Raw genomic sequence first — 115,343 nt, 5'->3', positions numbered from 1 at the left:
CGCATCGGGATGCCGTGAAAGCCAATATCCTGGCCTTCTCCGGCGCCCTGAAAAGCCTCGGCCACGCTGCAAATACCGATTTCGCGCTGGAAGCCGCAGAAAAAACCTATTTAGACGCACCTGCGGATGGCGTTTAACGGTGTCGAAGAACATTCATTGCGCAAAATCCGCTCGCGATGGAACGCCGCTCACGACATTGTTGTTAAAAATGGTAGACAAATTCCTCCGCCAATCTTGACGAAATCATGGCAACGCGCGAAACTTAACGCTACGTTAACTCGCGTGAAGAAGGGAAACGGCCATGGTAGCAGGGTTCAACATGCTCTCCTTTGACCTCTTTGGCATCGGCCGAAGGATGCCCGTCGTCAATGAGCGGGTGGAGACCGAGTTTCAGGACAAAACACCGCGCAGACCCGACGACGAATCGCATGATGACGATCGCGATCAGGAATATGAACTGTTTTTCTGGTCGCTTTACCCGGTGATTTGAGCGTCTGCCGCACGCTCCAAGCCATCGACATATTGACCCTCCGTGGCCTCATGATGGGGGGCGCGGGGCGCATGATAGCGTTGGTCGGTCCATAGACCTCAATATTTCTAGTTTACCGTTAAAAGAAACGAAAGCGGCCCCGAGGTTGTCCTCGGGGCCGCATAGTCTTGTGATGGCTGTTAGTGGTTGTCGCGCGGCAGGCCCTTAGTCTGGGCGATGCGCTGATACTTCACGGCAGGTTCCAGGACCGCGCCGGTTTCCATCTGGCTGACGATGCCGCGCTGGATTTCCTGCCATGGCGTCTGGTGGTCAGGGAACTTGTAACCGCCCTGAGCCGTCAGCGCTTCATAACGCTTGGCAAGCTCTTCTCCTGAAATCAGGATATCCGCCTTGCCGCGGCCCACATCGATGCGGACGCGGTCGCCTGTCTGCAGAACGGCAAGGCCGCCACCTGCTGCTGCTTCAGGGGAAGCATTGAGGATGGACGGGCTGCCCGAAGTGCCTGACTGACGGCCATCGCCGATGCAGGGCAGCGAGTTGACGCCTTCCTTCAGCAGATAATCCGGAGCGCGCATGTTCACGACTTCTGCCGCGCCGGGATAACCGATCGGGCCGGCACCGCGCATGAACAGGATGGTGTTGGCGTCGATCTTCAGCGACGGATCATCGATGCGGTGATGATAGTCTTCCGGACCGTCGAACACCACGGCACGTCCTTCAAAAGCTTCGGGATCGTTCGGGTTGGAAAGGTAACGGTTGCGGAACTCTTCCGAAATCACACTCGTCTTCATGATGGCGGAGGAGAACAGGTTACCGCGCAGAACGCGGAAGCCGGCGCGCTCCTTGAGCGGCTGTTCATAGGGGCGAATGACCTTTTCGTCCTCGATGATCGCGCCACGGCAGTTTTCGCCGATGGTCTTGCCGTTGACCGTCATGGCATCTTCCATGATCAGCCCCTGGGTCATCAGCTGGTTGACGACAGCAGGAACGCCGCCGGCATGGTAATAATCCTCGCCGAGATACTCACCGGCCGGCTGCAGGTTAACGAGCAGCGGTACGTCTTCACCATAGGTCTGCCAGTCATCCACTGTCAGCTCGACGCCGACGTGACGTGCAAGGCCGTTCAGGTGGATCGGCGCGTTGGTGGAGCCGCCAATCGCCGAGTTGACGCGGATGGCGTTGATGAACGCATCCTTTGTCATGATGTCCGATGGCTTCAGGTCTTCCTTGACCATTTCGACGATACGCAGACCGGTGAGGTAGGAGACTTCCTGACGATCACGGTAAGGCGCCGGGATGGCGGCGGAGCCGGGAAGCTGCATGCCCAGCGCCTCGGCAAGCGAATTCATGGTCGTCGCCGTGCCCATGGTGTTGCAATAGCCGGTCGACGGAGCCGAGGAAGCGACAAGCTTGACGAAGCCCTGATAATCGATCTCACCCTTCGCCAGCAGTTCACGCGCCTTCCAGACGATGGTGCCGGAGCCGGTGCGTTCACCGCGGAACCAGCCGTTCAGCATCGGGCCGACGGAAAGGGCGATGGCCGGAATGTTGACGGTGGCCGCCGCCATGAGACAGGCAGGCGTGGTCTTGTCACAGCCGATGGTCAGAACGACGCCGTCGAGCGGATAGCCATAAAGCACTTCCACGAGGCCGAGATAGGCGAGGTTACGGTCGAGACCTGCGGTCGGCCGCTTGCCGGTTTCCTGGATCGGGTGAACCGGAAATTCGATGGCGATGCCGCCAGCTTCACGGATACCTTCGCGCAGGCGGTTTGCCAGTTCCAGATGGTGACGGTTGCAAGGAGAAAGGTCCGAACCCGTCTGCGCGATGCCGATGATCGGGCGGTCGGACTGAAGCTCGGCCTGGCTCAGACCGAAGTTCATGTAACGCTCGAGATAAAGCGCGGTCATATCCGCATTTGCGGGGTTGTCGAACCAGGCGCGTGAGCGAAGCTTGCCTTGTGTTGCAGGCAGTTTGTCGGATGTAGTCATGATGCAGGTCTCCAGCCGGAAGTGGCCAACGGTAAAATATTACGAAATGCGACAAGCTTATGTTGTGCGCAAGGAAAATGGAATCAGCTTTCGGAGAACACGCATAACCGACAGAGCAGCGCCAGACGAGTGACCTGAAGCCGTTCTTCGGATTTAGCCGAATATTTTTCGGTATTTATGGTGATACCGGTGTCGCGCAACGGCCTCTCCCTCCCATGCCTTGCGGGAATGCGGCTACCTCTTCGGCTCCCCGCTCCGCCTTTTATAAAGTCTCATTATTTGTATTACTATTAGAGACAATCGCCTTCTGTCAAGTCGACTCTGAGGCCACGTCAAGCCAGTTCCGCAAGCGGAAAAATGAGGCTTTCTTTCGTTCAACCCATTGATTCAAAATATTTTATAGGGAAAATTCACCGCAGTTCACCGAAGCCAAATTGCGGAAAGGCTAAAAAATCGCTTTTCAAGAGTATTACTATATGCTCATAGTGATCGCGTCACGCTGACATCATCTCTGGGAGGATTAAGATGAGAAAAGCTCTCGCGACCGTTACTGTCGCCGTTTCGCTGTGCCTTGCATCAAGTGTTTCCGCCAAATCACTTACCGTCGGCTTCTCGCAGATCGGTTCGGAATCCGGCTGGCGCGCGGCTGAAACCACCGTTACCAAACAGCAGGCCGAGAAGCGCGGCGTCACACTTAAGTTCGCCGACGCGCAACAGAAGCAGGAAAACCAGATCAAGGCCGTTCGCGGCTTTATCGCGCAGGGCGTCGACGCAATCCTGATTGCACCGGTCGTCGCAACGGGCTGGGATGCTGTCCTGAAGGAAGCCAAGGAAGAGAAAATCCCTGTCATCCTGCTCGACCGCCAGATCGAGGCTCCCGATGATCTTTACCTGACCGCAGTTACCTCGGACCAGGTCCACGAAGGCAAGGTTGCCGGTGACTGGCTGGTGAAGGACGTCGGTTCCAAGGATTGCAAGGTGGTGGAATTGCAGGGCACGACCGGCTCCTCGCCCGCCATCAATCGCAAGAAGGGCTTCGAGCAAGCCATCGCTTCGCACGCCAATATCAAGATCGTCCGCTCGCAGACGGGTGACTTTACCCGCACCAAGGGTAAGGAAGTGATGGAAAGCTTCATCAAGGCCGAAGGCGGCGGCAAGGACATCTGTGCCGTCTACGCCCACAATGACGACATGGCCGTTGGCGCGATCCAGGCGATCAAGGAAGCCGGTCTCAAGCCCGGAACCGACATCAAGGTCGTGTCGATCGACGCCGTGCCTGACATCTTCAAGGCCATGGCAGCCGGTGAAGCCAACGCCACCGTGGAACTGACGCCCGACATGGCCGGCCCGGCATTCGACGCGCTCGAAGCCTATCTGAAAGACAAGAAGGCTCCGGCGAAGTGGATTCAGACCGAATCCAAGCTCTACACGGCATCTGACGACCCGATGAAGGTCTACGAGGCGAAGAAGGGCCTGGGTTACTAAGCCATTCTTTGCAGAAACGGCGCGTGGATTGCGCCGTCTCTTTCTGTTGAGGAGAGCGAAACCTCTCCGATCCAGTCTGCAGAATGGTCTCGTATGGAGCGAGCGCATGCCACTTGTTTCTTCTCCCCATCCGGGGAGAAGTCCGCGGCAGCGGGATGAGGGGGCAAGCCTGGAGATGTCAGAAGAGCTTGCCCCTTCATCCGACCCTTCGGCCCACCTTCTCCCCGGCGGAGAGAAGAAATACGCCGCTCCCTGCCGATTGCTCTACCAAAACCCATTGCAATACGGAAACTGCTCAATGTCCGAAACGGCACCACTTCTGGAAGCACGCGCCATCGGCAAATCCTTTCTAGGGATCACGGCGCTGGATGGCGTCGACTTTGCGCTTGGGCACGGCGAAATCCATGCGCTGCTCGGCGAAAACGGCGCCGGAAAATCGACGCTGATCAAAATCCTGACGGGCGTCTACAGCCGCGGCAGCGGATCAGTCTTTCTGGAAGGCAGCGAAATCTCGCCCGCCAATGTGGGTGAGGCGCAGGCCCTTGGCATCGGCACCGTCTATCAGGAGGTCAACCTTCTCGAAAACCTCACCGTTGCGGAGAACCTCTACCTTGGCCGCCAGCCGCGGCGCTTCGGGCTGATCGACCGCAGCACGATGCAAAAGAATTCGCAGGCGCTGCTTGCCCAGTACGGCCTTTCCATTGACGTCAACGCCCTTCTCTCCAGCTATTCCGTCGCCATCCGTCAGATCATCGCCATCGCCCGCGCCGTCGATCTTTCCGGCAAGGTGCTGGTGCTGGACGAACCGACCGCCAGCCTCGACGCTCATGAGGTTGAAATGCTGTTCGGCGTACTGAAAAAGCTGCGGGCGCGCGGTATCGGTATCGTAATCATCACTCATTTCCTCAATCAGGTCTACGATATCGCCGACCGGGTGACGGTGCTGCGCAACGGCCGGCTTGTCGGCACACGCGAAATCGGCAGCCTGCCGCGTTCCGAGTTGATATCGATGATGCTCGGCCGGGAACTTCAACAGATTACCCATGACCATCAGGCGACCGAAGAAACAATCGCCGAAGGCGAGCCAAGCATTCGCTTCGAAGGATATGGCAAACGCGGCAGCGTCTCTCCCTTCGATCTCGGGATACGCCCCGGGGAAATCGTCGGCGTGGCAGGGCTTCTCGGCTCCGGCCGGACCGAAACGGCATTCCTGCTCTTCGGCATAGACCGCCCCGACACGGGCAAAGCAACGATCGACGGGCAGGCGGTGACGATCTCTTCTCCCGAGGCGGCGATTGCGGCCGGTTTCGGTTTCTGTCCCGAAGAACGCAAGACGGACGGCATCATCGCTGATTTCTCCGTGACCGACAACATCGCGCTGGCCCTTCAGGCCCGGCAGGGATGGGCGCGGCCGCTGTCGCGCCGGCAAAAGGCAGAGCTGGCGGAAGGTTTCATCAAATCCCTTGATATCCGCCCGGCCGACCCCGACCGGCCGATCAAGTTCCTGTCCGGCGGCAACCAGCAGAAGGCCATCCTGGCCCGCTGGCTGGCCACCCATCCCCGGCTTCTGATCCTCGACGAGCCGACACGCGGCATCGATATCGGCGCCCACGCGGAAATTCTCAAAATGATCGAAAAACTCTGCAGCGAGGGCATGTCGCTTGTCGTCATATCCTCCGAACTGGAAGAACTCACCGCCGTGGCGCATCGTGTCGTCGTGCTTTCCGACCGCCGGCATGTCAGCGAGCTGAAAGGCGGCGAAGTGACGGCCGACAATATCATGCGTGCGATCGCAGATGCGGCCAGAACGGAGGCGGCATGATGACGGCAGTCAATCGGCGTCTTAGAAGACTTGCACCGCAGCTTGCTGCGCTTTTTATCATTCTCGCAGCGATTACAATCATTTCGCCCGGCTTCCTCAATGTGTCGTTTCAAAATGGCAGGCTCTATGGCAGTCTGGTGGACATTCTTGTGCGCGCCGCCCCCGTGGCGCTGCTCACCATCGGCATGACGCTGGTCATCGCGACCAAGGGCATCGATCTTTCCATTGGTGCTGTCATCGCCATCTGCGGCGCCGTCGCCGCCACGCTCATCAGCAATGGACATTCCATTCCCGCCGTCATCGCCATTTCGCTTGGCGTGGGAATTGTCTGTGGCCTCTGGAACGGCGTGCTGGTTGCCCTTCTCGACATACAGCCTATCATCGCCACGCTGATCCTCATGGTGGCAGGGCGCGGCATCGCGCAGCTCATCACCGAGGGCGTCATCCTCACGTTCAACAATGACAGCTTTTCCGCGATCGGCTCCGGCGCATTTGCCGGTGTGCCCCTGCCCGTCATCATCTGGATAACGGCCGCGCTCCTGATAGGCTTTCTCGTTCGCAAGAGCGCACTCGGTTTCCTGATCGAAGCGACCGGCATCAATCGCCGCGCAGCGGCTCTTGCCGGTGTAAGGGCGCGCTTTCTGCTGTTCTTCGTCTATGCCGTTTCCGGTCTTTGCGCGGCGATCGCCGGCATGATCGTGACGGCGGATATTCGTGGTGCGGATGCCAACAATGCCGGCCTCTGGCTGGAATTGGACGCCATATTGGCGGTGGTCATCGGGGGCACTTCACTAAATGGCGGCCGCTTCTCCATCACCGCATCGCTGATCGGCGCGCTCATCATCCAGACCATCAATACCGGCATCCTCGTCTCGGGCTTTCCGCCGGAATTCAACCTCATCATAAAGGCCGGCATCATCATGGTGGTGCTGACGCTGCAATCTCCGGCGATCATGGCCGTCCTCGGTTTCGTGAAAGCGCCAAAGCAGCACGCCAAAACCGCCACCAACGGTATGACCAAGGAAGGAACCGCGCGATGATCCACAGCCGCAACCTGCCCTTCCTCACCACGCTGACGATTTTCGTCGTCGCCTATCTTCTTTGCGTGATGCAATATCCGGCGATCTTTTCGACGCGGGTGATCGGAAATCTTCTTACCGACAACGCCTTTCTCGGCATAGCCGCCGTCGGCATGACTTTCGTCATCCTGTCAGGCGGCATCGATCTCTCGATTGGTTCGGTCATTGCCTTCACCAGCGTCTTTGTGGCCGTCCTGGTCGGCACCTATAACATCCATCCGCTGCTTGCCTTCGCCATCGTGCTTTTGATTTCCACGCTGTTTGGCTGCCTCATGGGCGCGATGATCCGCTTTCTCTCCATCCCGCCTTTTGTGGTGACACTCGCGGGCATGTTCCTGGCGCGCGGGGCTGCCTATCTGATCTCCACCCAGTCGGTGCCGATCTCACATCCTTTCATCGATGCGATACAGGGCTTTTATTTCCGCTTTCCAGGCGGCGGCAGGCTGACGGCGCTCGCCATGCTCATGCTTGTCGTCTTCGCCGCCGGCATGCTGATCGCAAGCCGCACCCGCTTCGGCGCCAATGTCTATGCGCTGGGCGGCAATCCGCAATCTGCCGAGCTGATGGGCGTGCCGATCGGGACCACCACCATTGGCATCTATGCACTTTCCGGCTTTCTCTCCGGCCTCGCTGGTATCGTTTATACGCTTTACACCTCGTCAGGTTACTCGCTGGCGACGGTGGGCGTGGAGCTGGACGCGATCGCTGCCGTCGTCATCGGCGGTACACTTCTGACCGGCGGCACGGGATTGGTTGCGGGAACCTTTGTGGGGCTTTTGATCCAGGGCCTGATCCAGACCTACATCGTTTTTGATGGAACCCTGTCCTCCTGGTGGACGAAAATCGTCATCGGCGTGCTGCTTTTCGTGTTCATCGTGTTGCAGCGCGCAATCATCTGGTATTCAAACAGGAGACTGGCCGGACCGCATCCGGCATAACGCAAACGGAGGCTTGCTTGGGGCTGCTCGAAACGACGATTAGCGGGCGAAAACGCCGGAACAGCCACGCGCATGTGGTTTCCGAACTCGGCAGCGCCATCGTCTCGGGCAGGATCGCCGAAGGCTCTCTGCTGCCCAACGATGCGGAGCTCTCCATGCGTTTCGGCGTCTCGCGCACGGTGCTGCGCGAAACCATGAAGACGCTGGCGGCCAAGCGGCTGGTGGAACCCAAGGCGAAGGTGGGTACCCGGGTGCTCGACCGGTCGAGCTGGAATTTCTTTGATCCGGATGTGCTGGGCTGGCGCTGCGAAGCCGGCATCGACCAGGAATTTGTGAAGCACCTGGCCGAAATTCGGCTGGCGCTGGAGCCGGCGGCGGCGGCGGCAGCAGCTCTCCAGGCCTCCAATGAAGACATTGTCTCGCTTTACGTCATCGCCGCAAAATTCGACAATCCGCAGCATACGCCGGAGAGCATCGCCAAGGTGGATCTCGAGTTCCATCTTGCCGTCGCGCATATGTCCGGCAATCCCTTCATGCGTTCGGCAAGCGGGCTGATCGAGGCGGCGCTTGCCATCTCATTCCAGCTTTCGTCACCGGCCGCCTCGCCCGGCACCATCGCGGAGATCGCATCCAACCACCTTCGCATTGTCCACGCCATCGCGGCGCGGGACGCGGATGCGGCGGTGAAGGCCATGCGGCATGTGATCGAAGTCGGCAAGGACCGGACGCAGAAGGCGATCAAGACGGTTTAAACCCGAAACCAGTCGTAGCGAAGGCGGGCCCACAAGAATGCAGGCCCATTCCTCTCGCCAGGTCCTCAGCCCTGCGATGCCTCTACCTGCGGCACCACGCCGCGCCGCGACGCCATCAGCGAGGCGCCGAGAAGAGCTGCGATGGCCACGAAGACGAACACCATGGTTGCGCCCTGGAGATCGATCAGCAGGCCGCCAAGAACCGCACCGCTGGAAATAGCGATCTGGAATGTCGTAAGCAGCAGCGCACCCGCGCTCTCGGCCTCATCCGAGGCAACACGCGTGATGAAACTCTGCACGCTGACGGGCAATGCGCCGAAGGCAAAACCCCAGGAGGCGATGGCAAGGCCCGCAACAACGGGAGATGCGCCGGCAATCACCAGGATGGAAGCCGATGCGGCGATCAGCGTTGCGGCGAAGGTCACCGCCCAGGCCGTGTTCTTTTCTGCAAGGAAACCACCGAAAAGATTGCCGAAGAAACCGCCGATACCGTAAATCAGCAGAACAAGCGAAATCGCCTCCACGCCAAGCTGCGGCACGTCTTCCAGGAACGGTCGGACATAGGTGAAGCCGGCAAAGTGGCCCGCAACGATAAATAGCGTCGTCAAAAGACCGATCCGGACCTGCGTTCGCTGAAGCAGCCGGAACATGGTGGAAAGGCCGGGGGCACCGGCCGGCGGCAGCGAAGGCACGGTGAGCAATTGCACGGCGAGCGCAATGACGCCGAGCACGCCGGCAACGACGAAGGCCGATCGCCAGCCGAGCGTCGCGCCAATCCACGCGCCCACCGGTGCCGCACACACGGTTGCGACGGAGACCCCGGTAAGGATGATGGCCATGGCGCGTGGCATTTTTTCAATCGGCACGAGCCGCAACGCCAGCGCCGCCGACATGGCCCAGAAGCCGCCAAGACCGATGCCCAGCAGGACGCGCGAGGCAAAGAGCATGAAAAGCCCATTGGCAAAGGCGGCCAGTGTGCTGGAGATTATCAGCAGCGTGGTCAGCCCCAGCAGGGTCCAGCGCCGGTCAATGCCGCGTGTGCCGATGACGACACCCGGGCCCGCAACCGCAGCGACCAGCGCCGTGACGGTTATGGATTGTCCGGCAATGCCGGAGCTAATGGAGAGATCGGCCGATAACGGCGTCAGGAGGCTGACGGGCAGGAATTCCGCCGTTACCAATCCGAAAACGCCGAGCGAAAGTGAAACCACAGCGGCCCATTTCGCATCCGGCTCGTGTCTGCGCGGCGTATATTCCAGTTCGTTTATGGTCCGGCTATTCATGAAAATCTCCTGATGCGCATTCCCGGAACGCGTCGTGAAACGGAAAGGGCAAGGCGAGGAAGCCGGTTGGGAGCCCCGCTTCGACGACTGCAAATCGATGCAAGCAGGCTATGCGTGACAGCCCGGCGTTTCCATGCTAGAAAATCCGTATTCCTTAACCAATCGTCCGAATATGCGAGATACCATGAACGATGCCCTGACGGAAATGTTGCGTGGCCTTAGGCTTGACGGTGTGGAATATGGCCGCTGCCGCATGGCCACCCCCTGGGCGACGGCTTTTCCCGAACAGGAGGCGGCGCGGTTTCATTTCATCGGCGTGGGGCAGGCGAAATTGCAAAAACCCTCGGGTGAATGGCTGACCCTGACATGTGGCGACGCCGTGCTTCTGCCGCGCGGGCATGCACATGTGCTGGCGAGCGGTGAAAAGGTGGCCCCTTCCCCCTTCGACCGGTTCGGCAAGAAGGAAGTGTGTCAGGGCATTTTCGACATGGAGTGCGCAAGTGCGGGTGGCGATACCGTGGCTTTCACCGCTTCGATGCGTTTCAACATGGATAACCTGCATCCGCTGCTGCAGCTGATGCCTGACGTGATGCTGACCAGCGATCTGGCCAAAAGCGATCCGGCCATTCCCCATCTTCTGGAAGCCATGACGCGGGAGGTCGAGCTGAACCGCGTCGGCGCGGGTGGCATTCTGGCGCGGCTGGCCGATGTGCTGACTGCAACGCTGATCCGTACTTGGGTGGAATATGGCTGCGGCGATTCCAGCGGCTGGCTTGCCGCCGTGCGCAATCCCGAACTCGGCCGCGTGCTCGCCGCCATTCACCTCAACCCCGAAAAGGACTGGAGCGTGGAAGAACTCGCCTCCCTGATGGGCGCATCGCGCTCAAGTTTCGCGGAACGTTTCACCCGCGTGGTAGGGGAAAGCCCCGCGCGTTATGTGGTTCGGGTGCGCATGCATCAGGCGCGGCTGTGGCTGCGAGAGGGAATGCGGGTGACGCAGGCAGCCGAAAAGCTCGGTTACGATTCCGAGGCCTCTTTTAGCCGCGCCTTCAAACGGGTAATCGGCGCACCACCCAGCCAGTTCCGCAGGAAAGATGCGGCAGGGCTGGAGGATGCGGCTTAAGACGCGCCCTCTCGGCGGATATCACAGACTTGGCGGAAATTACGGGAAAGGATCTTTATCCGCTCCACCGCATCTTCCTCATGGGCGGCCGGCGGCGGTCTTTCCCTGATTGTGCGGTGATCCGCTTATTCATCTTTTTTCTTGATTTGTTCCTATTTCCCGCAAAGAGTCAAACAGCAGTTGGCGCTCTTCACCAGTTCGTACGGGAAGAGAGGATTCTGGCCTTGCGACTACCTGTTGCACCGTTAAAACGGAATGATCCGTTTGCCACCTGTTACCCTGACAGACCGGGCGACGGGCATCAGGGTTTGGAGGAACCGATGATGATCGCCAGCTTTCTGATCGCCGTGATCGCGGCAATTCATATTTACATCGTCATCCTGGAAATGCTGCTTTGGGAGAAGCCTGCCGGTCGCAAGGCCTTCGGTCTTTCCGCGGATTTTGCCCGGCAGACGAAAGTGCTGGCCGCCAATCAGGGTCTTTATAATGGCTTTCTCGCAGCGGGGCTGATCTATGGGCTCACGCAGGGTGACGACGGGCTGAACTTCAAGGTCTTCTTCCTGACCTGTGTGCTGGTGGCCGGTATTTTTGGCGCCGTGACAGCCAATATCAAAATCCTGTTCATTCAAGCATTGCCGGCATTGTTTGCGCTCGGCTTCCTCTGGATCGGAGTATGAACAAATGACCGTATGGAACGATACGTCCGCAAGAGACGCTCTCAACCGCATCTTCATGACCGCAGTCGCCAGCGCCGATCCCTCTAAAGTGTTGCAACAACACCTGCCCTCCCCGCCTAGAGGGCGGTGTGTGGTCGTTGGCGCAGGCAAGGCTTCCGCCGCAATGGCCGCAGCGCTTGAAGCGGCATGGCCAAATGTCGATCTTTCCGGCGTGGTGGTGACGCGTTACGGCCATGCCGTCCCGACCGGGCGCATTGAAATCATCGAAGCCTCGCATCCGGTGCCGGACGACAGGAGCGCCGAAGCCGCAAGACGCATTCTCGCCGCCGTTGAAGGGTTGACTGCAGACGACATGGTCATCGCGCTGATTTCCGGCGGTGGTTCGGCGCTGATGGTCTCACCCGCCGAGGGAATGACGCTTGCGGACAAGATGGCGGTCAACCGCGCTTTGCTTGCCAGCGGCGCCACGATTTCCGAAATGAACGCTGTGCGCAAGCACCTCTCCCGCACCAAGGGCGGGCGACTGGCGCTGGCCGCCAAACCGGCGAGGGTCGTTTCCCTGCTGATCTCCGACGTGCCGGGCGACGATCCTTCGCAAATCGCCTCGGGCCCGACGGTCGCCGACCCGAGCGATATTGAAACCGTGCGGGAAATCGTTTCCCGTTATGCGCTCGATCTTCCCGAAAATGTGCGCAAAGTGCTGGAAAAAGGCGAGGAAACCCCGAAGGCCGGCGATATCGCGGAAGATATCCGGCTCATCGCCGCCCCCTCGCTCGCCTTGCAGGCGGCAGCGGATGAGGCGGTGAAGCTTGGCTTAACGCCGCTCATCCTCGGGGATTCGCTGGAGGGTGAATCCAGGGATGTCGGCGCGGTCATGGCCGGTATCGCGATTTCCGCCCGCCGCAAGGGCCTGCCACTCAAAGGCCCGGCCGTTTTGCTTTCCGGCGGCGAAACCACGGTTACGATCGGCAAGGGGCCGGCCGGCAAGGGCGGCCGCAACACGGAATTCCTGCTGAGCCTTGCACTGACGCTCAAAGGTGCTGATGGCATATGGGCCATTGCCGGTGATAGCGACGGCATAGACGGAGTGGAGGATGCCGCGGGCGCCGTGGTGACGCCGGACACACTTGGCCGTATGCGCGCAGCCGGTGTCGATCCGCGCCAGTCACTCGTGAGCCACGACAGCTATACGGCTTTCAGGGCGGCAGGAGATCTTGTCGTGACCGGTCCAACGCTCACGAATGTCAATGACATCAGGGCGATTTTGATCGGCTGATAGCGGGGCATTGGCAGAGACTACTGAGCTTCCGGCACGTGCTCGTAGAGGAGCACGTTTTGACTATACACTCGGACAGGAGTAATCTGGCGGGATATCTTTTGGAGCCTCAGCCATGCGTCCTGGAGTGCTCATACTTGGCTTGGCCATCGCCCTTATACCAACTTTGGCGGATGCCCATAATTGCAAATGCCGAAATCGCGGTGTCATGTTCCAGCTCGGCCAGACGTCCTGCCTAAGAGTCGATGGCGGGTCCTACCTGGCCCGCTGCGAGATGAAACTAAACGTTTCCTCCTGGACCAAGATCCAGGACGGGTGCCCCGTGACGGAACGCGTGGAATCGACGTCGTCCAGCGCTTATCACTAAGTCTTGGGCCCCAGTGTACGAAGGAGCTGGCGCATCAGCTTTTTTCTTCTCCCCGTGGCGGGGAGAAGAAATACGCTGCAACCTCGCCTCAGAGCTTCACCCAGCCACCGTTCTTCTTGCCGGACTCGATGCAGGCCGTAACAAAGGCGACACCCTTTACGCCATCATCGACGGTCGGGTAAATTACGGCCTTGTCGAGCGCCGATCCGGTGCGGCGGGCTTCGATGGCATGCGCCGCCTCGGTATAGATCGTTGCAAAGGCTTCGAGATAACCTTCCGGGTGGCCGGAAGGGATGCGGGTGACGCGTGCTGCGGCAGCCCCCGCCCCCGCGCCGCCGCGGGTGATCAACTGCTTCGGCTCGCCAAGCTTCGTGAACCAGAGATAATTCGGGTCGGCCTGCGTCCATTCGATGCCGGCCTTGTCACCATACACACGAACTTTCAGCCCGTTTTCGTGGCCGACCGCAACCTGGCTGCACCAGAGCAGCCCCTTTGCCGGCTGCTTGCCACCCTTCGGCTTGAAACGCAGCATCACATGCGCATTGTCGTCCAGCCGGCGGCCTTCGACAAAGGTATGCACATCTGCCGCCAGTTCGTCGACTTCCAGACCGGAAATGAAGCAGCCGAGATTATAGGCATGCGTGCCGATATCGCCTGTGGAACCACCCGCACCGGATTGGGCCGGGTCGGTGCGCCAGACAGCCTGTTTGGCACCCGTCTGCTCGATGGGTTCCGCCAGCCAGTCCTGCGGATACTCCATCTGCACCAGACGGATCGTGCCGAGAGCGCCCGATTCCACCAGTTCCCGTGCATGCCGCACCATCGGATAGCCGGTGTAATTATGCGTCAGGATGAACAGCGCATCGGCCTTGTCGGCGACGTCCCTCAGCTTTTTGGCGTCCTCCAGATTGGAGGTCAGCGGCTTGTCGCAGATGACATGGATGCCACGCTCCAGAAACGCCTTCGCCGCCGGATAATGCACGTGGTTGGGCGTGACGATCGCCACCGCCTCTATGCCATCCTCGCGTAGCGCCTCCTTTTCGGCCATCTCCTCGAACGAGCCGTAGCAACGCTCGGGATCGAGCCCCAGTTCACGACCGGAGGCGAGGGATTTTTCCGGGGTCGAAGACAGCGCCCCTGCCACGAGATCGAAACGGTTGTCGAGCCGCGCCGCCATGCGGTGAACACCACCGATAAAGGCACCCGAGCCGCCGCCCACCATGCCAAGGCGAATCCGCTTGTTCGCCTTGTCGGTTGTCTTTCCTTCAATAGCCATAATGTTTCCTCTGCAATGCTCTCAAAGCCCAAGCATACGGCGGTTGGCCGCATCGTCGGTGCCACCAGATGCGAAATCGTCAAAGGCTTTTTCCGTGACGCGGATGATATGCGCCTTGACGAATTCAGCCCCTTCGCGGGCGCCGTCTTCAGGATGTTTCAGCGCACATTCCCACTCGACCACGGCCCAGCCGTCGAAATCATTGGCGGCCATTTTCGAGAAAATCGCACCGAAATCGACCTGCCCGTCGCCCAGCGAACGGAAGCGGCCGGCCCGTTCCACCCAGCCCTGATAACCGCCGTAAACGCCCTGCCGTCCGGTCGGGTTGAACTCCGCATCCTTGACATGGAACATCTTGATGCGGTCTTTGTAGATATCGATATTATCGAGATAATCGAGGCATTGCAGCACGTAATGCGAGGGGTCGTAGAGCATGTTGGCACGGGGGTGGTTCTTCACCCGTTCCAGGAACATCTCGAATGTGACGCCATCATGCAGATCTTCACCGGGGTGGATTTCATAGCAGACATCCACACCCTGCTCATCGGCATAATCGAGGATCGGCGTCCAGCGTTTGGCAAGTTCGTCAAAGGCTGTTTCTACAAGACCGGCCGGGCGTTGCGGCCACGGGTAGACGAAAGGCCAGGCGAGCGCGCCGGAAAAGGTCGCATGCGCCTTGATGCCGAGATTTCTGGAGGCTTTCAGCGCAAATTTCACCTGCTCCACCGCCCATTGCTGACGCGCTTTCGGGTTGCCACGCACTTCCGGTGCGGCAAAACCGTCAAAAGCCTCGTCATAGGCTGGATGAACCGCAACAAGCTGGCCCTGCAAGTGGGTGGAAAGCTCGGTCACTTCCACACCGTTCTGGCGCGCGACACCGGCGAACTCGTCGCAATAGTCCTTCGATTCCGCCGCTTTCTTGAGATCGATCAGCTGCCCGGCCCAGGTCGGCACCTGCACGCCGGCATAGCCTTTTTCCGCCGCCCATTTGGTAATGCTGTCCCAGCTGTTGAAGGGGGCCGCATCACCGGCGAACTGACCGAGAAAAAGACCCGGTCCCTTGATCGTTCTCATAAAAATCTCCTCCTGCATCGATACAGTTGCGCGGTAACCCCGCTTTGTTCCCAATCGCCAAGCTAACCGCTCGTGATTTTCAGACAAGCCCCAAAAGCGAAGGGGCAAGAAAATTTCAGCATTTCATCAAGAACATCTGGGCACTTAAAGCGCCAGTCCGCTCGCCCTGTCGAAGACGTGCACGCGCTCATGGTGCACGGTGGCGGCAAAGGGCGTGTTGACCTTCACCGGCTGCTCACCATCCACCACTGCCGTAACTTGATCGCCCGCCAATTCGAAGACCACATGGGTCTGCGCGCCGGTTGGCTCCACCAGCACCGTTCTGCCGGTAAGCGAGATATCTCCCCCAATCGCAGAACCGATATGTTCGGGGCGAAGCCCGATCGTCACGGGCTGGCCGCGCTTGACCTTGCGGGAGGCGGCAATGCGGATCGCGGTTCCGTCCTTCAGCCGGGCGGCGGGCTGGTCGCCTTCCCCATCGACTACACCTTCGATGAGGTTCATGGCCGGCGATCCGATGAAGGCGGCGACGAAGAGATTGGCGGGTGTCTTATAAAGCTCAAGCGGAGTACCCTGCTGCTCGATGCGGCCGTGATTAAGCACCACCACCCGGTCCGCCAGCGTCATGGCCTCGATCTGGTCATGGGTCACATAGATGGAGGTCGTGCCGACCTTCTGGTGCAGCGCCTTGATTTCGCTGCGCATCTGCACGCGCAGCTTGGCATCCAGGTTGGAAAGCGGCTCGTCGAACAGGAAGACGGCGGGGTTGCGAACGACAGCGCGACCCATGGCGACACGCTGGCGCTGACCGCCGGAAAGCTGCGAAGGCTTGCGGTCCAGAAGCTTGCCGAGATCAAGCATACGGGCAGCTTCGGCAACACGCTCTTCAATGACGTTTTTCGGCTGGCCGGCAAGCTTCAGATTGAAGCCCATGTTTTCAGCCACCGTCATATGCGGGTAAAGCGCGTAGGACTGGAACACCATCGCGATGTTGCGCTCACGCGGGGTCATGCCATTGACCACCTTGTCGCCGATGAGAATATCGCCATCGGTGATTTCTTCCAGCCCGGCGATCATGCGCAGCAGGGTGGATTTGCCGCAACCGGAAGGGCCGACCAGCGCGATGAATTCTCCATCAGCAATATCGAGCGATATGCCGTGAATGACATCGAGCGCGGCATAGGACTTGCGGATCTCTCTAAGTTCGACGGAAGCCATATTTTGCTCCTTTCACGTCACGATTTGACGGCACCGGCCGTCAGGCCCGCGATGATGTGTTTCTGTGCGAGGAAGAAGACGATGACGGTCGGCAGGATCGTCAGCGTGATGAAGGCGAGAACGAGCTGCCACTCCGTGCCGAATTCGCCGCGATAAACCATGATGCCGAGCGGCCAGGGATATTTCGATTCCGAATTCAGCATGATGAGCGGCAGGATGTAGCTGTTCCAGCTGCCGACAAAGGAAACGATGCCAACGGTCGCCACGATCGGCCGTGAGAGCGGCACGGAAATATGCCAGAAGAAGCGCAGATAGCCGCAGCCATCCACAAAGGCCGCCTGAAACAGCTCATCCGGCAAATTGCGGAAATAGTTGCGGAACAGGAGAATGCTCATGCCGAGGCCAAAGGCCACCTGCGGCAGCACCACGCCCCAATAGGTATCGAGCAGGCCCAGATCGCGAATGCGGATGAAGAGCGGAAGAATGGCTGTGGCCGCCGGGAACATCAGCCCGAGCAGGAAATAATTGAGCAGGAAAGACGAGCCAAAGAACTTCACATGCGCGAAAGTGAAGGCCGCCATGGCCGAAACTGTCAGCGTCAGGAACACCGTCAGCAGCGCGATAACCAGCGAATTGAAAATCTGCAGCCAGTAACGTTTGCCGAAGAGGATATCGCCGTAATTGGCCCATTGCCATTCGGCCGGAATTCCGAACGGGTTGACGCGCAGGTCTCCCAGCGTCTTGAAGCCACCGAGCGCCGTCGTCAGAAGCGGGATGAGCACGATGGCTGCAATCAGGCTCAATGAAATATAGAGATAAAGCTTGGTTTGCAGCGGCATGCGGACGGAAGTGGATGTGTCAGTCATGGCGCATGAATATCCTTTTGTAACCGAAGGCGAGCGTCACGCAGATGACGAAGAGAACGACGCCAACCGCACTGCCAAGCCCGACCTGCATGCGCATGACGCCGTAGGTGTAGAGGAAGGTGACCATTGTCTGCGTGGAGTTGGACGGGCCACCGCCGGTCAGCGGCATGATCATGTCGAACAGCTGCAGCGAGCCGATGACCGCGAAGAAGACGGAAAGGCGCACCGTGGAGCCCAGCATCGGCAGCGTAACGTAACGGAATTTCTGCCAGCCGGACGCGCCGTCGATTTCGGCCGCTTCCAACACGTTCTTGTCGACGGATTGAAGGCCGGCGATGAACAACATCATGTGGAAACCGAAATATTTCCAGACGATGACGCCGAGCACGGCATAGATCGCCACATCCTTGTCAGCCAGCACATAGGGATTGGCGAAACCGAAGAAATTGGAAATGGCGGCAAACAGGCCATAATCGCCATCATAAACGAAACGCCAGATCAGACCCGCCGCGACGTCAGCCAAAACGTAAGGCAGGAAGAATACCAGCCGGAAGGCGACGACACCGGGAATGCGGTGCGCCAGCATCATGGCGAGCCAGATGGCCAGCGGAATCTGGATCAGGATCGAAATGAGAATGATGAGGCCGTTATTGATCAGGGCCTGTGAGAATGCGGCATTGCCGAAAAGCACCTGGAAATTCTTCAGGCCGACAAAATCGGTCGGCGTGCCGTAGCCGTTCCAGCGGTAAAGGCTGTACCACGCCGCCTCGCCCATGGGCAGGATGACAAACAGGGTAAAGAGCAAAAGTGCGGGCGGCAGGAAGACCAGAAGGGTCAATGCCCGGTCATGCGCGACCGAACTTTGCTTGCGCCTGGCCTTTGCCGCGCCGCGCGCCGGTATGGACGCAGAAGTCATGGAAATATCCGTCATCTCTATCCGCTTTCATGGAGGCAGATAAGCAGCGCCGCACATTAGCGGCGCCGCCATGGAAACCAGATCAGCGCAGTTCGAATGCGTCCTGAATCTGCTGCGCACCCTCTTCGGCAGTCATCTGGCCGGAAACGATCTCAACCGAGATATCGTTGACGACACGACCGACGGCAGCGCCGAGCGTCTGGTCGAAGAAGTTCTGGTGCCAGGTGGAAGCAGCCAGCTGCTTGGCGGAATCCGCCAGCAGCGGGTTCTTCACCGCACCGGCAGCCCCTGTGGCAACCGGCAGGATCATACCGGCGGTCGCCATTTTCTCTTCGCTTTCCTTGCTGGTCAGGAAGGTGGCGAAATCGACAGCCTCCTTGGAGGCGTTCTTGGTGAGCGCCCAGCCGTTCAGGCCGCCCAGAGTGTCGGTAGCCTTGCCTGCGCCGCCTTCGACAACTGGGAAAGCGAAGCGACCGATATTTTCAGGGGCCAACCCCTTGCCGTCGCCGGCATTCTTGCGCTGGTTCGCTTCGGTATTGTCAAAGCCGAGAATGATTGCGGCCTTGCCATCGCCAAAGACGCCCAGTGCCTGTGGCCAGGTTGCGCCGAGATAACCGGGCTGGAAGGGTTCGAGCTTGCCGAACTCGGCCAGTTGCTCACCCGCCTTGATAATCGCCGGATCCATAAAGCCTTCGCCTTCACCCTTGCGGGCCGCGTCAAACACGGCCTGGCCGCCATTGCGCATCACGAGATAGCTCCAGTAGAAGTGGATCGGCCATTTCTCACCGCCGCCACCTGCAATCGGCACGATGCCGGCGTCTTTGATCTTCTTCACCGTCGCGCTGAAGTCCGCCCAGGTCTTGATGTCTTCGGCCTTCACACCGGCCTTGGCGAAAAGCTCCTTGTTATAGAAGAAGCTGACGAGGCTGACACGATAAGGTACGGCCCAGACCTTTCCGTCAAAAGACAGGCCGTCAATTGCGGATGCGTTATAGGCCTGGCGCAGCTTGCCGCCATCGGCGTCGAAAACCTCGGTCAGATCCTTCAGCGCACCGGTTTTGGACTGTTCCTCAAGAACGCCGCCGCCCCAGCTATAGAAGAAGTCCGGAACATCGTTCGATTGCAGCAAGGTCGGCAATTTTGCCTTGAAGGCTTCGTTTTCGAGGAACTGAAGTTGAACATCCACATCGGGGTGCTTGGCCTCGTATTCCTTGGCAATTTCTTCCCAGACAGCCACGGATTTCGGGTCCAGCTCAACATGCATCCATTTAACGACCGTCGCGGCCGAGGCGCTTGCTGCGCCGAGCATGAGAGCTATGCTTGTCGTTGCGGCAAAGCCTGTCAGCCTGCCGCTCAGGCTTGCGCCTGCGTGCCAAATCGTCATGATGGTGATCCTCCCTCGGGGATTTCCTCATTTATTCCCCAATGCGGATTAATTCACATTAGCCCTCGCCCAATGTCAAGGCACTATGCCGATTTTTTGCGCGAACAGCTTGACACACCCCTCCCCTACACCGTTATTTAATCCGCAACCCGACGTAAATCGGTTTTCGAACCGGAATTGATCGCAGCAGGACCCCATGAAGACCGCAGACCCCGAACTAATGCGCGCGATCAACAGGCTGAGCGTGCTGGACAGCATCCGCCGACATGGGCCCATTTCCCGCGTTGAGATCAGCGAACGCACCCAGCTTTCCACCACGACCGTTTCCGCCATTACCGCCTCACTTTTGGATGACGGGCTCATCCTGACCCGGCACCTGGGCGATATCCGCACCGAAGGTGGGCGCGGCAGGCCGCGTGTGATGCTGGAGCTGAACCCGGATGCCGCCCGCGTTGTGGGCGCCAAGATTGCCGCGAACCGCATGGTCTTTGTCGTCACCGATTTTTGCGGCAATGTACTCTCCACCCTTGCCTTGCCGATCCGGGTAGACCGCCAGCCTATAGGCGTCATCGCCGACCTCGTGGAGGACGGCGTAAGACGTTGCGTCGTCGATGCCGGTCTATCGCTTGAGGATGTGGATATGGTCTGCCTCGGCCTGCCCGGCGTCATCGAACATCGCACCGGCAAGATCCGAAGCAGCCCGATTTTGCGAGAAGTGAATGTTAATTTCGCTGAGGAAATGACGGCACGGCTGAATTCGCCGACCATTATCGAAAGTGACGCCCACGCGATCACGCTTGCCCATCACTGGTTCGGCCATGCGCGCGATCTCGAAGACATGGTGCTGATTTCGCTGGAACAGACGCTCGGCCTTGGCGTGCTGCACCAGAACCAGCTCTTCCGTGGCGCGGGCGGTCTCAGCCACAATCTGGGTGACCTCGTCATCGGCCTTGCCAATGAAGGCACGGTGCGGCTGGCGAGCCAGGCCGGTGAAAACGCGATTTTGGGCTCCCGCCCGGCGGATGGGCGTTTTGCCGAAGCGATCCGGCTCGGCCGTGGCATGCAACATGCTCATGCCCTGATTGCGGCCGAAGATCACGACCTCATCACGGCCGCCTTGCGAGCCGGTGCCGCCCTCGGCCTGACACTAGCCAATATCGTCACGCTGTTTGCACCGCCGCGGGTCATCATCACCGGCTCCAGCCTCGAACTTGGCGAGCCGTTCATCGCCAGCATTCGCAACAGCTACAATGCCGCAGTGCCGCCATCTCTGGCCGGTGTGGCGGAACTGGTTTTCGATGTTGCGAGCGACGAATTGTGGGCGCAGGGGGCCGCGGCCGTTGCGCTTTACGAACTTTACGAATCGCCATGGAACACGACCGGGCCAGCGCTCTAACCCGCAGGGGTGAGCACAGGCCAAGGCATTTCTGATTTACGGGAGGATTTTATGAACAAAGTCGGCATCGGCATCATCGGCTGCGGCAACATTTCCAGCGCCTATCTCAAGGCCATGGCTTCGTTTCCCATTCTCGACATTCGCGGTCTTGCGGATATGAACGAGCAGGCGGCAAAGGCCCGCGCCGACGAATTCGGCCTCCAGGCGAGAAGCATCGACGCACTTCTCGCCGATCCCTCGGTGGAGATCATCGTCAACCTGACGATCCCCAAGGCGCATGTGGAAGTGGGTCTGCGCGCGCTGGACGCCGGCAAGCACGCCTATTCGGAAAAACCGTTGGGCATCAATTTCGACGAAGGCAAACGCCTTGCGGACGCGGCAAAGGCAAAGAGCCTGCGCATCGGTTCGGCTCCGGACACCTTCCTCGGCGGCGGGCACCAGACAGCGCGCCGGTTGATCGACGAGGGTGTGCTTGGCCAGCCCGTGGGCGGCACCGCCACCTTCATGTGCCCCGGCCATGAACGCTGGCACCCCAACCCAGCTTTCTATTATGAGGTTGGTGGCGGGCCGATGCTGGATATGGGACCCTATTACATTACCGATCTCGTCAACTTGTTTGGCCCGGTCTCCAGGGTGGCGGGCTTTGCCATTGCGCCCCGCAACGAACGCCTCATTACAAGTGAGCCAAAGAACGGCGAAAAAATCCCCGTCCATGTCGCCACCCATGTGTCCGGCGTGCTGGCCTTCGAGAATGGCGCTGTTGTGCAGGTGGGCATGAGCTTCGATGTCGCCGGCCACAAACATGTGCCGCTGGAACTCTACGGCACGGAAGGTACGCTGATCGTCCCCGACCCCAACCATTTTGGCGGCGAAGTGCAATTGTTGAAGAAGGGCGGACAGTTCGAGCCGCAGACCCTGTCTTCGCCCTATGCAGACGGAAATTACCGTTCGATTGGCGTCGCCGACATGGCCTACGCCATCCGCGAGAACCGTCCGCACCGCGCCAATGGCGATCTTGCCCTCCACGTGCTGGAAGTCATGGAAGCCTTCCAGACGGCGTCAGATAGCGGCACGACCGTTTCCATCACCACCAAGGCGGAACGTCCTGCTCCGCTTGAAACATCGCTGGTCGACGGCCAGCTCGGCAAATAATCCCGAGGAGGAAATAAATGCGCGAAGCACTCATCGTCTGGGGCGGCTGGAGCGGCCACGAGCCGCAGGAATGCGCCACCATCGTCAAGGACATTTTGGAGGAGGACGGTTTCAAGGTTTATGTCGAGCACAGCACCGAGGCTTTCGCCGATCCGTCGGTACATGATCTCAGCCTTGTTGTGCCTATTGTCACCATGTCAAAGATCGAGAAGGAAGAAATCAAGAACCTGACGGCGGCTGTTGAAAACGGCGTTGGCATCGCCGGCTTTCATGGTGGCGCAGGCGACAGTTTTCGCGAATGCGTGGAATACCAGTTCATGATCGGCGGGCAATGGGTCGCCCATCCCGGAAATATCATTGACTACACGGTCAACATCACCCGCCCTGACGATCCGCTGATGGAGGGGATTTCCGATTTTCCCTATACGTCAGAGCAATATTACATGCATGTCGACCCCTCCAACGAGGTTCTGGCGACAACGACTTTCACCGGCGATCACGCTTGGTGGATCGACGGCGTGGTGATGCCGGTGGTGTGGAAACGCAAATACGGCAAGGGCCGCGTTTTTTATTCGGCGCTCGGCCACCAGGCCAAGGAATTTTCCGTGCCGCAGATGAAGACCATGTTTCGCCGCGGCGCCAATTGGGCGGCGCGTTGAGGTTATCGGGAGCCTCTCCCTCGCAACGTCATCCTCGGCCTCGCGCCGAGGATCGGCAGCAAATCCTCGGGACAGGCCCGAGCACCTACCGAGACCGACAAACGGGATCATACGTTGTCCGGTTTTGGCTTGTAGCCGGGTTTGCCGGTAGGGTCGATCCAGTCGAGACAGTGCCACGCTCACCTTGCAAGATGATGGAATCGTCGCCCCCTTGTCGGCTTAGGCCACGGCGATGCGGTCGATGAGCTCGCGGATGCGTTCGGCAGCCTCGATTGCCTGATCGGGATGGGACAGCGTCTCGGTCAAACGCTCGATCCTGCGTCGGTAGGTTCCCGCGATGCCCGGATGAAGATCGGGAACGCCTCAGGGATATCGGAAAGACGCGTGGCAAGACTCTCCTGTCTGACCTCCAGTTTCGTGAGCAGGTCGGACAGGCGCGATGCCAACCACTAGATGCCTAAGCGGATGAGAGATGCGCGGGAGATGGCGCGGTCGGACTAGGTCTTCACGACAGTCCAGCCTTCGCGGGCGGCAGGTTCGCGGCACCGGCGCAACTGGTCTTCGATCGAAGCGTCACGCTGGTGTCGGAGGAATTGCGGGCAGAAAGGGCGACACGCGTCATGGTTTGACTTCTCCTTCGTTTGGCAACGTACCGTGACGGCCTGTCGTTAGCATCGGACCGTTGCGCGGTGGGTGCCGCCTGCCAGCGCGCACCCTGCCTTTCCTGCTTCAGAAGCCCCTGCCCTCGACATGCCGGCCGGAGAGTGAAACAACAACCTCGGAATCTGACGCACAACGCTCGAGGCTCACTAGGTTGAGGAAGTCTTCCTCAAACGAACCCCGATGCCGCCGTCGCTACTCTCCGGAATGAATTCTACTCCCGCTGCCTCAAGAGAGAGTTTTAGCGCTTGCGCAATCGAGAGAGATGGCTGTTTGTCCCCTCGCTCCAATTGAACAATCGTGCGCAAACTGACCCGAGAAATGTCAGCTAAATCTTGCTGTGTCAGATTAAGCAGTCCGCGAGCGGCCCGAACCTGAGAGGGAAAGTTTTTCATTCAACTCCGACATCAGTGTTTGCGTAAAAAACGCAAATGTGCATATTATGCGAAATCGGCCAGACAAGCGGTCTCAACGCTCGCCCGGCCTGACCAGACCCAAGCTGTATGGAGCTCAGATCATGGCTGATTCTGACAATAGCACGACTTTGCCTTGCGTCACCCGCAGGAAGTTGCTGGCGGGTAGCGCCATTGCAGTCGGCGTATTGAATTCCGACGCCTTCGCCCGCAACGAAATTAAGGGAGATGCGCCCTTCGATCCGGTCGTGCCCCTGTGGCACGAATGGCGGGATGCCCACAAGCTTACGGAGCGCCTTCGTTCCCAGCAGCAGAGCCTCGAACGGCAGCTTGCAGAGATCGTTGGCTTTCCTTTCGCTACGATCCACCTGTCCGATGGAGAACCGTTGGCGGCCTATTCCCGCGAGGCAATCCATGATGTGTTCCGTCTCGCGCCTCAGCAGACTGCAGCCTGCGCCAAAGCTGAAGCCGAGTTCGCGGCTCATCAGTTGCGGTGGGACAGGGCCGACCGGGAAATCGGATATTCAGCCGCAGTGCAGGCTGAGCGGGAGGCTGGCGCCCGGGCAGAAAACCTGCTCCATGCCATGGCCACCACATCTGCCACAACACTTTCGGGTGTGGCAGCCAAGCTCGACGCCGTGCTGCACGAAGGCAATATCTGGGAAGACGGCTCCGAGTTTCCATGGCCTCATATACGCTCTGCGCTCAACGACATCAGGCGTTTAGAAGAATCCTTCGCCAAAGATGGCGCACTGTGAACGTCCCCGGTGTATGCGGGTTTCAATATGAGACGTTGCGCGACAGGGTCGGTCACCTTCCCGATAACAGGCGCTGGGAACTGCAACGGATCGCGCGAATCCTCTTCGACGAATTCGTTAATGCGCAGAAGGGAAAACTATCGGCAAAAAACAAGGGTGGCCGTATTCTTAAACTTGTTCTCTTTGGCCCCTTCGCACAGGAAACGCCCACGGGAGACTGCAGGGGCGATTGTCGCTATGAATATTACCTCCTAGTGGTCGTCAACACCAAAAACTTTGCCGCGCCCCGCTTCTGGAACAATGCTGCAGAAGGCCTCCTACGAGAACTGACGGTCACCGGACGCCTGGCTACGCCGGTGAACTTCATCGTTCATTCTATTATGGACCTCAATGACCATCTCGCGCACGACCGCCCCTACTTCGTGGACATTGTCCGCGACGGCATCATGCTCTACGAGATGCCGGGCTTTCCGCTCGTCACGCCCAGGGCGCTGGACCCCAAAGTCGCCAAAACCGAGATGGGTGGCGTTTTCGACCATTGGTTTCCAAGCGCCTCGCATCGCTTCGAATTAGCGAAGGAGGCGATCGGGCGCGGCTATAGCAGGGACGCTGCGTTCGATCTGCATCAAACCGTTGAACGGCTTTATCATTGTATCCTGCAGGTTCTGGCACTTTATAGCCCCAAAACCCACCGGCTGACATTTCTGCGTGCTCACGCCGAACGGGTCGCACCCCTGCTGACTACGGTCTGGCCCAGCGATAGCCGTTTTGCAAAGCAATGCTTTACCCGCCTTGAACGGGCCTATGTGGAGGCCCGCTATTCGCGCGGCTATGAAATCAGCGATGAAGAGCTGGCCTGGCTGTCTGAGCGTGTGGAGGTTCTGAGGAAAACTGTCGCTGCAATCTGCTCGGCGCACCTTGATGCTTTCAACAGCGCGAGAACGTAAAGACTGGGCCGCGACGTGATGTGATGCGGTGTTGCGCAGCCGGAGAGGCTCCGCACCGCAACCAGCCGCTACCGCCTCGATTATAGCAACCCAAAGCCGCTGGAGCGAACTCAAACTGGATAGAACTTAGGGCACGTCAGGGGATTAAGTCTCTATAGTCAGCAAATATCTGTCACGGTCAAAACCTGCCCGAGGATGACGAAGGACAGGTTCTACGTTATCGACAAGCCGGAAATGAACCCCTCAAACCCGAACGACTTCTTCCGCCGCCATCGCCGCGCCCAGCACATGGTCATCCGTGCCGTCCAGCCCTGAAAGCAGCAAGCCAACCGGCATGCCTGCGTCGCCCGCTCCACACGGGATCGAAACACCGCAGAGATCGAGGAAGTTACCGATCTGCGTGTTGCGCAGGGTTTTTGCATTCATCGCGAAAAAGGCATCGTCACTTTGGAGAAGCGGCGCGACCCTGGCCGCAACATGCGGCAATGTCGGCGACAGCAGCAGTTCGCCTTTTCCGATCATTCCCGAAAACGCCGCAGTCATGCGTTGCCGCGCATCGATGATGGCTATGTAATCCGGCATTGAAATATTGGCCCCCAGCTTCGTTCGTGCGACAACGCGCGGGTCCATGCGCGCGGCATCAGCACCTTCCAGCCGGGTTTTGTGCAGGGCAAAGGCCTCCGCGGTCACCAGCGCGCCCTTTTCCTTGATAAGCTCGAACAGTTCCGAAAAAATCGGGAATGCCTGTCGTCGCACCGAGGCACCGGCGCGGACAAGACGGTCCACCGCCTGCTCGAAAGCGGCCGCGACTTCGTCCTCGATTCCGTCGAAAAATACGGTCTCGGGCACAACAAGCGAGAGGCTGGAAAGTGGCACGCGCTGCACATCGGCGGCAGTCCTGCCCCGCATGGCGGCATCCACCCAGACCGCATCCTGAACCGTGCGGGTGAGGGGCCCGAGCGAATCGAGACTCTTCGCCAATGGATATACGCCGCGCATCGAATAACGGACGCGACTGGCCTTATAGCCTACCACGCCATTGAAAGCGGCGGGGATGCGGACCGATCCGCCCGTATCCGTGCCGATCGCCACCGGCACCAGACCGGCCGCCACGGCCGCGCCCGCACCGGAGGAGGAACCGCCGGGCAGACGGTGTCCATCCGTGGAAAGGGGATTGCGCGGCGTGCCGTAATGCGGGTTGATGCCAAGACCGGAAAATGCAAACTCGCTCATATTCGTTCGGCCGATGCAGATCATGCCGGCCTGTTTCAGCGCGGTCACTACATCAGCGTCCCACGACGCAGGCTCATCATCCGCAAGCACGGTCGATCCGGCCGTGGTCACCGTGCCCTCCAGATCAAAAAGATCCTTCCAGGCCACGGGAATGCCGTCGAGAAGCCCGCGGGAACGGCCTTCGCGGATGCGTGTCGATGCGGCCTCCGCTTCGGCGGCGGCCCGCTCCGCCGTCAGCCCTATGAAAATGGCCTGATCGGCCTCCTGACGGATCGCATCCACTGTCTCTTCCACCAGGGCGCGCGGATCAAGGTGGCCACGCTGGATGAGAGCGGAAAGCTGCGCGATGTTCTTGCCCCTGTGAGCCATGACGAAATTCCCTAAAATCGGCGTGTCATGCCCAACATGCCGTTTATGCAAAGCTTGGCAAGGCCGGTCGCGGGTTTTCCCGGACGGCCGTTGCCGCCGCTGTAACTCGGCTGCCAGAGTCTATTTCTCAACCTGAAGTGCAAAGACGGACCGTTTATATAAGCAGCGACTGTAAAAAGACGGATTAATTCTTAATCGCATCTAAACTTTGTTGAATTATTTAGCAGACACCATTGAAGTGCATGCCCTATAAAAATTCCATAAAACAATCAAAACGCGACATCGCGGGGGACTATCGCGAATGGAAGAGACTGCCTATCGGGGGATGGATAGACAGGTAGAGCCCGGCCACATGCTTCGCTCAACGACGCCGCCGGAAAAGGGCCGGTCGTCGCGGCGGCGCTCGCTCGCCAGCAAGATAACCCTGATTTTCCTGGGCGGGGTGATCTTCGCCTACAGCATCGGCGCGCTTGTGGGCTGGTACATGTTCGTTGCCGCCGCCAGCGAACAGTGGCTCAATCAGGCCCGCGTCAACTCCCAGATTGCCAGCGCCACCCTTCGAAGCATCTACACCTATGTCAGCGTCACAGCGGATGCCGATGGCCAGGTCAACGGCATTTTGACCGACAAGCCTATCGGCGACGATGAATCCATTCTCGTTACGGGCTTCAATCCAAGCGATGTTCTCGCGCTCATAGGCGCCCAGACGAAAAATGCCGTCTGGCTATTCCGCTATGATGACGACGATTCCGGTTTCAGGCAGATCGCAGCCGCTTTCGACAACGCCACAGACGATGATGAAAAACCGCTTGCTACCGACCCGATCTTCGCCAGAGATGCCGTGGCGGCGCGCTTCGCGACGGGGTTTGCAACCATAGGCGACTCCAGCCACTATATCGGCCTGCTGCCGATCATCAGTACGGAGACGAAAAAGCCGATCGGCGCGGTCGCCGTCAGCATCGGTGGTTCGGATGAACTTTATGGTGCGCAGCGCAAACTGATCTACAATTCGCTCATCGCGCTGATCGTGGTGCTGACCGTGACAGGTGTTCTGGTAACGGTCATCGCGCGGCATTTCCTGAAACCCGTACCGGCGCTGGTGCAGGCGACCCTGCGGATCGCCCGCGAGGAAACCGATGTCGCAACCCCCTTTCAGGATCGACGGGATGAAATCGGCGACATGGCAACCGCCATCGAGACGCTGCGCGAAGCCGTTCTGGAGCGCGGACGCCTGCGGCAGATACGCGACATGGCGCAGCAAATGGAGCACATGGCCCATCACGATGCGCTGACCGGGCTTCCAAACCGGGTGCTGCTGATGAAGACGCTGGAAAATCGCCTTGAGCATCTCTCCGCGTCCGGCCAGCTGTTCAATGTCATGCTGCTGGACCTCGACCGTTTCAAGGCCGTTAATGACACGCTCGGGCACGCGGCCGGCGACGCCCTGCTGGTGGCTGTCGCTTCGCGGATCTCCTCCGTCCTCGGAGAAAACGACATGGTGAGCCGCCTGGGCGGCGATGAATTCGCGATCATACAGTCGACAAGCGGCGACTTTGAGAGCGATGCGGCGATGCTGGCAGCGCGGGTGGTGCATGCCGTGTCGCGCAGTTTCGCGCTCGAAGGCAGCGACATCAGCATCGATACCAGCATCGGCATCGCCTGTGCGCCAGGTCACGGCACATCGGCCTCACAGCTGCTGCAACATGCCGATCTCGGCCTTTACCGGGCGAAATCCATGGGTTGCGGCTATTTCGTCTTCTATGAGCCAGGCATGGACATGGCTGCGCAGCACAAGCACGCGCTGGAAATAGACATGAAATCCGCCCTCGAAAACCATGAGTTCGAGCTGCATTACCAACCCGTGGTCAATCTGCAGAGCGGCCGCATCGTCGCCTATGAAGCGCTTGCCCGCTGGCGCCACAGCAAGCTTGGCCTGATCTCTCCGGACCGCTTCATCGCGCTTGCGGAAGAAAACAACTTCATCAGGCCGTTGGGCGAGTGGGTTTTGGCGCAGGCCTGCATGGATGCAATGACCTGGCCGAAGGATATCAAACTTGCCGTCAACCTATCCGCCGTTCAGCTTTGCAATGACGATATCGTCCCCATTGTGGACCGGGCGCTTGAAGCATCCGGGTTCCCGGCGGAACGGCTTGAGCTGGAAGTGACGGAAACGGCCATGCTTGAGCGCGACAGCAGCACCCGCGTCCTAAAAATGCTGAAGGAGAGAGGCGTCCGCCTCGCGCTTGATGATTTCGGCACCGGTTATGCGGGGCTCAGCACGCTCACCCACGTCGCCTTCGACAAGATCAAGATCGACCGCGAATTCGTTTCCGGCCTTCCGACCAATCCCATGTGTTCGGCTATCGTCAACACCGTTATCGACATGGCCGAGCAGATCGGCCTGAAGGTGACCGCCGAGGGGGTGGAAAACGTGGAGCAGGTCGAGGTGCTCAAACTTTCCGGATGCGACGAGGCCCAGGGCTATTATTTCGCCGAGCCTGCACCGCTTGCGCAGGTTCTAAAAAACCGTGCGGTCATCGTCCAAGTGGGAAAAACCGAAATCGCCGATCGAGCCGCGCAGACGGGCCACGATGCCGGACGACCGACACAGGACACCTATTGCCCTTCACAAAAAGCGATTTGAGAAACCGGCCGCCGGCCAAGAGGACATAAATGCGTATTGCAGTCTATTGCCTTTTCCTCACATGCTTTGCCCCCCTCACCCCGCTGCAGGCTGCCGGTGAAGGCGACACGCTTCAGCAGATCGCCAGGACCGCAAAAATCCGCATCGGCTATCGTGAGGCTGAACCCCCCTTTTCCTATCAGCTGCCGAACGGAGAGGTGACCGGTTTCTCAACCGATCTCTGCAGGACGATCAGCGAGGACATTCGCAAGTCCCTGAAACTCGACAAGCTCGACGTCGAATATGTCAAGGCCACGCCCGCCACCCGCTTCATCCTTGTCCGCGGCGGTCAGATCGATATCGAATGCGCAGCCACCACCAATAATAGCGACCGTCGCAGGATCGTGGATTTTTCCTATCCGAATTTCATGACGGCAACACAGTTTCTCTCGCGCAAGCAGGACAATCTGAAAAGCCTCGCCGATCTGGCAGGCAGGTCAGTCACATCCGCCTCCGGAACCGTCAATATTGAGCAGCTCAATGCCGTGAACCGTGAGAAGAACCTCAATATCTCCGTCATGCCGACGAAAACCAATGAGGAAGCCTTCGCCCTCGTCGTTTCCGGCAAGGCTTCGGCTTTCGTGATGGATGGTATCCTGCTGGCGGCGCTGGCGGCGACATCTGAAAATCCGGATCTTTATGCGCTTTCCGAGGAGACGCTGAGCGCACCCGAACCCTATGGGCTGGTCTTCCGTCGCGACGACCCGGCCTTCAAGGCGGTCGTCAACGACAGTCTGAAACGGATTTTCACTGGCCCCGCCATTCATGATCTCTATGAAAAATGGTTCACCAGACCCATTCCGCCAAACGGCATGAATCTGAACCTGCCGATGGCAGCAGCTCTGAGACAGGCCTACGAACAACCGAAAGAATATCGGGATTAAGGTGCTCGCACCCCCGCCTCCATTTTCATGAAAACACGTTTCGACAGATACTTTAGCTGGAGATGCGCGATGCAGAGATCGACATTATGGCTTGCATTAGGAATTTTTAGCCTTTTATCCACTTATGCGGCCGGGCAGGAAGTGCAGCCGCCGACACTCGAGACCATTGCTAGAACCGGTATCATCCGGCTGGGTTATGCCGATCGCAATATCCCCTTTTCGTATCTCGGCACCGGCCCGGAGCCGATCGGCTACAGCATCGAGCTTTGCCTCAAGGTGGTGGATTCCATCAGGGAAAAACTGGATTTGCCGGGACTGAAGGTCGACTTCGTCAAACGCACGCCCAGCAATCGGATCACGCTTCTCAATGACGGCACGATCGACATGGAATGTGTGGCGAGCACGAACACGGAAGAACGGCGCAAGGCCGTATGGTTCTCCTACAGCCACTTCATCACCGGTACGCGATACGTGGCGCTGAAATCGAGCGGCCTGAATACCGTCGCGGATCTTGCCGGGCGTACCGTGGTGGTAACGACGGGAACCATTAATATCAGCCAGTTGAACGTGCTCAATCGCAAACTGGGGCTGAACATCGCCGTGCTGCAAAATGACAGCACCGAAGGCGGTTTCGAGATGGTGACGGAAAACCGTGCTTCGGCTTTCGTCATGGACGATATTCTTCTGCGATCCTTCGTCGCCGAAACAGGCAGGCCTGAGGATTACGCAATTTCAAATGAATATCTTGCGCCACCTCAACCCTACGGCCTGATGCTTCGCCACGGCGATACCGGTTTCAGAGATGCCGTCAACGAGGCCCTGGGTGAAATCTATGCGAGCGGTGAAATCGAGAAAATCTACGAGAAATGGTTCAACGCTCCGATCCCGCCGAACGGGATGAACCTTCAGCGCCCGCTTCCGGACGATCTCGCTGACGCGTTTCGAAATCCCGTGGATACGACCGCGCAATAAAACGCCGCCCCGGTTGGGGCGGCGTCTTTCATGCCTATGTCACGCGGCGCGGAGATCTGCGCCGAGCGGAATTTCGACGTCGATCTCGAGAATCGAGAAATGTTCGTCGCGATCCATCTTCACGTGCACACGGTCGCCGTCGATCTGTACATGCTTGGCAATGACGCCGAGAATTTCTTCCCGCAGGATGGCGACAAGATCAGAGCCCGATGAGGCCCGCTCATGGGCGAGCAGCACTTGCAGGCGCTCACGCGCAAGCGGTGCCGACTTCTGTTTGCGAAAAAGATTGAAGAGACTCATGCAGCCCTCCTTGCGAAGATCTTGGAGAAGATGCCACGCTTTTCGCCCGGAATAACCACCGGAATATCTTCCCCCGATAGGCGGCGGGCAGCGTCGAAATAGGCCATGGCCGGCGCGCAACGGGCATCTGCGAGCGTGACCGGCGCACCGACGTTGGAGGCGCGCAGCACATCCGAACTCTCGGGAATGATGCCAATCAACGGGATCGACAGGATTTCGAGAACGTCGTCGACCTTCAGCATATCACCCCGCTCCGCACGCGCAGAATCATAGCGGGTAATGAGAAGGTGTTTTTCCATGCGCTCGCCGCGCTCGGCCTTCAGCGTCTTTGAATCGAGCAGGCCGATGATGCGGTCGCTGTCGCGCACCGAGGAGACCTCAGGATTGGTAACGACCACAGCCACATCTGCATGGCGCATGGCCAGCGTCGCGCCGCGCTCGATGCCGGCGGGGCTGTCGCAGATCACCCAGTCGAAGTGCTTCTTCAACTCGTTGATAACCCATTCGACACCTTCCGGCGTCAGATTGTCCTTGTCCCGCGTCTGCGAGGCGGGCAGCAGGAACAGCGTCTCCAGGCGCTTGTCGCGGATCAGGGCCTGCGTCAGCTTGGCATCGCCCTGAATAACGTTGACGAGATCGTAGACCACGCGGCGTTCAGCACCCATGACGAGATCGAGGTTGCGCAGACCGACATCGAAATCGACGACTACGACCTTCTCTTTATTCTGCGCCAATGCGGCGCCAAGCGCTGCGGTCGAGGTGGTCTTGCCGACCCCGCCCTTGCCGGAAGTTACAACGACTACCTTCCCCATATGGCTCTCTCCTGTTCGTGCGTGTTTATCTGTTATCAGCCGAGTTTTGCGGCCTTGATCGTATCGTCTTCCAGCCAGAGCTGAACGGGTTGCCCGCGCAGCTTGTCGTCAATGTCCTCAGCCACCTTGTAGACGCCGTCGATTGCCAGAAGCTCGGCCTCCAGCTTGCGGCAGAAGATGCGCGCAGAGACATTGCCGAGCGAACCGGCCATGGCCCGCCCGCGCAGCGCGCCATAAACATGGATCGAACCGCCAGCGATGATCTCCGCTCCCGAGGCGACCGAGCCGATGACGGTCACGTCACCTTCGGGAAACATGATCGACTGGCCGGAGCGCACGGGCTCGTTGATGACGAGCGACTGCACGACGGCGCGGATTTCACCCGATGTACGGGGCTTCTCCTCCGGCAATTCGGCAACCACGGCGACCGGCTCGACCTCGACATCGGAAGCCGGCTTTCCGCCCTTCAGCGATGGGGGCATGCCCGGCTCGATCATCGAGGGACGAACGCCCTCGATGCCCATGATGCCGACATTGCGCTCCCTGAGCGCCGCCAGCAGTTCCTTCAGACCCGCCTTGTCGAGCGACAGTTCCGAAACATCGAGGACCACCGGCCGCGACAGGAAGAAGCCCGCCGAACGCGCCGCGAGATCATCGAGCCTTTCCAGCCATTGATCGACCGGAGCTTCGGGGGACAGGACGACTGCGAGGAAGGAGCGGCCTTTGATGCGGATGGAACGCTGGTCTGTTAGCACTTTGGTCATCTTGGTAAACAAATCGTTGACAATTAGGTACCTCGAATATGGTTAACAAATGGTTAACGCCACCCTCAAGAGAGGGAAATCGTTAAGAAAATTCCGCTTTCGAAACTCTTATGCAGAACCTTCAAAAACATCTGTTATCCCTTTGAATCTGGGCCATTCCCTGACATATGAAGACAAAGGATAACAGCGCATCCTTGCTGCAGGCTGACTCCGGGTGTGGCTCTGTTCACCGCCGCCTTGCCTGCCGACGACCTCGACTCGCGTGAGTCTGACCGCGTCCGATTCCGGGACAACATCTCCCACCCGCGGCAGATGACCATCGGCCCTTGGCGGCTGAAAAACGATTCCGTTATGCCTGACAATACTGTAGAGACAGGCGAGGCCGACAGTTCAACGGAAGAATGAGATGCACAGCAAAGTCCCGCCGCAAAACCAGATTTTTTCGCAACAGTTTGCGGCCTTCCTGTTCGACATGGATGGCACACTCGTCAATTCGATCGCCGTCGTCGAGCGCGTATGGCGGGAGTGGGCAGTGGCGAATGGCATCGAGCCGAATGCCTTCCTGCAGCGCATTCACGGCATGCGAGCCTCGGAAGTTATCCGCCGTGAGGCCATTCCGGGTCTCGACGTGGATGAGCAGGCTGAAATGATCCTTCGTGCAGAGATGGATGATGTGGATGGCATTGTTCAGATACCGGGCGCCGGCGCTTTCCTGCAGTCGCTGCCGGCGGGCAAGTGGGCTATCGTGACGTCGGCCGTACGCGAACTGGCTGAACGCCGGCTCGCTGCGGCGGGCATTGCACCGCCGCCTGTCATGATCTGTGCGGAAGACGTGGTGAACGGCAAACCCGATCCTGAAGGCTATCGAAAAGCGGCCGAAAAGCTCGGCGTATCACCGCAAGACTGCATCGTCTTCGAGGACGCCCCCGCCGGCATCCAGGCGGGGGAAAACATGGGAGCGTCAGTGGTGGTCATCAACGCCACCCATTCGCATCCTATCGAAACGCCACACCTTTCCATTGGCGGCTATGGTGAGGTGAATGTAATTATCGACGGCAAAGACGGCCTGAAGCTGGCGATGGGCAGGGGCTGAAAAGCCTGCCCGCAAAGGGAAAGAAGCGATCGCTTGCCAGCCGATGTCGCGAACTGCTGGCAAGCCATCGCGCCCCGACATCATCCAAAACATTGAGAGAGGCAAAGTTTGCGACTTTGCCGTCGTTCTCCACCGAGGGAATCCGGCTGCCCGGCCAGCTCGCGGCCAGAATGAGGAAATGGCGGAACCCCCGGGAGCCAGAGCCCCGGGGAGCGTGACAATACCGCCCCGCTGAGCCTCCTGACGACCTCCGTATATTTTTCATTAACGTCTAATTGACAGCGTCGCCCAAATGCGCCCTAATGAAATTGGTAAGACAATCTTACCGCTTGCGCGATTGGGGGAGACTTTCGCGCTGGGAGGACATCATGTTTGTGGCTCTTGAGCCGCGCCGCCTTTACCGGCTGGTTGCGGAACAAATTCGCTTGCTCATCGAAAGCGGGGAACTGACGGACGGTCAGCGCCTGCCGGCGGAACGCGACCTTGCGGAACGCTTCGGCGTATCACGCCCCACGGTGCGGGAAGCGCTTATCGTTCTTGAAGTGGAAGGCCATATCCATATTCGCATGGGTTCGGGCGTCTATGTAAACGCAACCGGCAAACAGGGGAAAGAAAAGCCAACAGTGCCGGATGCGCATGGGCCTTTCGAAATCCTGCAGGCGCGTTGCATCATCGAAAGCGCTATCGCGGAGGAAGCCGCACGGCTCGCCACGCCGGAATGCATCGTCAAACTTGATGACATCATCGAGCGCATGGCCGGCGCACTCGACAATTCACCGCAGGCGCTCAATCTCGACCGGGCGTTTCACACCGCCATCGCCGACATCATCGGCAACTCGGCGCTTAACCGCTTTACCGGCCTGATCTATGACGAGCGCAGCCTGTCACCCTTTTTCGAAAAGCTCGCCAGCTATTTCGAAGGTCCGCACACCTGGAACCTCGCCGTGCAGGAACACCGGGTTATCCGCGACGCCATTGCCGCCAACGATCCGGAAGGTGCCCGGGAGGCGATGCGGCAGCATCTGACGCTGTCGCAGAAGAGATTTTCCGAAAGTTTCGGGGAGGAAACGCTCGGAGAAGAATAACCGCCGCCGCAACCGGCGACGGGAAAAACGGAAATCTGGCTTTAATTCGGGAGGAGTTAAGAATGAAAATCAGATTGTCGACTTTGATGGGCGCAACAGCGGCCATCCTGCTCTCGGCGCTTGCGGCGCAGGCGCAGACCGCACTGAAATGGGCACATGTCTACGAGACCTCAGAGCCGTTCCATACGGATTCGGTCTGGGCCGCGGAAGAGATCGCCAAGCGCACCGATGGCCGCTACAAGATCGATGTCTTTCCGGCCTCGCAGCTCGGCAAGGAAGCCGATATCAATCAGGGCCTGAAGATCGGCACGGTTGATATCATCATTTCCGGGTCGAGCTTTGCCGCGCGTGACTTCAAGCCGATCGGCGTCACCTATTTCCCTTACATCTTCCGCGATCCGAGCCATCTGATCGCCTATACCAAAAGCGATATCTTCAAGCGGCTCGCCAAGGGTTACGAAGACAAGACCGGCAACCATATCGCTGCCGTCAGCTATTACGGCACACGCCACACAACATCGAACAAGCCGATTGCCACCTGCGCCGACATGGGCGGGCTGAAAATGCGCGTCCCTGATGTTCCGGCCTACCTCGCCATGCCGCGCGCCTGCGGCGCCAACACGACCCCAATTGCATTTGCGGAAGTCTATCTGGCGCTCCAGAATGGCACCGTCGATGCGCAGGAAAACCCGCTCACCACCATCGAGGCGAAGAAGTTCTTCGAAGTGCAGAAGAACATCGTCCTGACAGGCCACATCGTCGACCACCTCAATACAGTGATATCGAAGAACCTGTGGTCCGAGCTGTCAGATGAAGACAAAAAAATCTTCACCGAAGTCATGCAGCAGGCTGCCGAGCGCACCACCAAGACCATCGAAGGCCGCGAGAAAAGCCTCGTCGAGGACTTCAAGAAGCGCGGCCTGACCGTCGCCGAAGTCGACAAGGCCGACTTCGAGAAGAACGTCCTCGAAAAAGTGAAGTTCGAGGACTTCGGTTACGACAAGGCCGACTGGGAAGCCATTCGCGCCGTCAAGTGAAGCAAGATCCGGTGCGGCCCTCTTGCCGCACCGCCCTTTCTCTCCAGACGGGATATCTCAATGTCGCAGGAAATTCATACTCAGGTCACGCCTGAGGAACTCGCCCATACGTTCGACGAGGCGCCGCCGGAGGTCGATCTCAAGGTTTATTCATTCGAAGACTGGGTCACGCTTGGCCTCTTCTGGCTGATGACAGGTTGCGTGTTCCTCCAGTTCTTCACCCGCTACGTGCTCAATGACAGCTACGCCTGGACGGAAGAAATCGCCGTCAACTGCCTGATCGGCGTCGTCTTTTTAGGTTCGGTCATGTGCGTGCGCATGTCGCGCCACATCCAGGTGGATGTGCTTTATCACTACGTGCCGCCGCAGGTGGCCCGCGCCATGTCGATCCTCGTCGATGTGCTGCGGATCCTGTTCTTCGCCTACACCTCTTGGCTGATGTGGCGCTACATGGAAATCGTCGCGGATGAGGAGATGGTCACCGTCGCCCTGCCGCGCAACATCGTTTTCTACACGGTTCTGGCGGCATTTGTCTTGATGTTCTTCCGGTCGGTGCAGGTGTTCATCGCCAATATGCAGCGCGGTTATTCCGTTCTGGAGCGGCCCGAAGAATTCCAGAGCGCGGAGGATTGATCAGATGCTTCTTCTTATCGGCTCATTTCTTCTGTTGATGCTGATCGGCCTACCTGTCGCCATTTCCATGGCCTCGGCTTCTCTGCTGTACATCGTGTTTTACAATGTCGCGCCCGATATCATCGCGGCGCAGCGCCTTATCGCAGGTGTGGAAAGCTTTCCGCTTCTCGCCGTCCCCTTCTTCATCCTTGCCGGCAACCTGATGAATACGGCAGGTGTAACCGGGCGTATCTATTCCTTCGCCGTCGCGCTCGTCGGCTGGATGAAGGGTGGTCTCGCACAGGTCAACATCATCGGTTCGGTGATCTTTTCCGGCATGTCGGGGACCGCGCTTGCCGATGCGGCCGGTATCGGCACCATCGAGATCAAGGCCATGAAGGACCACGGTTATCCGGTCGAAGCGGCCGTCGGCGTCACCGCCGCCTCCGCAACGCTCGGGCCGATCTTCCCGCCATCGCTGCCCTTCGTCATCTACGGCATGATGGCCAATGTCTCGATCGGCGCATTGTTCATGGCCGGCATCATTCCCGGCGTCGTCATGACGCTTTTGATGATGATCACGGTCGCGGTCTTCGCCTATATCAAGGGCTGGGGCTCCGATACACCGTTCAGCCTCAGAACGATCTTCGGCGCATCGATTGAAGTCTTCGTGGTGATGATGGTGCCGCTCGGCATCTATATCCTCACGGCGCTCGGTCTTTCCCTCAACCTGTCGATCCTGATCGTGCTGGTCATCCTGCTCGCCTGCGACTGGTATTTCGACTTCTCCGCCGTGATGGCGCTGATGACGCCCGTGATCCTGATCGGCGGCATGACCATGGGCTGGTTCACACCGACGGAAGCAGCCGTCGCGGCCGTTCTGTGGTCACTGTTCCTCGGCCTCGTCCGCTATCGCACGATGACCTTCAAGACGCTGGCGAAATCGACCTTCGACACGATCGAAACCACCGCATCGGTGCTCTTCATCGTCGCGGCGGCCTCGGTCTTCGCATGGCTTCTGACCGTCAGCCAGGCAGCGCAGCTTCTGTCGGCGGCGATCCTGACGATCACGGACAGCAAGTGGATTTTCCTTGTGCTGGTCAATCTCCTGATGCTGTTCGTGGGCTGCTTCCTCGATACGATTGCGGCCATCACCATCCTCGTGCCGATCCTTCTGCCGCTCGTGCTGCAGTTTCATATCGATCCGGTGCATTTCGGCCTCATCATCACGCTCAACCTGATGATCGGTCTGCTGCATCCGCCGCTCGGCATGGTGCTGTTCGTGCTCTCGCGCGTGGCGAAACTCTCCGTCGAACGCACGACCATGGCCATCCTGCCCTGGCTGGTGCCGCTATTCGTGGCGCTGCTGCTGATCACCTTCATTCCGGCAATCACCCTGTGGCTGCCGACCGAGATGGGCCTGATCCGCTGACGAGGCACCCTGCCCGCGCGGTTCGCCGCGCGGGGTCATCATTCCATATCAAGACATGAGGGCATGGTCATGCAGACACGCGTGGCACGTCTATACGGCGAAAAGGACATTCGCGTCGAAACAGAGGATCTCGCTGAGCCGGGACCCGGCGAGGTGCTGCTCGCAATGGCAGCGGGCGGCATCTGCGGCTCCGATCTTCATTATTATCAGGATGGCGGTTTTGGCCCGGTCAGGGTGCGCGAACCGATCATCTCCGGGCATGAGGCATCCGGCCATGTGCGGGCGCTGGGGGAAGACGTCAGCGGGCTCGCCATCGGCCAGCTCGTCGCCGTCAATCCCTCGCAACCCTGCGGCCATTGCCAGTTCTGCCTGAATGGCCAGCCGATCCATTGCCTCGACATGCGCTTCATGGGCAGCGCCATGCGCCTGCCGCACGAACAGGGCATGTTCCGCGACCGGCTGGTGGTTCCGGCCAAACAATGTGCGCCATTTCCCGCCGATACCTCAGCTGCTGAAGCGGCCTGCACCGAGCCGCTTGCAGTCTGTCTGCATGCCGTCGCCCAGGCTGGCGATCTCACCGGCGCTAAGGTGCTGGTGACGGGAGCCGGCCCAATCGGCCTCTTGACCATCGCCGCCGCCCGCCATGCGGGCGCAGGTATCATCGTCGCAACCGATCTGACCGATGCGGCGCTGGAACGCGCACCAGCCATGGGTGCGGACCGCACGATCAATGTCGCAAAGGACGCCGAGGCGCTTTTGCCCTACCAGGATGACAAGGGATATTTCGACGTCATTTTCGATTGCTCCGCGGCAGGCCCCGCGCTCCGCACCGCCTTTGCCTGCGTGCGCCCGCGCGGCACCATCGTACAGGTGGGCGTAACCGGTGACATTACCATTCCGCTCAATGCGCTGGTTGGCAAAGAAATCCTCTGGCGCGGTTCGCAGCGCTTTCATGATGAATTCGCCATCGCCGCCGGGCTGATCTCAACGCGCAAGATCGATGTGCGGCCGATCATTTCCCACAGCTTCCCGCTTGATGAGGCGAAGGCCGCATTCGAGCAGGCCGGAGACCGCTCCACCGCCTGCAAGGTGCAACTGACTTTTTCCGCAGACGGAATTTTTGAGGACGAAAGATGAGACATACATGGCGCTGGTTCGGCCCGGTCGACAAGGTCACGGTTCAGGATGCGGCTCAGGCAGGCGCAGAAGGCATTGTCAGCGCGTTGCACCACATCGCCACCGGCGATGTCTGGCCGGTGGACGAAATAACCAGGCGGCATGAGGCCATCAAGGCCGGCGGGCTTTATTGGGACGTGGTGGAAAGCGTGCCCGTCTCCGAGGACATCAAGACCCAGACGGGCGACTGGAAAACCCATATCGCCAACTGGCAGGAAACGCTGCGCCGCCTCTCGGCGTCAGGCATCCGCACCGTCTGTTACAACTTCATGCCCGTGCTGGACTGGACCCGCACCGACCTGCGCTGGGAAACGAAACACGGCGCGAAAGCGATGCGCTTCGACCTTACCGATTTCGCTGCCTTTGATATTCACATTCTCAAGCGCCCGGCCGCGACGCGGGATTATCCTGACTGGTTGCTGGAGGATGCGGCAAAGCGGTTCACCGGGATGCCCGACACAAAAATCATCGCGCTATCGCGCAATATCGGCGCTGGCCTGCCCGGCTCGGCAGATGGCTATACCCTGCCGGAACTCATCGAAAAGCTGCGTTCCTACCATGGCGTTAATCGCGAAAGGCTGCAGCGGAACCTGATCGACTTTCTCTCCGAGGTGACGCCGGTTGCCGAAGACGTCGGCATCAACATCTGCGCCCATGGCGATGATCCGCCCTGGCCGCTTCTCGGCCTGCCGCGTATTCTCTCAACGGAGGCGGACTACGCCCATATGCTCTCGCAGGTCGACAGCCGCGCCAACGGCGTCACGCTCTGCACCGGCTCTCTCGGTGCGCGCGCGGATAACGACCTGCCCTTCATTGCCAGCCGTTTTGCCGATCGAATCCATTTCGTGCATCTGCGCAACGTGACGCGCGACACGGACACCGTGCCCTGCTCCTTCTTCGAGGACGAACATCTGGAAGGCGGAACCGACATGGTCGCCGTCATTGCCGCCCTCATCACCGAAGAAGCCCGCCGGCGAGCGGAGGGCCGTGAAGACCACACCATTCCGATGCGGCCGGATCACGGGCAGGAAATTCTCGACGACGTCACGCGCGGCGCCCAGCCCGGTTACCCCGCCATCGGGCGATTGAAGGGATTGGCTGAGCTGCGCGGCATCGAGCGTACGCTGTCACACAGCCACTTCGGTCTCGCGAATGGGAATGGCTAATCGGAAATCTGACCGCAGGGGATGTGTCAGCCTGCGGCCATCTTCGCCCGAAACATGAGGTAGGAATAGGCGGCCAATCCGCCGGCAACAGCCCCAACGGCCTTCACGGCTGCGTCGGTCAGATGCGGATGGCGTGTCGGCGACAGGAATTGCAGCGCCTCGATGCCAAAAGCCGCAACAATGCCCGCGACGATGATGGCAAGCCAGTAACGCGGATAGGCGAGCACGAAGGCGGTCGAACAGAGGGCGAAGGCACCTGCGCGGTCGATGCCGACCGTCGTCAATGTGTGGGGCCTCAGCCCAATGGGGCTGACAGTCACGATTACAATCAGCAGAAGAAGCGACCAGGCAACATATTTCGGAAATCTGTTTGTCATCATGGCGTCACATTAGAGCGTCGTGTGCGTAAACGGAAGCAGGTCTTTTTCACGCTTCGCCCAATTAATCACACTTTTTGGTCAGATAGTTGAAAAACCGGCTTTCGCTCAGGCCCTACAAGGGCTAAGGCAGAAGGCAACCGGGCGAGGATCGCGGCTGATGGCGCTTGCGCTGTCGCCTTTCGGTGCAACGTCACGGTGTCGGGTGGGTTTTCCACACAGGATCAGTTTTCAGGGAAGAGCACAATGAGTTTCAAGCCGCACGGCAAACATCTGGTTGCAGGAGAATGGGTCGCAACGGAAGCAAAATTCCGCAGCGAGCCTGCACATGGCGAAGCTTTCGATTTTTCGGTCGGCACCGTCGATCTGGTGAATGCCGCCTGTGAGGCAGCTGAAGAAGCCTTCTGGAGCTACGGTTACACCACCCGCGAAGAGCGCGCCGCATTCCTCGACACCATCGCCGATGAGATCGAAGCCCGCGCCGACGCCATCACCGAAATCGGTTCCTCCGAAACCGGCCTGCCCGCTGCCCGTTTGCAGGGCGAACGCGGCCGCACCGTCGGTCAGCTCCGCCTGTTTGCCTCGCATATCCGCAAGGGCGACTATCTCGATCGTCGCCACGACGAAGCACTGCCGGATCGCCAGCCGCTGCCGCGCCCGGATATCCGCCTGATGCAGCGTCCGATCGGCCCTGTCGCCGTTTTCGGCGCGTCGAACTTCCCGCTCGCCTTCTCCACGGCCGGTGGTGACACCGCTGCGGCTCTGGCTGCCGGTTGCCCTGTTGTCGTCAAGGGTCACTCCGCCCATCCCGGCACCGGTGAAATCGTTGCCGAAGCGGTTCTTGCCGCCGTCAAGAAGCACAATCTGCATCCCGGCGTCTTCTCGCTGATCCAGGGCGGCCGCCGCGATGTCGGTTCCGCGCTCGTGCAGCATCCGCGCATCAAGGCGGTCGGCTTCACCGGTTCGCTCGCTGGCGGTCGTGCGCTGTTCGATCTCTGCGCTCAGCGCCCCGAGCCGATCCCCTTCTTCGGCGAACTGGGTTCGGTCAACCCGATGTTCCTGCTGCCGGAAGCCGTTGCCGCCCGTGGTGAAGCCATCGCCAAGGGCTGGGCCGGTTCGCTCACCATGGGTGCGGGCCAGTTCTGCACCAACCCCGGCATCGCCGTCATCCTCTCCGAGCAGGCGGATGCGGTTGCTGAAACCGCACGTGCGGCCCTGTCGGAAGTCGGTCCTCAGGTCATGCTGACCGACGGCATCGCCGCTGCCTATCGTGATGGCCGTGATCGTATCGCTGCCGGCAACGGCGTGCGCGACGTGCTGACCACCACCTGCAACCTGCGCAATGCAACGCCGTATCTCTATCGGGTCGCAGGCAAGGACTGGGTTGCCAACCATGCGCTTGCTGAAGAAGTCTTCGGACCCCTTGGCCTGATCGTGACTGTTGATAGCACCGAAGAAATGCTTGAGGTTGCCAAGAGCTTCGAAGGCCAGCTGACGGCAACCATGCATCTCGATGCAGGCGACGCCGAACTCGCCCGCAAGCTGCTGCCGATCCTGGAACGCAAGGCGGGCCGCGTGCTCGCCAACGGTTTCCCGACCGGCGTGGAAGTTTCCGAAGCCATGGTTCACGGTGGCCCCTACCCGGCCTCCACGAACTTCGGCGCAACCTCTGTCGGCACCATGTCGATCCGCCGCTTCATGCGCCCGGTTTCCTATCAGAATATTCCCTCGGACGTTCTGCCGGAAGACATTCGCTAATCAAAAAGGGGGAGACGCTCAAGCGCCTCCCCCTATCATCGTTCGGCCCGACAAGCTCAGGCCGACTGGATCGCCTCGATCTTCTCGATACCCCCGACGATGCCGGCGAAATCCTGCCAGACGCCCTGAGCGCCCTTGCGCCATTCATCCAGCGCTTCCGGCTGCAGCACCTTGCCACCCTTGGACAGCGCAAGCTCAATGGACTTCGTTTCATCTTCAACGATCAGCTGGTTGAAGTACTTCGCGCCTTCGCTGGAAGCCTCCGACAGCACCTTCTTTTCTTCGTCGTCCAGCTGGTTCCAGAAAGTCGCACCGTAATAAACGACGCCTGAGGCCCAGATGTGACCGGTTTCGGTCAGATAGGGCACGACCTCGTAAAGCTTGAAGCCGGCATAGGCGGATTTGGTGAGGTCCATGGCGTCGGCCACGCCTGTCGCCAGCGCATTATAGGTCTCTGTGATCGGGATACCGACCGGCGTGGTGCCAAAGGCGCTCCACAGCTTGGTGTGCAGCGGGCTCTGGATGACGCGGATCTTCTTGCCTTCCAGCTGCTCGGGGCGTGTTACCGGTTCCTTAGTCAGCAGATGGCGCGCGCCGTAATTGATGAAATCGGCAGCGATGAATTGCTGGGCGGCAAGCTTCGTCTTCAACTCGTTGCCAGTCTCGCCGGTTACCACCTTGCGCACGTGCTCCCCATCACGGAACAGGAAGGGCAGATCGAGGATCTGCAATACCGGCACCCAGCCTGAAAGCGAGGAAACGGTTGAAAGACTGGCCTGAACCGATCCCAGCCGAATATTCTCCGCCACTTCCTTTTCGCCGCCCAGCGCACCGCTCTTTACGATATTGAACCGGAAGCGACCGGGCAGCTTCGCTTCCATCAGTTCACTGATCTTCACCCAGATTTTCGTCTCCGGCTTGTCGTCAGCGAAAAGCGACGCAACGGTGAGGCTGCGGGTTCTGGCACTAGCCGTGCGCACGAAGGCCGGTGCGGCGAGCGTTGCCGCGCCGAGAGCGGAGAGTTTGAGGAGATGACGACGGTCGATAATAGTCATGAATAAAGCCCCGGATTAGAAGAAAATGGCCCAGACGCACAGAATGGCGAGGGAAACGAGAAGGGAGAGGAGATAGGGAACGACGGCCCGGAAAAGGGCTGTCGCCGGAATGCGGGTGACGCCGCTCACCACAAAGATCAGCATGCCGAGCGGCGGTGTCAGGCCGTGGATCATGAGATTGACCACGAGAATGACACCGAAATGGATAGGATCGATACCGGCTGCCACGGCAGCGGGCAGAAGGATCGGCCCGAACAGCAGGATGGCAGCACCGATATCAAGCACAAGACCGACCACGAGCAGAATGAGGTTGGACAGCAGAAGCACCGCGATCTTGCTGCCACCGAGCAATGTCACGAAGTCGGTGACAAGACCGGAGACATTATCGACCGCCAGGAGAAAGGCGAAGGGGCCAGCCGTGCCGATCAGAAGGCCGATCGCAGCTGCTTCACCCGCCGATTGGCGGAAGGTTGTAAAAATGCGGCGCGCGCCCAGCCGGTATCCGAAGCCGAGAAACAGCGTGTAAAGCGCTGCAAGCGCTGCGGCTTCCGTGGTCGTGACGACGCCAATGCGGATGCCGACCACCACGATGACGCCAAGACCGAAGGCAGGTATCGCAGCCACGGCCGAGCGCCACCGCTCAGAGCCAGTAGCGCGAGGCAGGGTATCAACGCTGCGCACGCTGAAATGGATCGCCACCGCCAGGCAGACCGCCATCAACCCGCCCGCAAAGAATCCGCCGACCAGCAGCGACCCGACCGACAGGTTGGTGGCCGTTGCGAGGATGAGAAATGCGATGGAGGGCGGGATGACGTTGTCCAGCACGGAAGTGGCAGCGATGATCGCACCCGCCTGCGCGGGTGGATAACCATGCTTGACGAGTTCCGGCTGGAAGGTGGAGGCGCCGAAGGCAGCATTGGCGACTGAAGAACCGGAGGCGCCCGAAAACAGCACGCTGGTCAGAAGCGTCGTCTGGGCCAGCCCCGCCCGTCGGTGGCCGACCATGGAGGCGGCAAAACGGACGAGCTGGTTTGCGACGCCCGATTCCGTCAGCAGACTTCCCGCCAGCAGGAAGAAGGGGATGGCGAGCAGCAGGAATTTCGACATGCCTGTGACCGTCGAGGAAACGATGGCCGGCTCCGGCAAAGTACTGCCGAAGGCAATCGCCACATAGGCGGCGGCGAGGAAGGCATGGGCAAGCGGCGCGGCCAGAACCAGCCCCACGGCTGCCGTCAGCGCCAGAAACAGGCTCGGCGGCAGGGTCGTATCGACGAAAATTTCCGGCAGGCCCACATAGGAAACAACAGCAATGACCACGGAGAGCAGAACAGCAAACGCCTTGCCTTCACTGACGCGCTGAAGCGCGAGATAAACAAAAATCAGTGCACCACCCGCACCGAGAAAACCGAAACGCACCCATTCCGGCAGACCAAGCGTCGGGGACGTCCCGCCCAGCATTGCCGCAATTTCTACCCCGCCGAAGGCGAGTATGAGCGCGGCAACGAACGAGAAAGCATCGGCCAGGACCTCCGTGGCAGCATGGAAACGTTCCGGCAGGAAGCGCACAAAAACATCGAGCCGCATCGCAAGCGCGCTTTTGAGACTGAGAGGCGCGCCGACAGCGATCATCGCGACATTAAGCCAGATGCCCAGATCTTCCGCGCCGATGAAGCCGGTGTGAAACAGATAACGCAGGGTCACATTGACCAGAACCACCACGAGCAGCGTAGCAAGGATTGCTGCCGCGACCGCACCGAGTACCTTGTCCAGAATGGCCAGCAGCCGCTCTGCCACACGCTGCGGGCCGATGCGCCCTCGTGCCGATGTCGTTACGGGACTCGCCATCATGTCTTTCTTCTCCACTCCCGAAGCCATGCTCATGAGGCCTTGGCCGAGAGGTCACGGTCGAACAATGTCGACCACGTGAATTGTTTTGCCGCCGAAACCTCACGCGATACGTCAAGACGCGGAAGCACCTTTTCCCCGAAACGGAAGGCTTCTTCCAGCAATGGCATGCCGGAAAGGATAAAGGTGTTTACGCCCGCCTTCTTATAGGCCTCCAGCGTGCGGATGACAGTATCGGGCGAGCCGACGATAGCTGTTCCCGGACCTGGACGAACGAGACCGATGCCGGCCCAGAGATTTGGCGCTATTTCAAGATCGCGCAGGTTCTCCGGCTTCTGGCCGCCATGCATCGCCGTCATGCGCTGCTGGCCGACGGAATCGGTCTTGCCGACGAAACGCTGGTTGGCGGCAATCGCTGCCTCATCCATGCGCCGGTAGAGATCGGCGGCGGCAGCCCAGGCCTCTTCATCCGTATCGCGCACGATAACATAAAGGCGAATACCGTATTCCAGTTCTCGACCGAGCTTTTCCGCCCGCGCCTTGACGAGATCGACCTTCGCGCCAATCTGATCAGGCGTTTCGCCCCACGAGAGATAGGTCTCGACATGTTTGGCCGCAACGTCGATGGCCTTGTCCGAAGAGCCGCCAAACCACAGCGGCGGCGGCTCGATGCCCTGCCCCACCGGCAGAGCGAGCTTTGCGCCCTGCGTCTGGAAATAATGCCCGTTGAAATCCACCGTTTCGCCGGCGAAAAGCCGGTGCCAGATTTGCAGATATTCATCCGCCATCTCGTAACGCTCGTCATGCGGCATGGTCATGCCGTAGGCGCCGAGCATCTTCGCATCGCCCGAGACGACATTGATAAGCAGACGCCCGCGCGAAAACTCCTGGAGCGTCGCCGCCATCTTGCCAAGCAGCGTTGGCGCGATCAGGCCCGGATGAATGGCGACCAGCAGCTTCAGCCGCTCGGTATAGGAAAGAAGCGCGCCCGCCAGAACCCAGACGTCATGCGCGCCGGTGGCAAACAGCGCCCCGGTATAACCGAGCTGGTCGTAAGCGAGCGCCAGTTGCTTGTAATAACCGAGATCGACCCTGCGGGACCCTTCCGGCTGCCAGGGATAGGCGCCGTCGGGGGCGCACATGTACCAGAAAACATTCATCTGTCACCTCCGACGCTGGCTGATTGCGGGGCCGGGCTTTGCCCGGTCTGAACCGGTAAAGAGAAATGGCCGTGCCTGTAAAGCGTATCGGCCTCCTCCTGCTGTTCGGCAAGAATATTTTGAGTGGCCGGCACGACTGAAAGATCGCGAGAGCGCAATACCCTTGCCCAGGACGAAGCATCGCCTTCGCTGCCAGGTTCGGCGGCGAGCAGCGCAGCCGCCTGCTCTACATTAGCCATAACGGCGCGGCCGACGCGGTCCAGTTCAGCCGCAATCGCTTGCCTCGTTTCAGGCGCAAGAGCGTGACGATCCAGCGTCCAGAACAGCGAACGGTTGGGAATGGTGGAGCCGCAGCGAACCAAAAGACTGATTTCTTCATGAGTCAGAGCCTTTTCCAGCCGCGGCGACATCGTCACCCAGGCATCGACGCGACCTTCCACGAGGTCCCTCAGGCTGTCACTGTCACCGCTTTCTATCCGGTTGACATCCGAGAGGCCAAGCCCCGCTCCTTCCAGGCTGCGCGCCAGAAGATAGGTATGAAACGATCCGTCGATCAGGGATATGCGTTTTCCCGAGAGATCGGCGGCGGAACGGATCGGGCTGTCGCGCCGCACGAGGATCGCGCCATTGGCCGGCCGCGGTGCGGAGGCGGCAATATAGACCGCCGAAAGCCCGCGCGCATCCGCCTCTATGGGCGGTGTCGACCCGGTGCCGCCAAAATGTATTTCACCCTTTTCCAGAAGCGCCGCGGTATCGCGCCCGTCTCTATAGAGCACGAATTCAGGCTCGAATGCCTTAAAAGAACCGGGCCAGAGCCGGGCGAGCCGCAAATGCAGATTGTTGGGATGGACCCCGATTTTCATGTCGACACCTCATTTCACGATCAATCTACTTTTTTATAGAGTGTTTTCGAGAAACGTTTTGGCGATCCCCGGGCGGAAAGCGAAAGAGAAATCTACTAATCCTGTAGATTTTAAAAAATGCCTGATTGATCTGGGATGAGATTCATCAAACCATTGAAATTTATCGCCGCACAATTTACTTTTTTATAGTTTGAAAAGTGGGCCTCTTCAGTCGTGACCAAACCGGTTTCCAATCTCATCTGCCGCAGCGTGGTTGAAGCAAGCGAGCTCCTGAAGCTTGTGGCCAATGCCAACCGTCTGGCCATCGTCTGTTACCTCATGGAAACGGAAGCCTCCGTTTCCGCGCTTGAATATGAACTCGGCATCCAGCAGCCGACGCTTTCACAGCAGCTGGCCGAACTGCGCGATGCGGGGGTCATCGAAGGCACGCGGGAGGGCAAGGCGGTGATCTATCGTGTTACCGATCCGCGTATTGTCCAGTTGGTTCTGACATTACGCGGCCTCTATGCTGATCTTTCCGATGTGACCGGCAAGAAAGGCAGGCGCGCTTTACCGCTGGATGAGGCAATGTTCGACTAACATGATCGACCTTTACACCTGGATCACGCCGAACGGCCTCAAAATCTCGATTGCGCTGGAAGAACTTGGCCTGCCCTATGTCAGCCATGCCATAGATATCGAAAAGGGCGAACAGTTCTCGGCCGAGTACAGTCGCATCAACCCTGGCTCCAAAATCCCTGCAATCGTCGATCAAGACAATGGCACCGTTTTAACAGAGTCCAACGCAATCCTGATCTATCTCGCGGAAAAAGCCGGACGGCTCATGCCTGTCTCTGCCGCGGCACGGCTGACAGTCACCGAGTGGCTGATGTGGCAGGCCGCCAACTTCGGCCCGACACTCGGTTACGCCCATTATTTCCTGACGTACAATACAGGAAAGGCACCCTTTGCCGAAACCCGTTTCGCCTCGGATACCGAACGCCTCTATCGGACGCTGAACGACCGCTTGGCAAAGCGCGGGTTCGTCGCCGGCGATTTTTCAATAGCCGATATTGCCATCTGGCCATGGGTTTCGCGTTTCGCCCGTCATAAAATCGATCTCGCTGATTTTCCCGCAATAAACCGCTGGTATCGCCAGCTTGGACAGCACGAAACCTTCCAGCGCGGTTATCGCGTACCATTTGTGACATCTGACGTTCCGGGGCTTTGACCGCTCAGCTGGCGACAAGATGGCCGGGTGAGACTTCGCGATATTCCCGCGGCTTCACGGAATAATCGACTGAGCGGATAGGACTTTTCAACTCGTCATTGGCGGCACCGCGACGCGTGTTTCTGCGGTCCGGGTCCGGCACCGGCACCGCCGCCATCAGCTTGCGGGTATAGTCATGCTGCGGGTTGTCGAAGACAGCCGCACGCGGGCCGATTTCGACGATCTCGCCGAGATACATCACCGCCACCCGGTGGCTGACGCGCTCCACCACCGCCATGTCATGGCTGATGAAGAGAAAGGCGAGATCGAGGCTCTGCTGCAAGTCCAGCATCAGGTTGATGACCTGCGCCTTGATGGAGACATCCAGCGCCGAAACGCTTTCATCAGCGACGATGACCTTCGGCTGCAGCGCCAGCGCGCGGGCAATGCAGATTCGCTGCCGCTGGCCGCCGGAAAATTCGTGCGGGTAACGCGCCGCCATATCGGGCGAGAGGCCGACCTTTTCCAGCATGTCGGCCACCACATCCTTCGCTTCGCGGGCGCTGCCCATACGGTGTTCCAGAAACGGTTCGGCAATCGCCGCACCCACCGTCATGCGCGGATTGAGCGAGGCGAAGGGGTCCTGAAAGATCATCTGCACCGTCTTGCGCATCTCGCGCATGCCGGACTTGTCGAGGGCGAGAATATTCTGGCCATTGACCATCACCGAGCCGGCATCCGGCTCGATCAGCCGCATGATGGCGCGACCAGTCGTAGACTTGCCGCAACCGCTTTCGCCAACCAGCGACAATGTTTCCCCAGCTCTCAGATCAAAGGACACATTCTCCACAGCGTGAACGCGACCGCTGAGCCGCCCCAGCAGGCCGGAGTGAATGTCGAAACGCTTGGTCAGCCCTTCCACCTTCAGCACCGGCTGAGCGCTGGCGTCAACGGTATCGGCCGGGCGCGCCGGTTCCTGCGTTTCCCCCGTGGTGGTGTTGACGATGGGAAAGCGCAGCGGTCTTTCCTCACCCGTCATGGAACCCAGAACCGGAACCGCGGACAACAGTGCACGCGTGTAGGGATGTTTACCGCGATGGAAAATATCCGCGGTCGCGCCGACTTCCACCTGCTCGCCACGATACATGACGACCGTGCGATCGGCGATCTCAGCCACCACGCCCATGTCATGGGTGATGAACAGGACGGAGGTACCTTCCTCTTCCTGAAGTGTCTTGATGAGATCGAGAATCTGGCCCTGAATGGTGACGTCAAGCGCCGTCGTCGGCTCATCCGCGATCAGCAGCTTCGGTTTGGAGGCAAGCGCCATCGCGATCATCACGCGCTGGCGCATGCCGCCGGAAAACCGATGTGGATATTCATCGAAACGCGAGGCGGCGGAGGGTATGCGGACTTTTTCGAGCAGGCGGATCGTCTCCGCTCGCGCTTCCGCTTTCGACATGGGCTGGTGGCACAGAAGAGCCTCGGAAATCTGGTCGCCGATGGTGAAGAGCGGATTGAGACTGGTCATCGGCTCCTGAAATATCATGGCGACTTCATTGCCCCGGACCTGCCGCATGGCGTCTTCGGAAAGTGACAGTAGGTTGCGACCGCCGAGCAGAATTTTGCCCTCGACCCTGCTGCTTTCCCGATCCAGGAGCCGCATGATGGAGAGCGATGTCACGCTTTTGCCCGAACCGCTTTCACCGACGATCGCCACCGTCTCGCCTGGCCCGACATCAAAGGAAATATCACGCACCACCGGTTTCCAACCGCCATCCACGTGAAAGGACGTGGTGAGGTTGCGGACGGAAAGCACGGCATCTTTTGCACCAAGCGGTACTGCCTGCGGCATGGTCATGATCGTTCCCTTCTTTTCTTCTCGTTTGAATTCAGGCACGGCGTCACGGCCTGTTTCTTCTCCCCGTCGGAGAGAAGGTGGCCCGAAGGGTCGGATGAGGGGGCGACGTTCACGATAGATCGCACCCCTGCCCCTCATCCCGCTGCCGCGACCTTCTCCCCGGCGGGGAGAAGAAACTCGCGGCACCCGCTCGTTCGATATGCAGTCGTTATTAGTCCGGCCAGTGCAGCATGCCGTCGAAACGGTGGCGGCTGCGGTCTTCGAACGGTGTCGCAATTACCTCGTTGGAGGCGCGTGCCTTGTCCAGTTCCTCCGCCAGACGGGACGCAACGATAGTCTCCTGGCCGGGATGCAGATTGCAAGGGTCGAGATAGAAATAGCGATGTTCCACCTCGTGATCGCGGGTGATGATCGGCGGGTTACCCTTGGCCAGCGCCGTCGTCAGGTCCCATGCCGTGATATGCGCATCTTCGGCATTGATGATAACGCGCAGCCGGTCGAGCGGGTTGTTGGTCGGGTCGGGCTCGATCAACGCCGTCACGCCCGGCCGTCCATCCAGCGTCCTTTTCCACAGGTTGAGATAACCGGTTTCCCGTTCGCGGATGCCGGCATGGTCGCGCTTTTCCCAGGCCTCAAGCGCCGCCATGACACCATAGATACTTTCCTTGCCGACTTTCATGCCGCGGCCGATGCCCATATTCTGAAGGAAAGCATGACGCACCAGTTCCTTCTTACCCGCGACGATGCCCGAGGTGGGTCCGCCGAGGAACTTGTGGCCGGAATAGAGCACGACATCCGCACCCGTGGCCAAAAACAGCTTCAGGTCGTATTCGGAAGCGGCATCGACAATGACAGGGACACCCTTGGCGTGGGCGATCTCGACGAATTCGGAAAGACGCAGCAGACCGTAATCCACCACATGATGCGAGACGACATAGACAGCGGCAGCCGTCTTTTCGGTGATGGCGTTTTCCATATGGAAACGGTGGGTCGATGTTGCCTGCCCGATCAGCACCACCTTGCCGCCGCCGAGCCGGATGGCCTGATCCACCGGCGCGCCATAACTCACCACATGCCCCATCTGCACCAGCACTTCGTTCTTCTGAGGCGCAACATCGGGCAGCTTTTCGATGGCCAGCAGATTATTGCCGGTAATGGCGCCCGCCACCGCAAGGCTGATGCCGGAGGAGCAGGACGCCGTCACGAAACCGGCCTCGCCGCCCGTCAGCCTTGCAATGATCGCGCTTGCCTTGCGCTGCAGATCGTTGATCTCGACAAATTGCGGCAGGATGGCCGCCATAGCTTCAACCGCTTCCGGAACGACGATGGAAGCGCCAAGCGAGGTCATGGTGCCCGAGACGTTGATGACCGGGCGAAGGCCGATCCTGCTTCTAATATCCTCGGTCATGTCTTTCTCCTGTCTTTGCGATGCGATGGGCATCGACATATATGCCATAATAATGTAATAGCTTCTCAAAATCGATGAGGAGCCAAAATTGGACGCCCATAAGCTGGACGAAACGCCTTTATCCGCCCTTCCCGATACGGCGGAAAACCCGGACGCGAAGGCGGCCAAGCGCTCTCGCGTCAGCGGCATCGACCGCGCCCTTCAGGTTATTGATTACCTCTACGAAACCGGATCCCCCGCCGGCGCTTACGCCATTGCCAAGGCGATCAAGGCCCCGCTGTCCACCGTCTATGTGATCATCGACGATCTCATCGAAAAGAACATGCTGGCGCGCAATGCCGACGGCAACATCTGGCTCGGCGCGCGGCTTTACCACTACGGTCTTGCCTATGCCCGCTCGCTCGATTTCATGGGTGTCGCCACCCACGAAATGCACGATCTCTGCCGCCATGCGGGCGAGACGGTGCAGCTTTGCGGCCGCGATGGCGACCATATGTTGGTATTGGCCATGGCGGACGGACCGAGCCATTTTCAGGTCGCGTCCCGTGTCGGCACCCGCGTTCCCTTGAACTGGACGGCGTCCGGACGTCTGCTCGTCGGGCATCTGCCGGAAGCCGAACGTCTCGAACTTTTCCGTCGCTGCGCCCGTTCCTCGCCGACCGGACGCGCCGAAATCAACCCGGAAACGCTGTCCCAGTCTGCGGCGGCGGCGTTCCGTGACAGGCTGTCTATCCAGGTCGCCGAGTCCGATTACGCCGTGGCATGCATCGCTTCGCCGATTTGCGACAACAGGGGCGAATGCGTTGCGACGATTTCCATCGTGCTGCCCGAGCAGAAGGTGCTGGCGGACGAGAACCACTACACCGAGCAGGTCAGGGTCTCGGCGGAACGGATCGAAAAGCTGATGGGCTGGCGCAACCATTGAACGGCCTCACCCCTTGAGCGCGACGATGGCTTCGATTTCGACGGTTATATTGCCCGGCAGTGAGCCGAAGCCCACGGCGGAGCGGGCATGTTGTCCCGCATCGCCGAACACATCGATGAAGAGATCGGAACAGCCGTTGATGACGCTCGGGTGATCGCGGAAATCGCTGACGGCATTGACCATGCCGAGCAGCTTCACCACCTTCTTCACCCGCGACAGGTCGCCCAGCGCCTCGTGCATGACGGCAAGCAGGTTGATGCCGGTGAGACGCGCATGGTTATAGGCCTCTTCCAGCCCGATTTCCGCGCCCACCTTGCCGGCATAGAGGTGGCCATTTTCTTCCCGCGGCCCCTGGCCCGAAAGATAAAGCATGTTGCCTTCCACCACATGCGTGACGAAATTGGCAATCGGCGGCGGCGGCGGCGGCAGGGAGATGCCGAGCGCGGCGAGCCGGTCATAGGGCGAGACGTGCCCTTCTGCGTCGAGCGAAGACTGTTTCACGCGAATTCCTCATAATGCCGGGAGCGGTTTCCCGTAATGGCTGCGAACGGCGGAGGAAGGACCTCCGCCCTATCAGTCGGGGTCAGCGCCAGGAATAACCATGGCTGTGGCGCACCAGCTTGCGCGCCCTTGGAATGTAACGGCTGGCCGCGATGGCTTCCGCGCCGATAACCGCGTAACGCGGCTCGAACAGGCGCTTCAGGCGCGACACGTCGCCGTTGGAATCGGTCGCTTCCACATCGGCATCGACAAGATCAAAAACAGTGAAATCTGCGCGCTGACCGACCTCGAGACGGTTTTCCATATCGAGGCGGATGATGGAGGCGGGGTTACGGGTCACGGCTTCAACCACGTTTTCGAAGGGCATGTTGACGGAGAGCAGCTTCGACATGGTGGTTGCCAGATCCCAGACCGGGAAATTCATCGAATGGCCATGCAAATCCGTAGAGATGGAGAACGGAAGCAACCCGCGTTCAATCGCGGCTTCCGCAACCTTGAAGGAAAAGGATGCGCCGCCATGGCCGATATCCAGTCGGATGCCTTCACCGGCGCAGCGTTCGGCAAGGTTGAACAGGTCCTCGTCTTCCATGATGCTGGAGCCCGACTTGCCGTTGAAGCAATGGGTCACGACATCGCCGGGGCCAAGAATTTCCAGCACCTCGTCATAAAGTGCGGGCGGTTCGCCCACATGCACCATCATCGGCACTTTCAGGATCTTGGCGATCTTCTTGCCGAGCTTGACCGGCGTCACACCCCAGGAGCCGGTGATGACATGGCTCGCCCGCACCTTCAGGCCGACTATATGCTCGCTGTTTTCCGCGTAACATTCGAGGATACGGTCGAGATCGATATCCTTGATGTCGCGCAGTTCAGGCACCCGGTTGCAGGCAACGAGGCCGATGGAGCCGAGGTTGAGGAAGGCCTTGATGCGCTCCCTTGAGGGTTCGATGATATATTCCCTGAAACCGTGGAAATTCGCCTCGCCCGCCGAACCGGCATCCACCAGTGTGGTTACGCCGCGCTCGGCCCCGCATTCGGAGGGGCGGATGGAGATGTCGGTGCCGCCGTGCCAGATATGCACGTGCAGATCGACCCAGCCGGGCGAAATGAAGGCACCCTTGGCGTCGATACGCTGCGCATCCGCAGGCACCTGCAGGGCAGAGCCTACCGCGGCAATCTTGCCGTCGCCGCCGATCAGAATATCGGTTGAAGCCTCAGACGCACCTTTTCCGAAACCGACAGGTTTGACATTGGTGAGAAGAATGGGAGCTTGAAGAGGCGTTTTTGCCTGTTCACCTGATGTCATATTACAAATCCCTTCGCAGTCTTGGGTCGAGCATGTCCCGCAGTCCATCGCCAACCATTTGCAGCGACAGCACGGAAAGAATGATGGCAAAGCCGGGAAAATAGGTCATCCAGTCGGCCTGTCCGATATATTGGCGGCCGGCGGAAATCATGGTCCCCCACGTTGGAATTTCGGGGCTGACACCAAGTCCCAGAAACGACAGGCCGGCCTCCGCCAGCATGGCGCTGGCAAAAAGAAAGGTGCATTGCACGAGGATCGGCGAGACCAGATTGCGCAGGACATGCCGCGTCATGATGTGGAAAGTGGAAATGCCGAGCGCCTTTGCCGCCTCCACATAGGGCAACTCACGAATTACCAGCGTCGAGGCGCGCACGATGCGGGCAAGGCGCGGCGAATAAACGACGGCGAGCGCGATGATGACAGTCGTCAGCGACGGGCCGAGAGCCGCCACCAGCGCAATCGCCAGCAGAATATCAGGAAACGCCATCATCGCATCGATCAGCCGCGCGATCGGCGTATCCAGTTTCTGGAAGAAACCGGCAAGCAGGCCGAGCGTGATGCCGATCAGCGCCGAAAGCGCCACCACGGCGGCCCCGACCAGAAGCGACAGTCTTCCGGCGTATATGGTACGGGAAAAGACGTCGCGACCAAACTCATCGGTGCCGAACCAATAGAGTTCGCTCGGCGGCTTCAGGCGGTTCACGATCGACAGTTTTGAGGGCGAGTACGGCGCTATCATCGGCGCGAAAACCGCAAGCAGCACGAAGACAAGGAGCACGAGCAGGCCGGCGGCGACTGTCTTGCGCTTCAGGAGACGCCGAATGAACAGGACGGTCGGGTTGCGTGCCGGGGGAACGGTGGAAACGATATCGGCCATCAGTAGCGAACCCTTGGATCGACCAGCAGGTAGAGCATGTCGATTGCAAAATTGATGAGCACGTAGAGCCCGGCGATAACGAGAAGCGCGCCCTGAATGACCGGATAATCACGCCGGAGCACCGCCGAGACGACGAGATTTCCGACCCCCGGCAAACCAAAGACGGTCTCCGTTACCACCGCACCCGAAATCAGCACGGCGGCGGTGAGGCCAAGCACGGTGAGAATGGGTATAAGCGCATTCTTCAGCGCATGTTTCATCACCACCCGACGCTCCTTGACGCCCTTGGCGCGTGCAGTGCGGACATAGTCGTCACCGAGGACATCCAGCATAGAGGCGCGGGTGAAGCGCAGAATGAGGGCGGAGGACACGAGGCCAAGCGCGATAGCCGGCAACGTCAGATGATACATGCGCTCGACGAAACTCGACCCCGGCCCGCCATAACCCGATACCGGGAACATATCGAGCCTGACGGCGAAGACCTGCATGAGGATGAGGCCGAGCCAGAAGCTCGGAATGCTCGCCGCCAGCATCGCGACCGTCGTTGCGGCCTGGTCCACGAACGAGCCGCGCCGGTAAGCGGCATAGATGCCGATCGGGAGAGCGATGACGCTGGCGATCAGCAGTGAAAAGATTGTCAGGAAAAAGGTCGGTTCGGCCCGATCCAGCAGGGCTGATCCGACAGGCATATTGAGAAAGATCGACTGGCCGAGATCGCCCTTCAGCAATTGGCCGATATAGTAGACATATTGCACCCCAAGCGACTGATCGAGGCCGAGGCGGGTGCGCAGTTCCGCAATGTCCTGTGCCGAGGCATCCGGCCCCAGCATCACGGCGGCCGGGTCTCCGGGCGTGACGCGCAGGATGACGAAAACGATGGTAACGACGAGGAACATCACCACGATCATTCCCGCAAGTCTCTGGAAGATATACCGTATCACGAATAAGGGCTCCCGATCGCAAAAGTGGCGGACCACTTATGCGCGATAGTTGAAGCGAAGCTGCTGAAGGGTGCCGGCAGCCGGCACCCGATTGCCGTCCTGGCTTTATTTTGTGACCGAGGCATTCCAGAAATACGGCCACGGAGCGGGATCGACGCCTTCCAGCTTGTTGGACTTCGCCGCCACGGCATTGAAGTCACCGATCTTGAGAAGCGGCAGCTCGGCATAGATCGTCTTCTGCACATCGGCCCAGAGAGCGATGCGTTTATCCGGATCGACTTCGGCAGTGAAGGCATCAACTGCAGCCTTGCGTGCCGGCGTATCCCACCAGCCCGGCGAGCTCGTGGAAAGCGCGCCCATCAGCGCCGGTTCCGGCAGGAACGGGCTGTGGCTGATATAAATATCCCAGAGCTTCGGGTCAGCGCGGCGCTGTGTCAGCGTCGCCCAGTCCACCACCTGCATATCCACCTTGAAACCGGCCAGTTTCAGATATTCTGCAGCAACCTGCGCCATCTTGTAATGGAACTCATACTGGCGGCTGGTAAGGATGCGCAGCGGCTCACCATTGTAACCGGCCGCCTTCAGCTTTTCGGCGGCGGCTTCCGGATTGCCGACATTATAGTTGCCCTCGACACCTACTTCTGAATGCCAAGAGAAGTTGTCGGGATAATAAGCGCCGTCGAGCGCGTAGAAATCCGTGCTGCCGAAAGCCGCCGCGAGCATGTCTTCCATGTTTAGCGCTTCCGTCACCGCCTTGCGAACCTCAAGCTTTGAGGACAGTCCCTCCTTGGTGTTGAAGACGAAGACCGGATAGCCGAAGGGCTTCAGCATCAACGGCTGCGAGGCGGAGGACGACTTCACCTTCTCGAAGGATTCCACAGGAATGGAATCGACATAGTCGTATTGGCCCGAAACGGCGGCTTCGACGCGGGTGTTCGGATCAGGCACCGGAACGAAGCGGATTTCATCGAGATATTGATGGCGCGCACCGCCGTAACCGTCGCTTTCGCCGCCGCGGGACTTGTAGCCATCGAAGCGCACGAGCTGGATATACTGGTCGGCCTTGCGTTCCTTCAGCATATAGGGACCGGTGCCGATGAATTCGGCCATCGGCTCCGCCTGCTTTTCGGCCGGCAGGATGATCGCCGCGGAATTGTTGAACGCGAGCAGCGAGGTGAGCGGGGCATAGGGCTGCTCGAGGGTGATCGCCACCGTACCGGCGTCGGGTGCGGAGATATTCTCGATAAAGCCGGCGGCCTGCTTGCCGCGCGAGGCGATCTTCATCCAGCGTCCGAGCGAGGCGACGACATCTTCAGACGTCATGTCGCTGCCGTCGTGGAACTTGATGCCCTGCCTGAGCTTGATCGTGTAGGTTTTGCCATCTGCGCTGATCTCGGGCAGGCTTTCCGCCAGCAGCGGCGTCACCTTCCAGCCCTTGTCGAAAGTATAGAGCGTTTCGAAAATATGCTGTGTGACGATGCCGACGAGATCGGCGGTAGACGCCATGGGGTCCAATGTCGGCGGCTCGCCGATGGTGGCGACATTGATCACGCCGCCCTTTTCCTGGGCCATCATCACACCCGGTGCAAGCAACAACGCGGCGGTGGCGAGAAATGCAATTTTACGTCTCATGGTCAAGCTCCCAGCTCTTCTGTGTTCCATTATTATGTTATATGCATCTTTATAACAGAATATCTTGCTGCGACGCCTTGTCAATAACCTTGAAGGGAGGAGGAATGATTACCAGACCGACGGGGAAGCATTTTGGTACGCACCGCCCGCCCGGCGCGCTTTCGGCAGCCACAGCCAGACGCCGGGTCGGCGCAGATGTCAGGAAATTTGGAAGCGGGATATTTCGCATCTGCGAACAAGATGCTATTCAAGAGACGGCGCAGGACAGGATTCCGACAGACATAACCCTGCGTCCATATTATTTTCGCATTGTTTCGTCTTCGCAGCCGCGCTTTTGCGGGTGAAGACAAGATTGATATTCGATACTGCCGGCTTATTTCCAGGTCGGATTACAAATTTTTATTACGTTGATATTATTGAGGAAACTATGAAGACGGCGATCGTCCATGACTGGCTCACCGATAGGGGTGGGGCTGAAAAGGTCCTTCACAACCTTCTCGAAATCTATCCTCAGGCAGATCTTTTCTGCCTCGTCGATTTCATGAGCGAGCGTGATCGCGGCTTTCTCGGCGGCCGCCCGGTCAATACCTCCTTCATCCAGAACCTGCCCTTCGCCCGGAAGAAATATCGCTCTTACCTGCCGTTGATGCCGCTCGCCGTCGAGCAATTCGATTTGAGCGGTTATGATCTCGTCATTTCCTCAAGCTATGCAGTAGCCAAAGGCGTCATCACCGGGCCGGGCCAGTTTCACGTTTCCTATATCCACAGCCCCATCCGTTATGCGTGGGATCTTCAGCATCAGTACCTCAAGGAAACGCGGCTGACGCACGGCTTCGCCTCGTGGATCGCCCGCGCCATCCTACATTATATCCGCATGTGGGACATCCGCACCGCCAACGGTGTCGACCTGATGACCGTCAACTCCAAATTCATCCGCAACCGGGTGCGCAAGTGTTATGGGCGGGATTCCACGGTGATCTATCCCCCAGTGGATACCTCCCACCTCTCTCCCTCTGATCGCAAGGGCAATTATTTCGTCACGGCATCACGGCTGGTGCCCTACAAAAAAGTGCATCTGATCGTCGAAGCCTTCGCCAAAATGCCCGACCGGCGCCTCGTTGTCATCGGAGACGGCCCGGACATGAAGCGCATTCGCGATATCGCGACTCCCAATATCGAAATCCTGGGGTTTGTCGGCAATGAGGAGCTTCACAGATACATGGCGGAAGCCAAGGCATTCATCTTTGCGGCGGAAGACGACTTCGGCATCGTGCCCGTCGAATCCCAGGCTCTGGGCACACCAGTGATCGCTTATGGCAAGGGCGGCGTGCTGGAAACCGTCATACCGCTCGGCGGCTCCAACCAGCCCACGGGCCTTTATTTCCGCGAACAGACGCCTGAAGCGATCTGCCGCGCGGTGCAGGAGTTCGTCGACAATTCCGACCGCTTCGACAAGACCGCCTGCATCGACAATGCCGCCCGTTTCTCCCGCGAACGCTTCCTGAGGGAATTTGCCGACACCGTCAATTTCGCGCTCGCTGAACGGGCGTGATCGCCTGCAAAGTGAAACTCGACTATCAAAACTGATTACATGGTGTCGACAAAGGAAAAAACTGCATAAGCGTGACAAAACTGCACTAGCACAATGCAGCAATCACAGAGATGATAGTGGGCGGACGAATGTTGAATTGCAGCGAAAATAAAACAGTGCGTCTTGCATAACATAAGCAATACACAAGATTTAGCCCGAGATACCTTAATAAAATTGAATTACGCTCCAAAATTGCATATTACTTTCGCAGTTCAACACGTTTTTCAATCCTATCCTTTCTGAACAAATGCAAACCGGCTGAGACTTTCTTTACCGGGTTATTTACGAAGTGATCATTTTTAAAAACCTATACGTGTCCGTTTATGCTTTTCGCACGATATTCATTTTGAGGACCAAATGCGTTTATTGAATGTTTCGATTCTGCTCGCCTCTGCGGCTCTGGCAGGCTGCACTGTCACAGCGGCATCTGGCCCCGACGCAGCCACAATCGAATCCAACGCCTCCGTAAAATTCGGATCAAAGGACAAGAAAAAAACCGCAGGCGTGGATTATGCGCTTATCGACATCAACAGCTCCGTCCTTAACTATGTCGGTGATACCACCACGACCACCTTGCTCGGCAGCTTCGGTGGTGGCAAGGGCGGCGTCCCGGCATTGCCGATGGGTGTCGGCGACGTAGTCCAGGTTGCCATTTTCGAAAGCCAGGCCGGCGGCCTGTTCATTCCAAACGATGCAGGCAGCCGCCCGGGTAACTTCATCAGCCTGCCCAACCAGACGGTCGACCGGGAAGGCAATATCAGCGTTCCCTATGCAGGCAAGATCCGCGCAACCGGCCGCAATGTCGAGGATGTGCAGAGTGAAATCGAGGAGCGCCTGGCAAATCGCGCCATCGAGCCGCAGGTTCTGATCACCAAGATTTCCAGCCGCTCCGCACAGGCCTCGGTTCTGGGCGACGTCAAAGAGCCGACAAAGGTGCAGCTGTCGGAAGCGGGTGATCGCGTTCTTGACGTCATCTCTTACGCGAAAGGCCTGAGTGCTCCCAACATAGAGTCCTATGTCACGCTCATTCGGCGCGGGAAGACGGCCCGCGTCAACTATAATCACCTTGTCAGCACGCCTTCGGAAAACATCTATGTGGTGCCGGGCGACACCATCATGGTGGAGCGGGAGCGCCGTACTTATCTAGCCTTCGGCGCTTCCGGCCTCAACGGCCGTTTCGAGTTCGAGGACGCCGATCTCAAGCTCTCGGACGCCCTTGGCAAGGCGGGCGGATTGCTCGACTCCCGTGCAGATCCCGCCCAAGTCTATGTCTACCGCATCGTCAAGCGCGATCTCCTCGTGAAGCTCGGCATCAACACGTCGAAATTCGCTGGCCAGGACGTTCCGGTCATTTTCCGTGCCAATCTGCGCGATCCCTCGACCTTCTTTGCCAGCACGAAATTCCCGATGCAGGATCGCGACATTATCTATGTCACGAACTCGCAGGCTACCGAACTCTACAAGTTCCTGGATCTCGTCGGCTCCGTGCCCGCCACCACAGGCAATGTTGCTGAAGATGTGCTGGCGACCCGCAACGCCATCCGGGCTTTCTGACCTCCGGCGTATCGCATCGCGCAAAAGGCCGCCCCGGAAACGAGGCGGCCTTTTCCTGTGCAAACCGGCGCGAAGAATACGCGCAATGGCGGGGTTGCATGCGAGCGCGATCCGCTTCAGCCCCTGTACGGCAGGGCAAACGGCCCTCGCACACGGTTACTGCCATTACAAAAGTTTAAGGTGATTTCGCAGCGTATTGGGTGTCTTGTGGAGGAAAGCTGCTCCCAAGGCTTGCCGCACATGTCGGGAAACATGTATCGCCTTCATTACGCGGAACCGTCAGATGAAACGTTTCTGGACCGCCCTCAGCGTTCTTGCCATCGCAGCCGCCGGCGCGTGGTATTTCAAGGACCGCCTGCCGCTTGATCAAATTCCCTATCTGAAACAATTTGCCAGCACTCCACCGCAGGCGGAGACCGCAACCGCAGAAACGACTGCAAGTGCAAAACCGCAATCCTCCCGCAATGGCCAGCCAGGCGCACAACAGGGGCAACGGCAGGGGGGCGGGCGGCGCAATGGCGGACCACCGACCGTCAGCACCATTTCGGTCAGTAAGGCGACGCTGCCAATGGACGCGGCGGCAACAGGGTGGGCGGTAGCAGCCGACATCACCAATATCGCACCGCTCCAGGCCGGCCTCGTCACCGAAATCGAGGCAAAGGACGGCCAGCACATCAAGGCGGGGGATCTGATCCTCAAGATGGACGATCGCATCGCCCGTGCGGCGGTCGACAAGGACAAGGCGAATATCGCCGCCGACCAGGCGACACTTGAACAGACTGAAGCCGCTTTTCAGCGTGCCGCCAACCTCGTCAAGCAAAGCGCCGAGTCACAGCAGGTGCTGGATCAGGCCAGAGCGGCGCGGGACAGCGCCAGCGCCAAGATCGATGCCGACCGCGCAACGCTTGCGTCCGATCAGGTGGCGTTGGAACATATGGAAATCCGTGCTCCCTTCGATGGGAGACTGGGTCATATCAGCGTCAGCCCGGGGGCTTACCTTAGTGCCGGCGTGAATATCGTGACGATCACGAAATACGACCCCATCTCGGTCAGTTTCCGGCTCTCTCAACGCTATCTGCCGCAATTGCGCGAAGGCGTAGCGAAAGACACGGCAGTTGATGTCGACTCTGCGGCGACCGGCGGCGAGGCGATGCGCGGCGTACTGCGTTTTTACGACAACACTGTGGACCAGACCTCCGGCACAGTGCTGGCAAAGGCGGAGTTCAAGAACGACCGCGGCCTTTTGTGGCCCGGTCAGTCCGTCAACGTCACCGCGCATTTTGTTTCCGAAGACGAAATGGTCGTCGTACCGACGGTCGCTGTGCGGCCCGGACCGAGAGGCAATTTTGTCTACACGGTCGACGGCGATCATCATGCTCATATGACGCCAGTTGAGGTCGCGCGTTCGAACGGCGACCTCACCGCCATTGCGAACGGCCTTAATGGCGGAGAGCATCTCATCGTCGAGGGCCAGTCGGAACTCGCCGACGGCCAGCTCGTGATCGAGCAATTTTCCGACAAGGGCGGGGCGGCAGGCAATCTGGCCGCCAATATTCCGCAGGAAAAGGCTGGCCGCCAATGATCCCGAATTTTTGCATCAACAGGCCCGTCGCCACCACGCTTCTCGCCATCGGCCTCGTTCTGGCAGGCCTTGCCGGTTTCCGTTTACTCCCGGTCGCGGCCTTGCCGAAGGTGGATTTTCCGACGATCAACGTGTCGTCATCACTCTCCGGCGCCTCCCCGCAAACCATGGCCACCTCGGTCACCACGCCACTGGTCAAGCAGTTCGAGACAATTCCCGGCGTCAGCGAGATCAGCGCCACCAATACGCTTGGCAACAGCTCGATCGTGCTTCAGTTCGATCTCAACCGCGATATCGACGCGGCCGCTGCCGACGTGCAGGCCGCAATTTCCCGCGCGCAACGGCAGTTGCCAAGCAATATGACGACGACGCCCAGCTATCGCAAAACGAACCCGGCCGATGCCCCGGTACTCTTGCTTGCGGTCAACAGCAAGGAAATGCCCACCAGCAAGGTCGATGAAATCGCCGAGAACATTATCTCCCCGCTCCTTTCCACCATTTCCGGCGTGGCGCAGGTAAGTATCTACGGTGCGCAGACCTATGCCGTGCGCATTGGGCTGGATCCGGCGCAGCTTCAGGCAAGAGGCCTCGGCGTCGATACGGTCACCACCGCCATTGCCCAGGCGAACAATCAGGTTCCCGTCGGCGCACTGCAGAACGATAATCAGCGCTTGACGATCGAAGCCGATACCCAGCGCACGAACGCAGCCGCCTTCCGTTCGCTGGTCGTATCGACGAACAACGGCGCACCCATTCACCTCGGTGATATCGCCAACGTCACCGACAGCATTGACAACACCAATGCGGGCAGCTGGTTCGACGGCGAACAGGCCATCGTTCTCGCCGTTCAGCGGCAACCGGATGCCAACACCGTCGATGTCGTGGACGCCATCAAGGCCAAGCTGCCGGCGCTTCACCAGCAATTGCCGCCTTCCGTCAACATCAACGTGATGAACGACGCCTCGACCGCGATCAAGGACGCGATTTCCGACGTTCAGTTTACCCTGTTCCTGACCATCGGGCTGGTGGTGGCAGTGATCTACCTCTTCACCGGGCATCTGACGGCAACCGTCATTCCGGGTCTTGCCGTGCCGTTGTCGCTGATCACGGCGTTCGGCGCGATGTATGTGCTGGGTTACAGCATCGACAATATCTCCCTGCTTGGGCTCACCCTGTCAGTAGGTCTTGTGGTGGACGATGCCATCGTCATGCTGGAAAACATATTGCGCCTGCACGAAGAGGGGCTGCCGATGCGGGAAGCCGCGCTGCAGGGTGCAGCGGAAGTCAGCAGCACCATCCTCTCCATGTCGATTTCGCTTGTCGCCGTCTTCATCCCCATTCTGTTGATGGGCGGGGTGATCGGCAGGCTCTTTAATGAATTCGGCATGGTCGTCACGCTCGCCATCATGGCCTCGGCTCTGGTATCGCTGACGGTCACGCCAATGCTCGCCTCGCGCCTTTCCGGCCACTCCTCCCGGCCACCGGCGATCATCCGCTGGTTCGATGCCGGCTTCGAGCGGACGCTTCGCGCCTATGGAAACGCCGTGAGCTGGTGCCTTTCCCATCGCCGGATTGTTTTGGCGTCATTTCTCGCCTCGGTCGCGGCATCTCTTTATCTATTCGAAGTGCTGCCCTCCAGCTTCTTCCCCCAGGAAGACATCGGCCGTCTTTCGGTTTCCACGCAGGCGCGAGAGGATATTTCCTACACGGCGATGCGCGATCTCCAGGCGCAGGTTGCCGATCAGATCCGCAAGAATCCGGCCGTGGTACACGTTACATCCATCGTTGGCGGCAATTCGCGCAATCCGCTGAACAACGGCTCGATGTTTGTCGAACTCAAGCCCAAGGAGGAGCGTGCACCTCTGAGCCAGGTTCTGACGGAACTGGGCCAGGCCAGCTCGAAAGTCGCGGGCATCCGCACCTATATCAACCCGCAGCAGAGCCTGCGTTTCGGCGGGCGCAGCTCCGCCAGCCAATATCAGCTCGTGGTGCAGGGCTTGAACGCTGATATCACCAATGAATGGTCGAACAAGCTGATGGAGGCGATGCGCCGCGACCATACCTTCACGTCAGTCACCTCGGATGCCCAAAACGGCGCCATCGCCGCCACGATTTCGGTCGATTCGGAAAAAGCCGCTGCCTTCGGGATTACCAATGATCAGCTGCGCAAGACACTGGAAATGTCCTTCGGCGGTTACACCGCCGCACAGATCCAGTCGACCGGCGACAGCTACGATGTCATTGTCGAGTTCGACAGCTCGAAGCCGTGGAATGACGATTTCCTGAGCGACATCAATATTCTTTCGGCCAAAACGGGCGTACTGGTGCCGCTTTCCAACTTCGCTGCTCTCACCCGGACGCAAGCGCCTGTTACCATCAATCAGACGGGCCAGCTCGTCTCCACCACCATCTCCTTCAACCTTCCGGATGGTGTGGCACTCTCCGACGCCACAAGTCGGATCGACCAGCTCAAGACCACGATAGGCCTGCCGCAGGATGTCTTCACCAGCTATGGCGGCACGGCGGCAATCTTCCAGCAGAGCCAGGGGAACACCGGAATCCTCATTCTGGCGGCGGTGCTCACCATCTATGTCGTTCTCGGCGTTCTCTATGAGAGCTTCATCCACCCGCTGACCATTCTTTCCGGCCTGCCGGCAGCGGCCTTCGGCGCCCTTGTGGCGCTGAAGGTTATGGGCATGGATTTCTCCATCATCGCCCTGATCGGGCTATTGATGCTTATCGGCATCGTCAAGAAAAACGCGATCATGATGATCGACGTGGCGGTGGAACTGATGCGCGAAAAAGCGGAACCACCCACAACCGCCATTCACGAAGCCTGCGTGCGCCGGTTCCGCCCGATCATGATGACGACATTCTGCGCATTGCTTGGCGCTCTTCCCATCGCGCTCGGCTCGGGCGCCAGTTCAGAACTGCGCCAACCGCTCGGCATCGCGGTGGTCGGCGGTCTCATCGTCTCGCAATTGCTGACATTGTTCATCACGCCTGTCATCTTCGTGGAAATGGACCGCTTCGGCCGGTTTCTGTCAGGGCTATTTTCCCGCAAGAAAAATGTCGAACTCCATGCGCAAAAGCAGGAACAGGGCGCGAAACCTGAGCCGGATTCCGTAGCGGCCTAACGCACTTCCTCAAGGCGTTTCAACGCCTCCGGAAACCCTTTGCCCTGCAGCTGGAACGAGACAATGCGACCCTGCAGATCGGGTGCCTCTATCGTCAGTGTCTGTTCCGCCTTCAGCGCCGAGACCAGCTCGACAAAGGGCGAGAAGGAAACAACGCAGCCAACCGGTAAGCAAGTGCTGACCTGCACCTCCTGCAAGCGCATATTTCCCGATTTGACGGAAAAGAGCTTGGTCACGGCTAGACCGAAGGGCAGAACCATCGTGCCCGCAAGTTTCCCCGGTGCTTTTTCACCGGCGAGCCGGAACTCCACGGAAACGGCGAGTTTGCGGGTCTTTTCCTCCAATTGGACCTGAGCTATCGCGCATGTCCGCTTGATTTCCTGCGTCGCGCCAGACGCTCTATCTGGCTCATCGTTATTTTCGGGTCCAGCGCAGGCAAGCTGCCAGCTTCCGTGGGCCTCGTGGAAGGATACCGCGCCTTGCGACGTCTCCTGCGCAGCTGCGCTGTCGAGAGAACTTGCGACGAACAGCAGAGTGGCAGCCATGGCACTTGCGCAACGCGTCTTTTTACACTGCATCAAAAGCGAACCCCAAGTTCGGCGGCAGCGGACTGATCTAGCAGCCCAGCGCCGAAAACTGCACCATAACGGAATGTCAACGTAGCCGATGGCGTGAGATCGTAGCTTAGCCCCAGATTAAGTGTTGCTGCGTCTCGCGAACCTCTCGTGCTCACGACCGAAAACGCCTCGCCGCCTTCGTAGAAAAGGCTGCTGTTCATGTCAGTGTCGCCATAATTGTGACGCCAGGCGAGATCGAACATTGCGCGGCCAAGCATGCCTTCCAGCGCGACATCCCTCGTGATGCGCGCGCCGAGCGTCGTGTAAAGCTGATCGTAGCGTGCCGATGCTGAGGATACTGCGGCGATCCCGCCTTTTTCGCCAAAATCTCCGGTGCGGCTGTTTACGTAGGCGATGTTGGCATAGGGCTCGACATGGGTCAGATCAAAATCGAAACGCCAGGCTGCTTCGGCAAAGACCTGCGACGTCGAGCCGCCATAGCTGGCGGAGAGGTTTTCGCTCAGTGTCGAGAAAGAGACCGAGCGGCGCGTATCCATATCCTGAAAAGCATGGATCGCCCCAAACCGCAGAGACGCAGGCCCGATCATCGTGCCCGCATAAGCAGCCACAAAATAACTGTCGACCTCTGCTGAAGCAGCAAATGTCTTCTGCTCGATCCTCTCGTGACTGTAACCGCCCGCCACACCAGCGCGCCAACTTTTCCCGAGCTCACCATCAAGTCCGAACAGAATGCCGCCGCCCTTGCTATCAACCGATGAGCCATTGCCATCGCCATCAACACGTCCACGCGATCCCAAACCGCTGGTCCAGAAGCTCGGCGATCCTTCTTCCTCGAACAAGAGGCCCCCGTCGTCCTTCACAAAAGCGACGGGCATGATTGGCCGCGCATCGATGCTGTCGAAAGCGCGGCGCAGCCGTTCTAGAACGACGTCCCGGGTTTGGCTGCTGCGATTGATCAAGGTCATGGCAACAGACGGGTGGATTTCTCCGGCAAGCTGCGAAAATGCCAGTTGCGTTTCACCGCCCTGAAGGAAAATGGCGGACCGATACAGGGCTGCATTTTCTCCGAGGGCCTCAACGGCGTTGGCCGCGGCTCGCGCATTGGCCGTGGTCGCTTGCGCGGCAAGAAATCCGGGGGCCGACGATGCCGGGCTGAACGACAGATAAGCGGTGCCAGTGTCGTCGCTCTTTGCGATGGTAGCGGTCAGATAGGCAAAGCTCTCATCGATGCGGGAAAAAGCCCCGGTTATGCCACCCGTCGCAGTGAGTATCTGGTAGCGCGTATTCAGACTGAAAGCAGATCGGTTCGTCAGCGGCGTGACGACGAGGGTTACATCATTGGCGATTGTTACGGTACCGTTCACAGCAAGCCTGTCGGAATTCCCGGCGGTATCTATATCAACCGCATATTTGCCGCCCGCAGCGAATGTAGCGTCGCCTGTCGATGTCAACGTTCCAAGCGGATTACCCGGAGCCAGCGTCCCGCCCGGACCGATGGAAAGGCCGGCAACGGTACCCGTACCGCCGAGCGCCGCGCCGTCGACCACTGAAACCGCGCTCGCCAACGAGCCATTGACGCTCAGCTTTCCGCCTGAGACTGTCGTCGGACCCAGATAAGTGCTGACGGCCGAGAGTTCGAGGTTGCCTGCGCCAGTCTTTTCGAAACTGCCCGTGCCGTGAATCGCATTCGAAAGCCTGCCGGCGCCATCCACGACCAGCGCCGCGTCATTGGCGATCTCGCCGGAGCCAAAACTTCCAGCGATTCCCTTCAAGGTACCGCCAGATATCGTGGTGCCGCCGGAATAGCTGTTGTTTCCAGCAAGCGTCGTCACGCCATTTTCAGCAACAACGCTGCCCGCTCCCGAAATATCGGCTTTTACGAGGTACGCCGTCTGCGAGTGATTGAAAACGATCCGGCCAGCGCCGGCTCCAAAGCTGATCGCCTGAGCGTCAATGGTGCCGGCCGAACGGGCCGTTTGTCCGGAAGCTGCGCCGACATTCAGGACGCCAGCCGAACCAGCAGACGACGCAATGAGGATGGTAGGCGCCGCGAGCGCTGCGCCGCCGGTTACTTCAACGCTGCCGTTCCCCGCAGCGCCGATGACCAAGGTGTCGCCAACGGAGACGCGCGAGCCGATGCCGTTGACGAGGACGGCCCCATCAGACCCCGCCGAAGAACCCACGGAAAACAGATAGGCATTGAGCGACGCACCATTCGTCACAGTCAAACCGCCGGAACCGGATTGTCCGACCGTCATGCGGCCGGAAGCCCCAAGCCCGCTATCGACGTAAGCCGTTACATTCGAGCTGGCACCCATGATGGTCATCGTTCCCGATGAGCCCGAAAGATCTCCCAGGACCACCTCCCCTGCCCGGATATTTCCGCCGGCGCTGGCTGTAACCTCGGCCGAAGCCGTGTCCTGATAACCGGCGATCAAGGTACCGGTCATCGTCCAGCTGGAGCCACCGCCGGTAACAGTGACCGATGACGACGAACCGCCGAGCGCAGCGACGACACCGTTTCTACTCTCGACAGCCCCCCCTGCTTCAACCGACATCATGGCGTTGCCACCGCGACCGACGATGATGTCACCCTCGCTGCGCAACGTGCTGCCAACGCCGGAAATCCGGGCGGAGCCGGTACTGGCGGCACTGTTGCCGAGTACGACGGCTTGACTGCCGACGATGCCGCCACCCGTTACGGCCAACGATCCGGTGCCGGCATCGCCGATCGCAAGGCCGCCACTGCCGACAGTCCAGGCCGATCCCTCGCCATCGATAATGGCTGCCCCGGTCGCGCCGGCAACAGTGCCGAGCCGGGCGGCGGTGCTATTAACCTTGCCACCGGCGGTCACATTCAAGGTTCCGTTACCGGAAGCCCCGCCGGGGTCGGCGACATCGCCACCGATCTGAAGATCGCCCGGGACCCAGGTGGACCCGTCGCCGGTCACCGTCGCAACGGAGGTGGAATGGCGTCCGATGATGGCGCTGTCGCTGGTCGCTGATGCCGCCGCCTCGACAGTCAGGCGAGCACTGCCCTCATTTCCAACGATCAATTGACCGGTTTCCAGTGAAGAGCCGAGCCGGGTAAGAGTGACTTCGCTTCCCGATGCGGAATAAAGATTGGCAATGACGGTTGTCGTTCCGCTGAGGAGTTTTCCGCCGCCCGTCACCGTGAGTGTGCTGACACCGGCATTGCCGATGACGGTGTCGGCTGCAACCGTCCAGCGGCTGCCGGCGCCCGATATAAGCGTGGCACCTTCGGTTCCAGCCCCCTCGCCCAGAATGGCCCTTTGGCTGTCTACCGTGCTTCCGGCAAGAATTTTAAGCTCGCCGTTTCCGCCGCCGGAGGGCGCGGACCCGCCGCCGTATCCCACAAAGATCGTGCCTGCCGTAACGAGACTGGACGAATTGTCGAGTGTCAGGAAACCGTTCCCTGTTGCCCTTTCGCCGATGTAGACGGTCCCGGTCGAGACCGCGCTGCCATGTAACAGGGAGAGGGTACCGATGCCGTTACCGCCGACCGATAAGAGACCCTGGTTTTGCAGGGTCGCGCCCGAGAACGTGACGGTACCACCGATTCCCGCGGCGACGCCAAGGCTGAGCGAATTTGATAACAGGCTCCCATTGATAACCAAAGTACCGGACGAAACCTGCCCGACCTTGACGGAATTGGCCGTGGCAGATGTGCTGGCCACGACAACCGGGCCATCGCTGTTGATCAACACGTCATCGCCGGCATCGGGCACGTGGGCTGACGGCGCCCAGTTCGTCGAGGCAGACCAACTGCCGCCCCCAGCGCCGGTCCAGTTCAAGGTTTCCGCACAAGCACTCTGACCAAGGCTAACGGAAAGAAGAATCGACAAAAACCAGCCTGTGCCGAACACCGAAAGGCGCCCGGCAGCTTTCCTGCATGCAATACTTTCCGGAGAGGTTTCCCCATCCAAAAAGAGGCAGAAACAACCGGACATTCAAACTTCCCTAATGAGCGCCGCACTATATCCATGATTCGGCGAATCATTTCTTCACCGAACCAAGTGCATTAAGCCATTTTAGAAAGTCAGCGCCAGCTATAACGTCACTAGGACAGGGGTTTACTTTGAACGCTGGATGAGTGCCGTGAAAAGCGGGCGGCTGCAGCTGATATCTTGCATTAAGCGCTTATGACATCGCAGGATTACTGCCGGGCGAACCGTCCGAAGGCTCCACCCGAAAAGCACAGCGGATCACCATCACGATGGGCAGCGCGCAACACCTCGCCGACGATGATAGTGTGATCGCCCGCATCATGCGCCGCCGCCTGCCTGCACTCAAAACGGGCCAGCGTTCCGGGGATGACCGGTACACCTTCATCGTTCAATTCCCATTCAAGATCATCGAAAGCACGGCCGTTGCGGGTGAAGCGGGCGCTCAGCACGTCCTGATCGGCGCTCAGCACATGAATGGCGAAATGGGTCGCGCCGCTGAAGGCCTGATAACGCGACGAGCTTTTCGCAGGTGACCACAGCACCAACGGCGGATCGAGCGAGACGGATGCGAAGCTGTTGACCGTCATGCCGATCGGGCCTTCCGGGGTCGTGGCTGTTACCACCGTAACACCTGTCGTGAAAGCGCCGAGCGCATTGCGAAAGCTGCGGCTGTTTTCGCCGCCGGGAACGAATACATGTTCATTGGGCATTTTGATTGCCTCTGCAACTGTCATCACGCCACCTCTTTTCCAATCGCAAGGGTGTAGAGTTCAAACCATGTCTGGCGGTCCATCGTCACGCGAAGCGCATCGGCAGCGGTTTTGATGCGTTCGAGATTGTTGGTGCCAAGCACCGGAACGATCTTTGCCGGATGGCGCAGCAGCCAGGCGATCGCGACGGCCGTCGCGTCGACGCCCTGTTCCTTGCCGACGCGCTGCAGGGCAGCCATGGTACCGCCATGCGCGCCTGAGAACAGCGAACCGCCACCGAGCGGCGACCAGGCCATGGGCGAAATGCGCTTTTCCTGCAGGTAGGCGAGATCGCCATTCGTGAAGGAATCGGTGGCAAGCAGGCTCATTTCGATCTGGTTCGTCACCAGCCGGTTGCTCATGGCCGATTGCAGCAGCGAAAAATCCCACGGGCGGAAATTGGAGACACCAACCGCCTTGACCTTGCCCGACGCCACCAAGGCATCAAGTGCCTTGCCGGTTTCTTCCGCGTCGATCAGCGGGTCGGGGCGGTGAATGAGCAGCAGATCGACGTGATCCGTTCCCATGTCGCGCAGCGACGCTTCCACCGACGCGTTGATGTGGACCGCGGTCGTGTCGTAATGCTTGACGCGGGCGGCAGCATGACGGCCGGCCGGGGCGACGATGCCGCATTTGGTGACGATTTCGATTTTGTCGCGCAGTCCTGGCGCGGCTTTCAATCCGGCGCCAAGAATGGCTTCTGCCGTGTATCCGCCATAGATATCGGCCTGATCCATCGTTGTGATGCCCTGTGCGAGGCAGGCCTCGATCTTCGCCTGTACATGCGCCGGCGAGGTGTCTACATCGTCACCAATGCGCCACATGCCGTAAACGATGCGGCTGAGTTCGAGTGTGTCAGAAAGAGCGATACGTTCCATCAGTGGCGTTCCCCATTGCCGAGCGGCGTCGCTGGCGTTTCAGAAGGCACCCGGCCATAGGCATGCGGCAGGGAGCAGGTTTTCATCTGCGGCAACACCTTGGTGCCGAAATGTTCCGCCTCGTCGAGATGCGGATAACCGGACAGGATGAAGGCGCGGATACCCATCTTCTGGTAATCCTCCAGCGCCGAAAGAACCTGATCCGTCGAGCCGACAAGTGCTGCACCGCAGCCGGAGCGCGCCCGGCCGATGCCGGTCCACAGATTGGGTTCGACATAACCGAACTTGTCAGCGAGTTCACGGGCCCGTGCCTGATGCGACACGCCAAGTGAACCGCTATCGTGGGCGCGGTTGCGGATCAGCTGGCCATATTCATCATCGAGCTTGGAGACCAGATGTTCGGCATATTCGCGGGCTTCCTTTTCAGTATCGCGCACCACCATATGGACGCGCAGACCATAATCCAGCGTGCGGCCATGGGCGGAAGCGCGCTCGTTGGCGGCGCGCATGCGGTCCGCCAGCTGGTCCTTCGTCTCCGGCCACATCAGATAGACGTCGCATTGTGCGCCACAGAGCTCAAGGGCATCCGGAGAATAACCGCCGAAATAAAGAAGCGGGCCTCCATTCTGCTGGTAGGGTCTCGCCGGCTCGGTCGATACGCCCTTGAACTGGTAGATTTCGCCGTCGTGGTCGATGGTGTCGCGGGTCCAGGCCTGCCGCAAAATCTCGACGACCTCGTGGCTGCGCTTGTAACGAAAGGCGCTGTCGGCGACTTCGCCCGGGAAGTCCGAGCTGATGACATTGAGGGTCAGGCGGCCTTTCAGCATGTGGTCGAGCGTGGCAACCGTACGCGCCAGCATGATCGGCTGCATTTCGCCACAGCGGATAGCGGCAAGGAAATTGATACGGTCGCTGATCGGCGCACAGCCGGCGACAAAGCTCAGCGTATCCTGCCCCACCTGATAGGACGACGGGCAGAGAATGTTGCGGAAGCCAAGTTCCTCAGCTTTTTTGACGATATCCGAGCAATGTTCGAAGCTGGAACGCAGGCTTCCATCCGGCACGCCGAGATAGGCGTAATCATCGGAACACAAAGCGGAAAACCAGGAGACCTCGGCAGCATCGAGATCAGCGGATGTAACGGGTACGACGGTCATGCAATTCCTCCTCAGGGCCGCTCTCGTTGTTCTTGCATAACATCAAGAAATATGTAAATCAATGATGTATCAATTTTTGTTTCGGGTGGAGGAAACGGCATATGAGACACACTGGTGGCAGTTTGCCCATGTATCTGCAGATCGCCGAAATGCTGGTGCGCGAGGTGTCAGCAGGGCGGCTGATCGACGGCGAGAAGCTTGCGCCGGAGCGCGATATGGCTGCCGATCTCGGCATCGCCGTCGGTACGCTACGCAAGGCGCTCGCCGAATTGCAGGAGCGCGGCCTTCTGGAGCGCGTACAGGGTTCCGGCAACTACATCCGCGCGGTCAGCGATCCGCAAAGCGTCTACGCTTTCTTCCGGCTTGAACTGATCGAGGGCGGCGGCCTGCCGACAGCGGAGGTTCTGGATGTGACCCGGCTAGCGAAGCCCGTCGATCTGCCCGCTTTTGGCACCTCCTCCGAAGGACACAGGATTCGTCGTCTGCGGCGCATTGCCGGCAAACCGGCCGCCATCGAGGAAATCTGGCTTGATGGTTCCTATGTTGACACGATCACCATCGAAAATATGTCGGAATCTCTCTACCTCTATTACCGCACTCGCCTCAACCTCTGGATATCGAAGGCGGAGGATCGCGTCGATCTCGGCGAAGTGCCCGAATGGACGCCCGAAGCGTTCGGCCAGAAAGCAGGCGCATCCGTGCCCCGCGTCCTGCGTCTCAGCCAGGCGCAGGATGGTGCAGTGGCAGAAGTTTCCTGGACCTGGTTTGACCACACCGTGGCGCGCTACGTTTCTCGCATACGTTGAGTCTGCGCAAAATTCGCGTGATCTACAGGAGTGACGGAATTTGACGGCAGGCAAGCCAACCACTAGCCGCCAGCGGGCGATTTTGCGGATATATTTCTTTTAGTCAATGACTTAGTAGTTTTTGATTTCTGTCAGAAATAAAATTGATACACTATTGATTTCCTTTTTGTGAAAGGTAATATCACGACCTCAGGGAGACAGGCGTTTCGCCACCCCACGTTACTGCCAGACAATCGGGCTCGATTTTCGAAGATGCAGTACGGGGAACTTGAAGGTTGATCCCGGCTATTGCGTCCATTGAAATTTCGGGCGTGCCGGTCGTGAGGAGGAAAATATGGCTTCAGTCAGCCTGCGCAAGCTGGACAAGAGTTACGGTGCGCTTCGCATCGTCAAGGGCATCGACCTTGAAATCAACGATGGCGAATTCGTCGTATTTGTCGGCCCTTCCGGCTGCGGCAAATCAACGACGTTGCGCATGGTCGCAGGGCTGGAGAGCATTACTGGCGGCGAGGTGAAGATCGGCGACCGTGTCGTCAACCGGCTGCCGCCGCGCGAGCGCGACATCGCCATGGTGTTTCAGGACTATGCGCTCTATCCGCACAAGACGGTGCGCGAAAACATGGGCTTCAGCCTGAAGGTGCGTGGCGTCAGCGCCTCGCAGGCCAATGCCAGCATCGATGAGGCGGCAAAGATGCTAGGCATCGAGCATCTTCTCGATCGGCGGCCTGGACAGCTTTCCGGCGGCCAGCGCCAGCGTGTTGCCATGGGGCGCGCCATCGTGCGCCGCCCGCAGGTATTTCTGTTCGATGAGCCGCTTTCCAACCTCGACGCTAAACTCCGCGGACAGGTACGCACGGAAATCAAGCGCCTGCACCAGCAGCTCGGCACCACCATCATCTATGTCACCCATGACCAGGTGGAGGCGATGACGCTGGCGGACCGCATCGTCATCCTGCGCGGCGGCGATATCGAACAGGTCGGCACGCCAGATGAGGTTTATAACCGCCCGGAAAGCGTGTTCGTCGGCGGTTTCGTCGGTGCGCCCGCGATGAATTTTGCCCGCGCCAGGGTCAATGGTGACCGGCTGACATTTTCCGACGGCAATTCCCTGCCGATGGCGGCTATCCGGCCATCACGCGAAACGGGGCTGGAAGGACGCGACGTCATCGTTGGCATCCGCCCGGAACATTTCGGCCCCGCCGAAGGCTTCGGCAGCCAGCTTGCCGTGAAGGTGCAGGTTGTGGAACCGCTGGGCTCGGACACGCTCGTCCATTTCAGCCTCGGCGACGCGGCGCTGACCGCACGAATGCCGCCGCAGCTTCGGCCAACGCCGAACGAGGAACTGCGGATCGGAGTCGATCCGTCCAAGGTCCATCTTTTCGACGCAACAACGGAGCGCTCGATCCACTGATTGCCGTGCAAAATGCCACGGCCAAGGGTTAATAACGGGAGGAACATATGACACTTAAATCTACCAGGGGCAAAGCCTTCATGGGCGCTGCGCTCTGCGCAACCGTGCTCGCTTTTTCAGGTCAGGCCTTTGCCGATGCCGAATTGAAGATCTTCGTTTCCAGCCAGCATCAACCGGATGTCTGGCGCAAGGCGCTCGATCAATATGAGGCGAAGACGCCGGGCGTGAAGGTGGTCATCGAGACCGGCGGCAACACCTCGGAAATGCAGGCGCAATATCTCAACACCGTGATGTCGGCCAAGGATTCGAGCCTCGACGTATTGATGCTCGACGTCATCCGTCCCGCGCAATTTGCAACAGCCGGCTGGACCAGCGATTTTGCCGGCAAGGACATGTCCGCCTATCTGCCGACCTATGCCGAAGCCAATACGGTGGATGGCAAGATCGTGGCGTTGCCAGCCTTCGCCGACTCCATGTTCCTCTATTACCGCAAGGACCTGCTGGATAAATACGGCATCAAGCCGCCGACCACCTGGGACGAGCTGAAGGAAGCGTCCAAGAAGGTCATGGAAGGCGAAAAGAACCCGGAGCTTCAGGGCCTGTCCTTCCAGGGCAAGGCGATCGAAGGCGCGGTCTGCACCTTCCTCCTGCCCTACTGGAGCGAAGGCAAGTCGCTGGTTGAAAACGGCAAGCTGAACTTCGACAATAAGGCGGCGGTGGATTCGCTGAAGCTCTGGAAGAGTTTTGTCGACGAAGGCATTTCCAAGAAGAACATTTCGGAGGTGGCGACCGACGACACCCGCAAGGAATTCCAGGCCGGCAAGGTCCTCTTTGCCGTCAACTGGTCCTATGCCTGGACCCATTTCCAGGGCAAGGAATCGCAGGTGAACGACAAGGTCGGCGTCGCCCGCCTTCCCGCCGTCAAAGGTGGTGAGCAGACGACCTGCCTCGGCGGCTGGGAATTCGGCGTGTCCGCCTATTCCAAGCAGCAGGATGAAGCCAAGAAGCTTGTCGAATATCTCTCCAGTCAGGATGTCTCGAAGTTCATGGCCATCAATGCAGCGCTCCTGCCCACCTACGCCGCTCTCTACAAGGATGCCGACGTGACCAAGGCAATCCCGTGGTTCGCGGATGCCCTGCCGGTCGTCGAAACAGCAAAGGCCCGTCCGGTGACGCCGCGCTACAACGAGGTCAGCGAGACCATTCGCACCACGGTCAACGGTGTGCTCGCCGGCGTCATGACGCCGGAGGATGGCGCAAAGCAGATGGAAAGTCGTCTGCGGCGCGTTCTGCGATAAGCTTCGGGCCGGAAGGCGGCGTGTGCACCGCCCCCCTTCCGGCCGTTTCGACTGACAGGATGAAAGGCGCCTCAAGGGCGCGAAACGGGCCGGACATAAACCGGTCCGACCGGGAGACGATGACGTGAATCCAGTTGCGGGAGTGGCAGACGTGACAATGCCGGAAAGAACCATGGTTCGGGTGGACGAGAAACCGCAGCCGCGCTGGACGCGGTGGCTCGATCTCGGCGACCGGTCGCTGGCCGTGCTGCTACTCGCACCGGCGGCGATCCTGCTTTCGCTCATCATCGTTTATCCGGTGGCGCGGCTCGTCTATACGAGCTTCTTCAGCCTGTCGCTGACCTCGGGCCTGCCGGCGGAATTCATCGGCTTTGAAAATTACACGGCAATGTTCGACGATCCGATTTTCTGGGAAACGACCTGGAATACGGTGCTGATAACGCTGATCACCGTGCCCGGCGCACTGTTCATGGGCCTTGGCCTCGCATTGCTCGCCAACCTGCCTTTCTCCATGCAGTGGCCAATGCGGCTTTCCCTTCTCATCCCCTGGGCGCTGCCGCTCTCCTTTGCAGGTCTCATCTTCGCGTGGTTCTTTCATTATGAATATGGTGTGGTCAACGACGTGCTGAACCGGCTGGGCTTTGAAGGCATCATCTGGTTCAACTCGCCGAACTGGGCCTTTGCCGCCATCTGCCTGACGATCATCTGGAAGACCTCCTCCTTCATGGCGCTCATGATCCTCGCCGGGTTGCAGACCATCCCGCGCTCGCTTTACGAGGCAGCGGATGTGGATGGCGCTGGCAGGATCAGGCAGTTCTTCGAAATCACCCTGCCGCTTCTGAAGCCATCGATTATCGTCGCCCTCATCTTCCGCACGATCACGGCGCTACAGACCTTTGATATTCCATACATGATGACCGGCGGCGGCCCCGGCACATCCACCACGACGCTTGCCATGTATATCCACCAGAACACCGTCTCCTTCCTCGATCTCGGTTACGGTTCGGCCTTAGCGGTCATGATGTTTGCGCTTTCCATGTGCGTCACCGCCGTTTACCTCCGTATCATCAGGACGAAGGACTGATCCCATGAGCAACGTTGCCACCTCTTCCGGTCTGTCCTCTTTCTTCTCGGGCAAGCCGCTGCGCTTCATCGCGGCCTCCATTCTTCTGATAAACGGCCTTTTCCCGGCTATCTGGATCCTCTTCACCTCGCTGAAAACCGAGGCGGAGCTGACTGTCAAGCCGATCACCTGGTTTCCGCACGCGCCGACACTTGCGAACTACGTGCAGGCCTTTTCGGATCAGCCGCTGCACCTCTTCCTGTTCAACAGCTTCATGGTGGCGCTGCTTTCAACGGCACTGACGATCCTGATTTCGGTGCTCGCGGCTTACGCGCTGGCGCGGCTGAACCTTAAATACCGGGCGCTTATCCTGTCGCTCATCATCGCCGTTTCCACCTTTCCGCTGGTGACGCTGCTTGTGCCGCTGTTCGAAATCATGCGGGCGCTCAATCTGCTCAACAGCTGGACGGCGCTGATCCTGCCCTACACGGTGCTGTCGCTGCCGGTCTGCACCTTGATGCTGGTCTCCTTCTTCGAAAGTATTCCGCGCGATCTCGAAAACGCTGCCATGATCGATGGCTGCACCCGCATCGGCGCGCTGTTCAAGGTCGTCGTGCCGCTTTGCGCGCCTGGTGTTTTCACCGCAGGCATCCTTGCCTTCGTGAATGCCTGGGACGAGTTCCTGCTGGCGCTTTCCTTCAATTCCAACCCTGCGCTACGCACACTGCCCGTTGGCATCCAGCTTTATCAGGGGGAGTTCGCTTTCCCCTGGCCGGTCATTTCGGCAGCGTTGGTGGTCGGTATCGTGCCGGTCGCGATCCTCATCGTCATCTTCCAGGAACGGGTTGTCTCTGGCCTCACCGCCGGTGGTCTCAAGGGCTAAAAGGTTAAGTCATGCATTTCGAAAAGACCCACGATGGATTTACGCTTGCGATCGGTAACCGCACCATCCTTTCCCATTCGCCCGACGAGCCGGCCCTATTCGCCGGTTTCGGCAAAGAGCGGATGGATATGTATCGCGGCAATTTCGATATCGAAGACTACGTCATCGAACGAACCGCCCTGCGCCACGCCGAGGTGAGCGGCGACAGCGTCACGCTTTCCTCCGCACCGGGACAGACCCCTCGCCTTCGCCTGACACTCGAAAGCAATGCCATCCTGCTGACAGCGCTGGACAAGACCATCAACCGTCTCTGGCTGCGCGTCTTTGCGGAAACGGACGAGCATGTCTGGGGCGGCGGCGAGCAGATGTCCTATTTCGACATGCGCGGCCGGCGCTTTCCGCTCTGGACCTCCGAGCCCGGCGTTGGCCGCGACAAGACCACCGAAATCACCTTCAAGTCTGACGTCAACGGCAAGGCAGGCGGTGATTATTACAACACCAACTATCCGCAGCCGACCTATCTCTCGTCGCGTAGATACGCGCTGCATGTGGAAACGAGCGCCTATTCGGTCTTCGATTTCCGCAATGGCGATTTCCACGAGATCGAAATCTGGGCCATCCCGGAGAAGATCGAATTTTTGGCCGGCGACAGTTTCACCGATATCGTCTCCGCGCTGTCCCTACGGTTTGGACGGCAGCCGCAAATGCCGGAATGGATATATAATGGCGCGATCATTGGATTAAAGGATGGCGTCAATTCGTTTGCGCGGCTGGAGAAAATCCGCGCAGCAGGAACGCAGGTGTCGGGCCTGTGGTGTGAGGACTGGGTGGGGCTTCGCCAGACATCCTTCGGCGCACGCCTGTTCTGGGACTGGCAGGCGAACGAAACCCGTTATCCGCATCTGCGCCAGAAGATCGCCGAGCTTGCCGATCAGGGTATCCGTTTTCTGGGGTACGTGAACCCCTATCTCTGCGTTGACGGCCCGCTTTTCCCGGTGGCCGAACAGGCCGGTTATTTCGCAACGGATGCGGAAGGGAAAACGGCGCTGGTGGATTTCGGCGAGTTCGATTGCGGCGTGGTCGATTTCACCAATCCGGCTGCCGCCGACTGGTTTGCCGAAGAAATCATCGGCAAGAACATGCTGGATTTCGGCCTTTCCGGGTGGATGGCTGATTTCGGCGAATATCTTCCGATCGATATAACGCTCTTCAACGGTGTCGACGCTAAGCTGATGCACAATGCATGGCCCACCCTGTGGGCCGAGGTCAATGCAAAAGCCGTCGAAAGCCGCGACAAGACCGGCGAAACGCTGTTCTTCATGCGCGCAGGCTTCACCGGAGTGCAGGCCCATTGCCCCCTCATCTGGGGCGGTGACCAGTCGGTCGACTTCTCCCGTCATGATGGGCTTGTCACCGTCATTTGCGGCGCGCTTTCATCCGGCCTCATGGGCAATGCCTATCACCATTCCGACATCGGCGGTTACACCAGCCTGTTCGGCAATGTCCGCACCGCGGAACTCATCATGCGCTGGACGGAGATGGCCGCCTTCACGCCTGTCATGCGCACCCATGAGGGCAACCGCCCGCGTGACAATCTGCAGATCGATCAGGATGAAGCGGTTCTCGCCCATTTCGCCCGCATGACGACAGTCTATGTCGCGCTTGCCCCCTATCTGAAATCGCTCTCCGCCGAAGCGGCCAGGACGGGGCTTCCGGTGCAACGCCCGCTTTTCCTGCATTACGAGAATGACCGGCAGACTTACGCCATTCAGGACAGCTATCTCTATGGCCCCGACATGCTGGTGGCCCCTGTCTGGAAAGCGGGAGAAGCGCAACGCACTCTCTATCTTCCGGGCGATGGCCAGTGGGTACATCTGTGGAGCGGCGTGCATCATCGCGGTGGAAACGAGGTTACCGTGGAAGCACCACTCGGCCGGCCCGCGGTTTTCTACCGCGCCGATAGTGGCAACGTCACCCTGTTTGAACAGCTCCGCACCATCTGAGCCGTTGACAGCCAGCTAAAAAAACGACAGTTTCCGACCCATTCCGAGGGGAGCACCAGACGGTGCTGAGATGGCGTTGAGCCGGACCCTTGAACCTGATCCGGATCATGCCGGCGTAGGAACGGAAACTGTCGCGCCTTTGAGGCGCTGCCCTTTCTCTTCTCCGCTTTGTCCTGATCTCCGCGATTGTCACGTGTGGAGACCGAATGATGATGCTGAAAGTTTTTGTCCGTCGCACCCGGTGCGTCTGCGTCTGAGGTTCGGCTCATGCGTGCCGCCCATGCGTTGAACGGTGTCGGTCTCCTGCTTGTTCTCTGGCAGGCAGGCACATGGCTGTTCTCCCCACCCCGTTATATCCTGCCGGCGCCGGCCGATGTCGCCGCGGCCTTCCTGCGCCACCCCGGTTTCCTGTTGGGGCAGGCCATGGTTACATTTCTCGAAATGGCCGTTGGACTGACGGCCGGCGTCCTGGTCGGTATTCTCGTGGCTTTCTCCATCGCGGCAATCCCCCGTCTCGGTCGCCTCGTCTGGCCGATGGTTCTGGTTTTGCAGGCCTTTCCGGTCTTCGTGCTGGCGCCCATCCTCGTCCTCTGGTTCGGCTTCGGCATGGCCTCGAAAGCGGTGATGACAGCGATCATCATCTTCTTTCCCGTCGCCTCCTCCTTCACCGATGGCCTCAACCGGACGGATCGCGCCATTCTCGATGCCGCCTCGCTGACGCAGGCAAGCCACTGGCAGGTTCTCACCCGGTTGCGCGTGCCACTGGCACTGCCTTCGCTTATCTCCGGGCTGCGGGTGGCCGCACCCCTCGCACCGCTGGGCGCTGTCATTGGCGAATGGGTTGGCGCATCGGCAGGGCTTGGATTCGTGATGATCCAGTCAAACGCCCGCATGCAGACCGACACGATGTTCGCCGCCATGGCGATACTCGCCATCATGGCGGTGCTGCTGCGACTGGCGGTGGATCGCGCCACCGCCCATCTGGCGCCCTGGGCCAGGGAAACAGAACACACCATTCCTTTCGGGTATTTACGGAGACTTTCAGCATCATGAAGCGAACTCTTCTTTCTTTCGTCGTCGCGGCGACAAGCATATTTGCCCCCGTTCAGTCACAGGCGGCCGACAGGCTTACGGTATTGCTGGAATGGTTCGTGAACCCCGACCATGCGCCGATGGTCATCGCGAAAGAGCGGGGCCTTTTTGCGGATGCGGGGCTCGAAGTTGAACTTGTTCCTCCGGCAGATCCTTCCGCCGTTCCGCGCCTCGTTTCGGCAAAACAGGCCGATATCGGCGTGCACTACCAGCCCAACCTCTATCTCGACCACGATGCCGGCCTGCCGCTCGTCCGTTTCGGCACACTGGTCGAAACGCCGCTAAACACCGTCACCGTGCTGGCTGACGGACCGATCAAAAGCCTGAAGGACCTGAAGGGCAGGAAAGTCGGTTTTTCCGTATCCGGCTTCGAGGATGCCATGTTGAAGCGCATGCTGGAAAAGGACGGTCTGACGAAAGACGATGTGGAACTCATCAACGTCAATTTCTCCCTGTCGCCATCGCTCATCGCCGGCAAGGTGGACGCCACGCTCGGCGGTTTCCGCAATTTCGAACTGACGCAGATGAAGCTCGAGGGCCACGAAGGCCGATCCTTCTTTCCCGAGGAACATGGTGTTCCGGCCTATGACGAGCTGATCTTCGTCACCCATCGCGATCTCGCAACAGACAGCCGCCTGCCGCGTTTCCTCTCCGCCGTGGAACAGGCCGCTATTTTCATCACCAATCACCCGCAGGAATCCTGGCAGCTTTTCATCAAGGCCTATCCCAATCTCGATGACGCACTGAATAAGCAGGCTTTCTTCGACACAGTGCCGCGTTTTGCCAAGCGCCCTGCCGCACTCGACCGCGCCCGCTATGCGCGTTTTGGCGCCTTCATGCAGGAAATGCAGCTCATCAAGCAGGCGCCGGCGGCGGACGAAATCGCCGTGGAGCTACAGCAGCCATGACAATCCCTTTCCCCACGACCACGCAGGCCGCCGAAATCCTTGAAAAAGTCAGGCAAGCGCGTCCGCGCGTACATTGCCTTATGAATACCGTGGTGCAAAAATTCACCGCCGACGGGATTACCGGTGTCGGCGGCATTCCCTCCATGACCACGTCGCTGGAGGAAATCGAAAGCTTCGTTACCAAGGCGGATGCGCTGACCATCAATCTCGGCACGCTGGATGCGGAACGGCGCAAGGTTATCCTGCTGGCAGTGAAGATCGCCAACGCCTCAGGCAAGCCCTGGATCGTCGACCCCGTGCATTGTGACTATTCTCCATCCCGGCTGGCCTTCGCGCGTGAGCTCATCACTCTCTCTCCCGCGATCGTGCGTGGCAACCGTGCAGAAATGAGACTGATCGACGAGGTGCCAGATGCAATCAGGATCGAAACCGGGCCGGTCGATCACCTGAGCGACGCGACGCGACGCGTCAGGATCGTAAACGGCCATCCCTGGATGGCTAAGGTAACGGGTACGGGCTGCCTCTCGGGGGGCGTCATCGCTGCTTTCATGGCCGTGGAACGGGATGCTTTGGCAGCGGCGGCGTCCGCCCTTGCCGTCACCGGCGTCTCCGCCGAACTGGCCGCGTCCTGTGCCAGAGGTCCCGGCACGTTCGAACCGGCATTCCTGGACGCGCTTTCGGCGATTACCGGCGAGGATATCATCAATCATGCGAGGATCGAGAATGAACAAGGTTGATTACCGCCTCAACGCGCTTGTGGATGGGAGCCTCGGCGATGTCGCGCCTCTCTTTGAGCTTGCTCTGGCGGCTGCACTTAATGGCGCGACCATCCTGCAATATCGCGACAAGCACGGCTCGACACGGGAGATGATCGAAAACGCCCGCGCCATCCACGAGGCCATCGCCGGCACCGGCGTGCCGCTCGTCATCAATGACCGGGTGGATGTTGCGCTCGCCTCGGGCGCAGATGGAGTGCATCTTGGCGCCGACGATATGGACGCCAAAACCGCTCGGCGCATTCTTGGCGATAAGGCGATCATCGGCCTCACGGTCAAGAACCGCGCCGACGCCGAGCGGGCAGCCTCCATGCCCGCCGATTACGCCTGCATCGGCGGCGTGTTCGACACAGTTTCAAAGGTCAACCCGGACAAGCCTGTGGGTATCGATGGATTTTCGACACTCCGCGGCCTGCTGAGGGAATGGCGGCCGGACATGCCGGTGGGCGCCATCGCCGGCATCGATCTCTCCCGCGTCCCCTCTGTCATTGCCGCCGGTGCGGATGGAGTCGCGGTGATCTCCGCCATCTTCCGCGCGGCAGATATTGCCAGCGCGACCAAGGAGTTCCGTTCCGCAATCGATGCCACTCTGAAAGCGAGACAGCCATGACATCAATTGCGTTGACCATTGCCGGATCCGACAGCGGCGGCGGTGCGGGCATACAGGCCGACCTCAAGACATTCTCCGCGCTTGGCGCCTATGGCGCCAGCGTCATCACCGCCATCACCGCACAGAACACCAGAGGCGTAACTGCGGTCGAGGATATTTCGGTGGCCACCATCATCGCGCAGATGGATGCGGTGTTTTCCGATCTCACCGTCAATGCGGTGAAGATCGGCATGGTTTCCCGTATCGAAACCATTGCAGCCATAGCGGAACGGCTCCGGCGGCAATCGCAGCCCGTGGTGCTGGATCCAGTCATGGTGGCGACGTCAGGCGACCGTTTGCTGCAAGTGGACGCCATCGAGACATTGCGGCGCGAGCTTCTGCCAATCGCGACCGTCGTTACGCCGAACCTGCCGGAAGCGGCGCTTTTAACCGGCACGCCGATAGCGGAGACGGAAACGGACATCAATCATCAGGCCGCGGCGATCCTGAAAGCGGGCGCAAAAGCGGTGCTCATCAAGGGCGGACATGGTGCGGGGCCTGAGAGCACGGATTATCTGTTTGCAGATGGCACCATGCAGGCGCTTTCCGCTGCACGCGTAGAGACGAAGAACGATCACGGCACCGGCTGCACGCTGGCGGCGGCGATCACGGCGCATCTTGCGAGGGGAAGCGAGTTGCTGGAGGCCGTGGAGCTGGCGAAAGATTATTTGAATGGGGCGCTTGATGCTGGGCGGAGCCTTGCCGTTGGACATGGGCGGGGGCCGGTGCATCATTTTTATCGGTGGTGGGGGTGAAGCCCCACACTCGATGCTACCTCGCCTTCGGCGTCGCCAGCACATTCCGGATCGCGAAACTCGAATGAATACGCGAGACCCCCGGCAGCTTCGAGAGTATCTCCTTGTGAATGCGCTCGAAATCCCCCGCACTTTCTGCCTCGCAACGCAGGAAATAATCCGAACCGCCAGTCATGAGATAACATTCGCGGATTTCCGGATATCGCCGCACCGCATTTTCGAAACGGTTGAGAAAATCCTCCGTCTGCCGGTCGAGCGTGATCTGCACGATAACCGAAATGACCTCACCGCCGGCCAGGCCGCTGGTAAGCGCCGTGTAACCGCGGATGATCCCTTCCCGTTCGAGAATATCGACGCGACGCAAGCACGCGGATGGCGAAAGCCCGACCTCTGCAGCAAGCTTTGCGTTGCTGATGCGGGCGTTGAGCCGAAGCAGCCGTATGATATGGCGGTCGGTCGCATCAAGTGACGACATAGAAAATTCCAATCAGCAAAAGAAAATTGCGCGCTTGCCAATTATATCGCATTTCCTTCGAATAATTGCCAAGAAATTCGATAATCGTTGCAATACTCTCATAAGATAAAAATGAGGGTGAACGACCATGGACATGCAGATCAGCCGCCAGCAGGCAGCGGGTGGTGCAAGCGGCCATCTGACCATCGATCTCGGCGCATTGCGCGACAATTATCTGGCACTTGCGGCGATGGCGCCCGCATCCCAGACGGCGGCGGTCGTCAAGGCCGATGCATATGGCCTCGGTGCGGATATGGTCTCGCAAACCCTGTTCGATGCGGGGTGTCGTCATTTCTTCGTCGCTCATATTGACGAGGCGCTGGCGCTTCGGCTGCGTCTTCCCGCCCAGGCGCGGATCTTCGTCCTCAACGGCCTTCAACCCGGCAATGAGACCTCCTGCGCCGCCATGGCGATCACACCGGTTCTCAATTCGCTGGAGCAGATCGCCCAATGGGCGGTCCATGCCAAGACGCTCGGTAGGAAACTTGCAGCCGCCGTGCAGATCGATACCGGCATGTGCCGCCTCGGCCTTTCCCCCGAAGAGCTGGAAACCCTCATTTCCCAGCCGCAACTGCTCGATGGTATCGACATCGCCTTCGTCATGAGCCACCTCGCCTGCGCCGACGAACCGGGCCATGCATGCAATGCGGCACAGCTGTCGGCGATGCGGCAGGCCACGATTGCGCTTCCTGATGTCCCGGTCTGTTTTTCCAACTCCGGAGGTATTTTTCTGGGTCGTGAGTACCACAACCACATGCTGCGCCCCGGCATCGCGCTTTACGGCGGCGCACCCTCTGCCGACCGCCCGAACCCGATGAAGCCGGTCGTTCGCCTCGATCTCGCCGTGATCCAGACCCGCACCGTTCCCGCCGGTTCGCTAGTTGGTTACGGCGGTTCCTTCGAAGCGTCCGGCTCCACGCGTCTGGCGACCATCGCCGCCGGTTATGCAGACGGCCTGCCGCGCTCGCTCAGCAATCGCGGCGCGGCATGGTATGATGGCGTGCGCCTGCCGATTGCGGGGCGCGTTTCGATGGACAGCATCATTCTGGACATATCCGCCCTGCCCGAGGGAACATTGACCCAAGGCAGTTTCGTGCAGATGATCGGCCCCGAGCAAACGCTTGAAGACATCGCGGACGATGCAGGCACGATCGCCTACGAAATCCTGACCGGCTTCGGCCGTCGTTATCGCCGTACCTATATTCAGCCGGACGAAACCCCGGCCTTTGCCTCAACATCAGTCAATCACAAGTGAGACGATCATGAACGTCACTATCCTCGGAGCCGGCGTCGTCGGCGTGACATCCGCCTGGTATCTGGCTAAAGCCGGGCACAAGGTGACGGTGATCGACCGGCAGCCGGCTGCAGCGCTCGAGACCAGCTTTGCCAATGCGGGTGAGGTTTCCCCCGGCTATTCTTCGCCCTGGGCCGCGCCGGGCATTCCGGTCAAGGCCATGAAATGGCTGTTCATGAAACATGCACCGCTGATCATTCGCCCGACGGTCGATCCGGCGGCCTGGCGCTGGATGAGCCAGATGCTGCGCAACTGCACCTCGGCGCGTTATGCCATCAACAAGAGCCGCATGGTGCGCGTCGCGGAATATAGCCGCGACTGCCTGATGGCACTGCGGGAAGAGACAGGCATCCAGTATGACCAGCGCATGCAGGGCACGCTGGAGGTATTCCGCACACAAAAGCAGTTTGACGCCATCGGCAAGGACGTGGACGTGCTGACGGCGGGCGGCGTGCCTTTCGAAATTCTCGACCGCGACGGCTGCGCCGCCGTGGAACCCGGCCTCTCGCCATCGAAGGAAAAGATCGTCGGCGGGCTGCGCCTGCCTGGCGACGAGACCGGTGACTGCTACATGTTCACCACCGAGCTTGCCCGCATGGCGGAAGAAGCGGGCGTTACCTTCCTGTACGACACGGGGATCATGCGCCCCATCGTTGAGGCAGGACGCGTCAAGGCGGTGGAGACCACCCGCGGGCTTGTGGAAGCGGATATTTTTGTCGCCGCGCTTGGCAGCTACTCTCCGCAGTTCCTGCGTCAGCTCGGTCTGACCCTGCCGGTCTACCCGGTCAAGGGTTACTCCATCACGGTGCCGATTGTGAAAGAGGAACGGGCACCCGTCTCCACGGTGATGGATGAAACGTTCAAGGTCGCGATCACCCGGCTCGGTTCGCGCATCCGTGCTGGCGGAATGGCGGAAATCGCCGGCTTCAGCAAGGACTTGCCCGCAGCGCGGCAGGCAACGCTCGCCCATTCGGTGGAAGACCTGTTCGGCGGCGCGGGCGATCAGTCGCAGGCGAAATTCTGGTGTGGCCTGCGCCCGATGACGCCGGATGGTACGCCTGTCATCGGTGCCACCCGCTACAGCAACCTTTACCTCAACACCGGCCACGGCACGCTCGGCTGGACAATGTCCTGTGGCTCCGCGCGCGTCCTTGCGGACATGATCAGCGGTGCGACGCCCGAGATCGACACCCACGATCTGGCAATCAGCCGCTACGCGGCATGACCGGCACGCCGCGGTTTCCGCTGATATCGCCCTCGCACGTCGTGTGAGGGCCGATACACCGATGTCCTAAAGCGCCAGAGCGTCCCTAAGGGCTAGACCTTCCTTGGTACGAAGGTCAAGATCGGCCTCTATATGATTGAGATGTTGCAGCATCAGCGCCCGGGCCCTTGCCGCATCCTTCGCCTCCAGCGCATCCAGAAGATCGGCATGTTCGTTATGACCGCAACTCGATACGCCGGAGCGCCCATAGAGCGCGATGACCAGCGATGAGCGCGCAACCAGTTCATCCATGAATTTTTCCAGGATGGCATTGCCGGCAATTGACGCCAGCATCAGGTGAAAATCACCCGAGGCCTTGATTTCGGCCCGCCGTGCGCTCGGCCCGCGTTCCTGCTGATGCCTGCTCTCCTCCAACAGATGTTCCCGCAGCTTTTTTACCGCCGCAGGCGTGATTTTTTCGATTGCCGCGTCAACGACGCCGGGCTCGATCAGCCGGCGGGACGCAAATACCTGCCGCGCCTCGTCGGGCGTCGGATTAGAAACGAAAGCGCCCCGATTGCGCTCGGCCTTCACGAGGCCCTCATAGGCAAGCATCTGCAGCGCCGCGCGCACCACCGTGCGACTGACATCGAACAACGTTCCCACTTCCGATTCCGACAATTTCGTTCCCGGCGCCAGCCGGCGATCGACAATGGCGTCGCGCAAAGTGTCTCGAATGGCCTGGGCACGATCCTCATGTGATGAATCGGGAGATACGGTTATGTGGGCAAGGCTCATGGGCGCGTCCTGTTTGCTCCCGAGTTTTAGCGCGAAGCGTGGGACGCAGGCAAACGGGAATTGTGGGCGACAGCCGGTCTGCCACAATTCATTCAGCGACCGTTCAGCAGGCGGGCTGTATTTCCTTAACCATCGAATTTGCAACTGGCAGCACCCTGCCACCTGGATGGAAAAACACCATGTCGTCCTTTGCAGCTAAAACCGTTATGGCTATCGCCGTCGCCGCCGCAACCATCGCTCCCTTCAACAGCGCATCCGCCGGTGACTGGGACCGCCACGACCGCCGCGACGCGGCGCTTCTGGGAGGTGTGCTTGGCCTTGCCGCCGGTGTTGCCGTTGGTTCCGCCCTTTCCCGCCCGGCACCGGTGGAGGAGGAACGGGTCTATATCGATCCGGCACCGCGCCGTTATCAGGCCTATGAGCCGAGCTATGTCTATGAAGAGCCGGACTATCGTTACTACCGGCCAGCACCGCAGCCGGTTTATCGCCCGGCGCCGGTCTATCGCGCCCAGCCGGTTTACGACAGCCGCCCCGTCTATAATCAGCGCCAGACCTATCGCACCATCGAGCCGTGGACCAACGCCTGGTACGATTATTGCTCGCAGCGTTACCGCAGCTTCAATTCCCGCACCGGCACCTACACGGATTATGACGGTCAGCGTCATTTCTGCGTAGCAGGCTGAAACGACGGCCCTTGCCGCAATTGCTGCGATTATTGCCAGGCCGCAGACGGAAAAGTCTGCGGCTTTTCAGTGGGGGTCGGAGCAGGACGACGTCGCGCTGTCGCCATAAGTCGTCCTCTGCGCAGTTTCAGGCCGCGCCGTTCTTCACATAGTCCGCCCGGTTGATACCATGGCGTTGCAGCTTGTCGTAAAAAGTCTTGCGGGCGATACCGAGCGTGGCGATGGTTTCCGCAACGTCGCCATTGGATTGCTCCAGTGTCTCGCGGATGATGCGCGCCTCGATCTCGTCCATACGCTCCGGCAAGGTGCCGGAAGCCGGGATTTCCGACTGCAGAACAGATGTGGCCGCCAATTCCGTCTCAAGCCCCAGAACTACCCTCTCGGCAAAATGGCCGAGTTCCCGGACATTGCCAGGCCAATCATGATCGTTGAGACGACGGGAAACCCCGGCGCCGATCTGCGGCACCGGCATGTTGAAGCGGTTGGCTGCCTTGGTGACGAAGTGGGAAAACAGGAGTGGAATATCCGCCCTGCGTTCACGAAGCGGCGGTATCGACAATGTGACGACATTCAGCCGGTAATAAAGGTCCTCACGAAACGCGCCGCGTTCGGCCGGATCGCCAAGGTCAACCTTGGCCGCCGCAACCACGCGGATATCGACAGGTCGCTCCTCGTTTGAACCAAGCGGCGAAACCTCGCGCATTTCCAGCACACGCAGCATTTTCACCTGCACGGCAAGCGGCATGCTTTCGATCTCGTCCAGGAACAACGTGCCACCACTTGAATGTTCGATGCGGCCGACACGTTTTTTCTGTGCCCCGGTAAATGCCCCCGGCTCATGGCCGAAAAGCTCGCTTTCGATCACCGTTTCCGGTAGCGCACCACAATTCAGCGCCACGAAATTGCCCTTGGCGCGCTTCTTGCTCCAGCGATGAAGGGCCGTTGCCACCACTTCCTTGCCGCTGCCCGTTTCGCCGGCCACCAGCACATCGACATCCGTATCGGCAATATGCCTGAGCGTCATGCGCAAGCGCTCCATGGCGGGCGTCTGCCCGATCAGCGGCAGGTCGTCCTCCGCCTGCCCGGCTGCCCGGCGAAGCGCGCGATTTTCCAGCACGAGGCGGCGCTTTTCGAGGGCTCTGCGGGCGCTTTCCACCATCCGTTCGGCGGGAAACGGCTTGGCTATGAAGTCATAGGCGCCGTTGTGGAGCGCATCGACGGCCATGGGTACATCACCATGGCCGGTAATGAGGATGACAGGCAGATCCGCATCGATCTTGCGGACATGGTCGAAAAATTCCAGCCCGGTCATGCCGGGCATGCGCACATCAGTGATAACGACGCCGTCGAAATCTTCACTCAAAGCTGCAAGCGCCTGCTCGGCTCGGGAAAAGGAAGTGACCGGCAGCCCGTCTAGCTCCAGCGTCTGCACCATCGCCTTGCGCAGCTGCGAGTCGTCATCGACCAGAAATATAGTACCATCCGCCGTCATGTCATGCTCGCTTCAGATATACGGAAAAACACGTGCCTGCCTCGCCACTCTTCACCTCAATGCGCCCGCCATAGTCCGAAGCGATATCGTTTGAGATGACAAGGCCAAGGCCGAGACCGCCCTCCTTGGAGGTATTGAAGGGTGAAAAAAGCTGGGCACGGATGGCTTCCGGAATGCCCCCGCCATTGTCGCCAACCGAGATTACAACCGCGTCGCCTTCTTCGCGAACACGCACCTCCACCCGGGCCGTATCAATCGCTTCAGTCGCTTCCAGCGCGTTTTGCAGAAGATTGATGAGGATTTGCTCCAGCCGGATGCGGCTGCCGAGCACTTTCAGATCCTGATCGGGCAAGACAATATCGAGCGCGTCCATCTGACCGGAAAAACGGCTGCGCAGCAGCATCACCGCGCCTTCGATGACGGTTCGAACACTGACAGGTTCAGCGCCGGTTCGGCCCTTGCGCGCGAGTATCTTCAGATCGCTGGTAATCGTGCCGATACGCTCGGTAAGGGCGGCAATGTCCTCAAGATTTTCACTGGCTTCAGCCAGACGTTCACGCTTCAGCAGAGTGCGCGCATTATCGGCAAAGGCGCGGATTGTCGCCACAGGCTGGTTTATCTCATGGGCCACGCCAGCCGCCACCTGCCCAAGAATGGAAAGGCGGTTGGCCTGCACCAGCTCATGCTGGACATTGCGCAACTCCCCGGTGGTCTTTTCGTGCAGGGCGATTTCCGCCTGAAGATGATCGCGCGTCTTCGTCAGATCTCGGGTTCTCTCCTGTACCTTAAGTTCAAGCTCGGCGCGGGCCCTTTGTTCTTCTTCCTTTTCTTTCAGAGCCTTGTGCCTGCGCCACAGCCACAGCGCCGAAAGCGCAATCAGCGGCATGAGCGTCGCCAGCGCCACCGCCCTGCCCTCGCGGATGGCGGCATTCAGAGCGGGTGCGACGGGCTGAAGATAATGCAGGGTCCAGGATGTCGTCGGCACCGGCATTTCCAGCCGAAGATAATCGCCGCGTTCGCGCCCCGGCTCATCAACGTGGATGAGCGGAACACCGTCGCCCAGTGATCGAGCCGTTCGGAAAGGCAGCGTCGCCAGCGCCTCATTGCCGAATTGCAGGCTTTCGGAAATGGTGTTTCGTCGCGCCTCGTCGATGGCCGCGACTGTCTTGAAGCGCCACTCCGGCACGCTCGTCATCAGCACGACACCGTTTCTGTCGACGACATAGACCGGCTTGCCTCCGATATTCCAGTCCGCTTCCAGCCGGTTGAACTCGACCTTGGCAATCACGACGCCAAGCGGCCGGCCATCAGCCGCATCGATCCGGCGGGAGATATAGAGACCTGGCCGGCGACTGACATTGCCGAGCGCATAATGTTCGGACATGCCAGTCTTCATCGCCGCCTGAAAATACTCACGGAAGGCATAGTTGGAACCGACAAAGCTGTCCGCCTGCCGCCAGTTGCTCGACGCGATGGTCAGGCCGGTCGGCCCGGTCACGTAAATAACAGAGGACTGGGTTCCTTCGATAAGCCCTTCAAGCTTTCGATTGAGCCGATCAAGAGCCGAAGAGCCGCCGCCATCGAGAGCGACGGCAAGATCGGGATCGCCGGAAAGAACCAGCGGAATAGCCCGCGGCCGCTCCAGCGCAACATTCAAAAGGGCGATCTTCAGTTCCGCATCGGTGGAGGCCTCGGAACCCGCCGCACGCAGGGCCTGATGGCGGGCAAATTCATCGGCGACAAGCAGCATGCCAAAACCGATAAGCAGCCAAAGCCCCGCGAGCGCCAGCCATTGCGCCCGTCGCTTCGCCTGGGAATGAAGTGAATTCTCTATCTGGCTCATAAGCCAATTGTGCGGATTTACGCACAGACCGCAAGAGTTTTTGTCCGGAATTCCGCACAGTCAACTGCCGCGTCTTCCATCCCTCCAAAAAAGAACTTTTTGAATCAGTCAGTTACGGCAAATAATCAAGTCTGGCATGCGTATTGCACATGACTCCACAATCGGCTCGAAGCCGTCAACGACACGGCGATCCCGGGAGGCCAATCAAGGCAGGGTGAGGCCGAGGAGGAAAAAACATGATCGATACGACAGCCGTGGCCGCGGGCCACGCCAAATTGCCATTCTACAAGCATCTGTATTTTCAGGTTCTGGTGGCCATCATAGCCGGTATCGCACTCGGCCATTTCTATCCGGCCTTCGGTGAAGAACTGAAGCCGCTCGGCGACGGCTTCATCCGCCTCGTCAAGATGATCATCGCGCCCGTCATCTTCCTCACTGTCGCAACCGGCATTGCCGGCATGAACGACATGAAGAAGGTTGGCCGCGTGGCCGGCAAGGCCATGATCTACTTCCTCGTATTCTCCACCCTTGCGCTTATCGTAGGCCTCATCGTCGCCAACACCGTGCAGCCCGGCGCGGGCATGAACATCGATCCGGCAACGCTCGATGCCAAGGCCGTCGCGACCTACGCCGACAAGGCCCATGAGCAGACCATTACCGGCTTCCTGATGAACATCATCCCGACGACCATCGTCGGCGCATTCGCCAGCGGCGATATCCTGCAGGTGCTGTTCTTCTCGGTGCTCTTCGGTATCGCGCTCGGCGTCGTCGGCGAAAAGGGCAAGCCGGTCACCGATTTCATGCACGCCCTGATGTATCCGATTTTCAAGCTGGTCGCGATCCTGATGAAGGCTGCCCCGATCGGTGCTTTCGGCGCCATGGCCTTCACCATCGGCAAATACGGCATCTCGTCCGTCACCAATCTTGCGATGCTGATCGGCACCTTCTACGTCACGTCCTTCCTGTTCGTGTTCGTGGTCCTCGGCGCCGTCTGCCGCTATAACGGCTTCTCCATCGTCGCGCTGATCCGCTACATCAAGGAAGAACTGCTGCTGGTTCTCGGTACCTCGTCTTCCGAGGCCGCCCTGCCGGGCCTGATGAGCAAGATGGAAAAGGCCGGCTGCAAGCGCTCCGTCGTCGGTCTCGTCATTCCCACCGGTTACTCCTTCAATCTTGACGGCACCAACATCTACATGACGCTGGCAGCCCTCTTCATCGCGCAGGCGACCGGCATTCACCTCTCCTTCGGCGAACAGATTCTGCTGCTGCTCGTCGCCATGCTCTCCTCCAAGGGTGCCGCCGGCATTACCGGTGCAGGCTTCATCACGCTCGCGGCCACGCTCTCCGTCGTGCCTTCGGTTCCGGTCGCCGGCATGGCGCTGATCCTCGGCATCGACCGCTTCATGTCGGAATGCCGCGCGCTCACCAACTTCGTCGGCAATGCGGTCGCCACCATCGTCGTCGCCCGCTGGGAAGGCGAACTGGACCAGGACCAGCTTGCCCGCGTGCTCAGCGGCAAGGAAGAATTCACCGGCATCGCCGATGTGGATCAGCTTCCGGCCTCGGTGCAGCCGGCAGAGTAATACGACCTCCCAAGGTCCTGCCTGCCCGGCCTCGTCCGGACAGGCCTCGCATGAAGGCCGGCGCGTCATCTCGATGTGTCGGCCTTTGTCGTTCAAGCAGGTGTCGGAAAACAGTTTTTATCGGACGGGCGATGCTGTAGGCCAGATCAAACAAGAACCGTTGCGATGAATGGAGTGGCCCATATGAGAAACATTTTCCTGGCGTGGCAATTCTGGGCCCTGTTATCGGCGGCATTCGCGGCTCTGACTGCCATTTTCGCCAAGATCGGCATCGAAAACGTCAATTCCGATTTCGCCACTTTCATCCGAACCATCGTTATTGTCGCTGCCGCAGGCCTGATGGTTTATATCACCGGCAACTGGCAGCAGCCTTCCACCATCTCGGGGAAAACCTGGGCCTTTCTCGTGCTCTCCGGTCTGGCAACCGGCGCATCCTGGATATGCTATTTCCGGGCGCTGAAAATTGGCGACGCCGCCCGTGTCGCACCCATCGACAAGCTCAGTGTCGTCTTTGTCGCCATCTTTGCAGTGCTGTTTTTGGGCGAAAGGCTTTCGCTGCCCAACTGGCTCGGCGTCGTGCTGATCGCCTGCGGTGCGGTACTTGTGGCCTACCGGGGATAGGTCGGCCGGATCAACCGGCCGGCACAATTGCCAAAAATTTTCAGCCTCGGGCGGCCGCAACCTTGTCGAGACCGCGCTTCACACCAGCAAACAGCTCATCCAGTTGCTCCGCGGTAATAATCAGCGGCGGACAGAAACAGATGGATTCACCGATTGGCCGGGTTATGACACCCTCCTCCTCAATGGCGGCGGCGAGGGCAAACGTCGTGTCGCCCGGCTTCATGCCTTCCCATGGCTTCACCTCCAGCGCGCCGATGAGGCCGATACCGCGCGAGGAATGAATGAGCGGGTGATCCGCAAGTGCCTTCAGATGATCGAGGAACCGGCCTTCGAGCCGCGCGACATTGCCGACCAGATCGCGTTCCTGAATGATCTTCAGGTTTTCCAGCCCCACAGCCGTTGCGACCGGGTGGCCGGAGGCGGTGTAGCCATGGCCGAACGATCCGATCCGGTCGGACTCATCGGCGATAGGCTGGTAGAAATTGTCATTCATGATGATCGCCGAAAGCGGCATGTAGGACGACGAAATCTGCTTTGAGACCACAAGCACGTCCGGCTTGATACCGTAGGTCTCGCAGGCGAACATCTTGCCCGTGCGGCCAAAACCGCAGATGACCTCGTCGACCACAAGCAGGATGTCATATTTCTTCAGGATCGCCTGTACGCCTTCCCAATAGCCCTCCGGCGGCAAAAGAACGCCACCGGCGCCCATTACCGGCTCGCCCCAGAAGGCGGCGATGGTTTCGGGACCTTCGCGAAGGATCAGATCCTCCAACTCCCCGAGGATACGCGCGGTGAAATCCGCCTCACTTTCGCCCTCCTTCCCGAAATGCACATAGGAGGGGCAGGCCGTATGCAGCATGCGGTCCAGCGGCAGATCGAAACTCTCATGGTTGCGCGGCAAGCCGGTGATCGAGGCCGACGCAATGGTCACGCCATGATAACCCTTGATGCGGCCTATGATCTTTTTCTTTTCCTTCTTGCCCAGTGCATTCGAACGATACCAGACCATCTTGGCGACCAGATCGTTGGCTTCCGAGCCGGAGGAGGTGAAATGAACTTTCGACATCGGCACCGGCGAAAGCTCGATCAGCAGTTCGGCGAGATCGACGGACGGGCTATGCGTCTTGTAGGAGAAGGTGTGGTAATAGGGCAGCTTCTGCATCTGCTTTGTCGCCGCTTCCACCAGCCGCTGTTCACCAAAACCGAGCGCCACCGACCACAGTCCCGCCATCGCCTCGATGTATCGCTTGCCACTGCTGTCGGTGACATAGATGCCCTCGCCGCTTTCAATCACCAGACCACCGGTCTTTTCGAATTTGCGCAGATTGACATTGGGATGCATCTGATAGGCGATATCGCGTGCCTCGACGGAATTCGGCAGGATGGTCATCGATAATGGCTCCGTTTCGGTTGATTGACTGAGGCGTCAGACGTGCTGTCCGCCATTGATGTGGATTTCCGCGCCGTTGATGTAGCTGGACTGTTCCGAGCAGAGAAAAAGGATTGTTTGTGCCACCTCCGCCGTGGTGCCGAGCCGCCCGAGCGGAACCTGGGCATCCACCAGCTCGGCCGTACCCGGAGACAGAATGGCAGTATTGATTTCCCCCGGCGCAATCGCGTTGGCTCGAACGCCCCGCGGACCGAATTCATGCGCCAGTTCGCGCGTCAGTGCGGCGAGTGCCGCCTTCGACGTGGCATAAGCAACACCGGCGAAGGGGTGAACCCGCGAACCGACGATGGAGGTGACATTGACGATCGAGCCTCTCGCCGCCTCCAGCTCCGGCAGGAGCGCGCGGGCGAGCAGCGCTGTTGAGACGAGATTGACATTGAGCACCCGCGTCCAGATATCCGCCGTCGTATCCATCACACCGAGGCGGCTTCCGCCTTCGCCCTTCGGCGAAATTCCGGCATTGTTGACAAGCGCCGCAAGCTTTCCTTCAGGCAGGCGTGAACGCACCTCATCTGCCAGATCTTCTACCCGCGACAGGTCTTCCAGATCGGCCTGGATATGGCTCTCGCGTGCGGAGGGCCAACGGCATTCCTCGGAAAAGGGCTGCCGCGAAACGGTCAGGATCCTCCAGCCCTTTTCCTGAAACAGCTTGACGGTGGCATGCCCAATTCCCCGGCTGGCACCGGTCAGAAGCATGTAAGGAACAGCCATAGAGAACTCCTGTGCCATGCGGATCGTTGAGCCGGCCTCGCATTCAACACGCATGTTAGAGCGCTTCGGCCGGGTGACAAGGGCTTTTTTGTCGCGGTGGGCGAAGTAAGGCCGCTCGCGGGCTAATCCCATTTGATGCGGGGGTTTCACCCGAAGGGAATATTTGAAGCGGATCATTTGCCCATAAAATGAAACCTCCCGAATGTGTGATCTGTATTGGGAGGGGGACACATGCGCATCGACATCATTGACACCGACGCCGGCTTCGAGGCGGTTCGGGAAAACTGGGAATCGGTGTTCATGGCCGATCCCCATGCCCGGCATTTTCTCTCCTGGGGCTGGCTGCGCGATTACATGCCGCGCCGCAGGCGCTGGTTCGTTCTGGCTCTGAGGGAACGTTCGGAAGGCTCGCCCTATGTGGCGTTTTTTCCGCTGCGCATCGTCACCGAACCCGACAAGAAAACCGGCCGCTTTCACGACAGCATCGTCATGGCCGGCAATGCTGCCGCGGATTATACTGGTTTCATCACCCTGCCGGACTATGAAGATCACGCCGTCGCCGGTTTCTGCGCCTATATAAGACAACAGAACTGGACCGAGCTGAAACTCGATTATCTTTCAGGCCCGCCGGAACGGCGCGATGCCATGATCAGGGCGCTTCAGGGCCCGCTCGTCATGTTCCGCGACAATATGCCGACCAACCCCTACAACATCAACAATTGCATCTGCCCGGTGGTGACCCTGCCGGACACGTTTGACGGGTATCTTGAAAGCCACATGAGCAGCCAGACCCGGCAAAAGCTCAGGCGTTTCATGAGAAAGGTCGAGGGCGGGGACGAATATCGCATCAGCTTCGCGACGAAAGACACCATCAAGCGGGACATGGACATCCTCTTCGATTTCTGGCGCATCCGCTGGGCGCCGCATAAGGGCAGGGAACGCACCGAGCTCCTGATCGGCGCGACCCGCCAGATGCTGATGGATGTCTATATTCGCGGTGATCTAGAGGTACCTGTGCTGTGGTTCGGCGACCAGCCGCTTGGCGCACTCGCCAACATCATCGATCGCCGGAAAAAATCTGTAATGTTCTACATCACCGGCCGCGACGAGAACTGGAAGACGCCTTCCCCCGGTCTCGTGCTGCACGGGCACTGCATCCGGAGGGCAATCGAGCAGGGTTTCAAGACCTACGACTTCCTGCGTGGCAACGAGCCCTATAAATATTTCTTCGGGCCGGAGGAGCAGAAGCTGAGCTGCACGCTGTTTCGCACCCGCTCGGGTGATAATCTCGGCGGCACGCTTCACCCGCGCAGTATCCGATTTGTCTACGAACAGGGACTCAAATTTTACAAGGCGGGCAGGAAGGCTGCCGCAAGCATCGCCTTCAGCCAGGTGCTTGCCGCAGCGCCCGGTCATTCCGGTGCCCAATTCGGGCTGGCCAACCTGTCTCTTGATCGGGGCGAGTTCCGGGAGGCGGAAATCGCCTTCCTGGCGCTTCTCGCCAGCGGCCAGGACCCGGTTCTGCTTTGGCTCCGCATCGGTGAGGCACGGCTGGCGCAACAGCATTATCACGAGGCATCCGAGGCCTTCCGCCAGGTCACCAATCGCGCGCCGTTCCACCGCGAAGCGCTCTACAAATGCGCCGTTGCTCTCATCGCCGCCGAAAGAAAGATGGAAGGTGCCGAAATCCTTGAAAGATTGCAGCATTATCATTCGGACGAGGCCCAACATCTCGAATATGCGGAGAAGGCGCGGGCCGCGCTTGCGCGGCTGGAACTGACGAAAACAAAGATCCCACTCCCTGCCGATGTCATCCCGCTCACCGTCAAACCGAAAACGGCGGGCAAGCGCTGGCACCCGCCAAAGGTTTTGCATTGAAGACAATGATCTGTAAGTTGCGGCAGCAAAACGCCGACCGACCTGCAGGGAATTTTGATGTTTCTGACAAATAAGGACATGCTCGATCTCATTGAGCTTCGCCACGATTTGCATCGCCATCCGGAAATTTCCGGAGAGGAGAAAGAAACCGCCCGCCGCGTCCATGCCTTTCTTGAGCAGGCACCACCTGACCGGCTTCTTGCCGGCCTCGGCGGCCATGGCGTGGCGGCTGTCTATGACAGCGGCAGAAGCGGCCCCTCGGTTCTGATCCGCTCGGAAATCGACGCGCTGCCTATCCACGAAAAGGGTGAAGTTGAATATCGTTCGAGCGTCGATGGAAAAGGCCATCTGTGCGGTCACGACGGCCACTCCACCATTCTGACGGCACTGGCGCTTGGCCTTGCCCGCCAGCGGCCGGAGACAGGACGGGTCATTCTTCTCTTTCAGCCGGCGGAGGAAACCGGTGCGGGCGCAGCCGCCGTTATTGCCGATCCCCGCTTTACGGAGATAAAACCGGACTATTCATTTTCACTTCACAACCTCCCCGGCCTGCCCTTCGGCCATGTCAGCGTGGTGGAAGGGCCGGTCAATTGCGCATCGCGCGGCATCAAAATCACATTAGCGGGCAAGACGGCACATGCCTCCTCACCGGAACACGGCATTTCCCCCATGCGGGCGATTGCCAGGCTGATGCCGTCCCTGAGCGATCTCGGTTCCGGTTTTCCGCCGGCACCGGATTTTTCGATGGTGACGATCACCCACGCGATCATGGGGGAAGCGGCCTTCGGCATTTCCCCGGCTGACGCGGAAATCTGGGCGACACTCAGAACGCTGACCGACGACCGGATGGAAAACCTGTGCAACGCCGCGGAGACGCTCGCAAAAAGGGTGGCAGACGAAGAGAGGCTGGCGCTCGATATCACCTATGACGATATTTTCCTGCATTGCGAAAACGCCCCGGACGCCGTCGATCATATCCGGCAGGCGCTGGACGACGAGAAAATCTCCCACGGTTCCCAAGGTCTGCCCATGCGCGCTTCCGAGGATTTCGGCCGTTTCCGTGGCGTCTCGTCGTCGGCGATGTTCTTTCTCGGCGCGGGCCGGGACTATCCCAATCTGCACAACCCCGATTACGACTTTCCGGACGCACTGATCGGTATCGGTGCGCGCATCTTCATGCGCCTCATTCGTAATCTCACTGGCGGGAAATAAGCCGTGGCCGGCTGCACGCCGGCCGCTGTCAACCGCCTTGCGGACCGTTGCTCGGCCGGGCGGCGCGCACTGCCGCGAGCCCCCTGATGCCATCGCGATTACCGATGGAGGCGAGGCTTTCGAATATCTGGGCGGCTTCCCCATAACGGCGCATGGCGAGATAGGAGTAACCGCGCAGCACCATTAGATCAGCACGCTCGTCAGCCAGCCGAGCCCGCTGGTCGAGGAGCAGAAGCGTTTCGGCATAACGTTTCGACTGGAAGGCGGAAACCGCGCGATCGGCAAGGATCGAAACCTGGAGCTCCGTGGCTCGCGGACGATCCATGCGCGATTTCGTCGCCGAGACCGCAGCATGATCCGTCAGCCCCATGCGCAGATAGGCGAGGCTCTGACCATAGGCCGCATCGCTTTTGACACTCGACTGACCGCCGGCAATGGCGGCTTCAAAGGCTTTCAGCGCCTCGGCCGGTCTGTTCGTCTCCATCAGGCACCAGCCGAGATCGAGCGCCTGCTGGGGCGGCAATCGCTGCGGATCAGGATAGGCGGCACAAGAGCGTGGACGCGAAGCCGTGTTGTTTGCTCTTTGCGCTGGCGAAGACAGTCTCGCCTGCTTGCGTGACGGTTCAGGCGCCTGGACGACGGGTTGAACATAGGCCACCGTCCCTCCCTGCGCCGTCTGAGGCACGGGCGCTGTCTGCTGCGGGGCGGTGGCGAGAGGCGGCGCGGTTACCGCCACGGCCGGCTGGCCGGACTGATCCACCATGCGTGCGGTACCCACATCGGCAATACGCTGCGACCGACTTGCCCATTGCTGCTGAATGCCCCGCAGGCCAGCGAGGTTGCGCAGGTCATGATAGCTCAGTGCCACGCCATAGGCAGACGGCTCATCATCCGCTTTCCAGCCAAGCGCAGTGCTGAACCATTGCAAGGCGAGCTGGCTCTGACGGAACGCAAGCGAATACCAGCCGAACTGTTGTGCCGTCGCCGCGTCCTTGCGCGCGACGGTTTCCGCTGCAATGCGCTGCAATACATCCGGCGGCAGCACCACGGGCGGCTCGAGCGCGAGAAGATTGGCGGTTGCGGCAAGATAGGTTGCGAGCGCATCGTCAGATGTCGCGCGCCATTTGTACATGACGTCCTCGGCTTCACGCGGCTCGTTGCGGTCGATCAGCGCCAGCGCCAGCCCTTGCGAGGCCGACGCGCTGTCCTCTTCCTCTCGCGCCTTGCGGAACCACTTTTCGGCCTCCGACATATTTTTCTGGCGAATATTGTACCAGCCGAGCAGCAGCGCGTCGCTAGCGAGCTTTTCCGTTTCGGCAAGCCGTTCAAGCCGGATCAGATAGGCAGAAGGGACGGTGATCCCCTCTTTTTCTCCTGCCTTCGCCACGAACTGGCGCGCGAGATCGTTCTTGACCGGCTCGAATTCCAGCTGTCCATCGGCGCCGAGCTTTTCCTTGGCCAGAAGCTCACCCATCATTTCCGCCGGCAGCAGCGCGGATGCCTTTTGCACGGTGGCGAGCCTGTCACTTGCGACAGTGCAATTGTTGAGAATGTAGAGATAGGCGTCGCGCGCCCGTGCCATCCTGTCCGTATTGGCAAAGGCATCGGCAACCCGCCACAGAACGTCGACCTCGCTGCAGGTCAGCAGACCGGAATTATTGGCGGCCGTATCCACCACCGTCGCATATTGCTTGAGGTCAGACGCGTTGATGAGGCGCTGACGCGCCTCGGCCAGAGACAGCATGCCGGTCAGGTTGTCCGGCGGCTGCCAGCCAGGTTCTGTCTGCTGGCGGTCGGCAATCGCCTTCCTGACCTCGGCATAACGGCCATCGGTATAAAGCTGCCACATGGCATCGAGCTTTGCATCGCCATTTTCCGGAACAGCAAGCGGATCAGCCGGTGGTGTCCAGTTTGGATAAAGCGTGCGAAGTCTCGCGATTTCGGCCTGAAGGCGTTGCGTATCGCCTCTCGCGGCGAAATAGCGTAATGCACTGAGATCGACTTCGGGCATATCACCCGACGCCGGCTCCGCCACGCGCGCGGCAGGCGCCTGCGCCGTCTGTGTTGGCGCTGTCTGGGCGCCGGTCTGTGGCACCGGTCGCGGCTCGGTTGCCGGCACCGTTACCGGCGGTGTCGAGGACTGCGCTAACTGCGCCATCTCGCGATTCTTGACGAAAGCGTTGATTTGCGCCGGATTTGCCGCAGGAGATATCCGCTGCGCGGCGCGATTGTCCCCCACCGCGGAGGTGTGAACGTCCGACACGCGACCGAGAATGCTGTCACGCCAGTGGAAGGCTGCAAGCGCGACTAGAAGCAGGATGAGGGCGGAAGTCGATAGAGGCTTGTTCATCGGCATTCCCCGTTATTCCTTGCCAGAAACGACAATGCCAGAAGGTGCAATGTGGAAGGATAATAAAGTGTTGGCTGAAAGCTCTTCAGTTCTTCCGGAACGGCGACCCCGCCTGCGACACAGGCCGCAAGCGCCGGAATGATGCGATAGCCGGGGTCCGACAGCACATCCTTGACCGCTCCGCTCTTCAGATCGAAAGTGCCAGCCGCACCGCTTTCCAGCGTCATGCCGTTCTTCAGCCGGTTGAGCAGCTCGGGCGAGCCCATATTCGCCCGAGAGAGATAAAGCGGAATGCGCACCGCATTGTAACCGAACTCCAGCGGGAAACCCGATGCCGGCTGGGCTCGCGTCCGCACCGATACCCAGTCGGCCGGTAGTTTCCTCTCGCCAAAGGCAAAGGCACCAATCTGCGTCACCCCGTCATCGGCTACCGCTTTCCAGAGCGGCGACGGCGCGACGAGATTGAGAACCGGGAAGGCCTCGAATATCAGATACGACGGATTGACCACCGGACCGTCATCCCGGTCCCCCTCGCCAAAACCGGTTGCAGCCGGCAGGAGCAACGTACGCCCTGCGCGCTGAACCACGGTTTTTTTGAGGATGGCGGATGCCATGGCCGTGGATGCCTCGGCGTAATCCTGCCGATTCCATTGCCCGGCAGCCAGCGCCAGCGCATAGGCGATCAGGATATCGCCATCCGTAGCGTTGTTGATATCGGTCACATGCGGACGTGTGCGCGGATCCCATTTCCAGGCGGACAGTCCGTCATCCCGCACCAGCAGTTCGGTGCGTGTGAAACTCCAGATCAGCTCGAAGTCGGCGAGGCTGTCGGACAATACCGCAAGCCACATGCCATAACCCTGACCCTCGCTGTGGCTGATATTGCCGTTGCCCGTATCGATAATGCGGCCACCGGGATCGAGAAACGCACTCTTATAGGCCGACCATGCCTCCGGCGGGATCGACGCGGTGCGGCCCGCTGAAACGGCTGTCAGCAACGTCATGATGGAAAGGACGACAACACCGGCCAGTTTCGAAATTCCGCTCTTCATCGATGTCGCCCCATCATGCGCAGCATGGCGAACGTCGCGAGACCGAGGAGCGACACGAAACCAATGAAGGCCAATGAATAGGAGAGAACGTTAGAAGACAGCCAGTTTGCCGCAATCAGCCTGAAGTTCGAGAAGGAAAATGGCCGCGTGCTATAAAGATATGGCCGTTCCACTTCGACGGTCTCGATTTTTTCAGCACCTGCGTCGTAAGCGGCGACACGCCCCGTGACGCCACCCCACCGGTTTTCACGCGTCATCGCCGCCATGCCCTCCAAAAGCTCTCCCGAACTTGGCGCGGTTGCAAGCGTCCAAACCCCTTCACCTGAAGGGCTGAGGCCCTGGGCCAGCATGAAGGAAACATTGGCAGGCGGCGCATAGGGCTGCTCGGCTGCAGGCAGGAAGCGCAATGTATCCGAACTCAGGTCGAAGTTGCGCTTCATCCATTCCTCAAAGGATGAAACCTGTCCTTCCCAGATGCCGCCGTCGACACGTTCACGCCAGTCATTAAAGAGGTTTTCACTGTTTTGCGCAGGCTGCTGAACACCGGCTCCCACTTTCCAGGAGATCTGGCTGGAGGGAACGAGGTTGAACTGGCTGATCAAAGCCTGCGGAAATTGTGAGATCGTACCAACGAACAACGCGTCCCGGTCGCCGATCACCAGTGGCGACGCGACGGTCTCAATGTCGATCGGATGCCCCGCCACGCTCGCCAGCCGGCTGATGAGCGTGGCCGCCGCCGACATCGTGTCCGTGTCAAAACGATCAAGAGACAGGGCGACGGGAGTAGTTCCAGTGCGGTAGGGCTGCCCGGCGCCAGCCATAGCAGCGAGATCGGGTTTGCGACCAATCTGCGCATAGTCCGGAATATGAATTTCCGATGTGTCGAACAATGCAAAACGGGGCGTTGCGCTCGCTGGCGCACCCGGTGCGCAGGCCTGATCCTGCGCCGTCATCAACACCGCTTCGATAGTCACCTTGTTCGGACCGGGCTTGAAGTGCCGCATTGTCACGTTGATCGGCAGATGTCTGAAAATACCCCCGCCATTATTGGAGATAGGCACGGTGGAGGCGATCTGGTCATTGACATAGATGTCGACATGGCTGCCGGGCAACACCTGCGAAGAGTAGGCTGCGTCCAGGAGAAGCGACGCTTCGCCATAGGCCGACGCATAAAAATCGGCGGGCATGCCGATGTAAAATTCATTGCGGAAACGCCGGCCGCTGAACTCGCTGCTTTCGATACCGAGTTCCGAAAGCGCGATCCGACGGTCCGACATGATCAGTGGCACATCGGGTGCGTGCCAGCTGCGCGTCGAAAAAGTGGCTCGCTGAGCGCCCGGTGTTCGCGAGATCGAGGAAAACAGTGTCTCTATCGCCGCTTGCACCGCCTGGGGGGTCGGACCGGTGACGAGAAGCGGCGACGCTCCGCCCGCGACGGCGCTGCCGAAGCCTGCGAAAGCGCCCGCTGATGCTTCAGGTGGCAAAGTTCCGGCCATGCCGGCGATTTCCCGAGCCGTGCCGACGAGGACCGAAAGCGTTCCCGCTTTCCTTTCGACGGGAGGGGCCGTCACAAAACGGACCGTCTGGTTCGGCATCTGGGTTCTGAGCGCCAGCGCCTGCGAAAGACGCAGGAGAGAATCCGCAAATGCCGGATTGCCGAGCGCCGGTGCCACGATTTCGATCGACGTCGTCGCCTTGCCATCAGGTCCGGTCGCCTGGATGTCGTCGATGTTGGCGAAACTGCCTGCAACATCGGCGTTAAAGCCTATGAAGGTATTTGCCGGATCGACATCGGTCCATAGATCATAAGTGGACTGGATCGTGCAATCTGTTCTGTGGCGCTGCTGCACCCCGAGCGACACGACATTCGCGCCGACCTGAAGGACACCGGGCGGAATTTTAAGGGAAATATTCCCCTGACTGTCCGGCGCCTCGATACGCGCTGCACCAAGCCCCACATTGTTCACGCTGACCTGAAAGTTCGAGCTTTCCGGAGCAACAACGATCGCGTTCTGATAACCGACATTCAGCGATACGGCTGCATTCACCTGCTCTGGCGTCAGATAGATACTCCATTGCCGCCGGTCCATTTCGCCCGAAAGGCTGAGCTTTTCATAGGGAAGGATATAGCGGCGGCGGCCATCGGCTGAAGAAGACGAGGCGCGCATGGAACCGGGTGAGACGCTTTCCCGGCGCGCGGGCACGGTCACTGGGGGAACCGGCGGCGGTTGGGCCGTCACGTCTGGGGAAGGCGCAGGCTTAGCCGCGAAGGGTGGCGGAACAGGTGGCTGCACCGGCGTCGGGACCTCCGGCTCGCGACGCGGTTCCACCGGAGAAATGGCGGGCGGCTCCGCGGGCTTTGGCGCGGTCTGGGCCGGCCTCTCCGGCGACATGTCGAAGGGGGATGACTGCGCAATGGCGCTCGTCGCGACTGCACCCCAGATCATCACTGTCAGCGACTGCCTGATAGGTCCGCGGCCGGTCATTTTACGGCTCCAGCAGGCTTGACGGCCTTGGAACCCGGCCGCAACGCGCGCGCAAGATAAAAGAGACCACGCTGCGTCTGGAAGAGCGATATTGCCAGGAAGGTCGCCGTACCGCGAATGAGGCCGGGGTTCCTGCGTCGAACACGCTGAAATTCGCTCCATTGCTCGGAATTGGCAAAAATCAGATCGGCGATAAGGCGGTGATCGACGGCCCGGTGTGGGGAGAAGGTGCAGCCGATCGAAATGAACCCCTCGCCTCTCACCGTCCGAACAATATTGAGAGGCATCGTTTCCGGAACGCCCTCGCTGTGGGGTTTGACCCTGACGATCGCAGTCTCGCCTTTTTCGACCGTGGTTGCGTTATCGAATAGATTGATGAGCAGACCGTGGACGGAAACATTGTCGATGGAGGCCGGCACCCAGGTGTCGCTGCCCTCAAGCTTGACCTCGCAGCGCCGCTTCACGGTGATGCGCCGCGAGGCGGACTTGTCGCCGCGTTCAGAAACGACCCCCAGCGCGCAACCGGCGAAGATGAGGTTCAGGAGGTTCCAGCCGCCAACCACGAGCGTGACATCCGCCTTGTAGGGCTCGCTGTAGATACGCCAGACGGCAAAGATCATCGCCACCACCAGCAATCCGAAAATCACGAAGAACGGCCGGCTGATTTCCGAGAGTCGCGCCTCAGCGATGGATTCATCCTTCGCCGTGACCTTGAAGGTTGGCTTGCCCGGATTGAAGATCACTGAAACGACGGCGGGCAGGAGGTGAACCGTCTGCACATATTCGTAGAGTTCCGATATCCACGGCCAGCGGAAACTGCCGTAGAGATAGTTCTGCATCATGAGGTTCACGAGCATGTAGGCCGCCGTATAGGCCAGAAACTCGCCGCCCGAGGCCACAAATATCTGCAGGTCGAAGAAAAGATAGAACAGCGGCGCAAACAGGAAGATCGTGCGCGGAAACGGAAATAGCCAGAACAGCGTCGAGGACATGTAGCAGAGGCGCTGTGTGAATGTGAGGCCACGCTTGAACAGGGGCTGACGGAAAATCAGGATCTGCATCATGCCCTGTGCCCAGCGGCTGCGCTGACCGATGAAGCTTGCGAAAGTGGCCGGCTGCAACCCGGCAATCAGGGGCTTGTCCACATAGATGCTGTTCCAGCCGCGGGAATGCAGTGCGAGGGCCGTTTCACAATCTTCCGTGATGCTGACACCGCTGAAACCTTCGGTATCCTGCAGGGCCTCGCGCCGCAGCACGGCGGCGGAACCGCAGAAGAAGGCGCCGTTCCACTTGTCGAGACCGCGCTGGATGATGCCGTAAAACATCTCATTTTCGCTCGGCATCGTCTCGAAGGTTCGTAGATTGCGCTCGATCGGATCGGGATTGACGAAGAAATGCGGCGTCTGCACTAGGAACAGCCGCGGGTCTTCTTCGAAATAACCAACGGTTTCCAGCAGGAAGTCGCGCGCGGGCGCGTGGTCGGCGTCGAAGACCGTGACGAGTTCGCCGGTCGAATGGGCAAGGCCGTTATTGAGATTTCCGGCCTTGGCGTGGACATTGCGCTCGCGCGTCAGATAACGCACGTCGAGGTCTTCGCAGAGTTTCTTCAGCTCTTCATGGCGGCGCTGCGCGGCCTGCGCTTCGACAATATTGGCGGCATTGCGCTTCTGCACCGAGCCGCCATCATCCAGCAGCCAGACCGTGAAGCGGTCTGCCGGATAATCCATGTTCTTGGCCGCCGCCAGCGTATTGGCCAGAAGCTCCGCATCCTCGTTGTAACTGGGCACGAAGACATCCACTGTCGGACGGTATGTGGGCGAGCCGGGCTTGGTCTTGCGCGACGGCAGCGGCATGGACACGATGACAAGACTGAGCGCCAGCATCACCACGCTATACATTTCCGCCAGATAGAGCAGAAAACCGGGAATGAAGTTCTCAAGCTGATTGACGGGCGGCAACGTGCTTGTCGTGCGCCAGTAGACGTAACGGAGCACGATGGCCGTACCGAAACCGAGGGCCACCAGCCGCCAGACCCCCTGCCCGTTGAAGCCCTTGATCGTTGCGAGGAGAATAAGCGAGATTGCCGTTGCGACCAGGTGGGTCTGCAAGCTGACCGGCATCGTGATGATGGCCAGAACGCAAAGCGACACAAGCAACCAGACAATGATTGTGATGGCCTTGTTCATCCAGAAACTTTCCGTTCTCGTCCCCATCCGGAATTTCGACCCGGAATCTCCGCTCTCGTCCCCGCCATCATCTGCATCCCTGGCCCGCCCCCGAAACCGAAATGCACGATGGCGAGGGAATGGACACCTGCGGTACCCGCGATGATTGCTGTTCGCCTGTGACTGCCCGACCGCCGGCGGCGCGCGGGGCCGTCACCGCAGGCTGACCCGACGCACCCGCCGATACCGGCGAAGGAATGTTAACTGCTGCAACGGGCGGCAGCGGCTGTTGTTCCGGCTGGACCGGGGCAGTGGCCGCCGCACGACGAACCGGCCGGACCGGCACGCTGGCGGTGACCTCGCCGCCGGGTCGCATCGGCACCTCTTCCGACTTTATCGGGTAGACCGGATTGCCGGGACGGCCGAGATTTTTGTCCACCGCCTGCGGCGTGCCGTAGGGGTTCCAGCTTGGCGAGGCATAAGTCCCGGTGATGGTATAATTATACATCACCGCCAGAAGCCGCTCGACGCTTGCGCCGGATTGACAGAGGCGTAGCCGCACCTTGATGCGCCCCAGATTGCGGAAATCCTGCCGCATGCTTTCGGGGGAACGTATATCCTGCCAACCATAAAGGCAGGTATCCTCACCACGTCCCTTGCCAGCGGCATAGGAAAACGCGCCGTAACTGTTCTGCAGGTAATTTGCCGACATGGCGATGGTTTCACCGGGAAATTCCGCACGGATTTCCCGTGCGAGGGAGGAAGCCCTGAAACCGGTGAACGCCAGGGAATCGAGATCTGTATCGCCCGCCTGCTGCGGACCGAAGAACTCCGCCTTGAGATAATTCTGTCCCGGTGTAGCAGCCTCCGAACGCAATATGACCTGCTGCGCCACGGCGTTGGAATAAGTACGGCTGACGACGGTAACGATTTCTGGACCGCCAGGCGGCGGAAAAATCAGCGCTTCGGAGGGCGACAGAAGCTGCGTCCCGCCGAACGACCGAACGCCCGCGGGAGTATTGCAGCCAGAAAGAACCGCAATGGAAAACAGCAATGAAGTATAGGCAGAAAATTTCACTGCCCTTCGCCCCTTTTTTTCCCCGACGCCGCCCAGATTAAAAGGAAACCGAATCACCAATGACCAGACCATTGTTACGAAATACGTGAGGACTGCGAATAAGCAATCGCAAATTTCCGTTGTAATTTCTGATAGTTTATGGCCTGCGAATCGCTTTTTCGCTGCCGTTGGCGAGGGGAAAAAAGGTGGAACCAATCACGCCGCTGCGGGTTGGCTTTGCGTCAGATCGATAATTTTTGCGGTTGCAGCGCAATATGCCACATGGTCTATTTGCCTCCATAGTTACGTATTTTTATTGATCTCAATTTATTCAACTGTAAAAACAGAGAGTTACCGCATGACCGTGCAATTTCCGAGTATCGCGCAGACACTTGCCGAGGAGATCGGAACATTACGCAAATGGCTGGATGAGGACGCCCTGCCATTGTGGTGGGAGGCGGGGTCAGCCCGGCCGGATGGCGGCTTTTACGAGCGTCTCGGTCAGGATGCGAAACCGGTTTTTTCCGATGACCGCCGCGCCCGCGTCCAGCCGCGCCAGGCTTATTGTTATGCCGCCGCCGGCCAGCATGGCTGGCACGGACCCTGGAAAGACGCAGTGTTGCACGGGCTGTCCTGGTTCGAGAAGGTCTATCGCCTTGAAAACGGCCTTTACGGCAACCTGGCCGACCAGACCGGAAAACTGATCGACCCCTCCTTCGATCTCTACAACCAGGCTTTTGCGCTTTTCGCCGCAGCACAGACAGCTGCGATCCTTCCCGAGCGGAGGAATGAGATGCGCAGCCGCGCGCTCGAAATCCTTGCCATTCTCGAGCGCGACTACAGACATCCCATCGCCGGCTTCGAGGAGGCGAACCCGCCGCGCACTCCGCTTTGCTCCAATCCGCATATGCATCTTTTCGAAGCGATGCTGGCCTGGGAAGAACAGGATCGTGACGGCCCGTGGTCGGCGCTGGCGGACGAGATTGCCGGCCTCGCACTTTCCCGCTTCATCGATGACGGCAATGGCGGCCTGCGCGAATTCTTCGCCCATGACTGGACACCTTACGAAGGGGAGAAGGGCCGGATCATGGAGCCGGGCCACCAGTTCGAATGGGCCTGGCTTCTGGTGCGCTGGGGCAGCCTGCGTGGAAACGAAGAAGCGATCAGGAAGGCAAAACGCCTGTTCGAGATCGGCGAGGCCTACGGCATCTGCCCGCGCCGGAAGGTGGCGGTAATGAGCCTTTACGACGATTTTTCGATGCGTGACGGGCTTGCGCGACTATGGCCGCAGACGGAATGGCTGAAGGCGGCGGTGCGGCTTGCCAGTGTGACTGATGGCGAGGAGCGGCAGCGTTACCTTGCCTCTGGTCTGAGCGCCATCGGCGCGCTGCAGCCTTTCCTTGACACGCCGGTCAAGGGCCTGTGGTTCGACAAATGGCCGGCGGACCGGCCGATGCTCGACGAACCAGCGCCGGCAAGCACGTTTTATCACATCGTCTGCGCCATCTATGAGGCCGAGGCGGTGCTGGCAGCAGGGTGAGGAACGTCACTTACCGGGCGAGCGGCATCGCCGCTCGCCGGTTTTGATACCGGTCAAACCTTGGCCGGACGCACCACGCGCCAGTCAGGTCTGCCGAGATTGTGCGGCCAGGCATGAACGTCCTTGTCATTGAAGTAGACGACTTCTTCCAGCTTTGGAAAATCCGCCTGTTTCAGCGTCACGTCGTTCATCCACGGGCGAACATAGGAATCGCTGCCTTCATAACCCAGTTCTGCGACCCAGACTGGTTTGTCGAAGGTCTCGACGAGTCCGTAGCCCTTGCGCAGCAGATCCGTGAAGGTCTTCGGCGCGCCATATTCGATCTTGTCGTAATCTTCGAGACCGAACACCGACAGACCGACCAGATCGGCGTAATTGTCACCGGGATAATAGGCCCGCAAACCATCCAGACCTTTCGGCGACCACATCACTTTCACACCGGGAACAGCCTTGCGCGTCATATCCACCACGCGCTTATAGGCGGTGATGTAATCACGCGGGTTCCAGCCCGACCACGAGAAGCGGCCGGTCGTGTCTTCCATTTCCTGCCCCCAGCGCAGGATCAGCGGGCTCTTCATGGCCGACATGCGTGCGGCGATCGCCTGCATGTTCTTATCGTAATCGCCACTCAGAACCTTGCGGCGCAACTCGTCTGAAGAGAGGCGCCAGTTGACGTCCCACGACCAGGGTTCGACCGTGATCATCACATTGCGCTTGCGCTCCAGGGCGTAGGCATCCGCAAGTGCGAGACTATCGAGATCCACGTCTTCCCAGGGCAAGAACAGGTGTTCCGTCGCCACCCCGGACTGGCCGGTGAAATCGCCGTGCGGATCATATGCGCCGAAACGTATTCCGTCCGCATGCAATGTCGGTCTTTTGTCGGCAAGCGTCTTCATGCCCGTCGAGGTCATGGGGGCGACCCCTTGCGCGTCGAGCTTGAGCACCGGATACATTCCGGCGGTAAAGGCTGCGGCGGCACCACTCGCGAACAGAAGTGTTCGTCTTGTTATCTGCATGACACCTTACTCCTTACCTTGTTGCCGTCATCGCCTTGTCGTAGGCGGCGATCTGCGGCGTGACATCGTCCTTGCGGACGAGCTTGAGGAATTCATCGCCAGGGCGGGGCGGATTGTGCCGGAACACGTACCATTGCCCGCCCTGTTTGCGCTGGTAGAGCACCTTGCCGATGCGGCCATGGTCGAAGCAGGTATCGGCCTTGCCGCTTCCCGCCTCGGCTTTCCAGGTGGCGCGCATGCACAATGTGCCATTGGCATCGACAGTCCAGCGGCCTTCACCGATGGACTTCTTGCCCTTTTCTTCCGTTGCAGCGATGAATTTACGGCCGTCGGCGATGAAGCGCCCGCCGCCCGTATCCCATTTCCAGGTCTTGTCGAAATACATCTCCACGACCTCGCTGGTTCTGAGCGGCTTCGGCGTCTTCGTGCCGCCTGCAGCATGGACGACGCTTGGCGCGACCACCGCAAGACAGAGTACGAAAGCGGAGAATCCGCATGTGCTTATTGTTGTTTTCATCACAGCCTCCTCCTTCATTGTCCGACCCTATTGTCGGCCAGCATGATCTCTCCGGTTGCCACCGCTGGCGGCGGCGCAACGATTGGTTCTGCCTGCATTTCCTGCGGCCCGCGCAGTCCAGGCAGTGCAATGCGCAGTTTCAGACGCACCGACCTTGCACCTTCCGCGCCCGCGCCTGCGACCGTGAACCGTGTTTCGGTAAAACTGATATAGGGTTGTCCATGCGAGAGAGCTTCCAGCCCACCAATCGCATGGGAGCTGAGCTCCGCAGCACTTCCCGCCACCAGCAGCAAGGAACAGGCGGCAGCACTCGCTCCACCGCGCAGGGCCGGCAGCTTCGGCAAACCGTTTTCCACTGCATGGCGGATGAGCAGAAACACCGACAGGCCCGCATAGATCGCCACATTGATGGCAGCGAAGATAAAGAACCCCTCCGCGCCGTTTTGGCGCGGCGCCAGAACCATGGCAAGAAGGCTGAGCGCCGCGAGGACCATGTATGGTGCGACTACCCGCAGCGGCAGCGGCGGTTTTGCCTGCGTGCCCTTGGGTGTGATGCGGAAATCGACGAAATCGCCACGGATCGTGTCACGTACGGCGGCCAGCACACCCATAAGCGACCATGGCCAGCGCAGGAACAGGAACACCATGGCCTCCCAGCTGAAAAGCTTCGCATCATGCGGACGGAACGCGCCCGTGGCCCGCCAGAAGAAAGCAAACACGATCATGATCAGCGAAACCGGAAGGAAATGCGCCAGAAACGCCGGATAGGATGCGTTGACCAGCACATGGCCTCTCACCAGCGCCACGGCCGGAAGCACGAACATCAGAGCCATGAAGCCGGAGAACAGCGGATACCAGAGTTGCGAAAACAGGAACTGGAACTTCAGTCGCGCGGGCAGCTTCGGCACGTAATGCCGTGAATACTGCAGCAGAATGGTCATAAGGCTGCGCGACCACTGGAACTCCTGAACGATGAGATCGGCAAAGGTCACCGGCCCGTCGCCATGGGCGATAGCATTGACGGCGTGGACGCCGCGCCAGCCGCCGGCATTCATCAAAAGCGTGGTGGAATGATCTTCGGCAAGCTCCGGCCCGAGGCCGCCCACCTCCCGAAGAGCCTTCGTGCGCACGGCGTAATGCGAGCCGATGCAAAGCGGCGCCCAGCCATTATTGTATCCCAGCTGGAGCGCACCATGCAGGCTTGCCTCGGCATAAAGCCTTCCGCGTGCGGCCCAGCTTTCATTGGCATTGGCGTCGCAAATGCTTGGGGCGGACACATATCCAATGCTCGGATCGGCAAAGGGACGGATTACCTCGCTCAGATAGTCGGGTTCCGGCACGTGATCCGCATCGAACTGGGCGACAAAATCATAACGCTCGTAACCGTAACGGTCGTAAAAATAGGCGAGATTGCCCTCTTTGCAGCGCGTGCGCCGCGGCCAGGTCTTGCGGTGATACTCGGCAATGCCCTGTCGGGTGGAAACGAAAACGCCGTGCGCGCCACACCATTTCAACGTTTCCGCATCCGGGGCTTCATCGGCAAGCCAGACGTCGAACTCCAGACCCTTCTGCTCCAGCATGGCCAGCAACGTCTTTTCCACCACCGCGAAAGGTTCCGACGGCGCTTTGGTGACCACCATCGCCACCCTGCCCCCCGGCAGAGGCGAGCGCCGGTCAACAACCCTCGCGTTGAGAAATATGAAGATGAAATAGGATGG

97 protein-coding genes and 1 riboswitch (2 of these 98 cut by a window edge) are annotated in these 115,343 nt (G+C 59.6%); of the genes, 53 read left to right on the top strand and 44 right to left on the bottom strand.

The features are described from left to right. Together EYD00_RS21730 and EYD00_RS26005 are read left to right on the top strand one after the other, a co-directional pair. On the top strand, positions 1-137 hold the 3' end of the coding sequence (locus EYD00_RS21730; protein ID WP_034498145.1) for a pyridoxal-phosphate-dependent aminotransferase family protein. It extends 982 nt beyond the left edge of the window; 137 of the gene's 1,119 nt are visible here — the last part of the coding sequence; its start codon lies off the left edge, out of view; it ends in the stop codon at positions 135-137. Positions 138-301: 164 nt separating this feature from the next. Further along, on the top strand, positions 302-490 hold the full coding sequence (locus tag EYD00_RS26005) for a hypothetical protein (protein WP_003506556.1): 189 nt from the start codon (positions 302-304) through the stop codon (positions 488-490). 179 nt (positions 491-669) lie between these two features. Here EYD00_RS26005 and EYD00_RS21720 read toward each other — a convergent pair whose 3' ends face one another. Then, positions 670-2,481 carry an IlvD/Edd family dehydratase gene (locus tag EYD00_RS21720; protein ID WP_004438887.1) on the bottom strand — a complete coding sequence of 604 codons (1,812 nt, stop codon included), beginning with the start codon at positions 2,479-2,481 and terminating at the stop codon, positions 670-672. Positions 2,482-3,006: 525 nt separating this feature from the next. Here EYD00_RS21720 and ytfQ point away from each other — a divergent pair. The 5 genes from ytfQ to EYD00_RS21695 all read left to right on the top strand — a co-directional run bounded on the left by ytfQ (position 3,007) and on the right by EYD00_RS21695 (position 8,557). Continuing rightward, positions 3,007-3,966: a galactofuranose ABC transporter, galactofuranose-binding protein YtfQ gene (gene ytfQ / locus EYD00_RS21715; RefSeq protein WP_004438884.1), complete on the top strand. Its 960-nt coding sequence runs from the start codon at positions 3,007-3,009 to the stop codon at positions 3,964-3,966. 298 nt (positions 3,967-4,264) lie between these two features. Next, complete coding sequence (locus EYD00_RS21710) at positions 4,265-5,788, top strand: sugar ABC transporter ATP-binding protein (protein ID WP_006697254.1); 1,524 nt, start codon at positions 4,265-4,267, stop codon at positions 5,786-5,788. Beyond that, positions 5,788-6,828: an ABC transporter permease gene (locus EYD00_RS21705; protein WP_161794454.1), complete on the top strand. Its 1,041-nt coding sequence runs from the start codon at positions 5,788-5,790 to the stop codon at positions 6,826-6,828. Before EYD00_RS21710 ends, EYD00_RS21705 begins: the two co-directional genes overlap by 1 nt. Next, positions 6,825-7,805 carry a galactofuranose ABC transporter, permease protein YjfF gene (gene yjfF, locus EYD00_RS21700; RefSeq protein WP_081859473.1) on the top strand — a complete coding sequence of 327 codons (981 nt, stop codon included), beginning with the start codon at positions 6,825-6,827 and terminating at the stop codon, positions 7,803-7,805. The genes EYD00_RS21705 and yjfF overlap by 4 nt, the downstream gene beginning before the upstream one ends. Positions 7,806-7,822: 17 nt before the next feature. Further along, entirely contained in the window at positions 7,823-8,557 is a 735-nt protein-coding gene (locus tag EYD00_RS21695) for a FadR/GntR family transcriptional regulator (RefSeq protein ID WP_006697251.1), read from the top strand. 65 nt (positions 8,558-8,622) lie between these two features. On the opposite strand, the gene EYD00_RS21690 is transcribed toward EYD00_RS21695, so the two are convergent. After that, complete coding sequence (locus tag EYD00_RS21690) at positions 8,623-9,840, bottom strand: MFS transporter (protein ID WP_022563720.1); 1,218 nt, start codon at positions 9,838-9,840, stop codon at positions 8,623-8,625. A 184-nt stretch (positions 9,841-10,024) separates the two neighbouring features. On the opposite strand from EYD00_RS21690, the gene EYD00_RS21685 reads away from it, so the two are divergent. The 4 genes from EYD00_RS21685 (at position 10,025) to EYD00_RS26220 (ending at position 13,283) form a co-directional block, all read left to right on the top strand. After that, entirely contained in the window at positions 10,025-10,963 is a 939-nt protein-coding gene (locus tag EYD00_RS21685; RefSeq protein ID WP_006697249.1) for an AraC family transcriptional regulator, read from the top strand. Positions 10,964-11,286: 323 nt separating this feature from the next. After that, the gene (locus tag EYD00_RS21680) at positions 11,287-11,640 is read left to right on the top strand and encodes a DUF1304 domain-containing protein (RefSeq protein WP_034498536.1); all 354 of its coding nucleotides are present in this window, start codon (positions 11,287-11,289) and stop codon (positions 11,638-11,640) included. Positions 11,641-11,644: 4 nt separating this feature from the next. Further along, positions 11,645-12,916 (top strand): glycerate kinase type-2 family protein, encoded by a 1,272-nt coding sequence (locus EYD00_RS21675; RefSeq protein ID WP_034498153.1) that lies wholly within the window; start codon positions 11,645-11,647, stop codon positions 12,914-12,916. 115 nt (positions 12,917-13,031) lie between these two features. Next, positions 13,032-13,283, top strand: coding sequence for a hypothetical protein (locus tag EYD00_RS26220; protein WP_044459894.1), 252 nt, complete (start codon positions 13,032-13,034; stop codon positions 13,281-13,283). Between the two features lie 88 nt (positions 13,284-13,371). Here EYD00_RS26220 and EYD00_RS21665 read toward each other — a convergent pair whose 3' ends face one another. The 6 genes from EYD00_RS21665 to EYD00_RS21640 form a co-directional block, all read right to left on the bottom strand. Continuing rightward, positions 13,372-14,559, bottom strand: a complete 1,188-nt coding sequence (locus EYD00_RS21665) for a Gfo/Idh/MocA family protein (RefSeq protein WP_034498155.1) — start codon at positions 14,557-14,559, stop codon at positions 13,372-13,374. 21 nt (positions 14,560-14,580) lie between these two features. Next, on the bottom strand, positions 14,581-15,633 hold the full coding sequence (locus tag EYD00_RS21660; protein ID WP_004438853.1) for a sugar phosphate isomerase/epimerase family protein: 1,053 nt from the start codon (positions 15,631-15,633) through the stop codon (positions 14,581-14,583). A gap of 144 nt (positions 15,634-15,777) precedes the next feature. After that, positions 15,778-16,851, bottom strand: a complete 1,074-nt coding sequence (locus EYD00_RS21655; RefSeq protein WP_006697244.1) for an ABC transporter ATP-binding protein — start codon at positions 16,849-16,851, stop codon at positions 15,778-15,780. Positions 16,852-16,868: 17 nt separating this feature from the next. Further along, positions 16,869-17,717: a carbohydrate ABC transporter permease gene (locus tag EYD00_RS21650; RefSeq protein WP_004438848.1), complete on the bottom strand. Its 849-nt coding sequence runs from the start codon at positions 17,715-17,717 to the stop codon at positions 16,869-16,871. Then, positions 17,710-18,648, bottom strand: a complete 939-nt coding sequence (locus tag EYD00_RS21645) for a carbohydrate ABC transporter permease (RefSeq protein ID WP_004438845.1) — start codon at positions 18,646-18,648, stop codon at positions 17,710-17,712. The genes EYD00_RS21650 and EYD00_RS21645 overlap by 8 nt, the downstream gene beginning before the upstream one ends. 67 nt (positions 18,649-18,715) lie before the next feature. Further along, on the bottom strand, positions 18,716-20,017 hold the full coding sequence (locus EYD00_RS21640) for an extracellular solute-binding protein (protein ID WP_034498157.1): 1,302 nt from the start codon (positions 20,015-20,017) through the stop codon (positions 18,716-18,718). Between the two features lie 196 nt (positions 20,018-20,213). Here EYD00_RS21640 and EYD00_RS21635 point away from each other — a divergent pair, with 196 nt between their 5' ends. The 3 genes from EYD00_RS21635 to EYD00_RS21625 are packed head-to-tail and all read left to right on the top strand — an operon-like array spanning position 20,214 to position 23,224. Continuing rightward, positions 20,214-21,413 (top strand): ROK family transcriptional regulator, encoded by a 1,200-nt coding sequence (locus EYD00_RS21635; protein ID WP_004438840.1) that lies wholly within the window; start codon positions 20,214-20,216, stop codon positions 21,411-21,413. 51 nt (positions 21,414-21,464) lie between these two features. After that, complete coding sequence (locus EYD00_RS21630; RefSeq protein ID WP_034498159.1) at positions 21,465-22,565, top strand: Gfo/Idh/MocA family protein; 1,101 nt, start codon at positions 21,465-21,467, stop codon at positions 22,563-22,565. Between the two features lie 17 nt (positions 22,566-22,582). Beyond that, positions 22,583-23,224, top strand: a complete 642-nt coding sequence (locus EYD00_RS21625) for a ThuA domain-containing protein (protein WP_004438834.1) — start codon at positions 22,583-22,585, stop codon at positions 23,222-23,224. Positions 23,225-24,033: 809 nt separating this feature from the next. On the opposite strand, the gene EYD00_RS21615 is transcribed toward EYD00_RS21625, so the two are convergent. Further along, the gene (locus EYD00_RS21615; protein ID WP_081859474.1) at positions 24,034-24,279 is read right to left on the bottom strand and encodes a helix-turn-helix transcriptional regulator; all 246 of its coding nucleotides are present in this window, start codon (positions 24,277-24,279) and stop codon (positions 24,034-24,036) included. Positions 24,280-24,401: 122 nt separating this feature from the next. On the opposite strand from EYD00_RS21615, the gene EYD00_RS21610 reads away from it, so the two are divergent. Next, entirely contained in the window at positions 24,402-25,055 is a 654-nt protein-coding gene (locus EYD00_RS21610) for a hypothetical protein (RefSeq protein ID WP_034498161.1), read from the top strand. Beyond that, positions 25,052-26,002, top strand: a complete 951-nt coding sequence (locus EYD00_RS21605) for a HEPN domain-containing protein (RefSeq protein ID WP_051674202.1) — start codon at positions 25,052-25,054, stop codon at positions 26,000-26,002. Before EYD00_RS21610 ends, EYD00_RS21605 begins: the two co-directional genes overlap by 4 nt. Before the next feature lie 243 nt (positions 26,003-26,245). On the opposite strand, the gene EYD00_RS21600 is transcribed toward EYD00_RS21605, so the two are convergent. Then, positions 26,246-27,604, bottom strand: a complete 1,359-nt coding sequence (locus tag EYD00_RS21600; protein ID WP_034498164.1) for an amidase — start codon at positions 27,602-27,604, stop codon at positions 26,246-26,248. A gap of 301 nt (positions 27,605-27,905) precedes the next feature. Here EYD00_RS21600 and EYD00_RS21595 point away from each other — a divergent pair, with 301 nt between their 5' ends. The 3 genes from EYD00_RS21595 to EYD00_RS21585 all read left to right on the top strand — a co-directional run bounded on the left by EYD00_RS21595 (position 27,906) and on the right by EYD00_RS21585 (position 32,143). Continuing rightward, a complete protein-coding gene (locus tag EYD00_RS21595; RefSeq protein ID WP_034498165.1) occupies positions 27,906-30,248 on the top strand; it encodes a sensor domain-containing phosphodiesterase in 2,343 nt (780 codons plus the stop codon). A 29-nt stretch (positions 30,249-30,277) separates the two neighbouring features. Further along, the gene (locus EYD00_RS21590; protein ID WP_006697233.1) at positions 30,278-31,171 is read left to right on the top strand and encodes an amino acid ABC transporter substrate-binding protein; all 894 of its coding nucleotides are present in this window, start codon (positions 30,278-30,280) and stop codon (positions 31,169-31,171) included. 69 nt (positions 31,172-31,240) lie between these two features. Continuing rightward, positions 31,241-32,143 (top strand): amino acid ABC transporter substrate-binding protein, encoded by a 903-nt coding sequence (locus EYD00_RS21585; RefSeq protein ID WP_034498166.1) that lies wholly within the window; start codon positions 31,241-31,243, stop codon positions 32,141-32,143. Between the two features lie 39 nt (positions 32,144-32,182). Here the strand turns inward: EYD00_RS21585 and minE are convergent, their stop codons facing one another. The 3 genes from minE to minC are packed head-to-tail and all read right to left on the bottom strand — an operon-like array spanning position 32,183 to position 34,019. After that, on the bottom strand, positions 32,183-32,443 hold the full coding sequence (gene minE, locus EYD00_RS21580; protein WP_004438814.1) for a cell division topological specificity factor MinE: 261 nt from the start codon (positions 32,441-32,443) through the stop codon (positions 32,183-32,185). After that, the gene (gene minD, locus EYD00_RS21575) at positions 32,440-33,255 is read right to left on the bottom strand and encodes a septum site-determining protein MinD (protein ID WP_004438810.1); all 816 of its coding nucleotides are present in this window, start codon (positions 33,253-33,255) and stop codon (positions 32,440-32,442) included. The genes minE and minD overlap by 4 nt, the downstream gene beginning before the upstream one ends. A 35-nt stretch (positions 33,256-33,290) precedes the next feature. Beyond that, on the bottom strand, positions 33,291-34,019 hold the full coding sequence (minC, locus tag EYD00_RS21570) for a septum site-determining protein MinC (RefSeq protein ID WP_034498167.1): 729 nt from the start codon (positions 34,017-34,019) through the stop codon (positions 33,291-33,293). A gap of 406 nt (positions 34,020-34,425) precedes the next feature. On the opposite strand from minC, the gene EYD00_RS21565 reads away from it, so the two are divergent. The 7 genes from EYD00_RS21565 to uxuA all read left to right on the top strand — a co-directional run bounded on the left by EYD00_RS21565 (position 34,426) and on the right by uxuA (position 41,620). Further along, positions 34,426-35,112, top strand: a complete 687-nt coding sequence (locus EYD00_RS21565) for an HAD family hydrolase (protein WP_034498170.1) — start codon at positions 34,426-34,428, stop codon at positions 35,110-35,112. 368 nt (positions 35,113-35,480) lie between these two features. After that, positions 35,481-36,197: a FadR/GntR family transcriptional regulator gene (locus tag EYD00_RS21560; RefSeq protein WP_004438798.1), complete on the top strand. Its 717-nt coding sequence runs from the start codon at positions 35,481-35,483 to the stop codon at positions 36,195-36,197. A gap of 62 nt (positions 36,198-36,259) precedes the next feature. Beyond that, positions 36,260-37,234, top strand: coding sequence for a sialic acid TRAP transporter substrate-binding protein SiaP (locus EYD00_RS21555; RefSeq protein WP_034498172.1), 975 nt, complete (start codon positions 36,260-36,262; stop codon positions 37,232-37,234). A gap of 60 nt (positions 37,235-37,294) precedes the next feature. Beyond that, complete coding sequence (locus tag EYD00_RS21550) at positions 37,295-37,867, top strand: TRAP transporter small permease (RefSeq protein ID WP_034498174.1); 573 nt, start codon at positions 37,295-37,297, stop codon at positions 37,865-37,867. Positions 37,868-37,871: 4 nt separating this feature from the next. Then, complete coding sequence (locus tag EYD00_RS21545; protein ID WP_034498176.1) at positions 37,872-39,278, top strand: TRAP transporter large permease; 1,407 nt, start codon at positions 37,872-37,874, stop codon at positions 39,276-39,278. Positions 39,279-39,347: 69 nt separating this feature from the next. Continuing rightward, the gene (locus EYD00_RS21540) at positions 39,348-40,415 is read left to right on the top strand and encodes an L-idonate 5-dehydrogenase (protein ID WP_034498538.1); all 1,068 of its coding nucleotides are present in this window, start codon (positions 39,348-39,350) and stop codon (positions 40,413-40,415) included. Beyond that, a complete protein-coding gene (gene uxuA / locus EYD00_RS21535) occupies positions 40,412-41,620 on the top strand; it encodes a mannonate dehydratase (RefSeq protein ID WP_034498178.1) in 1,209 nt (402 codons plus the stop codon). The genes EYD00_RS21540 and uxuA overlap by 4 nt, the downstream gene beginning before the upstream one ends. Before the next feature lie 26 nt (positions 41,621-41,646). Here uxuA and EYD00_RS21530 read toward each other — a convergent pair whose 3' ends face one another. Then, a complete protein-coding gene (locus EYD00_RS21530) occupies positions 41,647-42,000 on the bottom strand; it encodes an antibiotic resistance protein VanZ (RefSeq protein ID WP_034498180.1) in 354 nt (117 codons plus the stop codon). A gap of 243 nt (positions 42,001-42,243) precedes the next feature. On the opposite strand from EYD00_RS21530, the gene EYD00_RS21525 reads away from it, so the two are divergent. Then, positions 42,244-43,755 (top strand): aldehyde dehydrogenase (NADP(+)), encoded by a 1,512-nt coding sequence (locus EYD00_RS21525; protein WP_034498182.1) that lies wholly within the window; start codon positions 42,244-42,246, stop codon positions 43,753-43,755. Positions 43,756-43,811: 56 nt separating this feature from the next. Here the strand turns inward: EYD00_RS21525 and EYD00_RS21520 are convergent, their stop codons facing one another. Genes EYD00_RS21520 through EYD00_RS21505 form a run of 4 tightly spaced genes read right to left on the bottom strand, consistent with a single transcriptional unit; the run spans position 43,812 to position 48,678 of the window. Continuing rightward, a complete protein-coding gene (locus tag EYD00_RS21520) occupies positions 43,812-44,810 on the bottom strand; it encodes a TRAP transporter substrate-binding protein (protein ID WP_034498184.1) in 999 nt (332 codons plus the stop codon). Positions 44,811-44,825: 15 nt separating this feature from the next. Beyond that, positions 44,826-46,658, bottom strand: a complete 1,833-nt coding sequence (locus tag EYD00_RS21515; RefSeq protein WP_034498186.1) for a TRAP transporter large permease — start codon at positions 46,656-46,658, stop codon at positions 44,826-44,828. A gap of 29 nt (positions 46,659-46,687) precedes the next feature. After that, complete coding sequence (locus EYD00_RS21510) at positions 46,688-47,815, bottom strand: LLM class flavin-dependent oxidoreductase (RefSeq protein ID WP_022563695.1); 1,128 nt, start codon at positions 47,813-47,815, stop codon at positions 46,688-46,690. After that, positions 47,812-48,678, bottom strand: a complete 867-nt coding sequence (locus tag EYD00_RS21505; RefSeq protein ID WP_034498188.1) for an ABC transporter substrate-binding protein — start codon at positions 48,676-48,678, stop codon at positions 47,812-47,814. The genes EYD00_RS21510 and EYD00_RS21505 overlap by 4 nt, the downstream gene beginning before the upstream one ends. A gap of 213 nt (positions 48,679-48,891) precedes the next feature. Here EYD00_RS21505 and EYD00_RS21500 point away from each other — a divergent pair, with 213 nt between their 5' ends. Beyond that, a complete protein-coding gene (locus EYD00_RS21500) occupies positions 48,892-49,257 on the top strand; it encodes an ArsR/SmtB family transcription factor (protein WP_004438767.1) in 366 nt (121 codons plus the stop codon). Between the two features lies 1 nt (position 49,258). After that, positions 49,259-49,888 (top strand): glutathione S-transferase family protein, encoded by a 630-nt coding sequence (locus tag EYD00_RS21495; protein ID WP_034498190.1) that lies wholly within the window; start codon positions 49,259-49,261, stop codon positions 49,886-49,888. 4 nt (positions 49,889-49,892) lie between these two features. Here the strand turns inward: EYD00_RS21495 and EYD00_RS21490 are convergent, their stop codons facing one another. Continuing rightward, positions 49,893-51,728, bottom strand: coding sequence for an ABC transporter ATP-binding protein (locus EYD00_RS21490; RefSeq protein ID WP_034498541.1), 1,836 nt, complete (start codon positions 51,726-51,728; stop codon positions 49,893-49,895). A gap of 211 nt (positions 51,729-51,939) precedes the next feature. Continuing rightward, positions 51,940-53,136: an aminotransferase class V-fold PLP-dependent enzyme gene (locus EYD00_RS21485; RefSeq protein ID WP_022563691.1), complete on the bottom strand. Its 1,197-nt coding sequence runs from the start codon at positions 53,134-53,136 to the stop codon at positions 51,940-51,942. A gap of 88 nt (positions 53,137-53,224) precedes the next feature. Between EYD00_RS21485 and EYD00_RS21480 the strand changes: the two genes are divergently transcribed. After that, positions 53,225-54,061, top strand: a complete 837-nt coding sequence (locus tag EYD00_RS21480; RefSeq protein WP_004438758.1) for an IclR family transcriptional regulator — start codon at positions 53,225-53,227, stop codon at positions 54,059-54,061. 6 nt (positions 54,062-54,067) lie between these two features. Here the strand turns inward: EYD00_RS21480 and EYD00_RS21475 are convergent, their stop codons facing one another. The 5 genes from EYD00_RS21475 to EYD00_RS21455 form a co-directional block, all read right to left on the bottom strand. Then, positions 54,068-54,562 (bottom strand): RidA family protein, encoded by a 495-nt coding sequence (locus tag EYD00_RS21475; RefSeq protein WP_004438756.1) that lies wholly within the window; start codon positions 54,560-54,562, stop codon positions 54,068-54,070. Positions 54,563-54,644: 82 nt separating this feature from the next. Then, positions 54,645-55,868, bottom strand: a complete 1,224-nt coding sequence (locus tag EYD00_RS21470; protein ID WP_034498192.1) for an amidohydrolase/deacetylase family metallohydrolase — start codon at positions 55,866-55,868, stop codon at positions 54,645-54,647. A 1-nt stretch (position 55,869) separates the two neighbouring features. Next, positions 55,870-56,745 carry an ABC transporter permease gene (locus EYD00_RS21465; protein WP_004438752.1) on the bottom strand — a complete coding sequence of 292 codons (876 nt, stop codon included), beginning with the start codon at positions 56,743-56,745 and terminating at the stop codon, positions 55,870-55,872. Next, complete coding sequence (locus tag EYD00_RS21460; protein ID WP_006698531.1) at positions 56,745-57,686, bottom strand: ABC transporter permease; 942 nt, start codon at positions 57,684-57,686, stop codon at positions 56,745-56,747. Before EYD00_RS21460 ends, EYD00_RS21465 begins: the two co-directional genes overlap by 1 nt. A 105-nt stretch (positions 57,687-57,791) precedes the next feature. Next, entirely contained in the window at positions 57,792-59,318 is a 1,527-nt protein-coding gene (locus EYD00_RS21455) for an ABC transporter substrate-binding protein (protein WP_034498193.1), read from the bottom strand. A gap of 427 nt (positions 59,319-59,745) precedes the next feature. On the opposite strand from EYD00_RS21455, the gene EYD00_RS21450 reads away from it, so the two are divergent. The 4 genes from EYD00_RS21450 to EYD00_RS21435 all read left to right on the top strand — a co-directional run bounded on the left by EYD00_RS21450 (position 59,746) and on the right by EYD00_RS21435 (position 67,182). Beyond that, positions 59,746-60,870, top strand: coding sequence for a glycosyltransferase family 4 protein (locus EYD00_RS21450; RefSeq protein WP_034498196.1), 1,125 nt, complete (start codon positions 59,746-59,748; stop codon positions 60,868-60,870). Between the two features lie 396 nt (positions 60,871-61,266). Next, the gene (locus EYD00_RS21445; RefSeq protein WP_006698533.1) at positions 61,267-62,463 is read left to right on the top strand and encodes a polysaccharide biosynthesis/export family protein; all 1,197 of its coding nucleotides are present in this window, start codon (positions 61,267-61,269) and stop codon (positions 62,461-62,463) included. A 283-nt stretch (positions 62,464-62,746) separates the two neighbouring features. Then, the gene (locus EYD00_RS21440) at positions 62,747-64,045 is read left to right on the top strand and encodes an efflux RND transporter periplasmic adaptor subunit (RefSeq protein WP_034498197.1); all 1,299 of its coding nucleotides are present in this window, start codon (positions 62,747-62,749) and stop codon (positions 64,043-64,045) included. Further along, entirely contained in the window at positions 64,042-67,182 is a 3,141-nt protein-coding gene (locus tag EYD00_RS21435) for an efflux RND transporter permease subunit (RefSeq protein ID WP_006698535.1), read from the top strand. The genes EYD00_RS21440 and EYD00_RS21435 overlap by 4 nt, the downstream gene beginning before the upstream one ends. Here EYD00_RS21435 and EYD00_RS21430 read toward each other — a convergent pair. From EYD00_RS21430 to EYD00_RS21410, 5 genes are all read right to left on the bottom strand, one after another. Then, positions 67,179-67,727, bottom strand: coding sequence for an invasion associated locus B family protein (locus EYD00_RS21430; RefSeq protein ID WP_006698536.1), 549 nt, complete (start codon positions 67,725-67,727; stop codon positions 67,179-67,181). The two genes, EYD00_RS21435 and EYD00_RS21430, sit on opposite strands and share 4 nt — an antisense overlap. 32 nt (positions 67,728-67,759) lie before the next feature. Next, positions 67,760-71,731 (bottom strand): autotransporter domain-containing protein, encoded by a 3,972-nt coding sequence (locus tag EYD00_RS21425; RefSeq protein WP_034498199.1) that lies wholly within the window; start codon positions 71,729-71,731, stop codon positions 67,760-67,762. 206 nt (positions 71,732-71,937) lie between these two features. Then, positions 71,938-72,462 (bottom strand): NADH-dependent FMN reductase SmoA, encoded by a 525-nt coding sequence (gene smoA, locus EYD00_RS21420; RefSeq protein WP_006698538.1) that lies wholly within the window; start codon positions 72,460-72,462, stop codon positions 71,938-71,940. Next, entirely contained in the window at positions 72,462-73,355 is an 894-nt protein-coding gene (locus EYD00_RS21415; protein ID WP_006698539.1) for an aldo/keto reductase, read from the bottom strand. Before EYD00_RS21415 ends, smoA begins: the two co-directional genes overlap by 1 nt. Then, on the bottom strand, positions 73,355-74,512 hold the full coding sequence (locus EYD00_RS21410; RefSeq protein WP_004438724.1) for an LLM class flavin-dependent oxidoreductase: 1,158 nt from the start codon (positions 74,510-74,512) through the stop codon (positions 73,355-73,357). The genes EYD00_RS21415 and EYD00_RS21410 overlap by 1 nt, the downstream gene beginning before the upstream one ends. Before the next feature lie 101 nt (positions 74,513-74,613). Here EYD00_RS21410 and EYD00_RS21405 point away from each other — a divergent pair, with 101 nt between their 5' ends. From EYD00_RS21405 to thiD, 11 genes are all read left to right on the top strand, one after another. Further along, positions 74,614-75,318: a GntR family transcriptional regulator gene (locus EYD00_RS21405; RefSeq protein ID WP_022563683.1), complete on the top strand. Its 705-nt coding sequence runs from the start codon at positions 74,614-74,616 to the stop codon at positions 75,316-75,318. A 334-nt stretch (positions 75,319-75,652) separates the two neighbouring features. Next, on the top strand, positions 75,653-76,729 hold the full coding sequence (locus tag EYD00_RS21400; protein ID WP_006698542.1) for an ABC transporter ATP-binding protein: 1,077 nt from the start codon (positions 75,653-75,655) through the stop codon (positions 76,727-76,729). Positions 76,730-76,776: 47 nt separating this feature from the next. Continuing rightward, positions 76,777-78,027 carry an ABC transporter substrate-binding protein gene (locus EYD00_RS21395; protein ID WP_022563682.1) on the top strand — a complete coding sequence of 417 codons (1,251 nt, stop codon included), beginning with the start codon at positions 76,777-76,779 and terminating at the stop codon, positions 78,025-78,027. Positions 78,028-78,199: 172 nt separating this feature from the next. After that, on the top strand, positions 78,200-79,111 hold the full coding sequence (locus tag EYD00_RS21390; RefSeq protein ID WP_034498202.1) for a carbohydrate ABC transporter permease: 912 nt from the start codon (positions 78,200-78,202) through the stop codon (positions 79,109-79,111). Between the two features lie 4 nt (positions 79,112-79,115). After that, positions 79,116-79,973: a carbohydrate ABC transporter permease gene (locus EYD00_RS21385; RefSeq protein WP_006698545.1), complete on the top strand. Its 858-nt coding sequence runs from the start codon at positions 79,116-79,118 to the stop codon at positions 79,971-79,973. A gap of 11 nt (positions 79,974-79,984) precedes the next feature. Next, positions 79,985-81,976, top strand: coding sequence for an alpha-glucosidase (locus EYD00_RS21380; RefSeq protein WP_022563680.1), 1,992 nt, complete (start codon positions 79,985-79,987; stop codon positions 81,974-81,976). 36 nt (positions 81,977-82,012) lie between these two features. Continuing rightward, positions 82,013-82,115, top strand: a riboswitch (TPP riboswitch). A gap of 128 nt (positions 82,116-82,243) precedes the next feature. Then, complete coding sequence (locus EYD00_RS21375) at positions 82,244-83,029, top strand: ABC transporter permease (RefSeq protein ID WP_006698546.1); 786 nt, start codon at positions 82,244-82,246, stop codon at positions 83,027-83,029. Then, positions 83,026-83,976 (top strand): ABC transporter substrate-binding protein, encoded by a 951-nt coding sequence (locus tag EYD00_RS21370; RefSeq protein WP_006698547.1) that lies wholly within the window; start codon positions 83,026-83,028, stop codon positions 83,974-83,976. Before EYD00_RS21375 ends, EYD00_RS21370 begins: the two co-directional genes overlap by 4 nt. Continuing rightward, a complete protein-coding gene (locus EYD00_RS21365; RefSeq protein WP_034498204.1) occupies positions 83,973-84,713 on the top strand; it encodes a hydroxyethylthiazole kinase in 741 nt (246 codons plus the stop codon). Before EYD00_RS21370 ends, EYD00_RS21365 begins: the two co-directional genes overlap by 4 nt. Beyond that, the gene (gene thiE / locus EYD00_RS21360) at positions 84,700-85,362 is read left to right on the top strand and encodes a thiamine phosphate synthase (protein WP_034498206.1); all 663 of its coding nucleotides are present in this window, start codon (positions 84,700-84,702) and stop codon (positions 85,360-85,362) included. The genes EYD00_RS21365 and thiE overlap by 14 nt, the downstream gene beginning before the upstream one ends. Further along, complete coding sequence (thiD, locus tag EYD00_RS21355; protein ID WP_034498208.1) at positions 85,359-86,156, top strand: bifunctional hydroxymethylpyrimidine kinase/phosphomethylpyrimidine kinase; 798 nt, start codon at positions 85,359-85,361, stop codon at positions 86,154-86,156. Before thiE ends, thiD begins: the two co-directional genes overlap by 4 nt. Before the next feature lie 16 nt (positions 86,157-86,172). On the opposite strand, the gene EYD00_RS21350 is transcribed toward thiD, so the two are convergent. Further along, positions 86,173-86,631 carry an Lrp/AsnC family transcriptional regulator gene (locus EYD00_RS21350; RefSeq protein WP_004438693.1) on the bottom strand — a complete coding sequence of 153 codons (459 nt, stop codon included), beginning with the start codon at positions 86,629-86,631 and terminating at the stop codon, positions 86,173-86,175. Between the two features lie 127 nt (positions 86,632-86,758). Between EYD00_RS21350 and alr the strand changes: the two genes are divergently transcribed. Both alr and EYD00_RS21340 read left to right on the top strand, forming a co-directional pair. After that, positions 86,759-87,925, top strand: a complete 1,167-nt coding sequence (gene alr / locus EYD00_RS21345; RefSeq protein ID WP_034498210.1) for an alanine racemase — start codon at positions 86,759-86,761, stop codon at positions 87,923-87,925. 7 nt (positions 87,926-87,932) lie between these two features. Further along, entirely contained in the window at positions 87,933-89,189 is a 1,257-nt protein-coding gene (locus EYD00_RS21340) for a D-amino acid dehydrogenase (protein ID WP_006698552.1), read from the top strand. Positions 89,190-89,255: 66 nt separating this feature from the next. Here EYD00_RS21340 and EYD00_RS21335 read toward each other — a convergent pair whose 3' ends face one another. Further along, positions 89,256-89,966, bottom strand: a complete 711-nt coding sequence (locus tag EYD00_RS21335; protein ID WP_004438680.1) for a GntR family transcriptional regulator — start codon at positions 89,964-89,966, stop codon at positions 89,256-89,258. A 179-nt stretch (positions 89,967-90,145) separates the two neighbouring features. Here EYD00_RS21335 and EYD00_RS21330 point away from each other — a divergent pair, with 179 nt between their 5' ends. Next, on the top strand, positions 90,146-90,649 hold the full coding sequence (locus EYD00_RS21330; RefSeq protein ID WP_004438678.1) for a BA14K family protein: 504 nt from the start codon (positions 90,146-90,148) through the stop codon (positions 90,647-90,649). A 127-nt stretch (positions 90,650-90,776) separates the two neighbouring features. Here EYD00_RS21330 and EYD00_RS21325 read toward each other — a convergent pair whose 3' ends face one another. After that, entirely contained in the window at positions 90,777-92,141 is a 1,365-nt protein-coding gene (locus tag EYD00_RS21325; RefSeq protein WP_034498212.1) for a sigma-54-dependent transcriptional regulator, read from the bottom strand. A gap of 1 nt (position 92,142) precedes the next feature. Then, positions 92,143-93,984, bottom strand: coding sequence for a sensor histidine kinase (locus EYD00_RS21320; RefSeq protein ID WP_034498214.1), 1,842 nt, complete (start codon positions 93,982-93,984; stop codon positions 92,143-92,145). A gap of 236 nt (positions 93,985-94,220) precedes the next feature. Between EYD00_RS21320 and EYD00_RS21315 the strand changes: the two genes are divergently transcribed. After that, complete coding sequence (locus EYD00_RS21315; protein WP_004438672.1) at positions 94,221-95,567, top strand: dicarboxylate/amino acid:cation symporter; 1,347 nt, start codon at positions 94,221-94,223, stop codon at positions 95,565-95,567. A gap of 183 nt (positions 95,568-95,750) precedes the next feature. Further along, entirely contained in the window at positions 95,751-96,188 is a 438-nt protein-coding gene (locus tag EYD00_RS21310; protein ID WP_034498216.1) for an EamA family transporter, read from the top strand. 40 nt (positions 96,189-96,228) lie between these two features. Here the strand turns inward: EYD00_RS21310 and EYD00_RS21305 are convergent, their stop codons facing one another. Next, on the bottom strand, positions 96,229-97,581 hold the full coding sequence (locus EYD00_RS21305) for an aspartate aminotransferase family protein (protein WP_006698559.1): 1,353 nt from the start codon (positions 97,579-97,581) through the stop codon (positions 96,229-96,231). 36 nt (positions 97,582-97,617) lie between these two features. Next, complete coding sequence (locus EYD00_RS21300) at positions 97,618-98,352, bottom strand: SDR family NAD(P)-dependent oxidoreductase (RefSeq protein WP_034498544.1); 735 nt, start codon at positions 98,350-98,352, stop codon at positions 97,618-97,620. 231 nt (positions 98,353-98,583) lie between these two features. Here EYD00_RS21300 and EYD00_RS21295 point away from each other — a divergent pair, with 231 nt between their 5' ends. Beyond that, a complete protein-coding gene (locus EYD00_RS21295; RefSeq protein WP_034498218.1) occupies positions 98,584-100,230 on the top strand; it encodes a GNAT family N-acetyltransferase in 1,647 nt (548 codons plus the stop codon). 57 nt (positions 100,231-100,287) lie between these two features. Further along, positions 100,288-101,442 carry an amidohydrolase gene (locus EYD00_RS21290; protein ID WP_022563668.1) on the top strand — a complete coding sequence of 385 codons (1,155 nt, stop codon included), beginning with the start codon at positions 100,288-100,290 and terminating at the stop codon, positions 101,440-101,442. Between the two features lie 28 nt (positions 101,443-101,470). Here the strand turns inward: EYD00_RS21290 and EYD00_RS21285 are convergent, their stop codons facing one another. The 5 genes from EYD00_RS21285 to bcsN all read right to left on the bottom strand — a co-directional run bounded on the left by EYD00_RS21285 (position 101,471) and on the right by bcsN (position 110,573). Next, a complete protein-coding gene (locus EYD00_RS21285; RefSeq protein ID WP_034498222.1) occupies positions 101,471-103,798 on the bottom strand; it encodes a tetratricopeptide repeat protein in 2,328 nt (775 codons plus the stop codon). After that, positions 103,789-104,844, bottom strand: coding sequence for a family 8 glycosyl hydrolase (locus tag EYD00_RS21280; protein WP_034498225.1), 1,056 nt, complete (start codon positions 104,842-104,844; stop codon positions 103,789-103,791). Before EYD00_RS21280 ends, EYD00_RS21285 begins: the two co-directional genes overlap by 10 nt. Next, positions 104,841-107,330, bottom strand: a complete 2,490-nt coding sequence (locus EYD00_RS21275; protein WP_034498227.1) for a cellulose biosynthesis cyclic di-GMP-binding regulatory protein BcsB — start codon at positions 107,328-107,330, stop codon at positions 104,841-104,843. Before EYD00_RS21275 ends, EYD00_RS21280 begins: the two co-directional genes overlap by 4 nt. Continuing rightward, positions 107,327-109,516, bottom strand: a complete 2,190-nt coding sequence (gene bcsA, locus EYD00_RS21270) for a UDP-forming cellulose synthase catalytic subunit (protein ID WP_034498229.1) — start codon at positions 109,514-109,516, stop codon at positions 107,327-107,329. The genes EYD00_RS21275 and bcsA overlap by 4 nt, the downstream gene beginning before the upstream one ends. A gap of 67 nt (positions 109,517-109,583) precedes the next feature. Continuing rightward, positions 109,584-110,573 carry a cellulose biosynthesis protein BcsN gene (bcsN, locus tag EYD00_RS21265; RefSeq protein WP_034498231.1) on the bottom strand — a complete coding sequence of 330 codons (990 nt, stop codon included), beginning with the start codon at positions 110,571-110,573 and terminating at the stop codon, positions 109,584-109,586. 337 nt (positions 110,574-110,910) lie between these two features. On the opposite strand from bcsN, the gene EYD00_RS21260 reads away from it, so the two are divergent. Next, positions 110,911-112,092: an AGE family epimerase/isomerase gene (locus EYD00_RS21260; protein WP_034498233.1), complete on the top strand. Its 1,182-nt coding sequence runs from the start codon at positions 110,911-110,913 to the stop codon at positions 112,090-112,092. A gap of 53 nt (positions 112,093-112,145) precedes the next feature. On the opposite strand, the gene EYD00_RS21255 is transcribed toward EYD00_RS21260, so the two are convergent. The 3 genes in view from EYD00_RS21255 to EYD00_RS21245 are tightly spaced (at most 14 nt apart) and all read right to left on the bottom strand, a layout consistent with a single transcriptional unit that may run on beyond the window. Further along, positions 112,146-113,108 (bottom strand): glycoside hydrolase family 26 protein, encoded by a 963-nt coding sequence (locus EYD00_RS21255; RefSeq protein ID WP_004438632.1) that lies wholly within the window; start codon positions 113,106-113,108, stop codon positions 112,146-112,148. A 13-nt stretch (positions 113,109-113,121) separates the two neighbouring features. After that, entirely contained in the window at positions 113,122-113,625 is a 504-nt protein-coding gene (locus EYD00_RS21250) for a DUF995 domain-containing protein (RefSeq protein WP_034498547.1), read from the bottom strand. Between the two features lie 14 nt (positions 113,626-113,639). Beyond that, a protein-coding gene (locus EYD00_RS21245; RefSeq protein ID WP_034498235.1) for a glycosyltransferase family 2 protein crosses the window boundary here: on the bottom strand, positions 113,640-115,343 show its 3' portion. It continues 228 nt past the right edge of the window; only the last 1,704 of its 1,932 coding nucleotides appear in the window; its start codon lies off the right edge, out of view; it ends in the stop codon at positions 113,640-113,642.

Source organism: Agrobacterium sp. 33MFTa1.1, assembly GCF_004328495.1.
Classification (GTDB): Bacteria; Pseudomonadota; Alphaproteobacteria; order Rhizobiales; family Rhizobiaceae; genus Agrobacterium; species Agrobacterium pusense.
The sequence above is the reverse complement of the archived record's forward strand: the minus strand, read 5'-3'. Positions and strand labels throughout refer to the sequence as shown.

Coding starts and splice junctions, on each gene's coding strand:
- EYD00_RS26005 (WP_003506556.1), top strand. CDS start 302: ATGGTAGCAGGGTTCAACATGCTCTCCTTTGACCTCTTTGGCATCGGC.
- EYD00_RS21720 (WP_004438887.1), bottom strand. CDS start 2,481: ATGACTACATCCGACAAACTGCCTGCAACACAAGGCAAGCTTCGCTCA.
- ytfQ (WP_004438884.1), top strand. CDS start 3,007: ATGAGAAAAGCTCTCGCGACCGTTACTGTCGCCGTTTCGCTGTGCCTT.
- EYD00_RS21710 (WP_006697254.1), top strand. CDS start 4,265: ATGTCCGAAACGGCACCACTTCTGGAAGCACGCGCCATCGGCAAATCC.
- EYD00_RS21705 (WP_161794454.1), top strand. CDS start 5,788: ATGACGGCAGTCAATCGGCGTCTTAGAAGACTTGCACCGCAGCTTGCT.
- yjfF (WP_081859473.1), top strand. CDS start 6,825: ATGATCCACAGCCGCAACCTGCCCTTCCTCACCACGCTGACGATTTTC.
- EYD00_RS21690 (WP_022563720.1), bottom strand. CDS start 9,840: ATGAATAGCCGGACCATAAACGAACTGGAATATACGCCGCGCAGACAC.
- EYD00_RS21685 (WP_006697249.1), top strand. CDS start 10,025: ATGAACGATGCCCTGACGGAAATGTTGCGTGGCCTTAGGCTTGACGGT.
- EYD00_RS21680 (WP_034498536.1), top strand. CDS start 11,287: ATGATCGCCAGCTTTCTGATCGCCGTGATCGCGGCAATTCATATTTAC.
- EYD00_RS21675 (WP_034498153.1), top strand. CDS start 11,645: ATGACCGTATGGAACGATACGTCCGCAAGAGACGCTCTCAACCGCATC.
- EYD00_RS26220 (WP_044459894.1), top strand. CDS start 13,032: ATGCGTCCTGGAGTGCTCATACTTGGCTTGGCCATCGCCCTTATACCA.
- EYD00_RS21665 (WP_034498155.1), bottom strand. CDS start 14,559: ATGGCTATTGAAGGAAAGACAACCGACAAGGCGAACAAGCGGATTCGC.
- EYD00_RS21660 (WP_004438853.1), bottom strand. CDS start 15,633: ATGAGAACGATCAAGGGACCGGGTCTTTTTCTCGGTCAGTTCGCCGGT.
- EYD00_RS21655 (WP_006697244.1), bottom strand. CDS start 16,851: ATGGCTTCCGTCGAACTTAGAGAGATCCGCAAGTCCTATGCCGCGCTC.
- EYD00_RS21650 (WP_004438848.1), bottom strand. CDS start 17,717: ATGACTGACACATCCACTTCCGTCCGCATGCCGCTGCAAACCAAGCTT.
- EYD00_RS21645 (WP_004438845.1), bottom strand. CDS start 18,648: ATGACGGATATTTCCATGACTTCTGCGTCCATACCGGCGCGCGGCGCG.
- EYD00_RS21640 (WP_034498157.1), bottom strand. CDS start 20,017: ATGACGATTTGGCACGCAGGCGCAAGCCTGAGCGGCAGGCTGACAGGC.
- EYD00_RS21635 (WP_004438840.1), top strand. CDS start 20,214: ATGAAGACCGCAGACCCCGAACTAATGCGCGCGATCAACAGGCTGAGC.
- EYD00_RS21630 (WP_034498159.1), top strand. CDS start 21,465: ATGAACAAAGTCGGCATCGGCATCATCGGCTGCGGCAACATTTCCAGC.
- EYD00_RS21625 (WP_004438834.1), top strand. CDS start 22,583: ATGCGCGAAGCACTCATCGTCTGGGGCGGCTGGAGCGGCCACGAGCCG.
- EYD00_RS21615 (WP_081859474.1), bottom strand. CDS start 24,279: ATGAAAAACTTTCCCTCTCAGGTTCGGGCCGCTCGCGGACTGCTTAAT.
- EYD00_RS21610 (WP_034498161.1), top strand. CDS start 24,402: ATGGCTGATTCTGACAATAGCACGACTTTGCCTTGCGTCACCCGCAGG.
- EYD00_RS21600 (WP_034498164.1), bottom strand. CDS start 27,604: ATGGCTCACAGGGGCAAGAACATCGCGCAGCTTTCCGCTCTCATCCAG.
- EYD00_RS21595 (WP_034498165.1), top strand. CDS start 27,906: ATGGAAGAGACTGCCTATCGGGGGATGGATAGACAGGTAGAGCCCGGC.
- EYD00_RS21590 (WP_006697233.1), top strand. CDS start 30,278: ATGCGTATTGCAGTCTATTGCCTTTTCCTCACATGCTTTGCCCCCCTC.
- EYD00_RS21585 (WP_034498166.1), top strand. CDS start 31,241: ATGCAGAGATCGACATTATGGCTTGCATTAGGAATTTTTAGCCTTTTA.
- minE (WP_004438814.1), bottom strand. CDS start 32,443: ATGAGTCTCTTCAATCTTTTTCGCAAACAGAAGTCGGCACCGCTTGCG.
- minD (WP_004438810.1), bottom strand. CDS start 33,255: ATGGGGAAGGTAGTCGTTGTAACTTCCGGCAAGGGCGGGGTCGGCAAG.
- minC (WP_034498167.1), bottom strand. CDS start 34,019: ATGACCAAAGTGCTAACAGACCAGCGTTCCATCCGCATCAAAGGCCGC.
- EYD00_RS21565 (WP_034498170.1), top strand. CDS start 34,426: ATGCACAGCAAAGTCCCGCCGCAAAACCAGATTTTTTCGCAACAGTTT.
- EYD00_RS21560 (WP_004438798.1), top strand. CDS start 35,481: ATGTTTGTGGCTCTTGAGCCGCGCCGCCTTTACCGGCTGGTTGCGGAA.
- EYD00_RS21555 (WP_034498172.1), top strand. CDS start 36,260: ATGAAAATCAGATTGTCGACTTTGATGGGCGCAACAGCGGCCATCCTG.
- EYD00_RS21550 (WP_034498174.1), top strand. CDS start 37,295: ATGTCGCAGGAAATTCATACTCAGGTCACGCCTGAGGAACTCGCCCAT.
- EYD00_RS21545 (WP_034498176.1), top strand. CDS start 37,872: ATGCTTCTTCTTATCGGCTCATTTCTTCTGTTGATGCTGATCGGCCTA.
- EYD00_RS21540 (WP_034498538.1), top strand. CDS start 39,348: ATGCAGACACGCGTGGCACGTCTATACGGCGAAAAGGACATTCGCGTC.
- uxuA (WP_034498178.1), top strand. CDS start 40,412: ATGAGACATACATGGCGCTGGTTCGGCCCGGTCGACAAGGTCACGGTT.
- EYD00_RS21530 (WP_034498180.1), bottom strand. CDS start 42,000: ATGATGACAAACAGATTTCCGAAATATGTTGCCTGGTCGCTTCTTCTG.
- EYD00_RS21525 (WP_034498182.1), top strand. CDS start 42,244: ATGAGTTTCAAGCCGCACGGCAAACATCTGGTTGCAGGAGAATGGGTC.
- EYD00_RS21520 (WP_034498184.1), bottom strand. CDS start 44,810: ATGACTATTATCGACCGTCGTCATCTCCTCAAACTCTCCGCTCTCGGC.
- EYD00_RS21515 (WP_034498186.1), bottom strand. CDS start 46,658: ATGATGGCGAGTCCCGTAACGACATCGGCACGAGGGCGCATCGGCCCG.
- EYD00_RS21510 (WP_022563695.1), bottom strand. CDS start 47,815: ATGAATGTTTTCTGGTACATGTGCGCCCCCGACGGCGCCTATCCCTGG.
- EYD00_RS21505 (WP_034498188.1), bottom strand. CDS start 48,678: ATGAAAATCGGGGTCCATCCCAACAATCTGCATTTGCGGCTCGCCCGG.
- EYD00_RS21495 (WP_034498190.1), top strand. CDS start 49,259: ATGATCGACCTTTACACCTGGATCACGCCGAACGGCCTCAAAATCTCG.
- EYD00_RS21490 (WP_034498541.1), bottom strand. CDS start 51,728: ATGACCATGCCGCAGGCAGTACCGCTTGGTGCAAAAGATGCCGTGCTT.
- EYD00_RS21485 (WP_022563691.1), bottom strand. CDS start 53,136: ATGACCGAGGATATTAGAAGCAGGATCGGCCTTCGCCCGGTCATCAAC.
- EYD00_RS21470 (WP_034498192.1), bottom strand. CDS start 55,868: ATGACATCAGGTGAACAGGCAAAAACGCCTCTTCAAGCTCCCATTCTT.
- EYD00_RS21465 (WP_004438752.1), bottom strand. CDS start 56,745: ATGGCCGATATCGTTTCCACCGTTCCCCCGGCACGCAACCCGACCGTC.
- EYD00_RS21455 (WP_034498193.1), bottom strand. CDS start 59,318: ATGAGACGTAAAATTGCATTTCTCGCCACCGCCGCGTTGTTGCTTGCA.
- EYD00_RS21450 (WP_034498196.1), top strand. CDS start 59,746: ATGAAGACGGCGATCGTCCATGACTGGCTCACCGATAGGGGTGGGGCT.
- EYD00_RS21445 (WP_006698533.1), top strand. CDS start 61,267: ATGCGTTTATTGAATGTTTCGATTCTGCTCGCCTCTGCGGCTCTGGCA.
- EYD00_RS21440 (WP_034498197.1), top strand. CDS start 62,747: ATGAAACGTTTCTGGACCGCCCTCAGCGTTCTTGCCATCGCAGCCGCC.
- EYD00_RS21435 (WP_006698535.1), top strand. CDS start 64,042: ATGATCCCGAATTTTTGCATCAACAGGCCCGTCGCCACCACGCTTCTC.
- EYD00_RS21430 (WP_006698536.1), bottom strand. CDS start 67,727: ATGGCTGCCACTCTGCTGTTCGTCGCAAGTTCTCTCGACAGCGCAGCT.
- EYD00_RS21425 (WP_034498199.1), bottom strand. CDS start 71,731: ATGTCCGGTTGTTTCTGCCTCTTTTTGGATGGGGAAACCTCTCCGGAA.
- smoA (WP_006698538.1), bottom strand. CDS start 72,462: ATGACAGTTGCAGAGGCAATCAAAATGCCCAATGAACATGTATTCGTT.
- EYD00_RS21415 (WP_006698539.1), bottom strand. CDS start 73,355: ATGGAACGTATCGCTCTTTCTGACACACTCGAACTCAGCCGCATCGTT.
- EYD00_RS21410 (WP_004438724.1), bottom strand. CDS start 74,512: ATGACCGTCGTACCCGTTACATCCGCTGATCTCGATGCTGCCGAGGTC.
- EYD00_RS21405 (WP_022563683.1), top strand. CDS start 74,614: ATGAGACACACTGGTGGCAGTTTGCCCATGTATCTGCAGATCGCCGAA.
- EYD00_RS21400 (WP_006698542.1), top strand. CDS start 75,653: ATGGCTTCAGTCAGCCTGCGCAAGCTGGACAAGAGTTACGGTGCGCTT.
- EYD00_RS21395 (WP_022563682.1), top strand. CDS start 76,777: ATGACACTTAAATCTACCAGGGGCAAAGCCTTCATGGGCGCTGCGCTC.
- EYD00_RS21390 (WP_034498202.1), top strand. CDS start 78,200: ATGGTTCGGGTGGACGAGAAACCGCAGCCGCGCTGGACGCGGTGGCTC.
- EYD00_RS21385 (WP_006698545.1), top strand. CDS start 79,116: ATGAGCAACGTTGCCACCTCTTCCGGTCTGTCCTCTTTCTTCTCGGGC.
- EYD00_RS21380 (WP_022563680.1), top strand. CDS start 79,985: ATGCATTTCGAAAAGACCCACGATGGATTTACGCTTGCGATCGGTAAC.
- EYD00_RS21375 (WP_006698546.1), top strand. CDS start 82,244: ATGCGTGCCGCCCATGCGTTGAACGGTGTCGGTCTCCTGCTTGTTCTC.
- EYD00_RS21370 (WP_006698547.1), top strand. CDS start 83,026: ATGAAGCGAACTCTTCTTTCTTTCGTCGTCGCGGCGACAAGCATATTT.
- EYD00_RS21365 (WP_034498204.1), top strand. CDS start 83,973: ATGACAATCCCTTTCCCCACGACCACGCAGGCCGCCGAAATCCTTGAA.
- thiE (WP_034498206.1), top strand. CDS start 84,700: ATGAACAAGGTTGATTACCGCCTCAACGCGCTTGTGGATGGGAGCCTC.
- thiD (WP_034498208.1), top strand. CDS start 85,359: ATGACATCAATTGCGTTGACCATTGCCGGATCCGACAGCGGCGGCGGT.
- EYD00_RS21350 (WP_004438693.1), bottom strand. CDS start 86,631: ATGTCGTCACTTGATGCGACCGACCGCCATATCATACGGCTGCTTCGG.
- alr (WP_034498210.1), top strand. CDS start 86,759: ATGGACATGCAGATCAGCCGCCAGCAGGCAGCGGGTGGTGCAAGCGGC.
- EYD00_RS21340 (WP_006698552.1), top strand. CDS start 87,933: ATGAACGTCACTATCCTCGGAGCCGGCGTCGTCGGCGTGACATCCGCC.
- EYD00_RS21335 (WP_004438680.1), bottom strand. CDS start 89,966: ATGAGCCTTGCCCACATAACCGTATCTCCCGATTCATCACATGAGGAT.
- EYD00_RS21330 (WP_004438678.1), top strand. CDS start 90,146: ATGTCGTCCTTTGCAGCTAAAACCGTTATGGCTATCGCCGTCGCCGCC.
- EYD00_RS21325 (WP_034498212.1), bottom strand. CDS start 92,141: ATGACGGCGGATGGTACTATATTTCTGGTCGATGACGACTCGCAGCTG.
- EYD00_RS21320 (WP_034498214.1), bottom strand. CDS start 93,984: ATGAGCCAGATAGAGAATTCACTTCATTCCCAGGCGAAGCGACGGGCG.
- EYD00_RS21315 (WP_004438672.1), top strand. CDS start 94,221: ATGATCGATACGACAGCCGTGGCCGCGGGCCACGCCAAATTGCCATTC.
- EYD00_RS21310 (WP_034498216.1), top strand. CDS start 95,751: ATGAGAAACATTTTCCTGGCGTGGCAATTCTGGGCCCTGTTATCGGCG.
- EYD00_RS21305 (WP_006698559.1), bottom strand. CDS start 97,581: ATGACCATCCTGCCGAATTCCGTCGAGGCACGCGATATCGCCTATCAG.
- EYD00_RS21300 (WP_034498544.1), bottom strand. CDS start 98,352: ATGGCTGTTCCTTACATGCTTCTGACCGGTGCCAGCCGGGGAATTGGG.
- EYD00_RS21295 (WP_034498218.1), top strand. CDS start 98,584: ATGCGCATCGACATCATTGACACCGACGCCGGCTTCGAGGCGGTTCGG.
- EYD00_RS21290 (WP_022563668.1), top strand. CDS start 100,288: ATGTTTCTGACAAATAAGGACATGCTCGATCTCATTGAGCTTCGCCAC.
- EYD00_RS21285 (WP_034498222.1), bottom strand. CDS start 103,798: ATGCCGATGAACAAGCCTCTATCGACTTCCGCCCTCATCCTGCTTCTA.
- EYD00_RS21280 (WP_034498225.1), bottom strand. CDS start 104,844: ATGAAGAGCGGAATTTCGAAACTGGCCGGTGTTGTCGTCCTTTCCATC.
- EYD00_RS21275 (WP_034498227.1), bottom strand. CDS start 107,330: ATGACCGGCCGCGGACCTATCAGGCAGTCGCTGACAGTGATGATCTGG.
- bcsA (WP_034498229.1), bottom strand. CDS start 109,516: ATGAACAAGGCCATCACAATCATTGTCTGGTTGCTTGTGTCGCTTTGC.
- EYD00_RS21260 (WP_034498233.1), top strand. CDS start 110,911: ATGACCGTGCAATTTCCGAGTATCGCGCAGACACTTGCCGAGGAGATC.
- EYD00_RS21255 (WP_004438632.1), bottom strand. CDS start 113,108: ATGCAGATAACAAGACGAACACTTCTGTTCGCGAGTGGTGCCGCCGCA.
- EYD00_RS21250 (WP_034498547.1), bottom strand. CDS start 113,625: ATGAAAACAACAATAAGCACATGCGGATTCTCCGCTTTCGTACTCTGT.